Source organism: Trebonia kvetii (assembly GCF_007827045.1).
Lineage (GTDB): Bacteria > Actinomycetota > Actinomycetes > Streptosporangiales > Streptosporangiaceae > Trebonia > Trebonia kvetii.
The window spans coordinates 571131-685555 of sequence record NZ_RPFW01000004.1 but is presented as its reverse complement, the minus strand read 5'-3'; the positions used below and the strand labels follow the sequence as shown (position 1 = coordinate 685555).

Below are 114425 nucleotides of genomic sequence, written 5' to 3'. Positions count from 1 at the left end.
GTCGGCCTGCCCCGTCGGGTAAGTCCGGCAGGCGACCACGATCTTCGTCGGCGACGCGTCGCGCGAGCCGGTGCGAACCTCGCGTGCCACCAGGCCGGCCGTGGCCAGCGGATCGATCGTCATGGCAGCTCCTTCCATAAGTGGAGACTTATAGATGCAGGCTATACGGGCAACAATGCGTCTCGCAAGCTCGGCGCGCGGGGCGAGCAGGGCGGTTCCCGGCGTCAGGGCCGCGGGGCCGGCGGAATCGACGGAATCGCGGAAACACGCGATTCGGACTCCAGGACAGTTTCTTTCCGTGATGCCGGACTTGATCACGGAACATTTGATCCTGGCGGAAGAAAACTCCCCGATCCGGGGAGAAAAGTTCCGTTGAAATCCAAAGTTCCGTGATCATCACTGACGGGCTGTACCGCATGTGACCTGCGGAGATGCCGAGAGTATTGGGACGCATGCGGTCGGGAAGGCGGCGGGTGAGGATGGCCGACTCCGCCGCTGCCGCCGACCGGTGATTTCACTTCGATAGCCCGCGGTCCCGGTAGTTCAGGAAAACCCCAGAGGCCCATTTTAGTTCGCGTGCTGTGGCGGGTTCGGTGCCGCGCAATGAGGGCGAGAAGGCTCGACGGGGCCTCCCGCCCCGGCCACTGTCGCCGGCTTGCCGTCGCGGGCCCCCGTCGCGGGCCGCCGTCGCCGGGTGCGAACCTTCCACCGACAAGTTTTTTTGTCTTGACAAGATTTCTTGTCGGTCGGATAGTGGGAGTGTGCTTGATGTCGCTGTGATCGAAGACCCCGCCGCGGCGGAGGCGTCACTGGACCCGATCCGGGCCCGGATTCTCGCCGCGCTCGCCGAGCCCGGCTCGGCCAGCATGCTGGCCGCTCGCCTCGGGCTGCCGAGGCAGAAGGTCAACTACCACCTCAAGGAGCTGGAGCGGCACGGGCTTGTCGAGCTCGGCGAGGAGCGGCGCAAGGGCAGCGTCACCGAGCGGGTGTACCGCGCCGCGGCCACCTCGTACGTGATCTCCCCCAGCGTCCTCGCCGCGGTGAGCCCTGACCCGTCCCAGTCCCCCGACCAGTTGTCGGCCCGCTGGCTGCTCGCGCTTGGCTCGCGGCTGGTGCAGGAGGTCGGGAGCCTGCTGGCCGGCGCGGCCAGGGCCAGGCAGCGCATCGCCACCTTCGCCATCGAAGCCGAGGTGCGGTTCGCCTCGGCGGCGGACCGGGCAGCATTCGCTGAGGAGTTGTCCCAGGCGGTCGCGGCCCTCGTCGGCCGCTACCACGACGAGTCCAAAACGGACGGCCGGAGCCACCGGCTGATCGTGGGGCTCCACCAGATCCCGGCGGCCCAGATTCACCCGGACCAGGTCCACCAGGTACGGGAAGCGCAGCAGACCGAATCAGAAGCAGGACAGGAGGACTGAACATGACGCACCCGTTCGAGATCGAGCTCGAGGCGATCCTGCCGGCCAGCCCGGAAGAGGTCTGGAACGCGATCGCCACCGGGCCGGGGATCGACTCCTGGTTCATGGGGCGCAATGAGGTGGAGCCGCGCGAGGGCGGCACCGCCGCGATGGACACCGGCGGCCAGCGGGCGGAGGCGGTGGTCACGGCCTACGAGCCTGCCAAGCGCTTCGCCACCCGCACGGCCGCGGCGCCCGACGGCCGGTTCATGGCCTTCGAGTACCTGATCGAGGGTCGGGAGCACAGCAGCACCGTGCTGCGCGTCGTACACAGCGGCATGCTCGGCGACGACTGGCAGGACGAGTACGACGCGCTCCGCCGCGGCTGGCCGTTCCACCTGCACACCCTGCGCGAGTACCTGACGCACTTCCCTGGCCGCACCGGGGTTCCCGTCTTCGCCGTGGTGCAGTCGGGCGGCAAGCCAGCGCAGGAGGTGCGCGCGGCGCTCACCGGCGCGCTGTCGCTGCCGGCCCTGGTCACCGTCGGCGCGCGCGCACAGGCGGAGCCGGCCGGCCTGCCGCCGCTCGACGGCGAGGTGACCTGGTCGGACGACGAGCGCTTCGCGATCCGCACCGCCGACGGGCTCTACACCTTCCACGGCTCCAGCGGGATCGCGCTGATGTTCCATCACCTGTTCGCGCCGGACGCGGCCAAGGACACAGGCACCGAGACGGCCGAGGCCGCCTGGCAGCACTGGCTGACCGCCGTGCTCGCCGATTAACCGCGCAATTACCAAACACCAACAGACATAAACACCAAGGAGAGCATCATGCGCAGGCTGATCAGCACCGCCTTCATCTCGCTGGACGGCGTCGTCGAGGCACCAGGCGGCGAGGCCGGCTACCGGAACGCGGGATGGACCTTCAAGGAGGTCGAGTTCGTCCCTGACGCTTTCGAGATCAAGGGCCGGGAACAGCAGGAGTCGACCGCGATCCTGATGGGCCGCGTCAGCTACGAGGCGTTCAGCCCGGTGTGGCCGGACATGGCCGAGTTCGCCGAGTACAAGGTGATGCCCAAGTACGTCGTCTCCACCACCCTCACCCCGGACAAGCTGGTCTCCAACTGGGGCGAGACCACGATCCTGCGCTCGCTCGACGAGGTCGCGGCCCTGAAGGAGACCGAAGGCGGGCCGATCATCGTGCACGGCAGCGCTACGCTGAACCACGCACTCTCGGACGCGGGCCTGATCGACCGCTACCACCTGCTCGTCTACCCGCTGCTGCTCGGCGCGGGCAAGCGCCTGTTCAGCAGCACGGACAAGGACACCCAGAAGCTCAAGCTCGTCGAGTACGAGGCCTACGCCAACGGCCTGCAGAAGAACGTCTTCGACGTGATCCACTGAGATCTGGAGCATCGACGCCTCCCGTTCGTCCGGCAGGACGAACGGGAGGGGCATTCTTCGTCCATCTCGACGAATGGGGAGCCAACCGGGACATTTAAGGTCACGGCATGGCGAATCTGGATGAGGTCAGCGGCTGGCTTTCCGCGAACCTGAGCGAACTGCTCGCTAAGTACAAGGTGCCCGGCGCCGCGGTCGGCGTCTACTCGGGCGGACAGGTCGTCGACTTCGCGTCCGGGGTGCTCAGCCACGCGACCGGGGTCGAGGCCACCACGGACTCGGTCTTCCAGATCGGGTCGATCACCAAGACCTGGACCGGCACGCTGATCATGCAGCTGGCCGACGAGGGCCTGCTCGACATCGACAAGACCGTCGTCAGCTACCTGCCTGACTTCGAGCTCGCCGACAGCGAGGCCGCCGCCACGATGACCGTGCGGCAGCTGCTCTGCCACACCGCCGGCTTCGAGGGCGACATCTTCACCGACACCGGCAACAACGACGACTGCGTCGAGAAGTACGTCGCGACCCTGAGGACCGACCCCCAGCTTTTCCCGCCCGGCGAGATGTTCTCCTACAACAACGCGGGCTACTGCGTACTCGGCCGGATCGTCGAGGTGCTGCGCGGCAAGCCGTTCGACCAGGCGCTGCGCGAGCACCTGTTCGCGCCGCTCGGCCTGGCCCACGCGGCCACCGACGCGAACTCCGCCATCCTGTTCCGCGCCGCCATCGGGCACCTGCCGAACCCGGAGGACCCGGACGGCAACCCGGTGCCTGCCCCGATCTACAACTTCGCGAAGTCCAACGCGCCGGCCGGCTCCGCGCTCGCGATGCGTCCCCGTGACCTGCTCGCCTTCGCCGCCATGCACCTGAACAAGGGCGTCGCCGCGGACGGCACCCGGGTACTGTCCGCGGAGTCAGTCGCCGCCATGCAGGCGGTCGAGGTAACGCTGCCGCCGCTCGGCCTCATGGGCGACCACTGGGGCCTGAGCTGGGAGCTGTTCGACCTCGAGGGCGGCCGCGTGTTCGGCCACGACGGCGGCACCATCGGGCAGAGCGCGTTCCTGCGCATCGTGCCCGGCGCCGACGCCGCGATCGCGCTGCTCACCAACGGCGGCAACACGATCGGGCTGTACTTCGAGATCTACGCGCACCTGCTGCGCGAGCTCGCGGGCATCGAGATCCCCGCCCACCCGCTGCCGCCGGCTGAGCCGGCCAGCATCGACGCAGCACGCTTCCTGGGCACCTACGCGAACTCGGTCGGCAAGAGCGAGATCACCCAGGACGAAGACGGCCGGATATGGATGACCGACACCCCGCTCGGCGAGCTCGCCGCGCTGGTCGGCGAGGTAGAGCGCACCGAGCTCGTGCACCTCACCCACGACACCCTCATCCCGGTCGAACCCAAGTACGGCCTCCACCTCCCGCAGGTCTTCATCGGTGACGACGGCAGCGGGCGGGCCCTTTTCATCCACACCGGCCGGGCCATGCGCCGCTCAGCCGAATCCAACACTGGCGACTCATAAACCTGCCTTCCAACTCATTAAACGTGCCTTCCAGGAGGGCGAGATAGTGCGAAGAAAAGTTCTGACCACCGCGGCGCTGCCCATCGCGGCAACGCTCGCCGCGGTTTCGGTCGCCGCCTGCTCAAGCGGCTCAAGCTCGACCGCAGCCGCGCCCGCGAGCACCGGCGCGAGCGCTAGCGCGAGCACCAGCGCGAGCGGCAGTGCCAGCGCGAGCGCGCCCAGCTACGCGAGCGGCAAGACCGCAAGCATTGTGCTGCCAAGCGACCCGGGCAGCCTCGACCCCCAGCTCGCCTACATCTCCGACGCGCTCGAGGTCGACTACTTCCTGTACGACTCGCTGATCAACTTCACGCCGTCCGGGCAGGTCGAGTCGAACCTGGCCACCAACTGGTCAGGCAACAGCACCAGCGCGTCCTACACCCTCAAGCAGGGCGTCACCTGCTCCGACGGCAGCCCGCTGACCGCGAGCACGGTCGCCGCGAACATCAACTTCATCGCCAACCCGAAGAACGCCAGCAGCCGCCTCGGCACCTGGGCCCCGCCGGGCGCGACCGCCACCGGCAACGACAAGACCGGCGTGGTCACCGTCAAGTCGCCGGCCCCGGACCCGTTCCTGGTCAGCGACGTCGGCCAGGCGCTGATCGTCTGCGGCAACGGCATGAAGGACCGCGGCAGCCTCAAGAACGGCGCGGACGGCACCGGCATGTACACGCTGTCCTCGGCGGTGCCCGGCAGCTCCTACACGCTGACCCTGCGCAAGGGCTACACCTGGGGACCTGGCGACGCCACCTCCGCCACCGTGGGCCTGCCCGCCACGGTCAGCCTCAAGGTCGTCTCGAACATGACGACCGCGGCGAACGAGCTGCTGAGCGGCCAGGCCAACATCAGCCAGGTCGTCGGCTCCGACACCCAGCGGCTAACCAGCCTGTACTCGCAGTCGGTGTACGCGCCGCTGGGCGAGCTGTGGTTCAACGAGAAGCCGGGCAGCCCCACCGCCGACGTCGCGGTGCGCCGGGCGCTGACGCAGGCGGTCCAGCTCAGCCAGCTCGGCCAGGTGCTCAGCTCGGGGTCCGGCAAGCCGGCCACCGGCGCGATCGCCCCCGCGCTCAGCCCGTGCAAGGGCAACACGATCGGGTCGAACCTGCCGGCCTTTGACCTGAGCGCGGCCAAGTCCGCGCTGGCCGGCAAGAAGCTGACCGTCGCCCTGTACTACCCGACCAGCCTGGGCGCCGGCGCCACCGCGGCCGCGACCCTGCTGCAGCAGACCTGGTCCCAGCTCGGGGTCACCGTCACGCTGCACGGCATCACCGACGCCGAGATCAGCTCGGAGATCGTCGCGGGCACGGCCGACTGGAACGTCGGGATCATCCCCCTGGGCCTGACCTCGCCGACCCAGCTGGTGTCGTTCGTGTCCGGCGCGACGCCGCCCAAGGGCGCCGACTTCGCCTACATCAACAACCACGGCTACACGGCCGCGGTGACCAAGGCATCGGCGACGCCCGGCCAGGCCGGCTGCGCCAGCTGGAACGCGGCGGAGACGGATCTGTACAAGAACGTGGACCTGGTGCCGTTCGTCAACACGGCGATCACCAGCTACGCCAACGGGGCCACGTTCCAGCTCAGCCAGGGCAGCATCATGCCGTCCTCGATCCGGATGCTCGGCTAGGAGTTAACACAAGTGACGGAGACTCCCCAGGCGCCGGCCGCGGGCCTGACCGCGGCCGCCGGCCTGGCCGGCCAAGCCGGTCCCGCCGGCCAGGCAGGCACCGCCTTCCTCGGCGACAGCCCGTGGCTGCGGTTCGCGGCCCGGCGCCTGGGGCAGCTCCTCATCTCCGCCCTGGTGCTCGTCACGGCGAGCTTCCTGGTCATCCACCTTGTCCCCGGCGACCCGGTCCGCGCGTCGCTCGGCCTGAACGCGCCGCAGGAACTGGTCAACGCCCGCCGCGCGCAGCTCGGGCTCAATGACCCGCTGTGGCTGCAGTACGTGCACTACCTGCGGAGCCTGTTCTCCGGCCAGTTGGGCACCTCAATCGACTCCGGGCTCGGGGTGTCGCAGGTGATCGGCCAGCGGCTGCCCGCCACCCTGGAGCTCGCCGGGTACTCCTTCGTCATCGCGGTCCTGGTCTCCGTTCCCGTCGGGCTCATTCTCGGGGTGCTGACAAGGAACGGCAGGCGGCGCGGCCTTGAGCTCGCCGCCACCACCGGGTCCGTGGTGATCGCGGCGGTACCCGGTTTCCTGCTCGCGGTGGGGCTGATCTACGTGTTCGGCGTGACGCTGCACTGGGTGCCCGTGGCCGGCCAGTCCGGGTTCACCTCGTACCTGCTGCCGATCGCTGCCATGGCGGTCGGCCCCATCGCGGTCCTCGTCCGCATCCTGCGCCTCGAGGTCCTGTCCGCACTGCGCGCGGACTACGTGCGCACCGCCCGCGCCAAGCGGCTGCCGAACTGGCGGGTCTACCTGCTGCACGTGCTGCCGAACGCGCTGACCGCCACTCTCACGATCGGCGGCCTGCTGCTGTCCGCCATGGTCGCGGGCACGGTCCTGGTGGAGAACGTGTTCGCCTGGCCGGGCCTCGGCCAGACCATCGTGACCTCGATCATCGCCAAGGACTACCCGGTCGTGCAGGGCATCGTGCTCGTCTACGGCACGGGCGTGCTGCTGGTCAACCTCGTCGTCGACGTGGCGCTCGCGCTGCTCGACCCGCGTTCCACGATCAGGGAGGGCTGATGGCAGGCCGCCGGCCAGGAACCTTCCGCAAGGCCGCCCGCACGCCCCTCGGCATCGCCTCGGGGATCCTGCTCGCCCTCATCCTGCTGCTCGCGATCATCGCGCCGGCCCTGTGGACGTCACAGGCCAACGCGATCGACGTGCTCAACATGCAGCAGGGTCCCTCGGCGAAGCACTTGCTCGGCACCAACCTGCTCGGCCAGGACATCCTGTACCGCATCCTGGTTGCCGCCCGGCTGTCGATCGGGCTCGCGCTCGCGGCCACCGCGATCGGCGTGGCGTGCGGCCTGGTGCTCGGCACCGCCCCGGTGATCGTCGGCCATCGCGCCGGACGGGTCATCACCGCCGCGGTCAACGTCGCCGTCGCGTTCCCCGCGCTGCTGCTCGCGCTGTTCTTCGCGGTGATCTTCGGCGTCGGCGCGCGTGGCGCGCTGCTCGCCATCGGGTTCGCGCTCGCGCCCTCGTTCGCCCGGCTGGTCCGCACGCTGTCCGCTTCGGTGGCCGGCCTCGACTACATCGCGGCGGCGCGGATCGCCGGCGTCTCCAGGTTCCGCCTGCTCACCAGGCACGTGCTGCCGAACATCGGCGAGACCCTGATCGTCAACGCCACCATCGCCGCCGGCGACGCGCTGCTGTCCTTCGCCGGCCTGTCCTTCCTCGGACTCGGTGTCCAGGCGCCCTCCTACGACTGGGGCCAGCTGCTCTCCGACGGCCTGCAGGGCATCTACACCCGGCCCGCCGCCGCGCTCGCACCCGGCGTCGCCGTGGTGGTCGCCGGCCTCGCGTTCAACTTGTTCGGCGAGGCACTCGCGGTCGGCCTCGGCAGCGGCACTGGGCTCCCAAACACTGTGCGTCTCGGCAGGCTCCGCTCCGCCCTCGCGGAACGCTCCGCCAAGGCAGCGGCGGCAGCGGCAGAAGATCAACACCCGTCATCCGGAACGGGTTCGGCCGACTCCGTCCTGTCCGTTTCCGGTCTGCGCGTGGAATTCCCCGGCGGGGTGCGTCCCGTGCGTGGCGTCAGCTTCACGCTCGGGCGCGGCGAGGCGCTCGGCGTCGTCGGCGAGTCGGGCTCTGGGAAGTCGCTCACCGCCCTCGCGGTCGCCCGGCTGCTCGAGTCGCCCGCGCACGTGACGGCGACCCGGCTCGAACTCCTCGGCCGGGACCTGCTTGGGGCGGAGGCACCACTCGGCGAGCAGGCTGGACCAGCCGGCCGGGGGTTGCGCTGGCGCGCTTCTTGCTGTTATCCGCGACACTGGGGTCGGCGCGCGGCGGGAGTGCCCGGCGCGTCCCGGATGTCCGACCGTGAGCTGCGCCGGTTCCTCGGCGTGCATGCGGGCCTCGTCTTCCAGGACCCGATGACCTCGTTCAACCCGGTCAAGCGGGTCGGCATCCAGCTGGCCGAGGTCGCGGCCGAGCACCATGGGCTTACCAGGCCCCAGGCAGCGGCCCGCGCCGTGGAGCGGCTGCGGGCGGTGCGGATCGCGTACCCGGAGCGTCGCGCCAGGCAGTTCCCGCACGAACTGTCCGGCGGCATGCGGCAGCGGGCGATGATCGGCATGGCCGTGATGGGCGAGCCCGCGCTCGTCATCGCCGACGAGCCGACCACCGCGCTCGACGTCACCGTGCAGCGCCAGGTGCTGCGGCTGCTCAAGTCCATCCAGGCCGGCACCGACGGATCACGGGGTGACATGGGGCTGCTGTTCATCAGCCACGACATCACCGTCGTCGGTCAGGTGTGCGACCGGGTGCTCGTCATGTACGCGGGTCGGATCGTGGAGAGCCTGCCGACCGACGGCCTGGCCGCGCACGCGCGGCACCCGTACACGCGGGCGCTGCTCGCCGCGGTCCCCTCCATGGAGACCCCGCGTGAGCTACCGCTCGCAGTGATTCCTGGCCGCCCAGCCGATCCGGCGAACCTGCCGGCCGGCTGCGCGTTCGCGGCGCGCTGCCCGTTCGCCGACGCCACCTGCGAGCAGTCCGATCCCCCGCTCGTCGCGGACGAGGCCGGCCGCGAGGTGGCCTGCTGGCACACCGACCGGGTGCTGGCGGGCGTCCCTGCGACGGTGACGACCACCGTTGATCCGGCATCCGCCGCGCCGACGGCGGCGTTGTCAGCACCATTGGCCGACACGGCGGCGAACCGGGAGCAGGCATGAGCGAGCTTGCGAGGGAATCGGCAAGCACAGCGCGTCCGCGAATGCGGACTCCGAGCGCCAGCGAGGTGTCCTCATGAGCGAGCTTGCGAGCGAATCGGCAAGCACAGCGCGTCCGCGAATGCGGACTCCGAGCGCCAGCGAGGTGTCCTCATGAGCGAGCTTGCGAGCGAATCGGCAAGCACAGCGCGTCCGCGAATGCGGACTCCGAGCGCCAGCGAGGTGTCCTCATGAGCGAGCTGCGCTTCGACAACGTGACCGTGCGGTACGGGACCGGACGGCACGCCCACATGGCCGCCGCGGACGTCAACCTCATCGTGCCGGCTGGCCACGTGGTCGGGCTGGTCGGCGAGTCGGGATCAGGCAAGTCGACGCTGGCGCGCGCCGCCGTGGGACTCGTCGCGCCCGCCGCGGGGACGATCACCCTGGGCGGCAGGCCGGTGCCGCGGCACGGGCGGCGACCGCTGCAGATGGTCTTCCAGGACCCCTACGCATCGCTCGACCCCCGGATGACCACCGGCGAGTCGATCGCCGAGGCGATACCGCGCGGAGGTGCCGACCAGGCAGGCGGTGCTGGCGGTACCGGCAGGGCCGGCGGCTCGCCACGCGGCCGGAGGGCGCGCCACGCCGAGGCGGCACGGTTGACCGAGCTCGTTGGGCTGCCGCGCGGCACCGTGGACAAGTTTCCCGGCGAGCTGTCCGGCGGGCAGCGGCAGCGGGTCGCACTCGCCAGGGCGCTGGCCGGCCGCCCCGACGTGATCATCGCGGACGAGATCACCTCCGCACTCGACGTGTCCACCCAGGGCGCGGTGCTCAACCTGGTGCGGGAACTACAGCGGGAGCTGCGGCTTTCCATGCTGTTCATCTCGCACAACCTCGCAGTCGTGCGGTACGTCGCCGACATCGTCGCGGTCATGTACCAGGGACGGATCGTGGAGCACGGGCCCGCCGAGACAGTGCTCGGCAACCCGGCGCACGACTACACCCGCCGGCTGCTCGCCGCGGTGCCCACGCCGGGCAGCAAGATCGACGGTAGCGCTGTGTTCGCGGACGACGCGGACGCGGCGGACGTTGCTTACCTAGCCGAGGGCGCGGGCCTGGCAGAGGATGGATACGCCCCCGCAGCCGCAGCCGATTCGAGGAGCACGCAGTGACGCGACGCCAGCGTATCGAAGACCTCACCGGGTTCGCCCTGCCCGGCCAACCCGCCCTGTCCCCCGACGGGCGGGAGGTCGTCTACGTGCTGACCACCGTGGACGCGGCCGCGGACAAGAACCTGACGCCACTGTGGCTGGCGGACACCGCTGGCGGCAACGCGCGGCGGCTCACCACGGGTACCGCGGACGCGGCCCCCGCGTGGTCCCCGGATGGCACCAGGATCGCGTTCCTGCGCGCGGACGGCGGCGCGGCTCAGGTCTGGCTGCTGCCCGCGGGCGGCGGCGAGCCGACGCAGGTCACGTCGCTGCCCCTGGGCGCGGGCGCGCCCGCCTGGTCGCCAGACGGCACCAAGATCGCCTTCGGCGCGCCCGTCGACCTGCACGCGATGCCCGGCGAGGACGACGCCGCCCGGGCCAAGCGCGCGACCGCCCCGGTGGTGACCACGCGGCTTGACTACAAGGCAGACGGCGCGGGCCTGCTGCGCACCATCCGCAAGCACCTGCACGTCCTCGACCTGGCCAGCGGTAAGGTCCGCCAGGTCACCGAGGGCGACTGGCACGCCAGCGACCCGGTCTGGTCACCCGGCTCGGCAAGCCTCGCGTTCGGCGCGGCGACCGCGCCCGACGCCGACCTGCGGTTCCGCGCCCCCGTCTACACGGTCGACGTGTCCGGCGGCTTTACCAGGCCCGTCGAGGTCGCACTCGCCGACGGCTACGGCGCGCCGGCCGCCTGGACACCGGATGGGTCCGCGCTGATCGTTATCGGCAGGGACCGCGTAGGCGAGCCAGGCGCGGCGATCGGCCACGCCGCGCTGCTGCGGGTGCCGCTCGACCCCACTGGAACCATTACCGACCTCGCCGGGTCGCTCGACCGCAATGTGATGGGCGGCGCACCCGGCTACCCGGGCGGCGTTCCCGCGCTCACCGACGGCGGTAACACGGTGCTGTTCTGCGTCCGTGACCGTGGCTGCACTCACCTGTACGCGGTGCCCGCCGACGGGTCCGCGGCGCCGCGGAAGGTGGCGGCAGGACCTGGCATGGTCGTGTCGGGTCTGTCGGTCGCGAGGAACACCGCCGCGGTCGCCCTCGCCACGCCGACGAGTTACGGCGAGATCGTCCTCGTCGACCTGGCGTCCGGCACCAGGACCACGGTCACCGAGCACGGTGCCAGCCAGGACCGTGCCGGCCAGGACGATGCGCCTCAGGGCGGCACGAGCCGCGATGCCGATGACAGCCGGGTCGAGCTCTACCTGCGCGAGCCGCGGCAGTTCACCATCTCCGACGGCACGACCGTCGAGGGCTGGCTGATCCGCGACCCGGCAACGTCCGGGCCTGCGCCGCTGCTGCTCGACGTGCACGGCGGACCGCACAACGCGTGGAACGGCGCTGCCGACCCGGCGCACGTCTACCACCAAGTCCTCGCGGCGCGCGGCTGGACGGTGCTGCTGGTCAACCCGCGGGCGAGCGACGGCTACGGCGAGGCGTTCTACACCGCCGCCGTCGGCGCGTGGGGCGTCGCGGACGCCAAGGACTTCCTCGAGCCGATCGAGGAACTCGTCGCGGAAGGGATCGCCGATCCGGCGCGACTCGCCGTCACCGGCTACTCCTACGGCGGCTACATGACCTGCTACCTGACGAGCAGGGACTCCCGGTTCGCAGCCGCCGTGGCCGGCGGTGCGGTCTGCGACCTGACCAGCATGGCGGGCACCTCGGACGCCGCGCGCGAGCTGTCGGACTGGGAGTGGGGCGCGGACTCGCCCCGCGGCCGGGACTTCTCGGCAAGCGACCCGATTACCCGGGTCACCGACGTGACCACGCCGACGCTGCTGCTGCACGGGGACTCCGACATCCGGTGCCCCGTCGGGCAGGCGGAGGAGTGGCACGTGGCGCTGCGCGAACTGGGGGTGGAGACCCAACTCGTCCGCTACCCGGGCGCGTCGCACCTGTTCATTCTCGACGGCATGCCGTCACATCGAATCGATTACAACCAGCGGGTGGTGGACTGGGTGGAACAGCACGCAAGCACGGGCAGCCGGCCGAAGATCGACGCCGCGCACTGGCAGCGCCGTCTGGCGGTGCTCGCCGAGCGGCACAAGGTCCCAGGCGCCTCGCTCGGCATCCTGCGGCTCGGCAGTGACGGCAGGCCCGACGAGCTGGTCGAGGCCAGCCACGGGTTCGCGAACGTGCCCGCGAAGATCGAGGCGACCACCGACACGCTGTTCCAGATCGGGTCGATCTCCAAGGTGTGGACCGCGACCGTGGTCATGCAGCTGGTCGACGAGGGCAAGCTCGACCTGGACGCGCCCGTCGCCGAGGTGCTGCCCGAGCTTGAGCTCGCCGACGCCGACGTCGCCAAGACCGTCACCATGCGGCAGCTGCTCAGCCACACCAGCGGCATCGACGGCGACGTGTTCACCGACACCGGCCGCGGCGACGACTGCGTGGAAAAGTACGTCGCCCTGATGCGCGAGGTCAAGCAGAACCACCCGCTCGGCGCCACCTGGTCCTACTGCAACTCCGGCTTCACGCTCGCCGGCCGGGTCATCGAGAAGCTCACCGGGCTCACCTGGGACGCCGCGCTGCGCGAGAAGCTCTTCACGCCCCTCGGCCTCAAGCACACGGTGACGCTGCCCGAGGAGGCGCTGCTGTTCCGCACCGCCGCCGGGCACGTCGACGTGACCGCGGAGCCAGTCCTCGCCCCGGTCTGGCAGCTGCCCCGCTCGCTCGGCCCGGCCGGCCTGATCACCTCGATCCCCGCCGACGTTCTCGCCTTCGCCAGGATGCACCTGACCGGCGGCTTGGCCGCCGACGGCACCCGGGTGCTCTCCGCGGCGAGCGCCGCCGCGATGACCGAGTTCCAGGCCCAAGTGCCCGACAAGTACGTGCTCGGCGACTCCTGGGGCATCGGCTGGATCCGGTTCGGCTGGGACAGCCAGCGGCTCGTCGGCCACGACGGCAACACCATCGGTCAGGCCGCGTTCCTGCGCATTTTGCCCGGGGCCGGGATCGCGGTCACCCTGCTCACCAACGGCGGCCACACCCGCGACCTGTACGGCGACCTGTACAAGGAGATCTTCGCCGAGCTGGCGGGCGTGGCGATGCCGACGCCGATCGCGCCGCCCGCCCAGCCGGTGCAGAACGACATCACGCCGCACCTGGGCCGCTACGAGCGGGCCGGCGTGCTGATGGAGATCCTGCCAGGCACGGATGAGATCGACGGCCCGGCGCTGCGCACCACGATCACCGGCCCGCTCGCCGAGCTGCAGCCGGACGACACCGTGCATACCTACCCGATGGCCGCCATCGGCCAGGATCTGTACGTGGTCCGCGAGCCAGAGGCGGAGACCTGGGTGCCGATCACCTTCTACGCGCTTGCCACCGGCGAGCGGTACCTGCACTTCGGCGCCCGAGCCACCCCGAAGGTGGCTGACTAACGTGAATCACGCTTCCCTGCTTGCCCGGGGGGCCGACCCCCCCAAACCCCCCCGGCACCCCCGTCTGATGCCGGCGATGGAGGCCCGCCTGCCGGGCATCCTCGCCGACATCGAGGAACTGGTGCGGTGCGAGTCACCCTCAGCCGTGCTGGCTGCGGTCGCCGCAAGCGCCGAGCTTGTCGCGGCCGTCGGCGAACGGCACCTCGGGACCACCCCGGAGCTGATCGTCCTCGACGGGCGGTCGCACCTGCGGTGGCGGTTCGGTGCCGGTCCCGCTCGTGTCCTAGTGCTCGCGCACCACGACACGGTCTGGCCGCTCGGCTCGCTTGAAACGCACCCGTTCTCCGTCAAGGACGGGGTCCTGCGCGGGCCCGGCTGCTTCGACATGAAGGCCGGCCTGGTGCTCGCGCTGCACGCGCTGGCGGAGCTGGGAGTGCCTGGCGGGGTGACGCTGCTCGTCACCGGGGACGAGGAGCTCGGCTCGCCGTCGTCGCGCGAGCTGATCGAGTCCGAGGCGGCGGGCTGCTCCGCGGCGCTCGTGCTCGAGGCATCGGCGGACGGCGGCGCGCTCAAGACGGCGCGCAAGGGGGTGTCGCTTTACCAGGTGCGGGCCGTGGGCCGGGCCGCGCACGCCGGTCTCGAGCCGGAACGCGGGGTCAACGCGACCCTGGAACTCGCTCACCAGGTGCTGACGGTGAGCGCCCTCGCCGACGCCGGGCGCGGCACCACCGTGACACCGACGGCGCTGTCGTCGGGGACCGTGTCCAACACCGTCCCCGCGACCGGGGTGTTCGCGGTCGACGCGCGGATGTGGGACCCGGTGGAGCAGCTACGGGTGCACGCGGCGATGAGCTCGCTGCTGCCCGTGGTGCCCGACGCGGTGCTGCAGGTAACCGGCGGGCCGAACCGGCCGCCGCTGCCCGCGTCGTCGTCCGCCGGACTGTTCGACGTCGCCGTCAAGCTGGCCGACAGGCTCGGGCTGCCGCCGCTGGCGTCGGCGGAGGTGGGCGGCGCGTCCGACGGGAACTTCACCGCGGGCGTGGGAACGCCGACTCTCGACGGGCTTGGCGCGGTGGGCGGCGGGGCGCATGCTGATCATGAGCACGTGCTTGTGGACGCTCTGCCGGGACGTGCGGCGCTGCTCGCCGCGCTGATCGATGAGCTGCTGAGGGGAACCGATGACGCCTGACGTGCTCGCCGAGGCTGGGCTTGCTGAGTCTGGGCTTGCCGAGGCTGCGCTCGCGGAGGCGGGCGAGGCGGCAGCCAAGGCGGCCAAGGCCGCGGGGGTCGTCGTCCGCGAGCTTGGCACGATTGACGAACTCGGCGCGATGATCACGCTGTTCGACGAGATCTGGCTGCCGGAGAACGGCAACTCCTCGCTCCGGCTTGACATGCTGCGGGCGATGACCAAGGCGGGCAGCTACGCCTCGGGCGCCTTCGACCTGGTCAGCGGTGAGCTGCTCGGCGCGTGCATCGGGTTCTTCGGCCCGCCCGCGCGCGGGGAGCTGCACAGCCACATCGCGGGCGTGGGACCTGCCGGGCTCGGCCGGGCCGTCGGGTTCGCGCTCAAGGTGCACCAGCGGGCCTGGTGCCTGCGCCGCGGCGTCCGGACGATCGCCTGGACGTACGACCCGCTGATCCGCAGAAACGGCTACTTCAACCTGGTGAAGCTGGGCGCACGGCCCGTCGAGTACCTGCGGAACTTCTACGGCACGATGGACGACGCGATCAACGGCGGCACCGAGACCGACCGGGTGCTCGTGCACTGGGACCTGTGCTCGGAGCTGGTCGCGGACGCGTCCTGCGGCCGACCGCGGCAGGCCTCGTTCGCCGACGAGGGCGAGCGCGGCGCGGTGACCGCGCTGTCGGCGGGGCCCGACGGGCTGCCCGTACCGGGCCTGCCGCTCGCGGACGGGTCAGGCGCCCGCACGCTGCTTGTCGGCGTGCCCGCCGACATCGAGGCGATGCGCGTGTCCGACCCTGCCGCCGCGGCGGCGTGGCGGAGCACGCTGCGTGACGTGCTGTCGCCGCTGCTGAACGGCGGGGCGCGGGTGACCGGTTTCGACAGGGACGGCTGGTACGTGGTTTCTCTTAGAGGAGATGTTGGATGAATCTGACCGGGGTTGAGCTGCGGCGGATCTCGATGCCGCTGGTGGCGCCGTTCCGCACCTCGTTCGGTACCGAGTCGACGCGCGACATCCTGCTGCTGCGCGCCGTGCTCGACGGGCCGTCCGGCGAGTCCGAGGGCTGGGGCGAGTGCGTCGCCATGTCCGACCCGCTGTACTCCTCCGAGTACGTGGAGGCCACGGTCGACGTGCTGAAGCGGTTCTTCCTGCCGAAGCTGTTCGCCGCTGGCCACCTGGACGGCTCCCTTGTCGGGCACATCCTCGAGCCGTTCAAGGGGCACTGGATGTCCAAGGCGGCGATCGAGACCGCGGTGCTCGACGCGGAGCTGCGCGCCGCTGGGCGGTCGTTCGCCCGCGAACTCGGCGCGGTCAGGGAGCAGGTGCCCTGCGGCGTCTCCGTGGGCATCGCGGACTCCATCGACAGGCTCCTCGACGAGGTCGCGGGGTACGTCTCGGCCGGGTACGTGCGGATCAAGCTGAAGATCCAGCCGGGCTGGGACGTCGAGCCGGTGCGCGCGGTGCGCGAGCGGTTCGGCGACGACCTGCTGATCCAGGTGGACGCGAACACCGCCTACACCCTGCAGGACGCGCGTCACCTGGCCAAACTTGACCCGTTCAACCTGCTGCTGATGGAGCAGCCGCTGCCCGAGGAGGACGTGCTCGGCCACGCGGAACTCGCCAAGCTCGTCCGCACGCCGATCTGCCTCGACGAGTCCATCACCTCGGCGCGCACCGCCGCGGCGGCGATCTCGCTCGGCGCCTGCTCGATCATCAACATCAAGCCCGGCCGGGTCGGCGGCTACCTGGAGGCCCGGCGGATCCACGACGTGGCGGCCGCGCACGGCATCGCGGTGTGGTGCGGCGGGATGCTGGAGACCGGCATCGGCCGGGCCGCGAACGTTGCTCTCGCCGCGCTGCCCGGGTTCACCCTGCCCGGCGACACCTCGGCGTCTGACCGGTACTACAAGACCGACATCACCGAGCCGTTCGTGCTGTCCGACGGTCACCTTGACGTGCCTGCCGGGCCGGGCATCGGGGTCGCGCCGCTTCCCGACCAGCTCGCCGCGGTGACCACCCAGACGGAGTGGGTCACGCCTTAACGCTGTAAATCCGCTGGTAGCTTCGTTGCGTGACCATTCGACCGCAGCCAAGCCTGACCCGCGTCCTCGAGGACCTCGGCGCGACGCTGCTTGAGCTTGTCCGCGAGCCCGCCGGAGGGGGAATGGGCGGAGCGCCTGACGCGGGCGAGGTGGGCGGGGTGGCGATCCACGACCCGTTCGACGAGCCGGTGCTGCCGCGCCGGGCGCTCGTGCTCGGCGTCGGTGTGCACGAGCCGGCCGCGATCGCCGCGCTGCTGACCTCACTCGGCAGGCACGGCGCGGCGGGACTCGTCATCCGCTCCCCTGTCGCCTGCGACGCGGCTGTGGCCGCCGCGGTCGAGTCGTCGGGTGTGCCGCTGCTCGGGCTGACCCGCGGCGCGTCGTGGACCCAGCTCGCGGCGCTGCTGCGGTCGCTGCTGGCCGAGGGCGACGTCGGTGACGACGGCTCGGAGACGCTCGGCGGCCTGCCGTCAGGTGACTTGTTCTCTGTCGCCAACGCGGTCGCGGCGCTGATCGACGCGCCGGTCACCATCGAGGACCGCTCCTCGCGGGTGCTCGCGTTCTCCGGCCGGCAGGACGAGGCGGACCGGTCCCGGGTGGAGACGATCCTCGGCAGGCAGGTGCCCGAGCGGTACTCGCGGCTGCTCGCCGAGCGCGGCGTGTTCCGCGAGCTGTACCGCTCGGAGCAGCCGGTCTACATCGACCCGTCTGGCTCCGGGCTCCCGGACTTCGCGCTCCCCCGCGCCGCCGTGGCCGTCAGGGCGGGCGATGAGGTGCTCGGCTCGATCTGGGCGGCGGTGCGCGAGCCGCTGACGCCGGACCGAGCGCGCGCTATGTGCGATGCCGCCCACCTGGTGGCGCTGCACCTGCTGCGGATCAGGGCGGGCGCCGACGTGTCGCGCCGGCTGCGCGCCGACCTGGTGTCGACCGCGCTCGAGGGCGGCACGGGGGCGTTCGAGGCGGTGCGGCGGCTGGGGCTCGCCGACCAGCCGGTGGTGGTGCTCGCGCTCGCTGTCGCGGAGCCAGCGGAACGGTCGCGGCTAGCCGACGGACTCGCCATGCACCTATCCGCGATCCACCCGAGGTGTGCGTCAGCGCTGGTCGGCGACGTCGCGTACGGACTGATCCCGGTGGTGACCTCGGTCTCCTCCGGCTCGGTCTCCTCAGTTTCGGGCGTCGACGGCTCGGGCGCCGACGGTGCGTCGGCCGATGGCCTTGGCGGTACGGGCGGCGAACTGCGGGCGATGCGGATCGCCACCGACTTCCTCGACCGGGTGGGCAGCCGGTCGCGGCCGGTCGTCGGCATCGGCCAGGTGGCGTTCGACGCAGCGGGGCTGCCCGCCGCGCGGGCCTGCGCGGACCGGGCGCTGCGGGTGCTGCGGTCCGGCGCCGCTGGCGCCAGGAGGGTTGCCAGGCTCGCCGACGTGCACGCCGAGGCGTTGCTCATGGAGCTGCGCGACCTCGCCGCCGCGCATGGGGACCGGCCGACCGGCCCGGTCGCGCGGCTCTCCGCCTACGACACCGAGCACGGAACCAACCTTGTCGAGACGCTGCGCGCCTGGCTGGACGCCTTCGGCGACGTGGTGGCCGCGTCGGCGGCCATGTTCGTGCACGCGAACACGTTCAGGTACCGGCTGCGCCGGCTCACCGAGGTCAGCGGCATCGACCTCGGCGACCCGGAGCAGCGGTTCGCGGCGATGCTCCAGCTCCGCGCGGTCTATCCTGCGGACCCGAGGAAGAATCCGGTGGACTGAGGGCTACGTAGCCGTCAGTTGCCGTTCACGTCCGCGGAGCGTCGTCTCCGCTACCCGTCGGCGCCGCGGTGCGGCGTCTTGTCACGGCGGAACAAGGTGCGGCGGCGGGTCTTGCGGATATGACTCGCGAAGGCCTTCGCGTCGGCAGCGCTGCCTGCCGGGGGCGCGGACTTGGCGGCGTATTGCTCGAAAGCGGGCCAGAAGCCGTCGCCTAGGCTGGCGGCCAGGTCGGGCTGGTGCCTGGCTACGGATCTGGCGCGCTTGCGTAGCAATGCCTGTGCCTGGACGTGCACCCGCTCCTGGTCCATGCCCGCTGGGGGCTCGGCCCCCGCGACCAGCGCGCTGACCAGCGCCAGTTGGCGGGCGGCGAGCGACCCGGCGCTAGCGCCCGGGTCGGCAAGGCTGAGCGGGTCAGCCGGCGGGGGCATTCGTGAGTACCTTCCTGATCGATGACAGTTCGGCGGCCAGTTCGGCGTCGGAGGGATAGGCGTCGTCGCGTTCAAGCAGCACGCCTGGCGGGGATACACGGCGGGCGAGGGCGGCGAGGATGCCGAGGATTTCGTCCGTAACCGGGTGGGCGTGAGTGTCGTGCCAGACGCCGTCGCGCAGGACGCCGCCGGCCACGTGAACGTAGGCCACCTCGGAGAGGGGCAGACGGTTCAGGGTTGCCGCCGGGTCCAGGCCGAAGTTGACCTGGGCCGTGTAGAGGTTCGCCACGTCGAGCAGCAGGAGCACGCCCGTTCGCTCGACAAGCTCGGTGAGGAAGTCCGCCTCGGTGAACTCGTCCTCAGGCCAGCTGACCAGGGCGGCGATGTTCTCCACGGCGAGCGGCACCGGGAGTTCGGCCTGCGCGGCCAGGATGTTCGCGGTCAGCACCGCAAGCGCCTCGCGGGTACGCGGGACCGGCAGCAGGTGCCCGGCTTCTATCCCGCCCGCGCGGCAGAACGCGACGTGCTCGCTGACCAGCGGCGATCCGAACCGTTCCGCGAGCTGGGCGAGCCGCGCCACGCGCTGCGGCTCGAGCGGGTCGGTGCCGCCAAGAGACAGCGACACCCCGTGCGGCACGACCGGCATGCCGCCCGCATGCAACTGGGCCAGCGAGCCAGGCACCGCAGCGGGCTGCACGTTCTCGGCGACGACCTCGACGAAGTCAACGCCCGGCCCCGTCGCCGCCGCGAGGCGCGGCACGGTCAGGTCGATCTCCTGCCGCCAGCCGATGCCGACGCCGAGCGAAAATCCCGCGGTCATCCGCCGCATCCCCCGCCCCCGCAGCCACCGCCGCCGCAGCCTCCACCGCCGCCGCCACAGCCGCTGCCGCCGGAACTGGACGGCAGGCCGGCCAGCAGCGCCGACCGCGTCGGCTCGTCCGCGACGGCGGCGAAACCGGCGAGCGCGACACCGAACAGCGCCGCCGACCCGATTCCCGCGCCGAATCCGTAGCCGTTTCCGCCCAGTCCGTGAGAAAAGACCGCCGTGCCGCGCCGGCTCTGCCGTGCGGTCTCCTTCTCGGTGCGCCGCTCCGCTGATCGCAGCCGGCGCAGCAGCCCGGCGCCACGGAATGTGGTCAAGTTCGTCAGCCGGCTCCGGTTGGCGAGCAGGCTGAACAGGCAGGCGAACGCGCTCAGCACGACCAGGCCCTGCAGATTGCCGATGGGCCGGTGATTGTGCGCCCCCTCGGCGAGCCGCAGGCTGCCGGTCACGAACAGCGCCGCCCACAGCGTCAGCGACACGATCCAGACCGTGGCGGTACGCGCCCGGGAAACCAGGAGCCCCTCCGCCCGCAGCCGCGCCTTGATGACCGCGATGGCCGGGAGCTTTGCGATCTTGCTCTGCAACTGGTGCACGAAGACACCGGCGGGCAGCCAGAGCTCGGCGAACAGGGTTGCCGCGCCGGTGACTCCCTCGCTGAGGAGCGCGGACTGCCGGTCGAACGCCGCCCGGTCCGCCGCGGTCACCCGGCCGGAGGTGTCCACGCGCACCGCTCCCGAGGTGACGAAGTCCGTAATGATCACCTGTGCCGCCCGTGCTGGACCACCCGCCAGGTAGCCGACCTCGTGGGGGTCGAGCTGCCTCCCGGCGTCCGCGCTGGAATCGAAGCGGATGAGCAGGCGAAGCAAGAAGGGCACGACCACGGCCACGGCCGTGCCAACGCCGTAGATAACCAAGAACTGCGGACCAGACAGGCCCCATGGCTGGCTCATAGCCGCAGCGTGCCACCGATTCTTGCCGGTTAGCCCCGCACCGCTGCGGGGGCGAGCGCGGCGAACCAGGGACTTAGACGAGGGCCTGATAGACGAGCTGACGGAGCTGGGAGCGGATCGGGTGCGCGCTTGACGGGATGAGCTGGGTGAAGAAGGTCGCGGTGAGCTCCTCCGCCGGGTCGATCCAGAACGCGGTGGAGGCCGCGCCGCCCCAGGACAGCTCGCCGTCGGAGACGACGACCTTGCCGGCCGCCGGGTCGATGACCACCGCGAAGCCGAGGCCGAAGCCGACGCCGCGCTGCGGCGACTCCGCGTTGATCGGGCGGCCGAACTGCTCGATGTCGGAGTTGCCCGGCAGGTGGTTGCGGCTCATGTAGGCCACGGTGCGCGAGCTGAGCAGCCGCGCGCCGTCCAGCTCGCCCGCCGGGCTGTCCGCGTGGTGCAGCAGCATGTGCAGGAAGCGGTTGTAGTCGGCGGCCGTGGAGACCAGGCCGCCGCCGCCGCTGAGCATCGCCGGGGGCTTGCGCACCTCCTCGGCGATTGAGTTGAACCGGCCTGCCTTGCCCTCGATGTTGCGGGCGTAGAGTGCGGCAAGCCGGTCCAGGTCCTGCGGCGGGGCGTAGAAGCCGGTGTCGGTCATGCCGAGCGGTACGAAGATCCGCTGCGCGAAGAACTCATCCAGCGGCTGTCCCGATGCGACCTCGACCACCCGGCCGAGCACGTCCGTGGCGACTGAGTAGTTCCATTCGCTGCCCGGTTGGAACAGCAGCGGAAGGCTGGCCCACAGGTCGCAGGACTCGGCCAGCGTGCCGGGCCGCAGGCCGAGGTCGAAGCCCGCCGCCCGGTACATCGCGTCCACCGGGGTTGTGCGGTGGAAGCCGTAGGTGAGGCCGGCGGTGTGGGTGAGCAGGTGCCAGATCCGCACCGGCTCGGTGGCCGGGACCGTCACCGGGCGCTGGTCGCTGCCGCCGGTGAAGACGCGCATGTCCGTGAAGCTCGGGATGAACTTGCTCACCGGGTCGGTGAGCTCGAAGGCGCCCTGTTCGTACAGCATCATCGCGGCGACCGAGGTGACCGGCTTGCTCATCGAGTAGATCCGCCACAGCGTGTCCGGCTCGACGTGCAGGCCTGCCTCGGCGTCCCGCTGACCGTAGCTCGCCACGTGCGCCAGCTTGCCGTGCCTGCTGACGGTGAGCAGCCAGCCCTTGAGCCTGCCGTCGTCCACGTAGCGGGCGAAGTTCTCGTCAATGCGGCGCAGCCGGTCCTTCGCGAAGCCGGCCTCGGCCGGATCGATCTCGACCTTCAGTTCACTCATGAAAGATCACGGTGCCACACGTCGATGTGCGCCGCTAGAGGCGGCCCGGCAGTGCCAGCCTGGGGCCGCGGGGTCCGGTCAGACCCGCTTCTCCAGGATGGCCAGGTCCCGCTCGGCGTAGCGGCGGTGTTCCCATTCCTCGTTCAGGACGATGAGCAGGCATTCCTTCACCGGGAAGCTGACCGCTGGCGGCCAGCCCGGACTGTCCGCGGGCACCGGCGTGGTGTCCGCGGCCAGCGAGTCCGGCGTCAGCCCGCCGAGCACCTCGGTCACCGTTGCCATGCGGTCCCTGCGCAGCGCGAGCACCTCATCGAGCGCGGGCCGCGCCGTGCGGTCGCGCGGCGTGCCCGGGGTGTCGGGCATCTCATCCCAGGGCAGGTCGAGCGGGTCCCACGGGGCCGGGTCGCCGAGTATCGCCCGCCGCACCCAGGCATCGGTCGCGTAGACCAGGTGCCTGAGCGTCTCGGTGAACGACCATTCGCAGTCGACGGACTCGTGCAGCAGCGCGGGCGGCAGGCGTCGCGCGCGCTCGACGGTCTGCGCCCACAGCCGCTCCAGGATCTCCCACGCCTCCCGGAAGCCTGCCGGGTCGTCCGGGCGCATCTTGACCCGCTCGGGGTCGCGCCTGTTCAGCTCGGCTTCGACGAGCGGCGCGATGTCCACGCCGTTGATCGTCACCCGCAGCAGCTCGCCGGCGATGTCCACGTCGCACAGCTCGACGCCGCGCATCGTGACCCGGTGCAGTGAGCTGCCACGGAACGTGGCGTCATTGAGATCGCAGGCGCGGAACTCCGCGCCGTTCAGTTCTGCCCGGTCGAACCGGGCGCCGCGCAGGTCCGCGTCCTTGAAGTCGGCCATGGCACGACAGTAACGCGGGTCCCGGACGTTTTCCGGCGGCAATTGGGGTGTCCGTGTGGGAGGAGAGTAAGCCGAACCCGTTCGGGATGATGGGTTGCGTTTCCGCACGTCCTGAGCGGTTGAATAGCGCGGGTACTGTCTTGCCTCGTGGGGATCGACGAAGAGCGCGCGCGCATGTTCCGCGCCAGGACCCTGGCCGCCGAAGCGGCAGGTGCGGGCGACGAGACTGGCTGGTTCGAGCGGCTGTACTCCGAGGCCGAGGCGGGCAGCGCCGTCGTGCCGTGGGCGGACGGCGAGGTGAATCCGCACCTGGTCGAGTGGGCAGCCGGAAAAGACGGTATGGGGAAACGCGCTCTCGTCGTTGGGTGTGGGCTCGGCTATGACGCGCAGTACCTGGCGGGCCTCAGCTACGCGGTCACCGGGTTCGACGTCGCGCCGACCGCGATCGAGCGGACCATCAGGGAGAACCCGGGGACGACGGTCGAGTACCTGGCCGCGGACCTGCTCGACCTGCCGGCCGCGTGGGCGGGCGCGTTCGACCTGGTCGTGGAGATCTATACGGTCCAGCCGCTGTACGGGCCGGTCCGCGAGCGCGCACTGGCGGCGCTGCACGGCCCAGTCGCGCCCGGCGGGACGCTGCTCGTCATCGCCCGCGCCACCAACGACGAGAACCCGGAACGCGACCCGGCCCAGATGCCGTGGCCGCTGACCCGGCGTGAACTCGACCTGGCCGGCGGACCGCTGCGCACGGTCCGTGTCGAGCAGTTCATGGACAGCGGGACCCAGCCGAGGCTGCGCTGGCGGGCGGAGTTCCGCCGGGACTGACGGTTTGGCCAGCGGCTGCCTCCTGCTCTACCCGAATGTCACCGGTTCGCGCTAGCGTGCCCGCATCGATGACGGAAGGCTGGGTGCGATGGCTGGCGCGGAATTGCCCGAGGACGGGGAAGTGCAACTGGGCGCGGTGCGGCTGCCGCCCGGCCGCCGGATCATCCCCGATGGCCACGGTCCTGTCGCATGGCTGACGTCGAGCGACGTCCGCGACCCAGGACTGGCCTGGGCGGCGCTTACCGACCTGCAGCCGCAGACGGGCCTGGTCCCCGTGCTCCTGCAGGACGACGGCCGGGGCGCGGACGGTGAGGACTTCTTCTTCTACGAGCCGGCCGACCCGCGGTACATCGACGCGGCCGACCCGGCCGCGGAACTCGCCGCACGCTGGCTTGATCCTGAGCATGAGGAAGAGATGTTCGTGCCCTTCCCCACTCCACGCAGCAGCGCGTTCCTCGGGCTGCGCGGGCCTGGCGAGGGATCCAACAGTCTCCAGGACATCTTCTCCGCCATCGTCGGCATGGCAACGAATGAGGGGCGGCGAGAGGAGTTCGAGCGGCTGAACCGGGTGGACCAGGCGGCGGCGGAGGCGTCCGGGTGGTCGCCTTTCCCTCCCGCTCCCGGGGGCGAGGTCTCCGAGACCCGCGAAGACAGGCCGTTCCCCGGCCTCGCGCCCGCCGTGCGGGAGCGGCTGAGCACCGCCGAGCGCACCGCGGCGCTCGCCGGACTGCCGCCGGCCCGCGTCTGCCTGGTCTCTGCCGCGCGCCCGGCGGACGTAATCGGCGTGACCGGATGGTGCTGCAGCGATCAGTTCTCACCGCCGTCGGCCAGCGCCCAGATGTGCGCGGTGCTGCGGTCGTGGGAGGAACGGTTCGGCGCCCACCTGTTCAAGCTCGGCCCGAACGCCGACGCTTGGCTGCTCGTCGACCGCCCACCGCGCACCAGGGAGGCTGCGGAAGCAATCGCCGCCGAGCACTGGGCCTTCGCCGACGAGTTTCACGGCAAGGGGCGCTGCGAGTTCGGCGACCTGGTCGACACCATCATCGGGCGTCCCGTCTGGCATTTCTGGTGGGACTGACGCCACGGCGCTAATCACGGTCGGCCATCGCCGCCACCGTTGCGATGACCGCGCGGGCCTGAGGGTAGCCGGCCATCTCGCGGGCGAACGCCGCGGCGTCGTGCGCGCCGAGCAGAAGGCGGCGAGGTAGCGCTTGCCGGTGGTTGCCGCCCTCACCGTCGAGGCTAGCCTGGCGGCCGTATGCCGTGCGCAGGTTCGCGTTGAGCGTGCCGTGCAGGCCGGCGGCGAGGATCTGGCGGACCAGGCGCTCGGTCTCCGTGACCGGCCTGGCGGGCCGCGTCACCTGGCAGGTCAGGCAGACGGCGCGATCGGCCCAGTCCAGCCCCGCGGCGATGTGACTGACCGCGTGCCGCCCGATCAGGGTGGGCGGCATGAGGCGGGCGAAGTAGGCCACCTGCTCACCGAGCGGCGCCTCCCGCAGCGCCGGGTCGGCCGCGACCGTGGCCCGCGCCCAGCGGACGAGCGGCGCTGCCTTGTCATAGAAGCGCCTGGTGAAGACCAGCCCGGCGATCTCCGCGCGGTACGTGTCGTTGATCTCGGGTGTCGCGCCCCTGGCGGCGGCCAGTGCGTCCCGCTCGCGAGCGCGCCGCCGCTTGTGGACGGCCCGGCGCGTCGCCCTGGCGCCGACGCGCCAGCTTGAGGGGAGCACCGAGCGGCTCATGTCCTTGGTCTTCTCGTCGTGATTGCGCACGAGAATCCTGCTCCAGTCACGGTGCACCAGCGCCATGCCCTGGACGGCATGGCTGGCTCGCCTGGTGCCCTACCTATGGCTGGACATGGGGACCTCCGGAATGCTCCGCCGACGGTGCGGAATGAGTCAAGTACACAGCGCTCCCCGGGCGGAGCACAATCGGTTTTCCCGCCGCTGCCCTGGCGGTCCACGGGCCGCCCGGGCTGGGCCTGCGGCTGCGGCAATCACCCAGCGCCCAGCAGACGATCACAATCCGATTTTCCGCCGGTTTCCGAAGGTTTTTCCGGTCTCTTGACGCCCGGCCCCTCCCGTTTCTGGCCCGCGACGGCCAAGATTGGGTCAAGACGGACGAAGCAGTTCGGAAGGCGGTTCTCCTCAATGCCCGAACCTCTCAGCAGCGACATCAACCTGTCGGACAACGCGTTCTGGGCGTTGCCACCCGAGGAGCGCCACGCCGCGTTCCGTCGATTGCAGGCGCTGGATTCGCCGCCGTTCTTCGAGGCGGGAGAGTCGCCCTTCGGCGTGCCGGAGCGCGGCTACTACGCCCTGGTCAGGCACGCGGATGTGGCCGAGGCGAGCAGGAACCCCGCGCTGTTCTCCTCTGCCGCCGGGGCGACGAGCATCTTCGACCTGCCGGCGGAGTTCAACGAGTACTTCGGCTCGATGATCAACATGGACGACCCGCGGCACGCCCGGCTGCGCCGGATCGTCTCCCGCGCGTTCACGCCGAAGATGATCAAGAAGTTCGAGGAGGACGTGCAGCGGACCGCAGGCGTCATCGTCGACGAACTGCTCAAGACTGGCCCCTGCGACTTCGTGCAGCACGTGTCGGCGCGACTGCCGCTGAAGATCATCTGCGAGATGATGGGCATCGGCGACGAGCACTACGAGATGGTGCTGCGGAACACCAACATCATCTTGTCCGGCGCGGACCCCGAGTTCATCAGCGAAGACATCAACGAGGCGCTCACCCAGATCCTCACCTCGGGCGGCGATCTCGCCGCGCTGGTGACCGGCCTCGCCGAACAGCGCCAGGCGAACCCCATCGATGACGTGATCTCGTCCCTGGCGACCGCGAACATCGACGGCGAGCAGCTCACTCCCGCGGAGCTCGCCTCGTTCTTCGTCCTGCTCGTGGTGGCGGGCAACGAGACCACGAGAAACGCGATCTCGCACGCGCTGCTGCTGCTCACCGAGCACCCCGACCAGCGCGAACTGCTGCTCGCCGATTTGGACGGCCGGATCGGACCCGCGGTCGAGGAGATCGTCCGCTACGTCTCCCCCGTCATCTGGATGCGCCGCACGCTGACCGCGGACACCGTAAGCAACGGCCACGCCTACCAGGCGAACGACAAGGTGCTGCTGATGTACCAGGCGGCCAACAGGGACGAGAGCGTGTTCGGTCCCACCGCCGGCCAGTTCGACATCACCCGCTCGCCCAACCCGCACGTCGGCTTCGGCGCGGCCGGCCCGCACTTCTGCCTGGGGGCGCACCTGGCCAGGCGGGAGATCACCGCCATCCTGCGGGAACTGCTCACCCGGGTGCCGGACATTCGCCCGGCCGAGGAGCCGGACCGCCTGCTGTCGAGCTTCATCAACGGCATCAAGCACATGCCGTGCGAGTTCGGCTGACGACCTGCCGTGTTCGGCTGACCTCGAACCTCCTCGCTTCGCCTCGACCGCCGGCGCACGGTGAACCGCGCCGGCGGTCGATCCGTTGTCCCGGTTGAGTGCCCGACATTGGGTCGCGACATTGGGTGGTGACGGGTGCGCATCGACCGGCCGGACGACGCGGACGGGCGCGAAGAGCCTCACCTGCCTCGCCTGCCTGGCCTGTCTGGCCTGTCTGGCCTGTCTGGCCTGCGGGCAAGCCGCGAGACTCCCGTGGAGGCGCACGCGTACAAGGCGGACGCAGGGCAGGCGGACGCGGGGCAGGCGGGCCAGGGCGGGCCCGACATCGAACCGGACGCGGGGAACCGTATCGCGCGAGCACTCGACAACCGGGCCAAGGTCGACGCCGCAGTCCGGGCATACGCGATCGACCAGGGGTATGAGCGGGTCAGCGAGATCGAGAAGGAGACCGTCACCCCTGCGATGCGCCGCATCGAGGCCGAGGATCCCGACCGGCACCTTGCCGGGCTCGAGAACCGGCTCAAGGGCAAGGACCGGCTGGCCGAGAAGGTGGACTTCGACGTTATGAAGAAGGGGCGCACCGTCAGCCAAGCATTCGCCAACGTGAAAGATACGATCCGGTACACCTTCGTCTACGACGAGGCGAAATATACAGCTGGCGTCTACGCCGACTGCGAGCGGCTCGTAAGCGCCGGCTTCGGGCGGTTCGATCGAAGAAACTCGTGGGATCAGGACGAGTACAAAGGGATCAATAGTCGGTGGCGTATCCCAGGGAGCAGTCAGCTCTTCGAGGTCCAGTTTCACACCCAGGCCAGCCTCGCTGCGAAGGAAGAAACGCATTCTGCATATGAGCGGATTCGTTCACTGCCCGAGGACGATGAGGAGATGGCCGACCTCCGTGCGTATCAGCGTGAGGTCACGTCGAAGGTGCCGATTCCGCCCGGCGCGCTCGGCGTACCGGACTACCGGCTCTAGGAGGAGAGATGGTAACGAGGATCACCTATTTCGCCGTTGTTGATGACTTGAGCACCAGGGAAGAGCCGGTTGGAGTACTTCGCCGCATCGAGCACGACGGCGGAGAACATGACGAGCAGTTCGGGCACGACCTCGAATGGACACGCAGTCCGCTCCTGTACTCCTACGAACGGGGCGACGGGGACAACGACCTCTACGAGATCAGCGAGGACGAGGCGAATCGCATCGTGGAGCGGATCAGGCATAGCGTGACCGGCGAGTAGACCGTCGATCGAACCTCGCCGGCAGCCGATTCGTTGTCCCAGTTGAGTGCCCGATGACGGGGCAAGCCACTGGGGGGAACCGATGGCAGCGAGGATCACGTATTACGCCATTGCCGACGATTTGAGCAGTCCGGAAGAGCCGGTCGGGGTGCTTCGCCGGGTCGAGCGGGACGTCGGCCGCTTCTGGTCTGCAGCAGCGGACCCGGAGGTCGAGATCACGCGCCTCGTCGAGATGGGCGCCACTCGAGTCGCTGACCATGACGAATACGGGTACACCTGGACGCTCATGGCTGACCCAGAAGGTAACGAGTTCGACCTCGGGAAGGCGCTGTGAGCATCCCCGCGGCCCGCCTGCGTTCCTAGCGGTCCGTGTAGTCCATCAGCGAACTCGTCGGCCTGATGTGATCTCGTAGGGGACTAGGCAATGCGGATGATCTGCTGGCATTACGGTTGGTCTGGCAGGAGCGCGGAGAGAGCGGATCATGGCGGTGGCAGGGACGACTGTGCTTGGCGGCCGGTACAAGCTTCTGGCGGTGCTTGGGACTGGCGGGATGGCGACGGTGTGGCGGGCCAGAGACGAGATGCTGAGCCGCGACGTCGCGGTGAAGGTCCTCAACCCGCAGCACGCCGCCGACGCTGAGTTCCTTGACCGGTTCGAAGGCGAGGCACGCCACGCCGCCGCCGTCAGCCATCCCCGGCTCGTGACCGTGTTCGACTGCGGCGTCGAGAGCGGCACGCCGTTCATCGTGATGGAGCTCGTCGCGGGGCGTACGCTGCGCCAGGTACTTGATGAGGCCGGAATGCTGCCGCCCGGGCGGGCGGTCGCGATCGCCGCGGCGGTCTGCGAGGGGTTGGAAGCCGCGCACGCCGCAGGACTCGTGCACCGCGACATCACGCCCGCCAACATTGTCCTGAACGGCGGCGAGGTCAAGGTCCTTGACTTCGGCATCGCCCGGGCCGACGGTACCCGCGCCGCGACCGCGGCCGGAACGGTCTTGGGCACCGTCGCCTACCTGTCGCCCGAGCAGGCTTCCGGTCGCCCGGCGGACCCGCGCTCCGACCTCTACTCCCTCGGCTGCGTGCTGTTCGAGATGCTCACCGGCAGGCCGCCGTTCACCGCCGACTCGGCGGTCGGGCTCGCTTACCGGCAGGTCCACGACGATCCAGGGCTGCCGTCGGCTTGGCGCCCCGGTCTGCCCGCTAGCCTCGACCAGGTCATCGCCCGGTTGCTGGCTAAGGACCCGTCGTCCCGGCCGCCCACCGCCGCCGCGGCCCGGGCGGGCCTGCTCTCCGTCTTCTCTCCCGCCGATGGCGTACAGAACGGCGGCACCGCCGTGCTTCCCGTCACCCCGGGGACCGTGCCGGGTACCCCGCGCCGGGGCTGGCGGCCCCGGCCGTCCGAGGCGGCGCTCGGTGCCGCACTCGCCGCGTCGCTGATCGCGCTCATGGTCGTGCTCTTGACGGGCGGGCAGGGCGGCGGGCACCCGGTGACCGCCTCCGGATCCCCGCCCGCTTCGCTAGCCGCGCGCCCGGCAGCCACCGGCACCGGTTCGTCGCCCGCGCAGCCCGAGACCACCCTGTCGCCCGTTGCCGCCGCGGCCGCCACCCTGGTGGGCGACCTGAAGGAAGGCGTCACCGATGGGCAGGTGGCACCGCAGGCGGGCCAGAACCTGTTCAACCAGCTGCAGCAGCTGCTGTTCCAGTCGCCCGGCCAGAACCCTCAGCAGGTCCAACAGCAGTACTCGCAGCTCGTCCAGGTCTTCACCCAGGACAAGTCCAAAGGGCAGGTCACCGGCCAGGCTGCCACGTCCCTGTCCAGCGCGATCAGCGCGCTCGGCGCGGCACTAGGCACCCTCTAGCGGATGATGAGGACAGGGCGGCCTGTCAGGTGGATCACCTTGTGCGTGGTGCTGCCGAGGAGTAGCCCGGCCACGTCGCCCGGCCCGCGCTGCCGGAGCCTTGCGCGTTACGCGGCGGCTGGTGCGGCGCGGCTGCCCGTCGCCTCGACTTTGCGTCGTGGATTGTGAACCTGTCCGGCGCTGATTTGACGGACGCGATTGCGGTGAACGACAGCTTCGCCCACGGCATCGTCTACGTCGGCACCAAGTCCGGGGGCTGGAGGCGTTCGTGGCTCGGTAGTGAGGTTTTAACGGGGCCGTCGGGCCGGTGCGCAGTGGCGTGGGGCCGCCGGTGCCGATGTAGTCGAGCGCCGGGTTGCCGCTCGCGATCGCCTGGGCGGACAGTGCCCGCCAGGCCGCGCGCCGCGCCGGGTGGTGTCCGAACAGGAAGAGCAGTTCGAGCAGGAGCACCGGCAGCAGCCGGGGCGAGGCGACTATCTCATCGACGGTGCCGAAGATGGCCTGCGCGGCGAGTTGGGCCGCGCGGCGCGCCACGGTGCCCGCCGGATTGCGGTGGCCGGGCCGCCCGAGCAGGTACTGCGCGGGCGCTACCCAGTGCATCGAGCGGGTGACCCGCGGTGGCAGCGGCTCCAGGATGTGCGATCCGGCCTGCAGCGCGCCGCCGATCAGCACCAAGGCCCACGGCTGCGCTAGCGGCGAATGTTCGGCCGCGCCGAGTCGTCCGAGCGCCTGCGCGAGCGGGTAAAGCGCCGCGGCGAGAGCGATGCCGCAGCCGCCCCACACCGGGTCGCGCTCCTTGACCGCCCAGTACGCCCACCATGCGGCAAGCACGATGGCGGCGGGGAGGATGGCGTGGACCGGGAAGAGCAGGGCAAGCAGTGCAGTCACGATGACCGGCATGCAGACCGCGTGGCCCGCCCTGGCCAGCCGGGTGCGGTGAAAGACGTGGTTCAGGTACGACTGGTAGACCAGGTTCAGCCCGGTGACGTTGGTGCTCGGCGTGACGGTGGCGAGCGCCCACCAGCGGACCAGGCCGCGGCCGGTGCCCCCGGCGGGGGCGAAAAAGGCCGGCGCGAAACGCAGCCAGAACAGCTGTCCGCGGCTCGGCGGCACCCACATCGCCGCGTCGAGTCCGGCGATGGGATCCAGGTACCGCACAGTGGGCTCGTCCATCGTCGACAGGCTACGCGATGACGCCGCCGATCCCGGTGCGGCCCTCCGGCGTGGCGACCAGGTCGACACTGGTGCCGGCGCGCACCTGCTCGCCGAAGACACCGGCTGGCCGAGCGGCTCGAGGTGGCGCCCACCACGGTCAGCCTCATGGTCGGCGACCTGTCGCAGCACGGCGTGCTGACGCGGACGGAAGACGACGCCGACCGGCGGCGCCGGATCGTCGCGATCGCGCCGGACTTCGCGGCGCCGATCCGTGAATGGCTCTTCGGCAGCGCCGCGGCATGGACCGGAGTGCTTGGCGCGCTCACCCCCGGACAGCGCGCGACGGTGGTCGGCACGATGCGCGCCTACGAGGCGGCCCTGGAACGGCAGGCGTAGACGGCGCCCCGTCCACCCCGGGGAGTAGTGGACGGGGCGCCGGTCTGGGGGGTGGGGGCCTCAGCGGTCAGATGGCGACGAATCCGGGGCGGCCGCCGGCCGGGCGCCAGCCGATGACCGGGGCGTGGTCGGCCTCGAACGGGGCGGCGCTGCGGTCCTCGGCGTCGCCTGCGTAGTGCCGCCAGTCACTGCCGCGGGCGATGAAGACCCCGGCCTTGGCGCCGCACTGGGTGCAGTAGGGCTCGAGCGCGTCGTCGCCCGAGGGAAACAGGTCGTCGAGGCAGGGCTCGGTCGCGGTCAGCACCGCGTCGAAGACGCCTGGCGCGTAGCCGGCGAGAAAGGCCAGGCCGTCCGCCATGCGCGCGCCGTCAAGCGCGGCGATCCTGGCGACTCGGTCCGCCTGGCCAGCCCCGGCGGGCACGCAGGCCGCGTCGACGGGCCGCGGTATGTGCCACCGGTCGGCGGCGATCGTGGTCATGGTCACGCCTCCTTGTTGATTGACGTCCGCCCCCTGGCCGTCGCGGCCTTCGATCGTCGCGGCGATCACGCGGGTGATGGGGTTCATGCTATAGGACTTAGTTTCGAATTGCCAGCGGAGGGCCGGCGTGTCACGGTGGCGGTTCAGTGGGATTCCGAACGGGTTCCGGCTACGCGCGATCAGCGCACAGCTTCTTCTCGAAGAAGTGCGTGGCCCAGGGGTTGTCGTTGTACCGGTCGATCGGCAGGTAGCCAGCCCGCTGGTACATGCCGATCGCCTCGGTGAGCGCGCCGTTCGTGTCGAGCCGCAGGATGTCGTGGCCGAGCCCGCGCGACTCCGCCTCCAGGTGGCGCAGCAGGCGGGAGCCGAGGCCGGCGCCGCGCCAGTCGTCGTGCACCCACATCCGCTTCAGCTCGCCCACGCCGGGAGCGATGGTGTGCAGGCCGCCGCAGGCGACGGGCTCGCCGTCGGAAACCGCGACCACGAACAGTCCGGTCGGCGGGACAAGCAGCTTCGCGTCCTTGTCCGTCTCACCCGCGGAGTCGAAGCCGAAGCGGCGGCCGATCTCCGCGAAGTAGCGCCCGACCACGTCCCTGGCGACCTCCGATGACGGGTCGGCCGGTGCGAAGGTCACCGTCGCCGCACGCACCAGCAGGTCGGCCTCGGCCAGGGCGCGGGCGAGCCGGTCCCGCTGTCGCGGCGTCAGCGGGTCGACAAGCAGCCTGGCGCGTTCGTCTGAACGGTGTTCGAGTTCCGCCCAGCGCTCCCGCCCTGCCGGGGTCAGCGTGACTTGGCGTCGGCGCCGGTCTGCCGGGTCGGGCGCCACGGTGACCAGGCCGTCGTGCTCAAGACGGCGCAGCAGGCGGCTGAGGTATCCGGAGTCGAGGCCAAGCCGGTCGCGCAGCGCCTGCGCCGTCGCCGGTGCCGCGCCGATCTCGAACAGCAGCCGGACCGGCCCGAGCGGCATGCCGAGGCCGAGGAAGGAGTCGTCGAGCACCCCGATGCGCTGGGTGTAGGAACGGTTGAAGCGACGGACGACGTCGACGGGATCACGCACAATCTCTGACTTTAGTCAGAGAATTTCTGATCGGCAACCGAGCCAGCGCCGGCGGCCGCCGTGGAGTCAGCGGCGCCTGAGATGGCTCGCCGATATTGCTTGCAAAGAGTTCTTTGCAAAGATAGCTTTGCACACATGAGCGACGAACAGGCGGCACCCGCGCGGACCGTCACCCTGCTCGACAACGCCATGGCGCTGCGCGCCTACGCGCACCCGGTGCGGATGAAGCTGATACTCGCGCTGCGCACCCGCGGGCCGCTGACCGCGACCCAGGCCGGGCGGCTGCTCGGCGAGTCCTCGGGCACCTGCTCGTTCCACCTGCGCCAGCTCGCCAAGTACGGACTTGTCGAGGAGACCGGCGGCGGCACCGGACGCGAGAAGCCGTGGCGGGCCACCACCACCTCCACGGCCTGGGACGACACGCCGGATGACCCGGAGGCCGCCGCGGCGGCCGGGCTGCTCGCCGAGGCACTCGCCGAGTCCTACTTCGGGCAGCTGATGCGCTGGCTCGAGGCGCGACCCGGCCAGCCGGAACAGTGGCAGCGGGCCGCGTTCCTCGGTGACCGGGTCCTGTGGCTGACCCCCGAGGAGCTCACCAGAATGGGCGAAGAACTGCTCGCGGTCACCGGCCGGTACTTCGACCGGATGGTCAGGCCGGAGCTGCGGCCACCGGGCTCGCGGCTCGTCACTTACCTGCACCTCGGCTTCCCGAACGTGACCCTTCCCGAGGAAACCGTGACGCCGCATGAGGAAGGGTGAGCGCCGACATGGCCAACAGGGCCGGTGCGAGCGGCGAGCGGAACACGCCGGATACACCGGGCACAGCCGATGCGGAGGGCCTACCGCGCCGGCGGTTCCTGCCGCCGCTGCTGCGCGACGTTACCTTCCGCCGCTACTGGACCGGGGCCACCGTGTCGATGGTCGGGGACCAGGTCACGAGCATCGCGGTGCCGCTGACCGCGGTACTCGCGCTGCACTCGGGCGCCGCCGCGATGGGGTTCCTGACGGCGCTCCAATGGCTGCCGAGCCTGCTGTTCGGCATGCACGCCGGCGCCTGGGCGGACCGCAGGGGCCGGCGGCGGCAGCTCATGATCGCCTGCGACCTAGGGCGGTTCGTGCTGCTCGGCACCGTCCCCGTCTGCTGGGCACTCGGCGTGCTCACGCTCGGGCAACTGCTCGCCGTCGTGTTCGCGGCGGGCACGCTGTCCATCTTGTTCGACGTCGCGAACGCGACGCTGTTCGTGTCGATCGTCCGCCGCGAGCAGTACGTGGACGGGCAGTCGCTCCTTTACGGCAGCAGGGCCATGTCGTTCCTGCTCGGGCCGTCGCTCGGCGGGCTGCTCGCCCAGTTGCTCACCGCCCCCTTCGCCCTGGTCGCGGACGCGCTCTCGTTCCTCGGCTCCGCGTTCTTCCTGCGGCGGATCGATCCTTCGGAACCGCCCGCGGACACCGGCACCGGCGGCGTGACGCAGGGGCTGCGGTTCATCGTCCGCTCCCCCATCGTGCGCGCCTCGCTGATCGGCGTGGCGGTGGTCAACTTCTTCAACCTGATGTTCTTCGCGCTCGTGACCCTGTACGCGGTGCGGGTGCTGCACGTCAGCGCCGGACTGCTCGGCCTCATCCTCGGCTGCGGCGCGACGGGCGGGCTGCTCGGCGCCTGGCTGACCAAGGCGATCGCCGCACGGATCGGCGTCGGGATGGCGTACGTCGCGGGCTGCTTCGGCTTCACCGCACCGCTCGCGCTGGTGCCGCTCGCGCCCGTGCCCGCCGGGCACGGTACCGACTGGGCGGTCGTGGGCCTGCTGTTCGGCGCGGAATTCCTCTCCGGGTTCGGCGTCATGGTGCTGGACATCTCGATCGGCTCGATCTTCGCCGCGGTCATTCCCGACGCGGTGCGGTCGCGGGTCACCGGCGCGTTCACGGCCATCAACTACGGCACGCGGCCCGCGGGCGCGCTGCTGGGCGGGCTGCTCGGGGCGGCGCTCGGCCTGCACACCGCGCTGTGGATCGCGGTGATCGGCGGCGTGGCCGGCGCGGCGCTGCTCGTGCCGTCGCCGCTGCCGCGGTTCCGCATGCCGGAGGGGTTCGCCGCCGCCGCGCAGTGATGCCGCGGGCGGCCGGAGCCAGCCGAACCCGTTCCGTATTCTCACTGGAGGTCAGCCGCGCACGGGCCTGCCCGCCATGGGCTTGAGCGCCTCGGCCAGCTCCTCCAGGTCGGGCACCGCGGCGAGCAGCGCCGCGGTCGTCTGCGCGGGCAGGCCGTGCAGGCAGTCGGAGAGCACCCGAGTGCGCTGGGCGCGCACCCGGTCGTGCACTTGCTCACCCTCGGGGGTGACCGCGACCCGCGCCGCGCGCAGGTCCTCGGGGTCCTGCATGCGGCGGATGAGGCCGCGCTCGTCGAGGACCTTGACGATCCGCGACAGCATCGTCGGGTTGAGTCCCTCGAGCTCGGTCAGCTCGGCGAGGCCCAGCGGGCCGCGGATGCGGACCAGGGCGAGCACGGAGTACTGGGTCGGGGTGAGGTCCTCGCCGGTGGACGTGTCGTTGAGCACGCGGGCGAGCCTGGGAATGACCGCGCGCAGCCTCACCACGAGTTCGGTGTCCATCACGTTCTCCGGAAATCGACTTGAATGCTTGCCAGCAAGCAACTAATGTTAATGCATGTGAGCATCGCGGGAGAAGTCGCGACGGCCGGCACGCCCGGCCTGAGAGTCGTCAGACGTCCCCGGCGCGGCCTGATCTTCGCGATCGTCTCCATCGCGCTGTTCATGGCATCCATGGACCAGACCATTGTCGCCACCGCGCTGCCCGCGCTCGAGAAGGATCTGCATACCGGCGTCAACTGGACCGGCTGGACGATCTCCGTCTACGCGCTCGGCCAGGTCATCGCGATGCCGATGGCCGGCAAGATCAGCGACATGTACGGCCGCAAGAAGGTCTTCATGATCTCGGCGGCCATCTTCACCGTCGCCTCGCTGTGCTGCGGCTTCGCCTCCAACATGCCAATGCTGCTGGTCCCGCGGTTCATCCAGGCGCTCGGCGGCGGCGCGTTCATGCCGTCCGCTACCGGCATCGTGTCCGACCACTTCGGCGAGCAGCGCGACCGCGCGGTCGGCATGTTCACCTCCATCTTCCCGATCGGCGGCCTCGTCGGCCCCGTCGCCGGCGGCCTGTTCGTCAGCTACTGGTCCTGGCGCGGCATCTTCCTGGTCAACGTGCCGATCGGGATCGTACTCATCGCGGCCACCGCGAAGTTCATCCCCGCCTCGGCGCGCAGGCCGTCGAGTCGCATCGACGTGACGGGCGTCGCGCTGCTCGCCGCGATGCTGGTGCCTGCCATGTTCGGCATCACCTACCTCGGCAGCGGGCAGGTCCCGCTGTACAGTCCGGTATTCCTCGGCTGCGAGGCGGTCGCGATTTTCTTCGGCCTCTTGTTCGTGCGGCACTCGCGGACCGACGCGGCGCCGTTCGTGCCCTACCGGCTGCTGAGTGGGCGCGGCTTCGGCGTGATGAACCTGATCAACTTCCTGTTTGGCGCGGCAGCGCTCGGCTTCGGCGCGCTCGTGCCGCTGTACGCACAGCAGCGGTACGGCATCGCGCCGCTCGGCGCGGGCACGCTGCTCACCGCGCGGGCGGTCGGCATGATCGCGGTGGCCGGCCTGGCCACGATGGCGCTGCGCAGGACCGGATACCGGCTGCCGATGGTCGCCGGGTTCCTCATCCTCGTCGCCGGGCTCATCATGATGGCGGCACCGCCATGGTTCTCGATGGCACAGCTCCCGGTGCAGGCCTGGCTCGCGTTCGGCGCGGCCGTCACCGGCCTCGGCATGGGGCTGTCCGTGCCGTCGGCCAACAACGCGAGCCTGCAACTCGCCCCCGAGCAGGTGGCGGCCATCGCCGGGCTGCGCGGCATGTTCCGCCAGGCCGGATCCATCACCGCCGTCTCGGTGACCACCGCGGTGATCGCGCGCAGCGCGCACCCAGGCATGGCGCAGGCGCACGTGTTCCTGGTGTTCGCCGCGCTGCTGCTGCTCACCCTGCCGCTGATGCGACTGGTCCCTGAGCACCGTGGCGGCTGGTGAGCTAGCTGTAGCTAGCCCAGGCTGTCGAGGAAGGCGATCGACCGCTCGATCACCAGCGCCGTCGCGTCCTTGTCGTAGGCCGGCAGCGAGCTGTCGGTGAACAGGTGCTGATCGCCTGGGTAGGTGAACACCTCGACCACGTCGGGGCCGACCATGGCGGCGATTTCCCTCGCGGAGTTGAGGTCGCCCTCGAGCGCGAAGAACGGATCGGCGTCCATGCCGTGGACCTGCGCCCGCAGGCCCTGCGGCCAGGGGCCCGTCCCCCAGTCGCCGGTGAGCGGCAGGCACCCCTCGTAGAGCAGCGCGCCGCGCGCACCGGGCCGCTGCTGCGCCAAGCGCTGCGCCATGGCCGAGCCGTAGGAGAAGCCGGCGTACACCAGCGCCTCGGGCAATCCGGCGAGCGCGGCCCTGCCGCGGCTTCGCAGCTCCTCGTCGCCGATCCGGTCGACGAGGGCGAGCCCTTCGTCGATGGTCGCGGCCGTTTCGCCGCCGAACAGGTCAGGCGTGTGCACGGTGTGCCCGCCGGCGCGCAGCCGCTCGGCGAACGAGCGGACCCCGTCGGTGAGCCCCGCCACGTGATGGAACACGATGACCTCGGCCATGCGCCCTCTCCTTCCTGTCACGCCCGCCTGTCTGGCGAGCCCGAATCTGTCTGGCCAACCCCCTGCTTGGCTGACACTGCCAACGGACGACCAAAATACATCGGGGCACTGACACTGCCCGGGAACAAGCCCGGTGAACGGGAGGAACCGTGACCGAACAGATCATCGCGCGGACAGCGCAGGGGCGGCTGCGCGGTGCGCGGGACGGCGACGCGCTGCGCTTCCTCGGCGTGCCTTACGCCACCTCCCCGCTGCTCGCGGGCCGGTTCGCCGCGCCGGTACCGCATCCGCGCTGGGACGGCGTCCGCAACGCCCTGGTGTACGGCGCGACGTCGCCGCAGCCGGACCGCGGCGTGACGCTGATCCCCGAGCCGATCATCGCGGGCGACAACGAGCTGAACCTCAACGTGTTCACACCGGAACTCGGCCGTGCCGGGCTGCCGGTACTCGTCTGGATCCACGGCGGCGGGTTCTTCGGCGGCGGCAACGCCTCGCCCTGGTACCGGGGCGTGTCCTTCGCGCGGGACGGCGTGGTGCTCGTCAGCGTCAACTACCGGCTCGGCGCGCAGGGGTTCCTCGAGGTGCCGGGCGCGCCCGCCAACCGCGCGGTCCGCGACCTGGTGCGGGCGCTTGAGTGGGTGCGGGAGAACATCGCGGCCTTCGGCGGCGACCCGGACAGGGTGACCATCGGCGGGCAGTCGGCCGGCGGCGCCGCCTGCGGCGCGCTGCTCGGCGTGCCGTCCGCGCGCGGGCTGTTCCGTGGCGCGCTGTGCATGAGCGGCGCGGCGCTCGACCAGACGCCGGCGGGCGTGAGCGAAGTATCGGAACGGTTGTCGGTTCTTCTTGGCACCGCCACCCTCGACCGGTCCGTCCTGGAAGGCCGGCCGACGCGGGAGATACTCGCGGCATCCGACGTGATCCTCCAGGAGCTTGGGCCCGGCCAGCTGTCGCCGGACGCCGACGCGGTCGCGGATGTGCTCGGCGGCGGGCTGCGGCTGCCCTGGGGGCCGTGGACGGATGGTGACGTGGTGACCGAGGACCCGTTCACCGCGGCGCGCCGCGGCGACGTCCGGGTGCTCGCCGGGGCTACCGCGCACGAGTTCAACATGGCGTGGACCGGCGCGGACTGGATCACCTGGGACATGGTCAGCGGCGGGCTCGCCCGGGCCGGCGTGCCGGCAGAGGCGGCCGCCGCCTACCTGTCCCGGCTGGATGCCCGGCCGGCGGACATGGTGGGGCAGGCGACGACCGACCGGACCTTCCGGGTGCCCGCGCAGCGGCTCGCCGAGGCCGTCTCGGGCGGGGGCGGCGGCGCCTGGGTGTACGACTTCGGCTGGACGGCGCCCGGCGGGCCGCTGCGCGGCATGGCGTTTCACTGCCTCGACGTGCCGTTCGCGTTCGGCACCACCGGAGAGCCTGGCGTGGCGGAGGCCACAGGCGGGGCGACGCCTGAGGCGCTTGTCGCGGACGTGCATGGCGCCGTCGTGCGGTTCGTCGCCGACGGCGACCCCGGCTGGCCCGGGTACACCGGCGCCAGCCGCGCGGTCATGAGGTTCGGTGAGCCGTCGGTGCTTGCCTACGATCCGCTCCGGCTAGAGCGGCTCGCCTGGACATAGGCGTAGCGTGGCAGTGTGACTGGTCCTGCTGAGCCGTCGCCTGCCTCGTCGCCTGAGTCTGGGTCCGCGCGTGAGCCGGGCTCCTCGCCTGAGCCTGTGCCTGAACCCGGGCCTGCTGTCGAGCCCGAGTCCGAGCCGCTGGATCTCGACGAGCAAGTCGTCGCGTTCTGCGTGGCGAGTGTGCGGGGCTGGACCCATGAGGCGGCCACGATGCTCGCGGAGACGCCGGCGATCGCCGGGCACAGCTTCGCGACCGCGCTGCTGCTCGGGGACGCGGAACGGGTGCGGGCGGAGATCGAACGCGATCCCGGCGCCGCGACCCGGGCTGACCCGGCGACGGGCTGGACGCCGCTGCACCTGGTGTGCGCCTCCCGGTGGTACCGGCTCGACTCGGGGCGGACGGCGGGGCTCGCGGAGGCGGCGCGGCTGCTGCTCGACGCTGGTGCCGACCCGAACGCCCCCATCGGCGGGACCGGACGGTCGCCGTTCGCGTGTGCCGCGGCGGCAGCCAGTTCCGGCACGGGCAATGAGGCGGTCATCGCGCTGCTGCTCGACCGCGGCGCGACCGTGACCGTAGACGACCTGTACATGACCGCGTTCAGCGAGGATGGGTACCGCTGCCTTGGGCTGCTGCTCGGCCACGCCGCGGCCGTCGCCCCTGACATGCTGCACGCCGCCGGGCAGGTGCTTGCGGCGCCGGTCAGCGCGGGATCGGTCGACGGGGTGCGGCTGCTGCTCGACGCCGGCGTGGACCCGCGCCACTACGCGGACGACGACGGCGAACCGGCGTCCGCCGTCTACGCGGCCGTGCACGCCGGATGTCCCGCCGAACTCATCGCCCTGTTCACCGAGCACGGAGCCGACCCGCGGCAGCCGGGACCCGACGGGCATACGCCCGCCTGGCTGGCGACCGTCCGCGGGCGGACCGATCTCGCCGCGCTGCTCGGCACCGACGAGGCGGCAGGCGTCTCCGACACCGCCCGGTTCGCCGGGGCGTGCCTGTCCTGTGACCGGGACAGGGCGACCCACCTTGTCGCTTCCGACCCGAGCCTGATCGACCGGATGGACCCCGGTGAGCGGGCCGCCCTTGTGCAGGCCGCCGAGGCCGGCGACGAGAGCGCGGTCGCGCTCATGCTCGAACTCGGCTTCCCGCTGACCGCGCGCCGCGACGACGGCGCGACCGCACTGCACGCCGCCGCCTACGCGGGGGACGCCTGGATGGTCCGGCTGCTGCTCGACCGCGGCGCGGACATCGAGGCGCTCGACGGCGAGTGGCACAGCCCGCCACTCGACTGGGCGGTCGTCGGAAGCGGCCAGCGGCCGACGACGAGCCCGCGACCGGACTGGGGTGCCACGGTGCGGCTGCTGCTCGGCGCGGGAGCGTCGACGGCGGAGATAACGCTGACACCCGGCCACCCCAAGGCGCCATCCGCCGAGGTAGCGAGCCTGCTCAGGGCGCATGGGGTCGGACCGTCGGGCGAGGATGGCGCGGACGGAGACGGCGGCGCGGACAGGGACGGGGACGGGCACGGCGGCGCGGACGCGGACGGGGACGGCGGACGGTCCTAGCCGGACTGACCGGCGTTGGCGGGGTTGGCCGTTGGGGTTGCGGTGGCGGTTGGCGGTTACACGCGAGCGTCGGCCAGGTGAACTACGGCTTCCTGGAGGCGGGTGCGGTGATCGCCATGATCCCGTGCGTCCTGCTGTACATCGGACTGCAGCGCTTCTACATCCGCGGCCTGGTCTCCGGCGTCGTCAAGGGCTAACAAGATCCCGCTGTTCATCGGTGCGCGAAGTCGCGGTGATCAGCTCGCTGCGGCTCAGCGTCCAGACGCCGACGGCGAGGACGATCAGCCCGAGCACCTCCGCGACCAGCGCGGCGGGCGAGGTGCCGAGGCGCTCACCGAAGAGGAGGGCGCCAAGCAGGATCGCGGTCACCGGGTCGCCAATGGTGAAGCCGGGCTGCGACGCCGCGAGCGGGCCCGCCGCCATCGCGTGCGACGTGAGCAGCATCGCCGCCGCGCCGGTCACGGCGAGCACGTAGGGCGACCAGGTGGCGAAGATCGCGCCGGGACCGCCGGCGAGGTGCGAGCTCAGCTCCTTGATCACGGCGGCGACGAAGCCCCACGCGATGCCGGTCGCGATGCCGAGGCAGGCCGCCCGGCGGGTGGCCGACCCGCCTCCGGCCGCGCAGATGGCGGCCGCCACGGCGACTGCCGTGGCGAGTCCGGCGAGCCACCATGCCAGCGCCGCGGCATAATGCTCGTGTCCCCCCGTCGGCGCCGCGGCGCGCAGGAAGACGCCGATGCCCGCGGACATGGCGATCGCCGCGACCCACTCGCGCCAGCGCGCCCGGCGCCCGCCGGACGGGCACCGCAGCGCCAGGTAGCCGAAGACGAACAGCAGCTCAATCGCGAGGATCGGCTGGACCAGGGCGAGCGGGCCGAAGTGCAACGCGGTCAACTGGCAGGCGAACCCGGCCAGCATGCCGGCGAAGCCGAGCAGCCAGACGGGCCGGCGCGCCAGCCGGAAGACGAGCAGCGGGTCGAAACGGTCGGCGTCGAAGCGGGCGGCACCGAAACGGTCTGCGGCGCAACGGTCTGCGCCGGAACGACCGACACCCCCGCGCCGTGGCGGGGCGGCACTCTCGCGCCGCGGCAGGCTGGCGGCGCCGAGGCGCTGGCAGATCGATGCGGCCGCAGTGCAGCAGCTAGCGGCCACCGACAACAGGACCGCGAGCGGCATCGGCTGACCAGTCCCCCGATCAGCCTCGCTCGAGGCGGGACTGGAGGTCGTCGAGGCGCGCGTGCAGCAACGCGATCTCCGCGGTCAAGATCGCGATCGGCGACTCTTCCATGGCGGCCATGGCATCGGCCGCGCCGGCCGTGGTTCCGGTCCCGGTGCCCGTGATGGAGCCGGTCATGGTGCCGCTGAGCATGTCGGGGCTTAGCGGGCCCGCCGACAGCAGCGGAGCGACGCGCACGTTGCCGTCGAGTCGGGCGGTGAACTCGGTCAGGGTCAGGGCGGGCCGGCCTGCCGCGCACGTCGGGCAGACAGGTGCCAGGTGGCGCCACCCGATCAGGCCGCTGCCGCCGTCGGCCAGGGCAGTGCCTGGCCGTCCGCACGCGCACTGGGCGTCAAGGATGGCCCGCACCCGCTGCCTGCTGTAGCGCAGGCCGCGTTCGTAGCGGATGTACTGGCCGGACGCGGTCACCTCGATCAGCAGCGCGGCTCGGTTTTCCGTCGCGCAGCCGAGCGAGCGGGCGTCGGTCAGCTCGTGCAGGCAGTAGAACCCGCAGCCGCACCAGCGGCGCGGCGGCGCGTGCCGGTGATTCCAGATGCATGACGCCTCGGCGACGACCCCGTAGACATGGGTCGCGCCGAGCGTCAATCCCGCGAAGCCGGTCTGCGTGCCGTCCGCGGACAGCACCGCATGCGCCAGCTTGTACCCGGTGAACGGGCGGTCAGGCCGCTCGTCCCGGTCTGGCCCCGCAGGCCAGAACCGCAGGCGGGCCATTGCTGTGACGATTCCCCGGTTAGCGGACGATCAGGGACGAATCGGCGGCCGTGGTCAGCGGCATCCACTCTGGCTGATCGATGACGATCTCTTCGGTGACCGGCGATTCGATGTCGGTGTCCTCGACGTATCCGACCGCCTCTTCCTTGCCAAGACGCATGCTCAGCACCTCCTCCTCGATGAGGTGTACCCATCGGCGGGTCATCCCCACACCTTTCCGGCGCTATCGGGCCGGCGTCAGCTGCCGTCGGGATAGCCGCCGCGGTGCAGGGTCATCGGGGCGCGACGCCTTGGCGCGGCGGGGCCGAGGGTGACTGCGGGCGGGACGGAGTCGCCGGCACCCGTTCGGTATCGACGGCGGGACTGGCGTGGGCCTGTTCCTGGCCGACTGCGGGAGTGGCGCGGGCCTGTTCCTGACCAGCTACTGGGGGGACGCGGGCTCGTTCAGGGTCGGCGGCGCGGGCTAGCAGCAGGCCGGCGGACTCCTGCCGGCCGCCGGCCGGGCTTACCTGCCAGCCGGCGGCGGACAGCAGCACGGCCGCCTCGGCGGGGTTGAGCATCGAGCGGGCGGGCTCGCCTAGCTCGGCGACCCGCCGCTGGAATGCGGCCCTGGTTGCCGATGCCGCACCGGTGGAGACGCTGATGGCGAGCAAGGCGCCGGGGGCGGTGACCGCGCGGAACTCGGCGAGGACGCGCTCGATAACCGGGCGTTCCAGGTAGACGGCGACGCCCTCGAAGAGGAACAGGGCGGGACGCGCCTGGTCGAGTCCGGCCTCGCGCAGCCGTGCGGCGACCGGGTCGGCGGTGAAGTCGGCGGCGATGAAGGCGATGTGCGCCGCGTCGAGGCCGAGCCGCGCGATCCGCTCCCGCTTGTCGGACTGGGTGGCCGGGTGATCGACCTCGAACCAGCGGACACCCGGCTTCGCGTAGCGAAAGGCGCGGCCGTCGTAGCCGGCGCCGCCGATTACGACCTGGCTGACACCGCGGTCGAGCGCGGTGACCACCACACGGTCGAAGAAGGCGGTCCGCGCCCTGAGATACTCGTGCATCCGGTTGTGCTCTGGTGTCAGGCCGTCCGCGACGTCGCTCGTCAGCGCGTCGTCGGCCGCCGGATCACCGTAGGCTGCCTCGATCCTCGCGAATTCGAGTCGCCGCGCAGCGACGTTCCGCGCGGTGTGCGAGGCGGTTCCCTCTCTCATCGGATCCTCCGCAGCGGAGGCTATCGCGCGGCTACGACATTCGCCCGTCGTTAGATTCGCCCGTTGTTAGATGAGCTGGGCCGCCGGCGGTTAGATATGAGGATGAGCGACGACACGCGGTCCCTGCGGCTGCGACCGGTGACCCGCGATGAGTTCGACGCATGGCTGCCGCGGCAGGCTGCCGGGTACGCGAAACTCCTCGCCGCGTCCGGCGGCATGTCCGCCGAGGCCGCGCGCCAGAAGGCCGAGCAGGACACCCGGCGGTACTTCAGCGGCGGTTTCGCCACACCGGGGCAGCTCGTGTTCCGTGTCATGGCAGGGGACGTCGCGGTCGGCTGGCTGTGGCTCGGGGTGCCGGGACCGGATCCCGACCCGTTGATGGCGTGGGTGTTCGAGATCGAGATCGAGGCTGCGTTCCGCGGGCGCGGCTACGGGCGCGCCGCGATGGGGCTTGCCGAGGCGGAGGCGCGAGCGCGCGGCATGACGTCGCTCGGACTGAACGTGCACGGGCAGAACACCATCGCCAGGGACCTGTACGAGAGCCTCGGGTACGAGATCACGGCGCTGCAGATGAAGAAGCCGGTGTGAGCGACGCTTTCCTGCGCCCTGTTTCTCGCGTGGCGAGATGTGCTCGACCAGAGATTCGGATAGCGTTCCTGCATAGAACAGGCGTTTGACAAACGAACAGGCTTGCTATTAGCTTTGCCCCTAGAGGCGCTCTTCAGTAAGAACGTTCGGATAAGGGGTCGAGCCATGGGTCAGAAGACGGTCCGCTTCAGCGATCTGAGCGGTCAGCTCATCATGCGCGAGGACAGCCTCGCGCGCATCGTAATCCACGAGCACCCCGAGCTCGGCGACGGGCCGGTGGAAATCGAGGCCCTGGCGGACGAGGCGCTGGCGATGGAGAAGGACGCGCTCCGGGTGGCGGTGCTCGACCTGTACCTGCCCGGCGAGGACATTCCGCGGCGAGTGACGCTGGATGCGGAGGCCTTCGACGCTCGGGTCACCGAGAAGTCCGCGGGCGAGATGATCATCGGCGCGCGGCCGGTCAAGCGGGCCGGACGTCCCCGGCGCGCCGCGTCCTGAGCGGGACGCGCCGTAAGCAGGCCGGACGGCACGGCGGCTAATCGCCGTACTGCCCCCCCGGAATCGCCGCTGGTCAGGGGATGATTTTGCGATAGAGCGCCGGGAAGTCCGCAAGCGATGACAGCACGTCCGCCGCCCCGGCGGCGCGCAGCTCCGCTTCGCCGAACGACCCGGTGGCGACGCCCACGGGGTGGATGCCCGCGGTGACTGCCGCGGCCATGTCCGCCGGGGTGTCGCCCACGTAGGCCACGGCGCCGATGAGGGTGAGAACCGCCGCCTTCTCCGGTCCGTGGGCGTCTGCGACGATCTCGTCGGCGCGCAGCCCGACGCCGTCCAGGCTGAGCCGGGCGGGCAGCTCGGCCTTGGCCGTGATCACGACGGCCCTCGCGCCTGCCGCGCGGACCGCCGCGAGCGCTTCGGCCGCCCCGGGCAGGACAGTGGTGCAGGGGCCGAGGAGCAGCAGGTAGTGGGCTCGGTAGATCCGGACCGCGTCATCGATCCCGGCGGGCGGGAACCAGTGCGCGAGCTCGTCCTGAAGCTTGATGCCGAGGCGGCTGAGCACGCCTTCCGGCTCGATTCTCACTCCGGTTTCGGCGGCGACGGCGGCGAACGACGCGAGGATCGCGCGCTGGGAGTCGATCAGCGTCATGTCAAGGTCGAACCCGACGGGAGCCGGCGTCATGCCGCGCCTCCGGCCGTGGCGGGCCCTGCCGTGCCCGATTCGGCGGTTCCCGGTCCGGCCGGGCCAGGCCCCGCCGGGAGCACGCCGGGGCGGGCGGCGAGGATGCCGGCGACGAGCAGCACGCCGGTGAGTGCGAAGAGCACCGCGACGGAGGCGGTCCAGCTGCCCGTCGCCGCGTGCAGCAGGCCGACCTCAAGCGGGCCGGCGGCGGCGAGCAGGTAGCCGACCGACTGCGCGAGCGCGGACAGCGACGCCGCCGCGGCCGCGTGCGGCGTCCGTGCCGCGGTGAAGAAGATGGCCAGGGCAAGCGCGGCGTTCTGTCCGGCGCCGAGCAGCAGCGCCCAGCCGACCGCGCCGCCGAGCGGCGCGTACAGCAGGCCGGCCAGCCCGGCCGCGAGCGCGATCACCGTCGGCACCACAAGCAGGAGTTGCGACCGCATCCGCTGCGCGACGACCGGGATGACCATTGACACGGCCAGGTTGCCCACGCCCATCAGCGCGAGCAGGTTGCCCGCGTCGTCGGCGCTCACCCCGCGGTCGCGCAGCATCGTGGGCAGCCAGGACAGCGCCGCGTAGTACAGCAGCGACTGCATCCCCATGAAGATGGTGACGTACCAGGCGAGCGCGTACCGGTGCACCGGGACCCGTGGAACAGGCGTAGGCGCCGCGGCCGGTTCAAGCGATGGAGCCAGCAGCAGCTCTTCGGCGGCTACGCGCGGATCCGCTGCGCTGGCGCCTGCCATCGGGTCCGCACGGGGCCGACGTCGCGGGGTCGCTCCCCCGGCAGAAAGCTGCGGAAGCCAGATGAGGGCGCCAACGGCAGCCGGTCCGGCCAGCCAGCCAAGCGTCAGCGCGACCGAGCCGCCGCTTGCCTGCCATAGCGGGACGCTGACCAGCGACGCGACAATCGCTCCGGCGGACAGCGCGGTGATGTACAGGCCGATGAGGAAGCCGGCCCGTTCCGGCCAGCGGCGCTTGATCAGGCTGGACAGCAGCACGTTCATCACCGCGATGGCGCCGCTGGCCAGGATCGTGCCGGGGAACAGCAGCACCGACGGCGCCGCGCCGCGGGCGACGAGGCCGGCCACCAGGGCGATCATCGCGACGAACAGCACGCGCTCCTCCCCCGCCCGCCTGGCGAGGGCCGCGGCGAAGCCGGAGACGACGCCGAAGCAGATCACCGGGGTCGCGGCGAGCACGGACACGGTCGCCGCGGACAGGTGCAGGCTGTCTTGCAGTTCGGGGAACACCGGGGGGAGGCTGGTAATGGAGCCGCGCAGGTTGTAGCCGAGGGCGAGCACGCCGGTCACGAGCAGGACGCGCTCAAGGCGTGCGTGTCGCTGGCCGGGCACGACCGACGGCGCCTGTGTTCGACTCACGAGTACCTAACCGTACCCGACGCGGGCGATATGTCCCCAGAGCGTGGCTTATATCCTTGTCCGGTGAGAGCCGTGCCGACTGCCGAGGGGCGTGATCTCGACCGGCGGATCGCCAGGCTCGCCATTCCCGCGATCGGTTCCATCGCCGCCGAGCCGCTGTACAACCTGGCCGACACCGCGATCGTCGGGCATCTGGGCCGCAACCCGCTCGACGCCCTGGCGATCGCCACCGCCGCGCTGTCGCTGGTCGGCTGGCTGGCGATCTTCCTGGCCACCGCCACGACCACCCAGGTGGCGCGGCTCACCGCGCGCGGCGAGCAGGCAGCGGCGGGGCGCGCGGTCGGCGCCGCGTACGCGGTCGCGGCCGGGTGGGGCGCGGTGACCTGCGCGCTGATCGTCGTCATAGCCCCCTACCTGGTCACCCTGCTCGGCGGGCACGGGGGCATCGGGCCCGCCGCGACCTCCTATATCCGGATCTCTGCTCTCGGCCTGCCCTTCCTCTATGTGTCCTATGCGGGCAACGGCCACCTGACCGGCATGGAAAACACCAGGACGCCGCTGGCGATCGCGGTCGTGGCCAACGTCATCAACGTCGCGCTCGAGGTGGCCTTCGTCTTCGGCCTGCACGCGGGCCTGGCCGGCTCGGCCTGGGGCACGGTCGCCGCGCAGGTCATCGCAGGCGCCGCGTACGCGGTGGTGTCCCGGCGCTCCGCGTGCCCGCCGGCCCGGCCGGCCAGGCCGGACGTGGCCGAGGTTCTCCGCGACGGGCACCGGCTCTCGGTGCGGACGATCGCGCTCGGCGTCGTGCCCCTCGCGGCGACGGCGGTCGCCGCACGACTCGGCCCGGTGCCGCTGGCCGGACAGCAGATCGCCTACCGAGTGTGGGCCCTGCTCGCGCTGTCCACTGACGCGCTCGCGGTGCCCGCCCAGGTCTACGTCAGCGCTGCGCTCGGCACCGGTGACTGGCCCGCCGCCCGGCTCGCGGCGCGGCGCACGCTGGTGTTCGGGCTCGTCGCCGGCGTCGGGCTCGCCGTGGTCACGCTCGCGCTCGCGTTCGGGGTTCCGCAGGCCTTCACCGCCGACCCCGCGGTCCGGCACGCCGCCCTCATCGGGCTGGTCTGCGCGGCGGTCACCCAGCCGCTCGCCGCACTCGCCTACGTGTACGACGGCGTGATCCTCGGCCTCGGCGACTACACGGCCATGCGCCGCGTGATGCTGCTTGTCATCCTCGCGTTCGCGCCGCTCGCCTTGCTCACGCTCCGGTTCCACGGCCTGGGCCTGCCCGGGGTGTGGGCGGCACTCGGCTGCTGGCTCGCGGCCAGGTCGGTGCTGCTCGGGCGGCGCTGGACCGCGGCCTGGCAGGCGGACGACAAGCCCGGACCTGCGTAACCGCCGTGCTTCAGTAGCCACCTTCAGTTGCCGCGGAAGAACCTCACGCCGAGGCGGTCCCTCCGGCCGGTCCCGCCGCAGCGACGGCACCGGCGGTGCGCGTAGCCGTAGGTGGTACCGAAGTGCCTGCCGGTGCCATTACAAAATCTACATTTCGTAAATGGATGAGACCGGATCGACAGGAAATAGCCGATGACGAAAACGATTGCGATAATAAGGAAGATGCCCATGTGACAACGCTCCCGCCGATGCCGCGACGACGGACGCGTGGCGTTGCGGCCACGCGCTAAATGGACTGGGTGCGTGACCCCGTGTTCCTGCGGCGAGAGCGCGCCTTCGCGCCGCGGTGGACAGGAGCGCGCCTGCCTTGACTGAGTGCCGCCAGCGTCTTCTGAAGCCGGCCGCTAAAAAGACAATAACCCATTGGCAATTGCCTTGTGCACTTTTTTTCGCTCATCGCCGGTGACGGCCGCCCCGATATTGACCGCATGCCCGCCGCTTATCCCTCAGGGGACTGCATATTTCTCAGCGATATGCGCTGGCACCTAGTTTCACGGCCAGGACCAGGCCGGCCAGGGCGACCACGACCCGCAGCGCGGCGGCCGGCAGATGGCGGGCCAGGCGCGGCCCCGCGTAGCCGCCGAGGAGGAAACCGGCCGCCAGCGGCGGCACGAACGCCCAGTCCACCGGCGCGTACAGGGTGAACAGCAGCGCGGCCACCAGGTTGGCCGCGCCGGCGACCACGTTCTTGATCGCGTTGATTCTGATCAGCGACTCGCTGAGGGTGGCGGCGAGCGCGGCGAGCAGCAGCACGCCGCCCGCCGCGCCGAAGTAGCCGATATAGACCGCCACCGTGAACATCACGGTGAGCCGCGCGAGGGACTGCTCCGCGCCGGGGCGGGGCGACAGGGCGCGGAGCCTCGGCTGGAGCAGGACGACCACGGCGGCCACGCCGATCAGCACCGGCACCACGAGCGCGAACGCGCCGGGCGGCGCGAGCAGCAGCGCGCACGCGCCGAGCGCGCCGCCCGCCGCCATCACCGCGCCGAACCGCAGCACCCGCGCGCGCTGACCGGACAGTTCGGGCCGTGAGCCGAGCATCGCGCCCGGAACGCAGAACACCAGAGCCATGGTGTTGGTGACGTTCGCGGCGAGCGGCGGCAGCCCGAGGGCGAGCAAGGCGGGGTAGGAGACGACACTCGCCACGCTGGCCATCGTGCCGGCGATCCCGCCGCCGATGCCCGCGCCGAGCAGCGCCAGGGTCTGGTCAATGGTCACAGGCAGCAGCAATGATCGGGAGTCGCCGGCGGGGGGACGGGGTCAGCCGCAACCGTTCCTCCTAATGATCTTGACCTTTCTGGCGGTACGGCTGATCTGCTAGCGCTCGCGCGCGGGCGCCGGGACGATCTTGTCGATCGCCTCGAGTTGTTCCTCCGTTGGCTCCCAGCGGCCCGCCGCGGCGTTGGACCTGACCTGCTCGGCGGAGGTCGCGCCCGCGATGACCGAGGAACAGCCTGGCTGCGCGGCCAGGCCGCCGATCGCGATGTCCAGGATCGACACGCCCTGCTCCTGGCCCCAGGCGATGAGCGCCTCGACCTTCTCGAGCTTGGCGTCTGTCACATAGCCCGCCCGGCGCGGCTCGGCGAGCCGCGAGCCGGCGGGGATGTCACTGCCCCGGCGAACCTTGCCGGTGAGCAGGCCGTTCGCCAGCGGGAAGAACGGCAGCACGCCGACGCCGAAGTGCAGCGCGGCGGGGACGACCTCCCGTTCGGCGTCCCTCTCGAGCAGGGACCAGTGGTTCTGCGCGGAGATGAACGGGGTGCGGCCCGTCGACAGTGCGGTGTGCGCGGCGTCGGCGATCTGCCAGCCAGCCAGGTTCGAGTGCCCGATGTAGCGGACCTTGCCCTGGCTGACCAGTTCGTCGAGTGCCGCGAGTGTTTCGTCGATGGGGGTCACCGGGTCGGGGGTGTGCAGCTGATACAGGTCGATGTAGTCGGTGCGGAGGCGGGTGAGCGACTTCTCCACCGCGATCTTGATGTAGTTGCGGCCGCCCTTGGCGCCAGCCGCCGGGCCATACCCCATGTCCGCGGCCTGATGGCCGAACTTGGTGGCGAGCACCACCCTGTCGCGGCGGCCCTGCAGCACCTCGCCGAGCGCGAGTTCGGACGCTCCGTCACCGCCGTAGGTTTCGGCCGTGTCGAAGAGCGTGATGCCCTCGTCGATCGCGGCGTCGACCACCGCACGGGTCCGCGCGACATCGAGCCTGCCGCCGAAATTGTTGCAGCCGAGGCCCACCACAGAGACGAGCAGGCCGGAATCACCCAGGGTTCGATAGCGCATGACTGGATCATACGGAGGGCAGCTCCTGGCCCGTCTCGCAGACACCGCCTGGTGAGCAGTGCCTCGCGGGCACTGCCGCGCCGACGGCTTAATCGGGTAAACGTTATTCGAGCCGTAGCGACGCGCGGTAATTGGCCCGGGCTAATAGCGGCTTCGCCGCGGGCATTACTCCTTGCCGGGCTGTCGGCATTGTGTAATTCACCAATTACGCGCGGTTCCGTTTGGTGTCTTTTCCTATGCCGGGCGCGCGGGCCGGGCCGTCGGGCCACCGCGGCCTCGGTTCCCTGCGCAGTAGGGGGGTTTCTGTGCATGCACAAAGCTGCGCAGCTTTGTGCATGCACAGAGCTTTGGGGGCTCGCCAAGCGCGTCCCGGGTTTGGCGGGGGAACCGGTGTGCGATGGCCGGTCATAAACGGTAATGTGAAGGTTGGCTAGCCAACATGGAATCGCCGTTGACGATATCATTGGGTTGCGTGCGCGCGAGCGGACCCGGCCAAACGCAATAGCGCGCTACCGGTGGATATCGACGCGAAGAGCCCTGCGTGCACTCCTGCCGCGCGGCACCCGGACAACGAGGAGGTCGGCGGCGTGCCTGACTCTTCTGACGGGCCTACCGTCCTACGCATCCTGCTCGGGTCACAGCTGCGCCGGCTCCGGGAGGCACGCGGCATCACCGCGCGGCAGGCGGCCGCCAAGATCAGGGCTTCGGAATCCAAGATCAGCCGCATCGAGCTCGGCAGGAACGCGATCAGGGAGATCGACGTCCTGGACTTGCTGACGCTCTACGGCGTGGAGGCACAAGACCGCGAGCAACTGCTCACGCTTGCCGAGCAGTCCAACAAGCCCGGCTGGTGGCACCGCTACAACGACATCCTGCCCGACTGGTTCCAGGCCTACGTCGGCATGGAAGAGGCGGCGCGGTCGATCCGGGTGTACGAGTCGCAGTTCATCCCCGGCCTGCTGCAGACGGAGGAGTATGCCACGGCGGTCATCTCGCTCGGCGACCACCCGATCGAGCTGGCCGAGCGGCTCGTGGTGCTGCGCAAGGAGCGGCAGCGCCGGTTCCGCGAAGGCCGGCTCAAACTGTGGATCGTGCTCGACGAGGCAGTGCTGCGGCGGCCCGTCGCCGGGATCAGGGTCCAGCTTGAGCAGCTGCGGTACCTGCGCGAGTGCTCCGCGAACCCCACCCTCACCCTGCAGATCATCCCGTACGGCGCGGGCGGGCACGCGGCACCGACCGGGTTCGCCATCCTGCGGTTCGCCGAGCGCGACCTGCCCGACGTCGTCTACGTCGAGAACCTGACGAGCGCGCTCTACCTCGACAAGCAGAACGAGGTGGACCGGTACCTGCTGGCCATGGAGCGGCTTTCCATCGTGGCGTACGAGCCGCGCGAGACGCCGCGCCTCATCGACGAGATCATCGCCGGGCTCGAGCAGGCAGAGGCAGAACAGGCAGAACTCGAGCGGGCGGACGAGGAGTTACCGCTGTACGCCGGGAGAAAGGCCGGGACCCCGCTGCGGCTGGCAGGGCCCCGTCCCCCGTCGCGGTGTTAGGCGAGCGGCAGGTCGAATTCGCCCTTCTTGGCGCCGATCAGGAACGCCTCCCATTCGCCGCGAGTGTAGACGTGCGGCGTCTTGGCGCGGTCCTTTGAGTCACGAACCGCCACGCCACCGCCGGGCAGGTGCGCGATTTCGACACAATTGCCGGCTGCGCTTGCGCTGCTCTTGAACCAGTGCAGGTCGCCCAGGCTCAGTTCCATCTGCTTTCCTCTCTTTGTCGGTTATTTCCTTTCCGGGCACTCCGTGGCGACCACCCCAGCCGTCACGGCTTCAGATCAGCTCTTGTGCGACCTGTTCGATCAGGTCGGCGGACGCACCCGGTGCGAGCGCCGCGGCGCGAAGCCGGTCGAAGGCCTCGGCACGGGCCCGCACGTCGCGGTCCTTTTCCAGGTAGATGATTCCCGCCACAGACTCCACGTAGACGACCTCGGCGTCGGTTCTGCTCGGGAACTCGAGGATGGAGAACGCTCCGCCGTGCCCCGCGTGGGCGCCGCAGGAGAATGGCAGCACCTGCACGGTCAGCCCCGGGCGCTCCGCCATCTCAATGAGGTGCTTGAGCTGGCGGCGCATCACCGTCGGGCCGCCGACGGGCCGCCTGATGGCCGCCTCGTCGAGAATGGCCCACAGCTCGAGCGGCGGGTCCTCGTCGAACCGCCGCTGCCGTTCGAGCCGCAGGTCGACCATGCGCTCGATCTGGTCGAGCGGATGCCGCGGGAACATCTCGCGCAGCACGCCGCGCGCGTAGTCGGGCGTCTGCAACAGCCCGTGCACCACAGAGATCTCGTAGCCGCGGACGGCGGTCGTCTCCGCCTCCAGCCCCACGTAAATGTCGAACCCGCTCGGCAGGACGTCGTCGTAGGCGGCCCACCAGCCCTTGCGGTGCCCCTCCCGCGCCATGTCGACAAGGATCTGGCGCTGCGCGGGATCATCGACCCCGTACGCCTCGAGCATCTGGCTCAGGTACGCCGACTTGGTGGGCGCCTTGCCGGTCTCGATCCTGGACAGGGTGGAAGGCGCGACGCCGAGCTGCAACGCCACTTCCTCCAGCTTGTAACCCGAGGCTTCGCGGAGCTTGCGCAGCTCGGTACCGAGGCGCCGCCGGCGTACGGTCGGACCGGTGGTCATCGCGGAGCCACCTCCTCCAAAGTGGGCATCGCCATCCTCTGCTCGTCCTGAGCAAGGCGTCAGTACCGATGATGATCGGTTTGTGGGCGACAAGCAGCACCATACAGGGAAAATGCAGGGGACAGAAATCTCACTCGCGATTTCATATGCCTATTTTGCCCTGCGCACTTGCGTGGCGTGCGCTTGCACCTGCATGATCGTAGAGGTCCCGGCCGGCAACGGGTGGTGGCAATGACAGCCGGGATTGCACCTGTCAAGCACCGTAAACCGGACAATTGGTTCTTGTGGAAAATTGCTTCTGCAAAGAATTGGAAATGTCCGAATGCGCTAGATCGGGAGGCATGCGCAGATGGAAACCCCCGTGAGGAGCTGGCCGGTCCCTGGGCGGCGGAACGCGGTCCTTGATTCGCTGACGATACCCGGCAGGCCGGAACAGGTCCGCCGAACCCGAACCTTCGTCACGCGGGCGCTGGCCGCCGCGGGCAAGGGGGACAGCGTCGATTCCGACGCGGCCACCTTACTGACGTCTGAGCTGGTCACGAACGCGATCAGGCACACCGCGTCTGGCAGGCCCGCCGGCACGGTGACGATCGTCATCGTGGACGTGCCCGACGGAGTGCTCATCGAGGTGATCGACGAGGGTTCATCGGCCGGCACGCCAGTGGTCAGGAGCGACCTGCTCGCGCAGAACGGGCATGGCCTGTATCTAGTGCAGCAGATGGCCGCCCAGTGGGGGTTCCTGCGCGAACCGGGCGGCACCACGGTCTGGTTCCACCTCGCGGGCCGCGCCGAAGGCGGCTAGCCGCTGGTTCCGCACCGCATGCCGGCGGTCGGTGATGGCGGGCCGGCGGCGGGGCCCAAGCCCGCTATCAGGACCGCCGGGCCGCGTTCTTGCCGCGCTTCTCGCGCAGCCGCATCGTGAGCTTGACCGGCGTGCCTGCGAAGCCGAACTCCTCGCGGAGCTTCCGCTCGATGAACCGGCGGTAGGTCTCCTCGAGGAAGCCGGTGGTGAACAGCACGAAGTGCGGCGGCTTGGTGCCCGCCTGGGTGGCGAACAGCACCCGGGGCTGCTTGCCGCCCCGCAACGGCGGCGGTGTGGCGGCGATCAGGGCGTTCAGCCAGGCATTGAGCTGGCCGGTGGAGATCCGCTGCTCCCACCCGTCGAGAGCCTGCTCGATCGCCGGGACCAGCCGCTCCACGTGCCGCCCCGTCGAGGCGGAGATGTTGACGCGCGGCGCCCAGCGGACGTGGTACAGCTGGCGGTCGATCTCCGCCTCAAGGTAGTCCCTGCGCTCCTGGTCGGTCAGGTCCCACTTGTTGTACGCGATGACCAGGGCACGGCCCGCCTCGGTCACCATGGTGAGGATCCGCAGGTCCTGCTCGGTCAGCGGCTCGCTCGCGTCGATCAGCACCACCGCGACCTCGGCCCTGTCCAGCGCCGACTGGGTGCGCAGCGTGGCGTAGTAGTCCGCGCCTTGGCTCTCCCTGAACCGGCGCCTGATGCCCGCGGTGTCCACGAAGCGCCAGGTGGTCCCGCCGAGCTCGATCAGCTCGTCCACGGGGTCGCGAGTCGTGCCCGCCACGGAGTCGACGACCGCGCGCTGCTCACCTGCCAGCTTGTTGAGCAGGGAGGACTTGCCGACATTGGGTCGGCCGATGAGCGCCACGCGGCGCGGTCCGCCCTCGCCCATCCGCTCGGGCGGCGCCTCGGGCAGCGCCTCGAGCGCCAGGTCGAGCATGTCGCCACTGCCCCGGCCGTGCATGGCGGAGACCATGATGGGCTCACCGAGCCCCAGCGACCACAGCGACTGCGCGTCCGCCTCGCTGCGCGCGTCGTCCACCTTGTTGGCGACGAGCACCACCGGCTTGCCCGCCCGGCGCAGCACGCGGGCGACCGCCTCGTCCTCGTCGGTGGCGCCGACCCGCGCGTCGACCACGAACAGCACCGCGTCCGCGAGGCCGACCGCGATCTCTGCCTGCTCCGCGACCTGGGCGGCGAGGCCTTGCGCCTTGGCGAGCCAGCCGCCGGTGTCCACCAGGGTGAACTGCCTGCCGCGCCAGTTGGCGTCGTAGGCGACCCGGTCCCTGGTGACGCCTGGGACGTCCTGCACGACCGCCTGGCGGGAGCCGAGGATCCGGTTGACCAGGGTGGACTTGCCCACGTTGGGGCGGCCGACCACGGCGAGCACCGGCTGTCCTGGCGTCCCGAGGCCCGCGCCCGCGTCCTTGTCGCCGGCCTCGGGTGCGTCCGCGAAATCGTCGCCGATGTCTACCCAGCCGTCGTCGCCGGCGTCAGTGTCCGTCATGGTGCGTTCTCTCCCCCATCAACTGCTCTTATCCCCCGCGCAAGCCAGGCCGCTGCGCTCACGCGCCAGCCGGGCGATCTCATCGATGACCTGTTCGAGTGTCAGGTCGGTGGCGTCAAGGAGCAGTGCGTCTGCCGCCTTCTCGGACTGGGCGGCGTCCAGCCGGTCCCGCCTGGCCTGCGCCGCCTCGGTCTCTGCGGTGTCGGCGCTGATCTCCGCGGCCCTCCTGCGGGCCCGCGCGCTCGGGTCGGCGGTAAGGAACACCTTGAGCTGTGCCGCGGGCGCCACCACGGTGCCGATGTCGCGGCCCTCGGCCACGATCCCGTCTGCGGCATCCGCGATGATCGCCCGCTGCCGCGCGATCAGGTGCTCGCGGACCGCGGGCACCCTGGCTACGGCACTGACTTGTGAGGATACCTGCACCGTGCGGATGTCCAGGGACACGTCCGTGCCGTTGACGCGGGTCCACGGGTCGTCAGGATCGGCGGAAACCTCGATGACCGGCTCCGCCGCGCGGGCGGCGATCACCGCCTCGTCGCTCGTGTCGGCCTTCTGGGCAATGAACCACCAGGTCAGCGCCCGGTACATCGCTCCGGTGTCCAGGTAGCGCAGACCGAGCGCACGGGCGACGCCCTTGGATGCGCTTGACTTGCCGGAACCGGACGGGCCGTCGATGGCGATGACGAGGCCGCGCGGCGAGGAGACTCCCACCCAGAAATGGTACCGAAGGCGGGGACATCGTTTCCCCGGCGCTCCTCGCGGGGGCTTGACGGCCGGGGCGTGCCCCGGCCGTCAAGGCCTCAGCCGCTCTTGCGGCGGAAGTTGCGGCGGCTGGCCGCCGGACCGTGGGCGCCGCTGATCTTGCCGCCGTCCTTGCCGCCCTTGCCCTGGCCTTCGTTGTGCGCCTGGTGCTTGCGCTCGAGTGCCTCACGGAACTTGCGCTTGGTCTCGTCGAGGTCGGGAGCATCGGTCTCCGCGTCCTGCCCTGCCTTGTCTTCCTGGGCCGCCTGCACTGTGTCGCCTCCGTGCACTGTTTCACCGGCGGGCTCTGCACCCTGCCCGTCCGTCGCGGCCTTGGTCGCGGCGGACTCCGTCTCGGCGGATTCCGCCGGTGCCTTCCCGGTGCCCTGCTTCGCGCTCTTCGTCATGGGATCTAGCTTCGCACACCCCTGGCGGGTTCGCGCGAACCATTAACCGCGACGCGCACCCCCGGCCAGCGGCGGGCTAGCGGCGGACCGGCCAGCCGCCGTCCTCCATCGCGTCGAGCAGCGTGGCCGCCTGATCGGGCCGGACCGACAGTTCCGCGACGCCGACGGGAAGGCCGGGCGAGTGCTCAAGGCGGATGTCCTCGATGTTCACTCCTGCCGCGCCCGCCGCGTTGAACAGGCGGGCCAGCTCGCCTGGACGGTCGGCGATGACGACCTGCACCACGGTGAACTTCCGGGGCTGGCCGCCGTGCTTGCCGGGGATGCGGCCGACCCCGGCCCTGCCACGATCGAGCAGCGCGGTCACGCCGGCCGCCTCGTTCGTCGGTTCACCGGCAACCGGGGCGCCGGACGGCGGGACGTCGCCCGGGGTGTGCCCGGACGGCGCGAGCAGCCGTGCCACCTCGGCCAGGTCCTGTGCGACGGCGGCGACCACCTCGGCGACCGGCCCGGCGTTCGCGGACAGGATCTGGGCCCAGAGCGCGCTGTCGCCCGCCGCGACCCTGGTGACGTCCCGCAGCCCCTGGCCTGCCAGCCGGAGGGCGTCGCCTGGGATGTCGGCGGGCGCGAGCCTCGCGGCCATGGCGGTCGCCACCAGATGCGGCGCATGCGAGACGAGCGCGACCCAGCGGTCATGGGTCGCGGCCTCGGTGACCACGGGATCGGCTCCGGCCGCCACCACGAGTGCGGTCACCACGTCCATGGCGTGCGGCGAGGTCTCCGGCAGCGGGCACAGCGCCCAGGTGCGGCCGAGGAACAGGTCCGCCTGCGCCGCCGCTGGCCCGTGCCGCTCCCGTCCCGCCAGCGGATGCCCGGGCACGAAGGACTCCAGGTCGCAGCCGAGCGCGCGGGCGCGGGCGACCGGCAGCACCTTGACGCTCGCGACATCGGTGTAGAGATCGGCGACCGCGCATTCCTGTGCGAATGACAGCTCCTCGCCGACCAGGGCGGGCGGCATCGCCAGCACCGCTACGTCCGCGATCCCCTTGCCGTCGCGCAGGTCGGGCAGCACCGTGCCGGCCCCGAGGTCGGCGGCGAGCCTGGCCGCCGCCGGGTCGGCGTCGCTCAAGAAGACCTCGGTCCCCTTGTCGCGCAGGGCGAGCGCGAGCGAGGTGCCGATCAGCCCAGTCCCGCGGACGAGCACTCTGGCCGGCGCCGCCATAACTGGGCGATGTCCAGGCGAAGGCCGGCCGCGCCGCGCAGATACACGTGCTGGATCTGCGCGCGCGTGCGGTCGGTGTCCACGTGGGCCATGAGGCGGACCACGCGCGGCATCGCGCCCCTGACCGGGATCTCCGTCGCGCACATCAGCGGCACCGCGTGGAAGCCGAGCTTGCGGGCGGCGAGCGCGGGGAACTCGGACGTCAGGTCGGGGGTCACGGTGAACAGGACGCTGATCACGTCGTCGGGTGTCAGGTCGTTGCGTGTCATCACCGCGGTGACCAGTTCGGCAGTGGCTTCGAGTATGGCGTCCCTGTCGTCCGCGTCGACCTGGATCGCGCCTCGAATAGCCCGGACTGTCACGTTTCCAACTCCTAACAATGAGACTGCTTCGCCCGCCGCACTGCCTTGCGGCCTCGCACCGCCTAGAGGCCTACGGCGGCGTACAGCTCGCCGATCTCCTTGGTGGTGAGGTCCCTGGTCGCGCCGGGGCGGAGGGTGCCAAGCTTAATCGGCCCGACCGTGGTGCGCAGCAGCCGGCTGACCGGGTGGCCGACCTCGGCGAGCATGCGGCGCACGATGTGCTTGCGGCCCTCATGCAGCGTGATCTCCACCATGGCGCGGTTACCCGACTGCTCAAGGACGCGGAACTTGTCGGCGACCGCGACGCCGTCTTCCAGCTCGACGCCGGCCTGCAGGCGGCGGCCGAGGTCACGCGGGACCGGACCGGGAACCTCCGCCCAGTAGGTCTTGGCGACCTCGTAGCTGGGGTGGGCGAGCCGGTGCGCGAGCTCGCCGTCATTGGTGAGCAGCATCAGGCCCTCGGTGTCGTAGTCGAGCCGCCCGACGTGGAAGAGGCGCTCGGCGCGGTCACCGAGGAAATCGACGATCGTCTTGCGTCCACGGTCGTCCGACATGGCGGTCAGCACGCCGCGTGGCTTGTTGAACGCCAGGTACACGATGTCCTGGCGGGCCGGAATCCGCTTGCCGTCTACCCGGATGATCTGGTGCTCGGGGTCGACGCGCGCGCCGAACCGGCGGACGACCTGGCCGTCCACCTCGACCCGGCCCGCGCCGATCAGTTCCTCGCAGTGCCTTCTGCTGCCGACACCAGCCCCGGCGAGCACCTTCTGCAGCCGGACGCCGCCGGGGACGTCGGCGAGGTCGTCCCGCTCGCCCGCGTCGGCGGCGAAGTCGTCACGATCGTCGTCCAGACCCATGCTGCGCAGCGCCCGCAGGCGGGCCCGCGCCTCCGGCGACAGCTCGATAGGAGTGTCGGGGCCGCTCCCGCTACGCCCGCGTGCGTTCATTGTCCTCGATGTCCTCGATGTTCTCCGGCAGGAACGGCGCCAGGTCCGGCAGCTCGTCAAGCGACGCCATGCCAAGGCGCTCGAGGAAGTAGCCGGTGGTACGGTACAGGATCGCGCCGGTCTCCGGGTCGGTACCCGAGTCCTCGACGAGCCCGCGCAGCACGAGCGTCCTGATCACGCCGTCACAGTTGACGCCGCGCACCGCGGAGACCCGGGCCCTGCCGACCGGCTGCCGGTAGGCGATGACGGCCAGGGTCTCGAGCGCCGCCTGGGTAAGCCGTACCTCCTGGCCGTCCCTGACGAACCGCTCGACGAGCGGGGCGCAGTCCTCCCGAGTATAGAAGCGCCAGCCGCCCGCGATCTCCCGCAGGTCGAATCCGCGGCCATCGGCCGTGTACTCCGCCGCGAGGGTGCGCAGGCCCTGGGCGACCTCGTGCCTTGGCCGCTCGAGCACCTGGGCGATGAGCACCTCGGGCACCGGCTCGTCGGCGACCAGCAGGATCGCCTCCAGGCTGGCGCGCAGCCCAGGGCCGTCGTCGACGTCCGCGGTCAGCTCGTCCGGGTCGGGCTCCAGCGTCGCGTCCGGCGCCTGGATCTCGCCGTCGCCGGCAGAGCCGTCAACGGCGGGGCCGCCATCGGCTGGGCCCTCATCGGCCTGGCGGTCGTCGGCCTGGTGGTCGTCGGCGGTGAAATCGCTCGTCATAGATAGTCTTCTTCTTCGGTTTCCGTTGCGGAGGTCGGGACCGCGTCGCCGTCCCTGGCGCCCGGCGGGTCGAGCCGGACCTCGCGGTCCCCGCCCGTCCAGGTCACGTACAGGTCGCCGAGAGGTGTGAGCTGCTCGAACCCCACCACGTCCTCGCGGTACAGCTCGAGCAGCGCGAGGAACGAGGCGACGATCTCGTAGTTACCCGTCGCACCCGCTGACAGCTGGCGGAAGCTCGCCTTGCCCAGGTCGCGCAGCCGTCCGGCGATGAGCACGGCCTGCTCCCTGATCGAGATGAAGGGGGCGTGGATGTGCTCCACGGACACCGTCGGCGGGGCCTTGGGGGTGAGCGCTCGGGCGGCGAGCGCCGCGAATTCCTGTGGCCCGATGGCGAACAGGACTTCAGGAAGCAGTTCCGCGAACCGCGGCTCGAGCGGCACCCGGCGCGGGAACCGCCTGGCCGCCTCCGCCATCCGCCCGGCGAAGATGGCGGCGACCTCCTTGTAGGCGCGGTACTGAAGCAGCCGCGCGAACAGCAGGTCGCGGGCCTCAAGCAGCGCCAGGTCCTCCTCGTCCTCGACCTCGCCAGAGGGCAGCAGCCTGGCCGCCTTCAGGTCGAGCAGGGTGGCGGCGACGACGAGGAAGTAGCTGACCTGGTCCAGGTCCCACCCGCCTGAGCGATGCCTGATGTAGGCGATGAACTCGTCGGTGACCTTGGAGAGCGAGACCTCGGTGATGTCGAGCTTGTGTTTTGAGATCAGGCCGAGCAGCAGGTCGAACGGGCCCTCGAAGACGTCGAGGTGCACCTCGAATCCCGCGGTGCGGTCGTCTCCCGGGGGAGCGACCCCCCGTACCACCCGCGAGGCATCTCCCGCCTCGCCAGAGGAGGTCAGGTCCCCGGTCACGGCGCCACCAGCAGTCGTGCTCACGCTAACGACGGTACCGTGCTCTCCGGAATTTCCGTGTCCTCATCATGGTCCCGCTCGTCCGCGCCGGCTTCCTTGGTCTCGTCTGGCTCACTCCGGATGCGGCGCGCCGCCAGGCTGTCCTTGCCCCGCGCGTCGAGGTCGGCGAGCAGGATGGCGATCGCCTCGCGCACCAGGCGCCCTCTGTCCACCACGAATCCGAAGCGGCGCAGCTTCAGCCGGGCATGCTCCAAGTCAAGTAGTTCGCCGGCCGACAGGTAGACGGTGATCTTCTGGTCGTGCCTTTCCCTGCCCGTCGCCTGGCGTTCATCGGAGGTTTCTGGCAGCGGCACCGCGGGGCGCAACAGCTCCGCTACGCCGGGCATTACGCCCCGGCGCGACCGTCCCCGTCCTGCTGCCACCGGTCGAGTACCTCCTTGGCGAGTTCACGATAGGAACTAGCCCCCATCGATGACGTGTCGAACGTCGTGATGGGCTCACCAGCAACGGTAGCGTCCGGGAAGCGCACGGTGCGGTTAATTACCGTATGGAAAACTTTGTCACCAAAGCCGTTCACTATCGAGCCGAGCACTTCCCTGGTGTGCAAAGTGCGCGAATCGTACATGGTGCCGAGCAGGCCGTCGATCTTGAGGTCGGGGTTGAGCCGCTGCTGCACCTTGGCGATGGTCTCCATCAGCAGCGCCACGCCGCGCATCGCGAAGTACTCGCACTCCAGGGGGATGAGCACGCTATCAGCACAGGCGAGGGCGTTGATCGTCAGCAGGCCGAGCGACGGCTGACAGTCGATCATGATGTAGTCGTAGTCGGGCACGACCTCCTTGAGCGCGCCGCCCAGGATGAACTCCCTGCCGACCTCGTGAACGAGCTGGACCTCCGCGCCCGACAGGTCGATGTTCGACGGCAGCAGGTCCAGGTTGGCCACGCCGGTCTCGAAGATGACATCGCTGGCCTTGACGCCCCGCTCCATCAGCACGTTGTAGACCGTGGAGTCGATGTCGTGCGGCTGGATGCCGAGCCCGACGGAAAGCGCGCCCTGTGGGTCGAAGTCCACGAGCAGCATCTTGCGGCCCTGCTCGGCGAGCGCGGCGCCCAGGTTGATGGTCGTGGTGGTCTTGCCGACGCCGCCCTTCTGGTTGCAGACCGCCACAATTCGCGCTGGTCCGTGCTGGGTAAGCGGCTTTGGCTCGGGGAAGGCAGGGAAGGGACGGCCGGTGGGACCGATGTCTCCCGGCAGAAGCTCTATTACGCGCGATGCGGCCACCAGTGAAATCCTCCCGGGGCTAGAGGTCGCGAACTGTTCGGGACACTAGGCCCCAGACTCGGCGCTTTCAAGCAGGCGCGCCGCAGGGGGTGCCGCTATCTAGCCAAATGCACGCGGATGCGCGGCGGCGTAGACCTCTCTCAGCTTGTCCACTGTCACCAGAGTGTAGACCTGAGTGGTCGTCACCGAGGCGTGTCCGAGCAACTCCTGGACGACTCGGATATCGGCGCCGCCGTCGAGCAGGTGGGTGGCGAACGAGTGCCTGAGGGTATGCGGTGATACGTCGGATTCGCCGGAACGGGTTGCCGCTTCGCGCAGTATCCCCCACGCGCCCTGGCGGGTGAGCCGGCCTCCCCTGGCGTTCAGGAACACCGCGGGACTCGCCTTCCGCGCGGTGCGCGCGGCGAGAGCGGGGCGGCCGCGGACCAGGTAGGCGTCGAGCGCCGCGACCGCGTAACTGCCGACGGGCACGTACCGCTGCTTGCTCCCCTTGCCCGTCAGCAGCACCGCCGGGTCACGCGCGAGGTGATGGAGGTCGTCCACGTCGAGGCCCGTCGCCTCGGAGATGCGCGCGCCCGTGCCGTAAAGAAACTCGAGCAGGGCGCGGTCCCGCAGCACCCGCGGGTCGGCGTCCGCCGTCGACCCCGCTGCGTCGAGCAGGCGCTCCACCGCGTCGACGCTGATCGCCTTCGGCAGCCGCCTGGCGGGTGCGGGCGGCGTCACCTCGCGCGCCGGGTCGGCCGCGGCGAGGCGGTCGGCGAGCGCGAACGCGTGCAGGCCGCGGACCGCGACGACCGCCCTGCCGATCGAGCTCACCGACAGCGGCGGGTGCTCCTCGTCGCCCGCCGCGAGCGCGGCGCGGAATTCCGCGACGTCGAGCGCGGTGACCTCCGCGATGTCGGTCCTGCCGCGCGCGGCGAGCACAGCGGTGTACCGGCGCAGGTCCCGCCCGTAGGACTCGACCGTGTTGGCCGCGAGGCCGCGCTCAACGACCAGGTGCTCGAGGTACCTGCGCACCCCCTCCGCCACGCTCACCACACCGGGGATCGTAGCCGGTCGCCTCCGCGCTCCGCGCGACATGTCGCGCCGCACGGGACATGCCGCGCTCCGCAGGACATGTCGCGCTTCGCGAATGTTGCTGTTATCCGAGCAGCGCGCTGACGGGTGTGTAGGTCATGCCGTGCGCCTCGGCGACCGGCGCGCAGGTGACTGCGCCGTCGTGGGTGTTCAGGCCAAGGGCGAGCGCCTCGTCGTTGCGCAGCGCATCGCGCCAGCCCCGGTTGGCGATCTCCACCGTGTAGGGCAGGGTCACGTTGGTCAGCGCGTAGGTCGAGGTGTGCGGGACCGCGCCCGGCATGTTCGCCACGCAGTAGAAGATCGAGTCGTGCACCCGGTAGGTCGGATTGTCGTGGGTGGTCGGGCGGGAATCCTCGAAGCAGCCGCCCTGGTCGATGGAGATGTCGACGAGCACCGAGCCCGCCTTCATCCGGGAAACCAGGTCGTTGCTGACCAGTTTGGGCGCCTTCGCGCCGGGGACGAGGACCGCGCCGATCACCAGGTCGGCGTCGATCACGGCCCGCTCGACCTCGTAGGCGCTCGACGCGACCGTCTGGCAGTAGCCCTGGTAGATGGCATCCGCGCCGCGCAGCCGCGCGACGTTCTTGTCCAGCAGCAGCACCTCGGCCTGCATGCCGAGCGCGATCGTCGCCGAGCTCATCCCCGCGATGCCCGCGCCGAGCACGACCACCTTCGCCGCGTACACCCCGGTCACGCCGCCCATCAGCACGCCGCGGCCGCCGCCGTCGCGCTGCAGGTGGTGCGCGCCCACCTGCGGCGCCATCCGGCCCGCCACCTCCGACATGGGCGCCAGCAGCGGCAGCGAGCCGTCGCCGAGCTGCACGGTCTCGTAGGCGATCGCGGTGACGCGGCTGGTCAGCAGCGCGTCGGTGCACTCCTTGGAGGCGGCCAGGTGCAGGTAGGTGAACAGCACCTGGCCCGCCCGCATCCGCTCGTACTCCTCGGGCACCGGCTCCTTGACCTTGAGCACCAGGTTGGCCGCGCCCCACACATCGTCGGCGGTGGGCAAGATCGCCGCACCAGCCGCGGTGAACTCCTCATCGGGCAGCGAGGACCCCTCGCCCGCGCCCGCCTCGATGACCACCTCGTGACCCGAGCGCACAAGCTCGTGCACCCCCGCAGGCGTGATCGCCACCCGGAACTCGTTGTTCTTGACCTCGCGAGGCACCCCGACCTTCATGAGTCACCGTTCCCGTCAAGCCCCTGGGGTCGGTGGCGGCAGCCGCAAGCGCGGCTACTCCTCCGTCGCGTCCGCGGGGCGAAGCCCTGAAAATCCTTCTGTCGCTGCGATATACCCAGCAAGAACACCTTGGATAGTCGAGCCGTTGTGCAATTTTCCCGCGAGTGCGGCCCGCATCGCCTCCGTCAGCGGGACCCAGGCGGTGCGCAGGAACTTCTCCTCGCCCACCCGCTGATACCCCGATTCCGCGGCGGCCAGCCCGCGGGCCAGGAAGATCCTGATCCGCTCGTTTGTGATCCCCGGCGAGGCGTAGGAGTCGATGAGCACCTGCCACTCGCGTGCGGCGTACCCGGTCTCCTCGAGCAGCTCACGGCGCGCGGTGTCGACGAGCGCCTCGCCCGAGACGTCGCGCAGCCCGGCCGGGATCTCCCACAGCTCCCTGGCCACCGGGTGCCGGTACTGGCGGATCATCAGCACCCGGTCCTGCTCGTCGAGCGCGAGGACCGCGACGGCGCCGATGTGCGTGACCACGGTCCGGTCGGCGTGCTCGCCGTCGGGCAGCCGGACCTTGTCGTTCCTGACCGCGATCAGCCAGTTGCTGAACTGTTCCTCGCTGGCGGCTACCGGCCAGCTGTCCGGGGGGAGATCAGAGACCATGGCCGAAGCCTAGGGCTACGAGGCGGACGCCACAGCGCGGGCCCCGCTCTCGCCGGCCCTGGACCGGGCGAGAGCGGCGGCGATCAGCCCGGAGAACAGCGGGTGCGGGCGGGTCGGCCGTGACAGGAACTCCGGGTGCGCCTGAGTGGCCACGAAGAACGGGTGGACGTCGCGCGGCAGCTCGATGAACTCCACCAGGCGACTGTCCGGCGACAGGCCGGAAAAGACCAGGCCGGCCTCCTCGAGGCGCTCCCGGTAGGCGTTGTTGACCTCGTAGCGGTGCCGGTGCCGCTCGTCCACGGTCGCGGCGCCGCCGTACAGCTCGCTGACGATGGAGCCCGGCGTGAGCTTGGCCGGGTACAGGCCCAGGCGCATGGTGCCGCCCATGTCCCTGTCCCCCGCGACCACGTCCTGCTGGTCGGCCATGGTCGCGATCACCGGGTCGGGTGTCTGCGGGTCGAACTCGGCACTGTTCGCCGCCGCGATGCCCGCCAGGTCCCTGGCGACCTCGATGACCATGCACTGCAGGCCGAGGCAGAGCCCGAGGATCGGGATCTTGTGCTCCCTGGCGTACCTGATGGCGCCGATTTTGCCCTCGATGCCGCGCACGCCGAAGCCGCCGGGGATGAGAATCCCGTCCACGCCGTCGAGCTGGCCCGCGGCGTCGTCGGGGTTCTCGCAGTCGTCGCTCGTCACCCAGCGGATCGTCACCTTGGCATCGTTGCCGAAGCCGCCGGCCTTGAGCGCCTCGGCCGGCGACAGGTACGCGTCGGGCAGGTCCACGTACTTGCCGACCAGGGCGATGGTGATCGAGCGGGCCGGACGGTGCACCCGGCGCAGCAGATCGTCCCAGGCGGACCAGTCGACGTCGTGGAACGGAAGCTGGAGCTTGCGGACGAGATAGGCGTCAAGGCCCTCGCCGTGCAGCACCTTCGGGATGTCGTAGATCGACGGCGCGTCGGGGGTGGAGACCACCGCCTCCTCGTCCACGTCGCACATCAGGCTGATCTTGCGCTTGAGCCCGTCGCTGATCGGCCGGTCCGAGCGCGCCACGATCACATCGGGCTGGATGCCGATGGACCGCAGCGCGGCCACCGAGTGCTGGGTCGGCTTGGTCTTCAGCTCACCGCTCGGCCCGATGTAGGGCAGCAGCGAAACGTGGATGAAGAAGCACCGGTCCCTGCCGATCTCGTGCCTGATCTGGCGGATCGCCTCGAGGAACGGCTGCGACTCGATGTCGCCCACCGTGCCGCCGACCTCGGTGATGACCACGTCCACGTCGGGGCCGGCCATAGCGAGGATGCGGGCCTTGATCTCGTTGGTGATGTGCGGGATGACCTGCACCGTGTCGCCGAGGTACTCGCCCCGCCGTTCCTTCGCGATCACGGTGGAGTAGATCTGGCCGGTGGTGACGTTCGCCTCGCCGGACAGCCTGATGTCCAGGAACCGCTCGTAATGGCCGACGTCGAGGTCGGTCTCCGTGCCGTCGTCCGTCACGAACACCTCGCCGTGCTGGAACGGGTTCATCGTCCCAGGGTCGACGTTGAGGTAGGGGTCGAGCTTTTGCATCTTGACCCGCAGGCCGCGCATCTTCAGCAGGCGGCCGAGGCTGGAGGCGGTGAGGCCCTTGCCAAGGCTCGAGGCGACGCCACCGGTAACAAAGAGGTGCTTGGTCTTGATGGGCCTTTGTGAGGCTAGGCTTGACTGAGTCACTGCAGCGGCCAAGATGAGCTCCCGTGGTCGACGATAAAGCGGAGTAAACCCGCAGGTCCACGGGCCATCAGGATAACACGCGACTGATGGAAACCGCGGGGCGCCCTGGGCGGAGGCCAGCGGTCACGAGCGTTCACCTGCTTGGCGCCGGGCGGGCCTGGCGCAGCTCCTGCTGGCCCTCGCCATGGCCGGGCGCGTGGTCCGCCTCGCCGAACCTGGCCAGCATGACCGCGCTGGCGACCGCGACCGCGAAGCCGATCGCGGCCACCGGCGTGAGCCCCGGACGCGTGGTGTCGCCGAGGAAGATCACGCCGACCGCCGCGGGCGGCAGGGTTTCCGCGAGCACGACGGCCGAGGTGGCGACGGTGACGCTGCCGCCCTCGAGCGCCGTCGCGTAGAAGACGAACGACACGATGCCCGCCGCGGCGACCGCGTACGCGGCGGGGTCGCGCGCCAGGGTGAGCGGCGCGAATCCGTTGAGCACCCGCGCCGCGACGCCGACCGCGCCGAAACCGAAGCCGGCCACCGTGCCGAGGACTAGGGTGCGCGCCGGGTCGCGAAGCACCCGGGCCGCGACGAGTCCGCAAAGGCAGACCACCCCGGTCGCGGCGATCAGCGCGATCTTGAACGCGACACCAGGGTGGCTGGCGCCCTCCGCGCCCGCGGAGGAGCCGAGCAGTCCCACGCCGGCCACCACGCCGGTGACGGCGAGCCATTCGCGCAGCGACAGGGTGACGCCGATGACGACCGTGGCAACGACCGCGATCACCGCCAGGTTGGCCGCCACTATCGCCTGAACCGCGAACAGCGGTAGCCGGCGCAGCGCGACGAGCTGGGCGATGAAGCCGAGCAGGTCGATCAGCACGCTCACCACGAATCGCCACTGGCCGAGCATGCGCGGCACCAGGCCGGGGTCGATCCCGCCGGCGCTCGCCTGGGCGAGCGACCGGTTGCTCGCCTCGCGCACGGCGACGGCCTGCATGACCGACGCGATCCCGTAGCAAAGCGCCGAGACCACCGCGGCGATCAGGCTAATGACCACACACCAAGCCTACCCCGCCCGCCATAAGCCTTCAGCGAGCTATCAGCCCGCCTTCAGCCAGCTCGTCCCTCCGCAAGCTAACGCAGCGCGCTCGCCGGGCGGGCCTCCCAGCTCGTCCATAGCGGGCGGTAGCCCATCCGGTACCAGAACGGGGCGGACAGCGGGTTGACCTGGCTGTGGTGCAGCAGCGTGACCGCGACGCCCATGCCGTCCAGCCTCGCGTGCAGGTTCCTGACCAGGGCGGCGCCGATGCCCGTGCCGCGTTCCTGCCCCTCAACGAACATGGTCTGCAGGTAGGCGGCGGGTGACCTGCTCGTCATGCCGGCGATCCAGCCCGCGTCCTGCGGGGGCTGTGCGACGAGCAGGCCGACGGCGCGCCCGTTGCGCTCGGCGAGCCACGTCCAGCTGACCCCGTGGTCGAGAGCACCACGCTCCAGTGAGCCGTGGATCTCCTCGCGGACCAGCCTGGCGGTGGCCTGGCGCCACACCGGGCCGCCGAAGTGCATGTCGTAGCGGATCAGCCGCAGTTCCAGGTCGAGGATCTGCTCCTCGTCCGCCGGGCCCGCCTCCCTGATCGTGACGCCGTAGGCGCGACGTGGCGCTGGCGGCGGCCCGTTCGGCCTGGTCCTGGCGGCGATCACGGTGAGCGGCTGCAGCCCGTGCCGCAGCAGGGCGCCCACGCCGCCGATGTCCAGGCTCGGCCAGACCACGCTCGCCGACGTGTCGGGGCCGCGGGCGGCGCCGATGCCCGCCAGGTGGTCGCGCCACTGGACGAGCAATTGCCCGGCGGCAACCGCGATGTCCTGTCCCGGCAGCCGCGGCACCAGCGTGAACCGGTCGGCCGCGCCCCAGGTCTGGTTGAGTGACTGGGGCGGAACGTGCTGGTGGACGCAGACGCCGAGCCCGGCGATGCGGCCGTTCTCGCCGTTGACGACCAGCGGTTCGCCGCAGCCGGCCGGCAGCGCCGAGGGGTCGGGCAGCAGCGGGTCGATGGCGTGCCAACGCCGGCCGACGGCGCGGTTGATGTCGCGCACCGCCTCCCGAACCACCCAGGGCATGAACTACCTCCCACGAACGCGCCCGGAGTGCGGCGCCTTCGCGGTGCACTCTACCGCCCGCTAAATCCCTCTTTATGGGGCATCACCGTCATGGTGACATCGCCGTGATGCGGGACGGGTAAACCCGAACCCGTTCGGGATGATCCGGTTAGACGCCAGCGGCTTCCATGCCGCGCAGTTCGCGCTTGAGGTCCTTGATCTCGTCGCGGAGCCGGGCGGCGGCCTCGAACTGCAGCTCCGCCGCGGCGGCGTGCATCTGGTCGGTGAGCTGGCCAATGAGGGCCACCAGGTCGCCGCGTGCCTCGCCTGTGGGTGCGAACGGCTGCTCGCCCGCGCCCTGCGCGGCCGCCCTGGCGCGCGAGGACAGGCCGGGGACCGGGGACTTGCCCCGCGACTGCTGGCGGCCGCCACCGCCGATCAGCTCCTGGGTGTCCGCGTCCTCGCGGATGATCGCGTCGAGGATGTCGGCGATCTTCTTGCGCAGCGGCTGCGGGTCGATGCCGTTGGCCGTGTTGTAGGCGACCTGCTTCTCGCGGCGGCGGTTGGTCTCGTCGATCGCGTGCTGCATCGCGTTGGTGATCTTGTCCGCGTACATGTGGACCTCGCCGTTGATGTTACGGGCGGCGCGGCCGATGGTCTGGATGAGGCTGGTGGGCGAGCGAAGGAAGCCCTCCTTGTCCGCGTCGAGGATCGCCACCAGGGAGACCTCGGGCAGGTCGAGTCCCTCGCGGAGCAGGTTGATGCCGACGAGCACGTCGTACTCGCCAAGCCGCAGCTCGCGCAGCAGCTCGATGCGGCGCAACGTGTCGACCTCGCTGTGCAGGTACCTGGCCCGCACGCCGTTCTCGAGCAGGTAGTCGGTGAGGTCCTCGGACATCTTCTTGGTCAGCGTGGTGACAAGGACGCGCTCGTTGCGCTCGGTGCGCTGCCTGATCTCCTCGAGCAGGTCGTCGATCTGGCCGCGGGTCGGCTTGATGATGACCTGCGGGTCGATGAGGCCGGTGGGCCTGATGACCTGCTCGACCACCTCGCCGGCGACGCGTGTCATCTCGTACGGTCCCGGCGTGGCCGACAGGTAGATCGTCTGGCCGATCCGCTCGCAGAACTCGTCCCAGGTGAGCGGGCGGTTATCGGCGGCGCTCGGCAGCCGGAAGCCGTGCTCGATGAGCATCCGCTTGCGGGACATGTCGCCCTCGTACATCGCGCCGATCTGCGGCACCGTCTGGTGCGACTCGTCGATGACCAGGACGAAGTCCTCGGGGAAGTAGTCGAGCAGCGTGTTCGGCGGAGTGCCAGGGCCGCGGCCGTCGATGTGCCGCGAGTAGTTCTCGATGCCGGAGCAGCTGCCGACCTGGCGCATCATCTCGATGTCGTAGGTGGTGCGCATCCGCAGCCGCTGCGCCTCGAGCAGCTTGCCCTGCCGCTCGAGCTCGCCGAGCCGCTCGGCCAGCTCGGCCTCGATGCCGTTGACGGCCCGTTCCATCCGCTCGTCGCCCGCCACGTAGTGGCTGGCGGGGAAGACGTACAGCTCCTCGTCCTCGCTGACCACCTCGCCGGTCAGCGGGTGCAGCGTGGACAGCCGCTCGACCTCGTCGCCGAACATCTCGATCCGCACCGCGAGCTCCTCGTACTGCGGGATGATCTCGATGGTGTCGCCGCGGACCCGGAACGTGCCGCGGGTGAACGCGATGTCGTTGCGGGTGTACTGCATGCCAACCAGCTTGCGCAGCAGCTGGTCGCGCTCGATCGTGTCGCCGATCTTGACCTTGAGCATCCGGTCGACGTACTCCTGCGGCGTGCCGAGGCCGTAGATGCACGAGACGGAGGCCACGACGATGGTGTCGCGCCTGGTCAGCAGGCTGTTGGTGGCCGAGTGGCGCAGCCGCTCGACCTCGTCGTTGATCGAGGAGTCCTTCTCGATGTAGGTGTCGGTCTGCGGGATGTACGCCTCGGGCTGGTAGTAGTCGTAGTAGGAGACGAAGTACTCGACCGCGTTGTGCGGCAGCATCTCGCGCAGCTCGTTGGCGAACTGGGCGGCGAGCGTCTTGTTCGGCAGCATGACGAGCACCGGGCGCTGTAGCTGCTCGGCCACCCACGCCACCGTCGCCGTCTTGCCGGTGCCCGTCGCGCCCAGCAGGACCGTGTCCTTCTCGCCGTCGCCGATCCGCTCGGCGATCTGCGCGATCGCGGTCGGCTGGTCGCCGGCCGGGGTCATCTCGGTGACGACCTCGAACGGCGCCACCTTCCGCTGCAGGTCGGTTACCGGGCGCATGACGTCATCTCCTCGACTCTGCTAGCCAACTCTGCTCGCCAAACTCTGCCACCGCTTGTTATCGGTGGTTCTCATGCTCGGGACGGCTCGCCTGCCGCGTGTCCCCGGCGGCGGCCCACCATTTCAACTCTACGGTGCGGGTCCGACATTCCGTGGCGGGCGGTGCGGGTGCTTAGATGGCGGATGAGTTCCGAGCCAGCAGGAGGTGCTGACGATCGCCGAGCCATGGCGGCCGGACCGTAGCCTGGCGACCGCCTATCTGTTCCAGACCGCCTTCGACGTGCGGCCAGATACTCAGCCGACGTGAAGCCAGATACTCAGCCGGGGTGTACCTAGCCTCCGGGTTAATTCGGGGTTTAACCCTATCGTCGCGCTTAATCGGCGCCTGACATGCTCGACACATGGGATACGGGGTTATATCGATGTTGCTTGGCGGGGGGCGCCGCCGTGCAGTGCTTTACGGAGGATTCGCGTTGTACGCCGCCGGGGTCGCGCTGTTCAGCGGGCCCGGGCTCGATCACTGGTGGGGGACGTGGGCCGCGGGCGGTTACGCCATCGCCGCGGCGATCACGGCGTGGGGGCGCCCGTGGAGCGGCAGGGCCGCGGTCGCCGTCAGCGTGGCGGGGGCGCTGATCGGTCCGGCCATCTGGCTGATGACGCAAGAGCCGACGCCGCCCGATGTCGCCGTGGTGGCCAGGTCCGGCGTGCTGCTGCTGCACCATGGCAGCCCGTACCTGCCGCTGTCCGGGCTCACCGGCTGGCTCGACTACAACCCGTACTTGCCGGTCATGGCGCTGTTCGGGCTGCCGGGGGCGCTCGGCCTGCCGGGCAAGACCTGGCCGTGGCTGATCGCGGCGACGTTCCTGCTGCTCTACGCCACCTTCCGGGTCACGCTCCGGCCCGGTATGCCGCGGCGGGGGCGCGCGGCGTTCGGCTATGCCGCGTTCTGGCTGGCGTGCCCGGTCATGGCGTTCCCGCTGACGATGGGGATCACCGATCCGCCGGTGATCGCGCTGACCTGCCTGGGGCTCGCGCTGCTCGCCCGGGGCACCGGCGCGCGGGAGGGCCGCGGGTGGGAAGCGGGCGGGTTCACGGGTCGGGAGCTCGCGGGTCGCGGGCTCACGGGTCGCGGGCTCGCGGGTCGCGGGTGGAATCGTGACTTCGCGGCGGCCGCGCTGGTTCTCGGCGTGGCGTGCGCGATGAAGTACACCGCCTGGCCGGCGCTCGTCATCGTCGCGGTCATGGTCGCCGCCCGCGACGGATGGCGCGCCGCGGTCAGGTTCACCGCCGTGGTGCTCGCGGCCGCCGCCGCGCTCGTCGCGGCGCTCGCGCCCGCCGCGCTCGGCAATCCGGCCTCGCTGCTGCGGAACACGGTGGACTACCCGCTCGGCTTGACCGGGGCCACGTCACCCGCGGCGAGCCCGCTGCCCGGCCACCTGCTCGCCACGCTCGGTTCCGGCGGGCACCTGGCCGCGCTGCTGCTGCTCGCCGCGGCCGGGATCGCCATCGCCGCCTCGCTGGTGGTCGCGCCGCCGGCCACGCCCGCGGCCGCCGCCCGGCGGGTCGCCATCGGGCTGACAGCGCTGTTCCTGCTGGCGCCCGCGACGCGCTTCGGTTACTTCATCTACCCGATCTCGCTGTACGCGTGGGCGATGCTCGCCGACCGGCAGCGCGGGACGGGCCCGCGGGATTCCGGCGACCAGTGGAGCCTCGGCCGGGTCACCGGGCGGCTGCCCGCCAGGTACGAGCGCCGGCTGCATCGCGTCATCGGCCACAGCGACGGGTGGGACGCCCGCCAGATGCCGGACCCCGTCACCTAGCCGAGGCAGGTCGGTCAGCCGCGGCCGGGCAACTGGCCGATCCCGGCGACGCCGACGGCGACGGCCGGCGCGGGCGGAAACGCTCCGCACCGGCCGCTGCGCGCGCTTGAACCTGACACGGTGTCACCCCCTACAGTTCAAACCGATGAGCAACGACGAGACCAATTCGGTCACCGCCTCCTGGAGCGTCGGGCAACTGGCCCGCGCCACCGGCCTTTCCGTGCGCGTGCTGCGGCACTGGGAGGAGATGGGCGTCGTCGCACCGGACCGAACCGCCGGCGGGCAGCGGAGGTACGGCCCGGCCCAGGTCACCCGGCTCTACCGGGCAGTGGCGCTGCGCCGCGCCGGCTTCGGGCTCGGGCAGATCGCCGCGCTGCTGGCCGAGCGGGACCCGGATCCGGCCGCGACGCTGCGGACGCACCTGGCCCAGCTCGAGGAGGACCTGCGCCGCCGAGGTGAACTGCGGGACCGGCTCGCGGCGGCGCTGCGCGCCTACGACGGTAACCACGACAGCACCGACGGCGGCACTGCCGCCGCGCTCATGAAGGTGATCGAGACGATGACGATGTTCGAGCAGTACGTGCACGGCTACCAGGCCCAGGAGAACCTGCGGCTGCATGACCAGGCGAGCACCCTCGTCGACCTGCTGCACGACGGCACCTGCTATCCAGATGGCAGCCGGGTGCTCGAGGCGGGCTGCGGCGTGGGCGCGCAGACCGTGACGCTCGGCAGCCGCAGCCCGGGCGCCCAGCTGACCTCAATCGATAAGTCAGCGGCGTCGCTCGACGAGGCCCGCGCGCGAGTGCGCGCGGCGGGCATCACGAACGTCACCTTCCGTGAGGTCGACGTGTTCTCGCTACCGCGCTCCGACGGCGAGCTCGGGGCGGGCACGTTCGACCACGTCTTCGTCTGCTTCCTGCTCGAGCACCTGGACCGGCCGGCGGAGGCGCTCGTCAGGCTGCGCGCCATGCTCAGGCCCGGCGGCACGATCACGGTCATCGAGGGCGACCATGGCTCGGCCTACTTCCATCCGGACAGCGAGGCGGCCCGCGACGCGATCGGCTGTCAGGTCACGCTGCAGCGACACGCGGGCGGCGACGCGATGATCGGGCGGCGGCTGTACCCGCTGCTCGCCGCGGCCGGTTACCGCGATGTCGCCGTGTCGCCGCGCGTCGTCTACGCCGACGGCGGCAATCCGGCGCTCGCCGACGGTTTCATCCGCAAGACCTTCACCGCGATGATTGAGGGTGTCCGGGAGCCCGCGGTGGCCGGCGGCCTCATCGAGCCCGCGCGCTTCGACGAGGGGATCAGGGACCTGTACCGTACCGCCGAGGACGACGGCGTGTTCTGCTACACGTTCTTCAAGGGTGTCGCCGTCGCCCCGGCGCACGCCGAGCGCTGAGCCTGACCGTGCGCGCGGGCGTCCGCCGATGAGACGTCGCGCGGAGGGCCGGGAGCGTACGGTGTCCGCACCGGCCGTCCCGATCCGGCCCCGATTGTCGTGGTTCGGCGTCGGCCGGCCAGTGAGGAAGTGGTCCATGCTCGACGGACTGACCTACGACGACAGCGAGCCCCCGTCGATCACCATGGTCCCGGCGGGTGTCTCGTGGGACGAGGTGTGCGATCACATCAAGATCGCGCACGATTTCATGCTCGTGCCGGGCGACGGCAGCTACGCGGGCGCCTACTGGACAGGGACCGCGATGGTCGTGCTCGACGGCCTTGGCGCCGACCAGGACGAGGCGCTCGCCGAGTTCCGCGACCAGCTCGGCGAGCGCGGCGAGCGCTGATCCGGCCGGCTAGCCGACCCGGGCGACGCCGACGAGAGACTGGCCGGTGCGGGGCGGCAGCGGGCCGTCAGGCGCGGCGTCTGGGTGCCACAGCCGGGCGTCGACGATGCCCGGCTCGACGAGGGCCAGCGGGCCGAAGAAGCCGGTGAAGTCAGCGACCGAGTGGTTGTATGCCGCCGTACCGCCCGAAGAGTACGCGCCGAAGCCGCGGTCGGCCGTGTCCCCGTCGCCGCGGCCGACGGACAGCACGACGTAGCTGCCTGGCGCGAGCGCGGCGACGTAGGCCGCCACCAGGTCGCGGGCCGCGTCCGGCGGGAAGAAGTGCAGCAGCGCCCCCATCACCAGGCAGGCGGGCCGTGTCAGGTCGATGGCGGCGCCGACCGCGCCGAGGATGGCGGGAACCTCGCGGATGTCACCCTCGATCGCGGTCACACCGGGATCGCCGTGCGCGGCGAGCGCCCGCAGGTGCGCGAGCACCACCGCGTTGTTGTCGATGAGCACGACGCGTGCGTCTTGTGAGGCCTGCCGCACGCTGTCGTGCGTGTTCGGCGCTGTCGGCATGCCGCAGCCGAGATCGACGAACTGCGTGATCCCCTGGCGGGCCGCCCACTGGACGGCGCGGGCGAGGAACTGGCGGTTCTCCCGCATGACGTCGGCGGAGATCGGCGCCACGGCGAGCAGCCTGCCCGCCACCTCGCGGTCGACTGCGAAGTGGTCCTTGCCGCCGAGCAGGAAGTCGTAGACGCGTGCGATCGACGGGGTCGTCGGGTCAAAGTCGGCCACGAGACACATCGTAGCGAGCCCGGAATATCCCCCGGGAATTTCCCGGGAACGCAACGGAAGCCAGGCCACGTCGAAGAGGCAAGGGATGCTTCACGGGAGGAGCCTGGAATGGAGCGAAGAACGAGTGGGTCGGGCGCGCAGATCAGGACGCTGCTCGCGACGGTGACGGTGACGGTAGCGGCGGCCGCGCTCGCCGGCTGCGCGGCGGGCGCCGCGACGGCAGGGCCGGGTGGTCAGCCCACGCCAACGACACGGCACACGCCGGCGAAGACGCCCACGCCGACAGGCACACCGACGGCGCTGCCCAAGGCGAGTTGCGGGCGGGCCTCGACCCACGGCCTGAACACGGCCACCCAGGTCCTGTCGGCGGACAAGGGCTCGCTGACCTGTTTCCAGGCCGCTGCGCGCGCCTGCAAGACCGCGAGCCTCGCGGTCACCGAGATGGGCGTGGACACGGGGACCAACCACGTCTTCGCCATCGAGCCTGGCGGCAAGGGCTGTGCGGTCACCGACTTGAGCCAGGGCTACTCGGCGAACTTCGGCGGCTCGCACAGCAAGATCGGCACCACTCAGTGCACCGTGGCCACCGTCACCGGCGGCGGTGTCACGCTCGCCTGTGGCGGCGAGAAGGTGCTCATCCCCGCGACGGTGACGCGCCTGTAGCCGGGCCTGGCAGGCTGTCCCTGCGGGCTGTCCCGGCGGGAGACAGCGCGCCCGCGGCGGCGTAGGGTGACCCAGGAACTGTCGCTGGATGGCGAGGAGGGTCATGCTTCGGGTCGGGCTGACGGGCGGTATCGGGTCGGGAAAGAGCGCGGTGGCGCAGCGGCTCGCCGCGCTCGGGGCGGTGGTGCTCGACGGCGACACGGCGGCCAGGGCCGTCGTGGAGCCGGGGACGCCGGGGCTGGCGCGGATCGCGGAAACCTTCGGGCCGGACGTGCTGCGGCCCGACGGGACGCTTGACCGGGCGAAGCTGGCCGGGATCGTATTCACCGACGAGGCAGCGAGGCAGCAGCTCAACGCCATCACGCACCCGCTGATCCTGGCGCACATCGTGGCGCAGGAGGAGGCCGCGCTGCGCGACGGCGGGCCGGATACCATCGTGGTGCACGACGTCCCGCTGCTCGCCGAGGGGCAGCGCGCGGCCGACTTCGACGTCGTCGTGGTGGTGGACGTGCCCACCGAGCTCCAGGTCACCAGGCTCACCGGGCGCGGGCTTCCGGAGGACCAGGCGCGCGCGCGGATGGCCGCCCAGGCGACGCGCGAGCAGCGGCTGGCGATCGCCGACATCGTGATCGACAACTCGGGCACGCAGGCCGACCTTGAGCGGCGCGTCGCCGAGGTCTGGGCCGACCTGACCGCCCGCGCCAAGCAGCGCACCGCCTGAGACAGCACCGCCTGAGACGGCACCGCCTGAGACGGCACCGCCAGCGGCCGCGTTAGGTTCGCGGCCGCCGGCGGCTAACCGGGCGGCGTAACGCCGCGGGCTGGTTACCAGCCCACGGCGACGACCATGTACTGCGGGTTGGTGATCGAGATGTCCGACGACTGGCCGGCGTCGTCGTCGTACGGGAAGCCGTACTGCAGGCCGTTGATCGCGTTCTGGTGCCAGAACTGCGCGTAGTAGTTCGCCGGCGCGGCCAGGTAGAAGTTGGCGGGGTTGGACTGCTGCGCGGCTGGCAGCTGCGCGACGTGCCGGTTGAGCCCGGCGCACAGCGTCGGGTTCGCGGAGAGCGTGCCGCCGCAGCCGAAGATCTGCGCGGTGCTGTCCGCGCTGTCGCCGTTGGCCGCCGCGTAGCTGCTGAAGTAGCTCGCGTACGCGCCGCCCGGCTGGAACGCGGGGTCGTTGCCAGGTGACGGGATGCCGTACGGCGCCTGGTCGGTGGCGAGCTCCTTGAACTCGGTTGGCACGGCGTTCTGGAACCGCGTGAAGGTCGCGGTCCTGCTTTCCTGGAAGGTGGTGTAGTTCTCGCCGACCTCCTGGTTGGAGCCGTCCTTGCCGTGCAGCAGCAGGGCGAGCTTGAGCCCGAAGCGGTCGACACGGGTGGTGTCCACGTTGATCGACGACGCGCCGACGGTGAACTCGATGAAGTCGTAGTACGGCGCGTTAGGCGAGCCGAGGTAGAAGTACATCCGCCCGGCCGAGTTCGCCGGCATGTCGATGTACGGCTGCTGCGCGATGGACTCCTCCTGGCCGTTGAAGCTCCAGTAGACCTGGCTGTCGGGGTACTGGCCGTTGGTCTGGTTCACGATCGAGACCTCGAGCACGTGCGTGGCCGCGGGGATCGCGCTGGTGTTGCCCCAGAACGAGGCGGGTGGCGCGCCCGTGCCGCCACCGCCGCCACCGCCGCTCGTGCCGCCGGTCGTGGTGTAGACGCCGAACTCCCACAGCGAGTAGCCGTACGGGGTGGCTCGCGCGGTCCCGTACATCCGGACGTACCGGCCGGTGCCGTTGACCGACAGGGTCTGGTTGCCGCCCGTGCCTGTGGTGGTGGAGTAGATCGTGGTCCACGTGGTGCCGTCGGGCGAGGCCTGGATCTGGAATGCGGTCGCGTAGGCGGCCTCCCAGTTCAGGGTGACTTCGCAGATCGTCTGGCTCGCGCCGAGGTCGACCTGGAGCCACTGCGGGTCGGAGAACGCGCTCGACCACCGGGTTCCCGTGTTACCGTCGACGGCCGCCGAGGCCGGGAAGCTCGCATTCTCCAGCGAGGACGCGGTTGCCGGGTGGTTGAGCGCCGCGTCGGTCGTGTTACACGAACTTCCGCCGAGCGTGCCGTAGACCTGGAACTCCCACAACGAATAGCCCCACTGGGTGGCCCGCTTCGTCCCGTACATCCGCACGTAGCGGCCCGTGCCGGTGATGTTCAGGGTCTGGGTGCCGCCGGTGCCCGTGGTCGTGGAGTAGATCGTGGTCCAGTTCACGGCGTCGGGCGAGGTCTGGATCTGGAACGCGGTCGCGTAGGCGGTCTCCCACTGCAGCACGACCTGGCTGATCGTCGCGGAGCTGCCGAGGTCGACCTGGAGCCACTGCGGGTCGGAGAACGCGCTCGACCACCGGGTTCCCGTGTTGCCGTCCACGGCCGCAGAGGCCGGGAAGGTGGCGTTCTCCAGCGAGGACGCGGTGGCCGGCTGGCCCTGGGACAGCAGGGTGGCGGCCTGGGCCTTGCCCGCGCTGCTCGCGGTGAACATGATGGCCAGCGCGAGGGCCGCCATGAGCGCACCCACGATGCGCCTGCGATAGCGTCGGCCCCTTCTTACTCGCGCGATTAGCGGTTTGAACGGCATCTGCGCCTCCCTTGGCGGGCCCGGGACGATTCCGGCGCTGCACCGGAACCAAATCAAGTCTTTTTAAAAGACTTAATTTTAATCGTGAAATTAACACCGAGATGGGCGCCGTCAAGAGGTTTAGACCATTTACATCGCTTACATTTCCCGGAAACGCCGCTGGCCCCGCAGTCCGAAGACTGCGGGGCCAGCGGTACTGGCTATGACGCTAGGTCCTGACCGAAGGCGTCAGCTCTGGCCGGACAGCTTGTCGCGCAGCGCGGCCAGGGCCTCGTCCGAGGCCAGGGTGCCCGACGGGGCGTTGCTGTCCTGCGGGGCACCCGGACGGGCGGCGCCACGCGGGCGGCTGCCGCTGGTGGTGGTGGTGGACGAGGCGGCAGCGGTGGCTTCGCCGTCCTCCTCGCCCTCCTCCTCGGCCTTGGCGCGAGACTCTTCGATCTGGCGGCGGTGCGCCTCGAAGCGGGAACGGGCCTCGGCGTACTGCCGCTCCCACTCCTCGCGCTGCGCCTCGAAACCGGGGAGCCAGTCGCCGCTCTCCGAGTCGAAGCCGTCCGGGTACTGGTAGTTGCCCGCCTCGTCGTAGGTCGCTGGCATGCCGTAGAGCGTCGGGTCGAATTCCTCGCCCGCCGCCTCGCCGGCAGCACCCTCGTTGGCCTGCTTGAGTGACAGCGAGATCCGGCGCCGGTCCAGGTCGATGTCGATGATCTTGACGAAGATCTCCTCGCCGACCTGGACGACCTGCTCCGGGATCTCCACGTGCCTGTCGGCAAGCTCGGAGATGTGGACCAGGCCCTCGATGCCCTCCTCGACGCGGACGAACGCGCCGAACGGCACCAGCTTGGTGACCCGGCCGGGGACGACCTGGCCGATCTGGTGGGTGCGGGCGAACTGCTGCCACGGGTCTTCCTGGGTGGACTTCAGCGACAGCGAGACGCGCTCGCGGTCCATGTCCACGTCCAGGACTTCGACCGTGACCTCCTGGCCGACCTCGACGACCTCGCCCGGGTGGTCGATGTGCTTCCAGGACAGCTCGGACACGTGCACCAGGCCGTCCACGCCGCCAAGGTCGACGAACGCGCCGAAGTTGACGATGGACGACACGACGCCCTTGCGGATCTGGCCCTTGCGCAGGGTGTTGAGGAACGTGTGGCGCACCTCGGACTGGGTCTGCTCGAGCCAGGCACGACGGGACAGGACCACGTTGTTGCGGTTCTTGTCCAGCTCGATGATCTTGGCCTCGATCTCCTTGCCGACATACGGCTGGAGGTCACGGACCCGGCGCATCTCCACCAGCGACGCGGGCAGGAAGCCGCGCAGGCCGATGTCGAGGATGAGGCCGCCCTTGACGACCTCGATGACGGTGCCGGTGACGACGCCGTCCTCCTCCTTGATCCGCTCGATGGTGCCCCACGCGCGCTCGTACTGCGCCCGCTTCTTGGACAGGATGAGGCGGCCTTCCTTGTCCTCCTTCTGGAGAACCAGGGCCTCGATCTGCTCGCCGGTCTTAACGACCTCGTGCGGGTCGACATCGTGCTTGATCGACAGTTCGCGTGACGGGATGACGCCCTCTGTCTTGTAGCCGATATCGAGCAAAACCTCGTCTCGATCGACCTTGACGACTGTGCCTTCGACAATGTCGCCGTCGTTGAAGTACTTGATGGTCTCGTCGATCGCGGCGAGGAATGCCTCCTCGGACCCGATGTCGTTGACCGCTACCTTGGGGGTCGTCGAGGTGGCTTGCGTGCTGCTCGTCATGAGTTGGTGGGCTCCGGATGCGGACAGGGATGAATGTTGCGGTGTGCGCGGCGGGCTTATGCAGTGAACGCGCGGGACTTGCCTGACCGGTCACGGCCTCGGCACGCCCCGGCGGCCTCACAGCCAGGCGGCCCGTTGGAGCGGACCGGGTGACGGCGACGAGACCGCACGAGGACACAGCGCAGAGTTCAGGTTATGTAGTTCTCGCTGGCTGGTCAATTGAATGCGGCTACAACTCAGCAACAGCCAACGGAACCCTGAACTCCTTACCCCTAACAACAGCCATTCTCCCACTGTTCCGCGCGAGAAGTGCTAGTGGGCGGCCTCAGCCCAGCTGCGGCCGGTGCCGATCGACACCTCGAGCGGCACGCGCAGGCTCGTCGCGCCGCCCATCTCGGTCTTGACCAGCGAAGTTAGCGCGTCGAGCTCGCCCGGCGCCGCCTCGAAGATCAGTTCGTCGTGGACCTGGAGCAGCATCCGCGATTTCAGGCCAGATGACTTCAGCGCTGCGGAGACACGAAGCATCGCCACCTTGATCACGTCGGCGGCCGAGCCCTGGATCGGCGCGTTGAGCGCCATCCGCTCGGCCATCTCGCGGCGCTGCCTGTTGTCCGAGGTGAGGTCGGGCAGGTAGCGGCGGCGGCCCATGATCGTGGAGGTGTAACCGTCGAGCCTGGCCTGGGCGACGATCGACTGCAGGTAGTCGCGGACGCCGCCGAACTCCTTGAAGTAGTCGTCCATCAGGCCGCGCGCCTCCTCGACGGAAATGCGCAGCTGGTTCGACAGGCCGAACGCGGACAGGCCGTAGGCGAGCCCGTAGTTCATCGCCTTGATCTTGGCGCGCTGCTCGGGGCTAACCTCGTGCGGGTCTACGCCGAACACCCGGGAGGCGGTCGCCGCGTGGAAGTCGTGACCTGACTCGAACGCCGCCATCAGCGCCTCGTCGCCGGACAGGTCGGCCATGATGCGCAGCTCGATCTGCGAGTAGTCCGCGGTCAGCAGCGTCTCGTAGCCGGGCCCGACGATGAAGCCCTCGCGGATGCGGCGGCCGGTCTCGGTGCGGATCGGGATGTTCTGCAGATTGGGGTCGGTCGACGACAGCCGGCCGGTCGCGGCGATCATCTGGTTGAACGTGGTGTGGATGCGCCCGTCGTCCCCGGTCGCCAGGGTCAGGATGTCCACGAAGGACTTGAGCTTGCTGACGTCGCGGTGGTGCATGAGGTGCTCGAGCACCGGATTGCCGGTGGACGCGAGCAGGTTCGCGAGAGCCTCGGAGTCCGTGGTGTAGCCGGTCTTGATCTTCTTGGTCTTCGGCAGGCCGAGCTCGGTGAACAGGACCTCCTGCAGCTGCTTGGGCGAGCCGAGGTTGAACTCGTGGCCCACGATCGAGTAGGCCGCCTGCTCGGCCGCCTTGACCTCGCCGTAGAGCGTCGCGGACATCTCCGCGAAGTGGTCGGTGTCGGCCGCGATCCCGGTCCGCTCCATCTCCGCGAGCACGGTGACGAGCGGCAGCTCGATCTCGTTCAGCAGCCGGGTCGCGCCGCGCCGCTCCAGGTCGGCGTCGAGCGCGGCGGCGAGGTCGAGGGTCGCCCGCGCGCGCAGCACGAGCGCGAACGCCGCCTCCTCCTCCCCCGACCCGTCGAGGGTGAGCTGCACGTTGTCCCCCGCGGGGTCGGCCAGCTCCTTGCCGAGGTAACGCAGCGCAAGGTCGGCAAGATCGAAGGTCCGCTGGCCGGGCAGTGCGAGATATGCGGCGAGTGCGGTGTCTGAGGTCAGTCCATGCAGAACGTATCCATGCGATGCCAGCGCATGGATGGGTCCCTTGGCGTCGTGCAGCGCCTTGGGGTGAGCCTCCGACGCCAGCCACTCCCCCAGGGCGCGCTCGTCGTCGGGGGTGAGCGCGGCCGGGTCGAGGTAGGCGCCCGTGCCATCGGGGGCGGCGATCGCGATGCCGGTCACCCGGCCCATGCCGCCCAGCCATTGGCCGTCGAGAGCAAGCCCCATCCGTTCGGATGATGCGTGTTCTGCTAGCCAGCCGGGGACCTCCTCGGGGCCGAGGACGGATGCGTCGACCTCGAATGCCGTCGGCTTCGCCGCGGCGGGGGAAGCAGTGCCCGCGGCGGCCGTGCGCACCGCTCCCGGCAGGCCGTCCGGGAAGGTCTGGTAGAGACGGTCGCGCAGCACGCGGAACTGGAGGGTGTCGAAGAGCTGATGGATCTTCTCCCGGTCCCAGGGCTCCGGGGTGAGGTCCTGCGGCGCCGCGCCGACCACGTCGGCGGGCAGGTCGCGGAGCAGGGTGGTGAGCTGGCGGTTGCGCAGCACGTTGCCCAGGTGCTCGCGGAGCGCGTCGCCGGCCTTGCCCTTGACCTCATCGACCCGGTTGACCAGGTCCTCGAGCGAGCCGAACTCGACGATCCACTTGGTCGCGGTCTTCTCGCCGACGCCGGGGATGGACGGCAGGTTGTCGCTCGGGTCGCCGCGCAGCGCGGCGAAGTCCGGGTACTGGGCCGGGGTGAGGCCGTACTTCTCCAGCAGGCCAGCCGGGTCGTAGCGCTTCATGTCGGAGACGCCGCGGCTGTTGTAGAGAACGGTGGTCTTGTCGGACACCAGCTGGAAGGTGTCGCGATCCCCCGTGACGATCAGCACGTTCTCGCCGTCGGCTTCCGCCTGGGTGGCGAGGGTGGCGATGATGTCGTCGGCCTCGTAGCCGGGCGCGGACAGGTGCCTGATGCCGAGCGCGTCGAGTACCTCGAAGATCAGGCTGACCTGGCTGCGGAACTCGTCGGGCGCCTTGGTGCGGCCGGCCTTGTACTCGACGTACTGCTCATGCCGGAACGTCGGCTCGCTGCGGTCGAAGGCGACGGCGATCCTGGTCGGTTTCTCGTCCCGCAGGACGTTAATCAGCATCGCGGTGAAGCCGTAGACCGCGTTCGTCGGCTGGCCTGTCGTGGTGGCGAAGTTCTCCACCGGCAGCGCGAAGAACGCCCGGTAGGCCAGGGAGTGGCCGTCGAGCAGCAGCAGGGTGTCCGTCACGGTTCGATCCTATGGCTGGACAACGACGTTCGCCGCCGCACGCGGTGCTTTGGCTCGTCGGCAATACGGTGGCAGGCGGCCGCCTGCGGAACCGCCTGGCACCCTGCACACGCCTATCAAGTGATTGTGAATGCAAACAAGGTAGAATTCACGGGATAGAGGCCAGAAGCCCGCCAATTCTCTTCGATCGGGATAGGCAGGGGTTGACTTGTACGCCGGTCGCGCGCCGGCCGCCTGCGCGACACGCCGTCGCTGCGAGATTGTTATCAAGGTTCGGCCGACCACGCTCCGCTGCCGCAGGATCAGAAGCCATCCAGAGCAGTCACAGAACTGCCAGAGGATTGCCCAGTTCGCAGCCGCTATGCCGGACCCAAGTCGGGACGATGAGTTCCAAAGTCCGACGAACGGCGACTCATCTGGGTAAACGGGGCGGGATCGGCCGGGAACTCGGAGGGGTCGGGCGCGCAAACTTCGCTTTGCCGTTGGGACTCGATGTCGCTAACGTAACGACAGCGGACCCGGGGGTCCAAGTAGAAAACGTGTCAGCCCGGGGAAGGCGGACACGGTACCAACGGGTCCCCGGGTCCCCTGAGGCTGGCGCCCGACGGCAGAAAGCGCCATCGTATCGGGCGCCCACCTGAGGACTATCTCCCGGGGGGGACGACCCCCCGTACCCCCCGATAGATGGACGCCCGACGGCAGAAAGCGCCATCGTATCGGGCGCCCACCTCAGGACTATCTCCCGGGGGGACGACCCCCCTACCCCCCGATGTCCGCCTTGCGGCGGACAGAGCCGGGGGGATCTGCTTTGGGGGCTGCCGCTCTCCTTCTTGCTTCCTACTCGGGCTTTTCTGGCTCTTCCTTGTTCGCGGTGGCGTTCAGGGTGCCCTCGATTACGGCCTCGGCGACCTTGCGCATGGTCAGGCGGCGGTCCATCGAGGTCTTCTGGATCCAGCGGAAGGCCTGCGGCTCGGACATGCCGTGCTCGGACTGGAGCAGGCCCTTGGCGCGGTCGAGGAGCTTGCGCACCTCGAGGCGGTCCTTGAGGGTGCTGACCTCATCGTCGAGCGCCTTGATCTCGGTGTACCGGCTGACGGCCATCTCGATCGCGGGCACCAGGTCCGCCTTTGTGAAAGGCTTCACAAGGTAGGCCATCGCGCCGGCGTCCCTGGCACGCTCAACCAGCTCCCGCTGAGAGAACGCGGTAAGGATGACCACCGGGGCGATCCGGTGCTCGGCGATGCGCTCGGCGGCGGTAATCCCGTCAAGGACCGGCATCTTCACGTCAAAAATGGCGAGGTCGGGCTTGAGCGCGGTCACCTTCTCCACCGCGGCCTCGCCATCGGCGGCCTCGGCGACGACCGAGTAGCCCTCCTCTTCGAGCATTTCCTTGAGGTCCAGGCGGATCAGCGCCTCATCCTCCGCAATAACGACACGCAACGCATTCTGGCTCACGCACAGAGCCTACCGGGAACCGGTAGATTGTCATCGCACCCCGTCCTCGGTCAGGACGGTGAGCAGTCGCCCCGGTAGACCAATCGGTAGAGTCCATGGCCTCAAAATCCATCCAGTGTGGGTTCGAATCCCACCCGGGGCACCCGGGGCACTTTGTGTGACGCTCAGTGACGGTTTGTCAGTGGTCGTTGTGATACTTCCCCCATGTACACCGTCGAGGTCAGGCAACGTGCACTCGCGTTGCTGAGCGCGGATCCAAGGGCTGCACCGAAGTCTCGGTCGTCAGGCGGGACACGGTCGCGCGACTCGATGAATTCGTCGGGCCGAAGTACTGACGGGTCAGGTCAGCCGTGCGTGCTACGATTGCTACGGCGGAGGTGAGGTCATGCGGACGATCAGCCACCGGGAGCTGCGGAACAACAGCTCAGAGATCCTGCGAGCGGTGAGCGCCGGGGAGACCATCGAGGTGACCAATCACGGCGAGGTAGCGGCGGTCTTGATGCCGCCTGGCCTTACCGTGTACGAGCGCCTGGTCATCGCTGGAAAGGTCCGGGTGCCGCAGGCGGACCGACCGATTGATCTGCGAACTGTCCCCCGAGCGGTGGCGCCGATCTCAACCAGCGATATCATCGCCGACCTCCGAGGCGACAGGTGATCGTCTACGTCGATACATCAGCGGCGATGAAACTGGTCATCGAGGAGAAGGAGTCGTCGGAACTGGCCGATCGACTCGAACGGCTCAGGGATAACAACGACACGCTGGTGGCCTCGCTGCTGCTGCACACGCAAATGCACTGCGCGGCGAACCGGCGACCCGAGCACATCGCGCGTGAGTCTGTCTCCGCAGTGCTGTCGGCGATCTCCCTCGTGGATTTCGAGAGCAGTGACCTCATCATGGCGCCGCTCCTGCCCGGCAACCTGAGATCCGCCGACGCCATTCATCTAGCCACAGCACTGCGGCTGAACGCTCGCGCCATGATCGTCTACGACATCGAACTGATAGCGGCGGCGCGGATCGCCGGAATTGAGACGATCAGCCCTGCCTGACGGGCCCGGTTAAGCCTGGGTGAGGGTGATCTTGGTCCAGGAGCCGAGGTGGATGTGGTCGCCCGGGGCGAGGCGGACAGGATCGCCCGGTGTGACGTCACGACCGTTGACCTGGATGCCGTTCACCGAGTCCAGGTCAACGACCGTCCAGGCGCCGTCGGGGGTGGGGACGAGCTTGGCGTGCAGGCGGGACACACCGAGGTCCCGTGGCGGGCCCTTCAGGTCGATCTCCGGCTCGATGCCCTTGGACGCGCTGCGGCAGCCGATGCGGATCTCGGTGCCAGTCAGCGGGATGCGTCGTTCGGCGTAATCCTCGGGGAAGTCGATGTCGCCCGCGTCGGAGTCGCCAGCCACCTGGACGCTGTCGTAGTAGGCGCGGTCCGCGGTGATCACCGCGGTCCAGGGGCGTGTCGGATCGGGGGTGGCGGATTCCGGTTTGGGTTCGACGAGGGTCGGCGTCGGTAGCCTCACGGGCGCGGTGCCCTGCGGGGGCAACGGCACGGCGGCGGTGCCCGGCTGGGACGGGAAGCGGGCCGGGTCGTAGTGATCGAGGCCCAGGGCCAGGCGCAGCGCGTCGGCGAAGTCGCCGCAGGTGGGATACCGGTAGTCCGGTGACTTCGCGAGGGCGATGGCCAGCACGTCGTGGAGGGCGCGCGGCAGTTCCGGGCGGATCCTGGTGACGAGCGGCGGCGGCTCGTTGAGGTGGGCGTAGAGCACCGACCAGGCCGAGTCCCTGGGGAACGGGACGGTGCCTGTCAGCATCTCGTAGGCCACGCAGGCGAGGGCGTACTGGTCGGCGCGGCCGTCCACCGGCTGGCCGTTGATCTGCTCGGGCGCCGCGTAGTCCGGGGTACCGAGGAACTGCCCGGCGACGGTCAGGGTGCCCATCGACAGCATCGCCCTGGCGATGCCGAAGTCGGTCAGGTAGGCGTGCTCGGGGCCGCCGCGCCTGGAGTCCACCAGGATGTTGCCCGGCTTGACGTCGCGGTGGACAAGCCCCGCCGCGTGCGCGGCGTCCAGGGCGGACGCCACTGGGGAGATGAACGACGCGGCGCGGCGCGGCGTCAGCGTTCCCGCGGTGCGGAGCACCCCCTGCAGGGTGTCGCCCGCCACGAAGCGCATCGCGATGTACTGCACGCCGTCTGCCTCGCCCGCCGCGTACACGGGGATGATGTGCGGGTGGTCAACCGCCGCGACCGCTCGCGCCTCACGGACGAACCTGCTCCTGACCGACTCGTCGCCAGCCAGCAGCTTCAGTGCCACCACCCGGCCGAGCCGCTCGTCCCGCGCGCGGTACACCGCCGCCATCCCGCCCACGCCGACGAGTTGCTCAAGCAGGTACCCGGCCACGCGAATGCCCGGGGCGAGTCCGGTCAGCGGGCCGCTCAGCTGCGCTGGGGATTCCCCGGCCACCGTCCCTCCTCTGGCAGCTACGTCGTTGACTGTGGTGCCTTCAATTGTGCGGCGTGTCATGCCGTTCATGTGCTGGCAAAAGGAGCTTAACGGTATTCGGCAAGTCTCCGGGAGAGAGCCCACGCTGAACCCAGCGCCATCAGCACCGAGGTGACGATCACGACCCAGACGAGCGGGCCGAGGGTGCCGCTGCCCGAGGAGGCCGCCGACTCGAATACGGCCTGGTCGGCCTTGATCGCGCTGGTGATGGCGGTCTCGAGCGCACTGTAGCCGTCGGTGGCGCCGATGACGCTTTTCCGCTCGCCCGCGTAGTCGGCCGCGTTGCCGAGTGGGTAGATTTTTGCGTTCGCGGCATACCAGGAGGTCGCGTCCCGCTGCGCCTCGGCGATGAGCGACGTCGCCGTCCCCGTGCCTGCCTGGGCCGCGGCGGCGGCGCCGAGCCAGCTGCCAGGTCCGGGGCCGACCTGCTTGCTCGTGCTCGCGAAGTTGTCGGAGAACGAGGCGCTGCCGCTGCGGGAGATCACGTTGAGCACGGCGTCGCCCCTGATCTGCTGCACGCCGATGGACGCCCGTGCCAGGTCCTGCGCGGGGACAGAACCGTGGCCGATGCCGCGGTCAAGGTCGGAGCGGGCGGAAAGGAACCCGGCGGTGAGCCACGCCGCGCCGATAACGAGCAGCAGCGAGGCGACGACCAGGCCGGGGCTGAACATCCTGTTGGTGCGCCGTGCCAGCCAGCGCTGCGCCCGGAACAGCACAAAGCCGGTCACCACGGCGAGCACCAGCGCCGCGATCATCGTCGGCCACTCGGTCGCCTGCCCGCTCGCCGTGTCGAGCGCGGCGTTTTCCCGGTCGAAGACCGTGCTCGCGGCGGGCAGGAGCACCAGGTGCGCCTGTTCCGAGGCGACCTGAAGGAAGGAGCCGCCGGTCAGCGGGTAGCCCATCGCGTACTCCGTCTGCGCCTTGCCGACGTAGCCGGCGTAGACGGGCATCCCCGCGCTGAGCGCGGTCAGCGCTGCGCTTGCCTGGCCGCCGCCCTGCAGCGCGGCCAGGTGGGTCGACGCATCCCTGATGTCGCTCTGGTAGCGCCGCAGGTCAGCCGCGGACGCCTGTCCGGTGAGGTAAGTCGCGGTGATCGTCGCGTCGGCGTCGGCGATGTCCCGGTACATCTGCTGCGCGCCGAGGCTGAGCGGCTCGTCGACGGTGACCAGGGCCGAGGCGGCGGAGGCGTGCTGGGTGGCTACCCAGCCGCCGAGCGCTCCCCAGGCGAGCGAAAGCAGGACAAGGCCCACGAGCAGTGCCCGCAGCGCGGACGGCGTGGTGAGCGCGGGCCGGCTGTCGCGCGGCGCGGCGCCCCGCCTGCCACCCCGGCGGGCGGGTGGCGGTGCGGCGCCTGGCGAGCGGGAGGCTGGCAGGGTGGTGGTCATGAGCCGATCTCCGCGATCTGCTGCATGCCGAGCGCGACTAGCGTGTCAGGCAGCCGCTGGAAGCCGTACTTGCTCAAGTAGCCGGACCCGTTGCCGGTGGTAAGGGCCCAGCGCAGGAGGCTCTTGATCGCGCTGGCCTTGGCGGCGGTTGGCTGGGTGACGCTGACCACTGCGTACTCGTAGTTGACGATCGGGTACCCGGTGGCGGCCGGCCCGTCGATCATCGCGATGGTCTCGTTGGGCGGCGTCAGGTTGACGAAGGGGGCGGCGGCCGCCTGGATCGCCGCGGTGGTAGGCAGTGTGGGCGTGCCGACCGTGTTCGCAAGGCTCGCGTAACCGAGATTGTCGTTCAGCGCCTGAGGCAGGAAGCTGATGCCGTTGTACGCCACGCACCCGGGGGTCGCCGCGCACGTCTTTTCCACCTCGGTGCTGCTGCCCGCGCTCAGGTTACCGGCGACCTGCGGCCAGGCCGCTCGCGTGCCGTAGCCGATTCTGCTGTCCCAGTCGGGGTCCTGGGTCGACAGGTAGCTGGTGAACAGGAACGTGTCGCCCGAGTTGTCCGAGCGGTGCACCGGGCGGATGGGCAGCGACGGCAGCGGTACCTTCTGGTTGAGCTGCTTGATCAGCTTGTCATCCCAGTTCGTGATGGTGCCACTGTAGATGTCCGCGAGCACGGTGCCGTTCAGGTTGATGTGCGTGCCATTGCTGAGGCTCGGCAGGTTGTAGATGATCGTCTGCGCCGAGATGACCAGGGGGATGTTGAGCAGTTTGTGATTCTTGACGAGGTCGCCGCTTGACAGGTAGGCGTCGGACGCGCCGATGTCGACGGAGCCCGAGGAGGCGGCGTTGATCCCCTTGCCCGAGCTCGTGGACTTGGCGCTCACGGTCACACCGGAGGTACTCCGCTGATAGGCGGACGCCCAGTCCTGCGCGAGCGGATACAGCAGGCTGCTGCCTGCCTCCGAGATCGTCTGCGTCGATGCCGACAGCGCGGTAGCGCCGGCCCCGTGCCCGGCGGTCCCGCAGGCCGCGACGAGCACGGCAATCGCCGTCCCGAGCGCCGCGCGCGCCGTCGGGGTCCCCCAGCGTCGTCCCCTGCCCCCCACCCTGCGGCTCCTCACTCGCGCTGGTGGCCGTCGCCTGCCCGCCGAATTCACCGGATTCCGCCGCAATTCTCGCGCTTCCGCGGCATGGCCTAGGCAGTGACCAGGGACGCGAAGACGAATGTTCACCGGACAGCAAGCGAATGTTCACGCAACGCCCGGTCGCGTGTCCGGTGACGGTCCGGGACCGGGCGGGTCAGGGCTCGCTGACGATGCTGATCGCGGTCCAGGCGCCCACGTGGATGAGGTCGCCGGGGCGGACAGGCACCGCCTGGCCCTCGGGGATCTCGGTGCCGTTGACGAGCGTCCCGTTCGCGGAGCCGGGATCCACGACGGCCCAGGTGCCGTCTGGTGACCTGAGCAGGACCGCGTGCAGCCGGGACACGCCGGGGTCGGACGGCGGTACGGACAGGTCGATCTCCGGGGTGATGCCGCTCGACACGCTGCGCCGCCCGATCCGCATCTCGGTGCCGGAGAGGGGGAACTGGCGCTGCGGGTAGTAGGCGGGGAACGAGATGGTGTCCACGTCGGGGCCGTCGGCCGCCAGAACGCTGTCGAAGTAGGCACGATCCGCGGTCACCACTGCGGCCCAGTGCACCGGGGCGCCCGGCACGCCCGCACCTGACGCCGACGCCGGCGCGACAGTCTCGGGTGCGGGCGCGAAGCTGGCCGGCGCGGGCGGGACAGACACGGGTGGGACGGACACGGATGAGGCCGGCGCGGGCGCGACAGTCCAGGCTGCGCTGTGCGGCGCGGCCAGGGCCGTGGTGAAGTCATAGCCGCAGGACTCGCAGAACTGGCCCGCCCTGGTGACGCCGCACTGCCGGCAGGCCTCACCCGGCGGTGCGCCGCCAACGACGGTCAGGCCGGCCGCCTGGGCACCATCGGGCGCGGCCGCGCCGCCGCTGCCTAGGCCGCCGTCGAATCCAAGCTCGGGCGCGGCGCCGATCAGGACGCCGCAGACGTCGCAGAAGTCGTCGCTGGCGGACGCGTGACCGGACGGGCAGGTCGCCATCGCTAGCCCTTCTTCACCCGGACCGTCTTGGTCGAGCGGGTATCGAGCTGCATCTCGGCGGCCGCGTCGACCTTCTTCTTCAGCCGCACGGTGCCCGTCGCCTCGTCCACCACGTCGACCACGTTCGCCAGCAGCCGCGCCATCTCCTGGTTGCCCGCCTGGTGGGCGAGCGCGACCGCCCGGCCGAGCCGCGCGGTCGCGACGTCCACATCACCGCGCTTGTTCGCCTCGAGGCCGTCGGCGACCGCGGCGGCCAGTTCCGCCTGCCCGGTGTACCCGGCCACCCGGGGGTTGATCCTGGTGGACAGCGCCTCATCCTCCGTCCACGTCACCCGGACCAGGCCCTGGCCCAGCACCTGCTGGCCCTGCGGCGAGCTGGCGACCAGGCTGACCCGCGCGGCGAGCATCTCCTGCCCCAGCCCGGCCGGGGTCACCGAGACGGCCACGTGGTAGTCGCGGCTCTCCCCTGGCGCCCACGCCCCCGTCGGGTAGTCCCCCGCCTGCACCCCGGCCTGCAGCCGGCGCTCCGTCAGGTCGTCGATCGCGGGCGCGACCTGCTTGACGAACCGCAGCGACGCCTGCTGCGGCGTCCACACCCGCAGCACCACATCGGGCAGCTGCTTGCTCATCGCCTCCCTGGCCAGCGCCTCGAAATCGGCGGCGAGCCCGGCCGGGTCCACGATGATGTCGACAGTGCCGAGCAGGGCCGTGGAGATCTTGCGCAGCTCCCCGACCTCCCAGTCGGTGCCGACACCCCGGCAGTCGCAGCGGAACCTGCCCTCGCACAAGCCGATCGCGGCGGCCAGCTCCTCCGGCGTCTCATGCTGGTTCTTGCCGTCGGTGAGCAAGATGGCGTGCCGCAGCGCGGCAGGCGAGGTCTGGAAGATCCGGTCGGCCAGCCGCAGCCACTGGCCGATCGCGGTGCCCCCGTTCGCCCGCAGCTGGCGCAGCGCGCTCTTCGCCTCCCCCCTGCTCCGCTCGCCGGCGATCGCCATCGAGCCGTCGGGAGGATAGACCGGCCAGGCCGTGCTCGTGCCCGCGACGATCGCGAACCACGTCCCGTCACCGATCACGTCCACGGCGGCAGCCGTGGCCGCCCGCGCCTCAGCGAGCTTGGCCGGCGGATAGTCCATCGACCCGGAGCAGTCGATGATGATGATCTCCGCGCTGCCGGCCTCCGGCCCACTGACCGGCCCAGCGAACGGCGCGTCGCCCGACTGGTCGGCGGTCACCGTGACGATCGCGCTGACATCACGCCCGCCCGCCGGCAGATACGGGTTCTGATCGATGTCCACGGTGAAACCGGGCAAACCTGTCATCGCAGTCTCCAGGAGATCTATAGCCAAGTCCGGGGCCGGACGCTGTTCGCCATGTCGACCAGCTCGACCCGCCGTTCGGGTATCAGGTTGGCGAGCGCACGGTAGCCGCGCTCGAGCCCGAAGCGCAGCGCCCGCTCGTTCGGCTCGCAGCCGAGGATGCGCTCGCCGGCCGGCTGCCCGCCGCCGCGCCGCGCGCCGTCGGGAACGGCTGCCACCCAGTCGAGCGCGGCCCGCAGGATCTCCACGCCGAGCTGGTGCCTGCGCGGGTCGTTGTCGTCGAGCGACAGCCGCCCGAGGCGCAGGTCCGCCTGGCGCAGTTCGGTGTCCGACTGGCCGGCGCCGCCGGTGACCAGCAGCCGGACGGCCGAGATCTGCGCGGCGGCATAGTGGCTTGACGTCTCGGGGACCGCGGCCACCGCACCCACGGCGCCGGCCCGGTCGCCGGCCGCCAGACAGGCCCTGGCCAGGCCGAAGCCGGCGCTGACGTGGGAGCGGTCGATAGTCCACACGAGCTGGAAGTACCGCCGCGCGATCGCCGGGTCGCCGGCCGCCTCAGCCGCGAACCCGAGCGCGACCTTCGGCGCGAGCTCACCTGGCAGCTCGTCGTAGACCGCGCTGAACGCGGCTAGCGTCCTGTCGGGCCTGCCGCCCGCCAGCTCGTGCAGTCCCCAGTACCAGGTGATCCGCCAGTCCCCCGGGTCCGCAGCGGACAACTCGGTCAGGTGGGACCCGGCAGCGTCCATGTCGCCCGCCGCGATCAGCGCGCGGACCAGGGCGAGCTTCGTCTCCGGCGATCCGGCCACGGCCGGATCCACGCCCGCGTCGCCCGTGATCGCGGCGAGCAGCTTCTCGGCCTGCTGGGCGGGCTCGAGGCCGCCGAGCAGGGCCAGGTAGCCGGCCGCCGGGTCGCCGCCGTCCGCGAGCGGAGCGGGCAGGCCCGCGATGACCTCGGCAGGCGAAGGCGGCGCGGCCGCGGTGACCGCTGCACCGTTCTGGCGTATCGGGATCAAGTCGGTGCCTACCGCGCGCAGCTCCGGGCTGAACAGGCCGGAGAACGCGGGCCGCGGCCGGCCGTCGTCGACCGAGAGCACCTCGCGCAGTACCCCGGTGAGCTGCTCGGCCATCTCCCCCGCCGACTGGAACCTGCGTCCGGGGTCGGCGTGGGTGGCGCGGCGCAGCAGCCGGGCGTAGGACTCGTGCCGCGCGAGCAGCGGCTCGGACTCGGGCAGCTTGAACTGGTACTCGCCCTGGAAGCCGCGGAACTCGAAGGTGAGCACGGCCAGGGTCCGGCCGACCGTGTACAGGTCGGAACTCGGCGACGGGCCCTCGGTCTCGATCTCCGGCGCCTGGTAGCCGACCGTGCCGTAGATGGCGCCGTCGTCATCGATGTAGCGGACGCCGCCCATGTCGATGAGCTTCAGCTGCTCCTCGGTCTGGATGATGTTGTCCGGCTTGAAGTCGCAGTAGACGAGGCCCCTGTCGTGCAGGTAACCGAAGGCGGGCAGGATCTCCAGCGCGTAGGCGAGCGCGTGCTCTAGCTTCACCACACCGCCGCGCTGTCGTGCCTCGACGCGGATCTCCTTGAGCGACTTGCCGCCCACGTACTCCATGACGATGTAGCCGGCGGTCTCGCCGTCTGCCTGGCTGGTGTGCTGTACGAAGTTGTAGATCCGGACGATGTTCGGGTGCTCGACCTGGGCCAGGAACCGCCGCTCGGCGACGGCGGCCTCCATGGCGTCCGCGTCCCCGGTGTTGAGCAGGCCCTTGAGCACCACCCAGCGGTCGCTGACGTTGCGGTCCCTGGCCAGGTAGATCCAGCCGAGTCCGCCGTGCGCGAGGCAGCCGAGCACCTCGTACTGCCCGGCGACGAGTTCGCCTGGCACCAGCTTGGGGCTGAAGGAGTACCTGGTGCGGCAGTTCGGGCAGAACCCCTCGGTCAGGCCGGGCCGACCGTCGCGTGACTGGCCGACGGCTTGACCGCAGTTGCCGCAGAACCGCCGGCTCTCCGGGACTCGCGGGTCGGCCAGGACCGCGGACGAGGGATCGACATACGCGACCGGCGGCACCTCGACAAGCCCGGCCCCTAGCATGCCGCGCGACGACCGCCCGCTGCCTCCCCGCGAGCCCCGGCTGCCGCGGCGGCTGCCGGTGCCCGCGGAACTCGAGCCAGAACCTGAGCCGGGACCTGAGCTGTAGGCGAAGCTGCCGGTGGGGCCGCTGCCCGTTGCGCCGGTGCCCAGCCCACCTGAGCTGGCACCTCCTGAGCTGGCACCGCCCGCGGCCGCGCCGGCGTAGCGGATGCTGCCGCCACCCGACGCCAGTGCCCAGCCGGCGGGCGCCGACGCGGGCGCGAGCCCGCAAACGTCGCAGTATCCGTCCTGGATCGTCCCGCCGCATCCCGGCTGGGCGCACGCCTGAGTCATCGCCGTCCGTCTCCTTCGAGGATCGCGCGCTGGTAGGCGACCACGGCAGGCTCGGCCGACGCCAGGTCGCAGGGCGCCGTCCACAGCAGGGCGTACGCCTCGTCATAACGGGCCGCCACCCGAGATTCCTCGACTGCGCCGAGGCGGCCGGCCTTGGCCTTGTACGCGCGCAGCAGCGCGCGCAGTTCGTCGCGCTTGTCGATGGCCGCGGCCGCGGCCTGGCGCACCCGGTCGGTCTGCTCACCGGACCTGGCCAGGTCGGCCTCGCAGCGGTCGAGTTCCGCCGCCAGCCTGCTCCACTGCCCGCCTGCCGCGAGCGCGCCGAGTGCGGCCACCGGCGGCTCGCGGACGTCGGGGGGCAGCGGCGGCAGCACGCTGATCCGTGTCGCTGCCTCGCGCCACGCCGTCACCGCGTCGCTGCGCGCGCCGCGGGCGGCGGCGGTGGCCGCCGAGAGGCTGGCGATCCGCCGCTGCGCCTGCTCCCGCAGCCGGGCGAGCTCGGCGATCCGCGGCGTGAGCGCGGAGACCTGCCCGCGCGCCAGGTCGGCCGCCGAGGTGTCGGTGCGCCCGTCATGCCACAGGGCGAGCGGATCGGTGTTGGACGCGGAGCGCGCCGCGTCGACGGCGGATTCGGCTTCGGCGAACGCCGACTCCAGGTCGGCGCCGAGCCCGGCGACCAGCGGCCGGACGCGTGCCAGTTCCTCGGTCGCCGCGTCCAGGGGAGCGCCGACCGCGGCCCAGACCGTCTCGACGGCCGAGGTCACCTCGGTTACCTCGGCGAAGGCCCGTCGCATAGTGCCGACCGCGGTCACCAGGGTCACCGGAGGGCGGCCGTTGGCTGTCAGATCCCGCTGCGCGAGCGGGACGTTCGGCCCGGACAGCTGCACGCAGCCATCGGAGAGCAGCCCGGCGAGCTCGGCCAGGTCGTTCCTTGATGGCTTACGGACTGCGCCCAGGACGGCGATCCTGTCAACGACGGCCGAATAGGCAAGGAAGGTCTCCCACAGGGACGCCAGGGCGATCGATGCCTTCTCCCAGCGCTGCCTGGTCAGCCCGGTCAGCGTCGCACCCTCGAGGGCCTGCCTGGCGTAGTTACTGTCGAGCTCGAGCAGGTTCGCCTGGATGGCGTCGCGGTCGGCGAGCACCGCGGCCACCCGCTCGGGGCCGGACAGCGTCCCGGCAGGCCCGGGCGTCACCGTGACCCCGCAGTCCGCCGGCGCGCGGCGCGCCGCCGCGCGCTAGGCTGCCCGCCGCTCGACGGCGCCAGCGCTGAACCCGACATCTCGTCCCTGCTCCCCGGCCGCAGCGATGCCCAACGATGAGCCATCTCGGTCGCGAGACCAGCACCCGGACCGTGATGGGAGTTCCTTTTTACCTTAGTGCGTCCGCATTTCAAGCAGTCCGGTGACGACAAGGCGAAATGCGCCGCTGCGTCACCAGATGTTCACGGGCGGGACAGGCGGGCCTGGCCGGTGTCTGGCTGCACCGCGGCTGGCCTGGCCCGCCACCTGGCTAGCCGTGGTGGTTGTTTGCCGCAGACGCGTCGGCGCGCGGCGGGAACGGGATGATGACGACCGTGATGTTGTCGAGGCCACCGGAGTCAATCGCGAACTTGGCGAGGTCGGCGGAGGCGTCGAGCGGGCGGGTGAGCGCCGCGGGCATCGCCATGGCGGCCAGTTCCGCGGCCTCCGGGCGGTAATTCCATAGTCCGTCTGAGCACAGCAGCAGGACGCCGGGTCCTGACGGGCTGAACTGCTCCACGTGCGCCTCGGGATCGGGCAGGTCCGCACCCAGCCACCGGGTGATCACGTGCGCCTGGGGCGAGGCCATCGCCTCGTCCATGGTGGCGAGGCCGGCCGCGACGATCTCCTCGGCGAGCGAGTCGTCCCTGGTCACGCGCTTTGACCCGCCGGTGATGTCGATGGTGGCGTCCGGGCCCGCCTGGACCGGCGAGTTCGCCGCGAGCCAGTAGGCGCGGCTATCGCCGAGCCAGCACACGGTGATCTGCCGCTGGCTGACAATCGCGGACAGGTAGGTCGCCGCCGGCGCACCCCCGGCGTCCGCCAGCTCGGTGACTGCCCGCCCGGCGGCCTTGACCGCCATCTTGGACACCTCCGCCGGATCCTCGCCGCGCTCCGCGCCCTCGGCCAGCACGGTGATGCCGGTGTTGACCGCTGTCCATGACGCCTCGTCGGGCCGGGGCGCCGAGGACACGCCGTCGGAGACAATCGCGACCGCCACCGGGCCGGAAGTCGTTTCCGCGACTGCGAAATGCATCGCGTCTTCGTTCCGTGAGTGGCGAAGGCCGCGGTCGCTGACCCCGGCCACCTGGCCGAGGTCCTCCTTCATATGGTCCCTGTCGACGGCAACCCGCTGCCCGCAGGACGGGCAGTAGCCATCTTGATCTGTCATGACCGGTTCTGCGGAGTCCGCTGAACACGCCACGCACTTTCTCGCGCCTGGCGAATCATCTCGCGCCGTGCTCATAGCCGAATCCCCGCTCCTGTCCGCCTGGCGACATTCCGCTCGCCAGGACATTAGCCTATGTCCGGCACGGTCAGGACGCCATTTTTTCCTTTTTCAAGCGGCTTTTTCTGTGCGCGAACGGGCACGCACCGAATCAGGGATAAGGAAGGGCGATCGCGTCACCGATGCGGTGCACGCGCAGGGCGTTGGTCTGGCCCGGGCTGCCGGGCGGGCTGCCCGCCACGATGACGATCTTGTCGCCGATCGCGCAGCGGTTGAGGCCGACGAGTGCCTGGTCAACCTCGCGCACCATGTCGTCGGTGTGCCGGACGGTCGGGACGATGAACGTCTCGACCCCCCAGGTGAGCGCGAGCTGGCTCCTGATCGCCGGGTCGGTGGTGAACGCGAGCAGCGGGATCGGGGACCGGTACCTGGCCAGGCGGCGCGCGGTCTCACCCGTCATGGTGAACGCGACCAGGGCCTTGGCGCCGACGATCGCGCCGACCTCCGCGGCGGCACGGGCGATGGCACCGCCGGTGGTGGTGGGCATCCGCACCAGGTGGTGCTCCGCCCGCAGCGATGACTCCTCCGCCGCGGCGATGATCCTGCTCATCGTGGCGACGGTCTCGATCGGGTAGGCGCCGACGCTCGTCTCCGCGGACAGCATCACCGCGTCGGCGCCGGCCGCCACGGCGCCGGCCACGTCGGACACCTCGGCGCGGGTCGGGCGCGGCGCGTTGATCATCGACTCGAGCATCTGGGTCGCCACGATGACCGGGCGGGCACGTTCTCTGGCGAGCTTGATCGCCTTCGTCTGCACGGCTGGCACCTGCTCAAGCGGCAGTTCCACGCCCAGGTCGCCGCGGGCCACCATGATCCCGTCGAAGGCGTCCACGATCTCCGGCAGAACCCGCACGGCCTCCGGCTTCTCGATCTTCGCGATGAGCGGCACCCCGGCGCGGCCCATGTCGGTCATGATCTTGCGGGCCAGCTGGGCGTCGTCCGGCGAGCGGACGAAGGACAGGGCCACCATGTCCACGCCCATGTCCAGCGAAAAGCGCAGATCGGCCTCGTCCTTGTCGGTGAGGGCGGGGGCGCTGACGTTGACACCAGGAAGGTTGATGCCCTTGTGGTTGGAGATCTTCCCGCCGACGACCACCCGCAGGTGGACACGGTTCCCGGTGACGCGCGTGACATCGAGCTGAACGTTGCCGTCGTCGATCAGAATCCTGTCGCCAGCGCGGACGTCCTCGGGCAGCCCCTCATAGGTGGTGGACGCCTCGCGCTGGTTGCCGGGGATGTCCTCCGTCGTGATCGTGAACTCGTCCCCGGCAGCCAAGCGCACCGGACCATCGGGAAACTCACCGAGGCGGATCTTCGGCCCCTGGAGGTCAGCGAGGATGCCAACACCATGGCCGGTCGCGTCGGAGCCTGCCCGCACCCGGCGGTAAACCTCAAGATGGTCTGCCTGATGCCCATGGCTCATGTTGAGCCTCGCGACGTCGAGGCCGGCACCGATCAGCGCGGTGATCTGCTCCTGGCTTGAGGTCGCTGGCCCTAGGGTGCAGACAATCTTCGCACGTCGGCTCATCCTGGATCCCCTTCTGGTGGTCTATACCACCTTAGCCCATCCGGGGCAGTGGGTGACTGGGGTCACAAAACGTTCACCTGGCTTCGCTACTGGTAAACGGAGGGTTGCCACCCGCCGACGAAGCGCCTCCCGCGTGCCTTCGCGGGCACCCGTTTGAGCTAGTTTGCCACCCCACCGCCAAGGCGGATATATCCGGAATAACGGATGCTCTAAGCATGTTCGCGGAAACTTTAATCCTGGCGGAAATTAGGCACCGAATACCGGTGGCGGCTAATTTCCGTGGTAATCGGAATTTCCGTGATCGTGGCCAGTGAGGGGCCGATCGGGGCGCCGGCGCCGTGACGGACGGGTCTCCCGGTGACATCGGGGCGGTAGTGAATGCGCAGGCTGGTGAGCTGGCGCCGTACCACGAAGCGATGGTGCCGCCGCCGCGCGGCCGGCCCGGCCCGTGGGCCGGGCCGGCCCACGGACCGGGTAAGGAATAACCGGCCATTGGTCCAGCCGACGGGACGCAATGGCCGGTCAGCCGGGGCGGAATGGCTGGTCAGCCGGCTATTTGGCGAAGCGGAATGCGCGGTCAGTTCGCGTATTTGGGCTGTGGGGGCGTTACGTATGAAGGGCTGACCCAGTGGTTGTAGCTCTTTTCCCACGAGCCGTCCTTATACATGCGGGCGAGCACCGCGTTGACGAAGCGGACGAATTCCGGGTGCTGCTTGGCGATCGCTAGGCCGTAGGGCTCGTCGGTCAGGTTGGAGCCGACGAGCTTGGTGAACGGGTCCTGGGCCTGCAGGCCCTCCAGGATCGTGTCGTCGGTGGAGACGGCCGCCACCTGGCGCTGCTGCAGCAGGACCAGGCAGTCCGTCCAGAAGGTCACCGGAACCACCACGGGGTGCTCGGCGACCGGTGATGTCGCGTTGTAGTGGGCGATGAACCCGGCCGAGTCAGATCCCTTCGTCGCGCACACCTTCTGGCCGCCGAGCTGGTCGAGGCCGGTCACCGTGGAGTCCTTGAGCACGAGCACCCGCTGATGCGCTGTGAAGTAGACGCTGGAGAAGTCCTCATCCTTCAGCCGGCTGCAGAGGATCGTCATCGTGTGGGCCACGATGTCAACGCTGCCGTTCTGTATGTCAGTCTTCCGCTGGTCGTCGGAGATCGCCCGATACGTGATATGGCCCGGGCTGCCGAAGATGGCCTGGGCCACCGCCTTGACCATGTCGATGTCGAACCCCTCGAACTGGCCGTCGAGTGGGTTCAGGTAGCCGAAGTGGTAGGTGTTCTGGTCGACGCCGGCGATGAGGTGGCCGCGCTTGCGGATGTGAGCCATCCAGGAGCCCGTGGTCACCTGCGGCGTGCCAGCCAACGGCGCCAGGCTCGACGCGTAGGGATTGCACTCGGGGACGGAGCCGACGGCCTGCGTCTTGGCACGCGCCGTGTGACCGGCCGCCGGCGCCGCCGGGTGACTACGCGGAGCCTGCGCCGCGTGCGGCCCCGGCGCGGCGGAGCAGCCTGCCAGCGCGGCCGCGGCGAGCACGCCGGCCGCGAAAGTGGCGGTGGCGAGCGCGGGAGCCCGGCGAAGGACGGCGCCGCCCGGCGCGCCGCGCGTCACCGGTACTCCGCGAGCCGACGGCTGACGCCCCAGGCGCAGCCGGCGGCCATGATCAGCGCGCCGGCCGCGAGGCCGTATGCCAGGCCGGCGTAGGTGCCGGATGCGGATCGCGCGGTGGAGTCGAAGACTGCCTGGTCCAGCTTGCTCGCGGCGGAGATGTCTGACGACAGCCGGACGAACGCCGCACCAGCGGTGCCGGGCGCCGTGCTGAGTACGGAGTCGACCGAGGCGCCGTGCATATCGTTGTCGTCGAGAGTGCGGACGATGTGGTGTGCGGCGAACCAGGACCCGGCGTCGCGGACCGTCGCCGCGACGGCCGGCGCGGCCGGGGTACCGCGGGCCGCCGTCACCGCGGCGGTCAGCAGCGTGCCGGGCCCCGGGCCGAGTGCGTCCTGCTTCTTCGTATAGTCCGCCTGGTACGTTTCGTCGCCGACGCGGACAACCTTGTCGCCGGCATTGTCGATCAAGGTGAGACTCTCATCGGCATGCGCCTCCTGGGCGGCGATCCCCACCTGGGCGAGCGCCTCGACGGTCGCGGAGCCGCGGGCCTGCGCGTCGAGCAGATCGCCGCGGGCGACCGCGTAGGCCGCGCCAAGCCAGCCGAGCGAAACGACGACCGCGGCGCCCGCGGCGAGCAGGCCGACGTTGAATACCCGGTTGGTCCGCCTGCCGAGCCAGCGCAACGCCAGGCAGAACGCGGTGCCGACGGCGAGGCCCGCGGCGGCCGTGCCGCCGATCAGCGGCAGCCCCGTCGCATGGGCGCTGGTGCCGTGCAGACTCGCGTTCTCCGCCGCGTACAGGTCCTTGGCCTTCGGTAGCAGCTTGTCGCGCATCAGGCCCGAGGCCTCACGCAGGTAGGCGGCGCCGAGCGGCAGGCCGATCCGGTTGTCGGCGACGGCGGTCTGCACCTCGCCGTCGTACAGCCTGATGTCCGTGGCCAGGGTGCGCAGATCGTGGGCGATCGCGCCGGACCCGGCGCCGCCGCGGGCGACCGCGTCCTCCAGCCCGGTCTCCGCCGCGGTGAGGTCGGCCAGGTACCGCTGCTGCACGGCGGCCGGTTCGAGTCCGCTGATGAGGAAGGCGGTCGTCGCGGCGTCATTCGCATCCGATAGCCGCTGGTAAATCTGCAGGGCGTCCAGGCTCAGCGGCTCGCGGACGCTGACGACACCAGCCGTCGCGGCCGAGTACTGGCTCGCGGTGAACGCGGCGAGCGCGCCCCAGGCCAGGCTGAGCAGGACCAGCACCGCGAGCAGCAGCCGCAGCCGTCCCGGCGTGGTCGACAAATCCATGAGCCGCCGCCTCATTCGGGCAGGCGGCTGCGCCTCGCGTGCCCCGCGGGCAGGTGCCGTCGCACTCACCATCGCGCCCCGTTCCCCCAGGCTGAAACCAAACGCCATTTGTGCTTATTGTGCTTATTGTGCGCGTTACCCGGCGTTCATGCGGATAACGTCACCCCGTTGTTATGCGGGGTTGTCATGCGGCGGCCCCGGTGCTATGCGCCGGGGCCGCCTAACGAACCAACAGGTCAGACCAGCGGCCTGGCGGTCGGCAGTATCGCGACCGGCAGTGCCGGGCGGTCCAGGCGGCGCAGGTGCTTGTCGACCGCGGCAGCGGCGCTGCGCCCCTCGGCGATCGCCCAGACGATCAGCGACTGGCCACGGCCCATGTCACCGGCGACGAACACGCCGGGGACCGAGGTCGCGTACGACGCGTCGCGTGCCACGTTGCCGCGCGCGTCGTACGCGACGCCCAGGTCGTCGAGCAGGCCCTGCTTCTCCGCGCCGGTGAAGCCCATCGCGAGCAGCGCCAGGTCGCACGGGATCTCCCGGCGCGAGCCAGGCACCGGCGCGAACCTGCCGCCCTCGAAGGCCACCTCGGTGAGCCGCAGCGCCCGCACCTCGCCATTCTCATCGCCGACGAACTCCTCGGTGGACACGGCGTACACGCGGTCGCCGCCCTCCTCATGCGCCGACGACACCCGGAACAGCGCCGGGTAGGTGGGCCACGGGTTGTTGTCCGCCCGGGTCTTCGGCGGCTTCGGCAGGATCTCGAGCTGCGTCACCGAGGCCGCGCCGTGCCGGTGCGAGGTGCCGAGGCAGTCCGCGCCGGTGTCGCCGCCGCCGATGATCACCACGTGCTTGCCCGCCGCGCTGACCGGCGAGTCCGCCCCGTGCCTGTTGGACAGCGGCAGGAACTCCATCGCCTGATAGATGCCGGACAGCTCCCTGCCGGGCACCGGAAGGTCGCGGGCCACCCGCGCGCCGCCCGCGAGGACGACCGCGGAGAACCCGGCGAGCTGCGCCGCGGAGTCGACGGACACGCCGGTGACGAACCTGGTGCCCTCCGCCGCCATCTGCGCGAGCCGCCGGTCCAGGTGCCGCTTTTCCATCTTGAACTCGGGGATGCCGTAGCGGAGCAGGCCGCCGATCGCGTCGTCGCGCTCGAAGACGGTCACCTCGTGCCCCGCCCGCGTCAGCTGCTGCGCCGCGGCGAGGCCGGCCGGACCGGAACCGACCACGGCGACGCTGAACCCGGTCATGGTCTGCGGCGGCAGCGGAACCACGCCGCCGTCGGCCCAGGCGCGGTCCACGATCTCGACCTCGACCTGCTTGATCGTGACCGGGTCCGCGTTGATGCCGAGCACGCACGCCGACTCGCATGGCGCCGGGCAGAGCCGGCCGGTGAACTCGGGGAAGTTGTTCGTCGCGTGCAGCCGCTCGGCGGCGTCCGCCCAGTCGCCCCGGTAGACCAGGTCGTTCCACTCGGGGATCAGGTTGCCGAGCGGGCAGCCGTTGTGGCAGAACGGGATGCCGCAGTCCATGCAGCGCGCCGCCTGCCGCTGGGTCCGCTCGCCCGCGAACGGCTCGTAGACCTCGCGCCAGTCGCCGATCCTGACGTCGACGGGACGCCGCCGCGGTGTCTCGCGGGCAGTCTTCATGAAGCCCTTGGGGTCACCCATGATTTTCTCCTCCCCGCCCTTAACCGTGCGCTGCGGCCATGACGGCCTCGTTGACGTCGCGACCCTCGCGCTCGGCGGCCGAGGCCGCGGACAGCACGCGCTTGTAGTCCTTCGGCATGACCTTGCTGAACCGCGCCGACGCGGCCTCCCACGAGGCGAGCAGCCGTGCCGCCACCGCCGAGCCGGTCTCGGCGCGGTGCCTGGCCACCACCTCCCGCAGGAACTCCAGGTCGGCCTCGTCCAGCGGATCGAGGTCGACCATCTCCCGGTTGAGCCTGGCCGGGTTGAGGTCGAGCACGTAGGCGATGCCGCCGGACATGCCCGCCGCGAAGTTCCGCCCGGTCGGGCCGAGCACCACCACGCGGCCGCCGGTCATGTACTCGCAGCCGTGGTCGCCGACGCCCTCAGCGACGGCCAGCGCACCGGAGTTGCGGACGCAGAACCGCTCGCCGACGAGCCCGCGCAGGAAGATCTCGCCGCCGGTCGCGCCGTAGCCGATCACGTTGCCCGCGACGACCTGGGTCTCCGCCTCGAACGGCGAGTCGAGTGACGGCGCGATGACCAGCCGGCCACCGGACAGCCCCTTGCCGAGGTAGTCGTTGGCGTCGCCGGTCAGCCGCAGCGTGATGCCGCCGGGCACGAAGGCGCCGAACGACTGGCCGGCCGAGCCGGTGAACGCCACGCTGATCGTGTCGGCGGGCAGGCCTTCACCGCCCCAGCGTCTGGTCACCTCGTAGCCGAGCATGGTGCCGACGGTCCTGTTGACGTTGCGGATCGGCAGTTCGAGCCGGACCGGGCGGCCCTCCTCGAGCGCACCCTCGGCGAGCTGGATGAGCGTGTTGTCGAGCGCCCGGTCCAGGCCGTGGTCCTGCGCGGTGACCTGGTGCAGCGGACTGTCGCCCGAGCCGGCCGGCGCGTGCAGCACCGGCGACAGGTCGAGGCCCTCCGCCTTCCAGTGCGATACCGCGAGCGCGGTGTCGAGCAGGTCGACGCGGCCGACGGCCTCCTCGATCGAGCGCAGCCCGAGCGCGGCCAGGTACTCGCGGACCTCTTCCGCGATGAACTCGAAGAAGTTGACCACGAACTCGGGCTTGCCGGTGAACCGCTTGCGCAGCTCCGGGTTCTGGGTGGCGACGCCGACCGGACAGGTGTCCAGGTGACAGACGCGCATCATGATGCAGCCGGAGACTACGAGCGGCGCGGACGCGAAGCCGAACTCCTCGGCGCCGAGCAGCGCGGCGATGATCACGTCCCTGCCGGTCTTGAGCTGGCCGTCGACCTGCACCACGATCCGGTCGCGCAGCTTGTTGCGCAGCAGCGTCTGCTGGGTCTCGGCCAGGCCGAGCTCCCAGGGCGCGCCCGCGTGCTTGAGCGAGGTCAGCGGCGCGGCGCCGGTGCCGCCGTCATGACCGGAGATCAGCACCACGTCGGCGTGCGCCTTGGAGACACCCGCCGCGACCGTGCCGACGCCCACCTCGGCGACCAGCTTCACGTGCACCCGGGCGGCCGGGTTGGCGTTCTTCAGGTCGTGGATGAGCTGCGCCAGGTCCTCGATCGAGTAGATGTCGTGGTGCGGCGGCGGCGAGATCAGGCCGACGCCCGGGGTGGAGTACCTGGTCTTCGCGATCCACGGGTACACCTTGTGCCCGGGCAGCTGGCCGCCCTCGCCTGGCTTGGCGCCCTGCGCCATCTTGATCTGCAGGTCGTCGGCGTTGACCAGGTACTCGCTGGTCACGCCGAACCGGCCGGATGCCACCTGCTTGACGGCGGAGCGCCGCAGGTCGCCGTTGGCGTCGGGGCTGAACCGCTCGGGGTCCTCGCCGCCCTCGCCGGTGTTGGACCGGCCGCCGAGCCTGTTCATCGCGATCGCCAGCGTCTCGTGCGCCTCGGCGGAGATCGACCCGTAGGACATCGCCCCGGTGGCGAACCGCTTCACGATCGAGTCGACCGGCTCCACTTCATCGATCGGAACATGATGAACGGGTTCGTGCGTCGCGGCATCCGAGTCGATTCCCTTGATGCGCAGCAGGCCGCGCAGCGTCTTCAGCTTCTCGGCCTGGTCGTCGACCAGCGCGGTGTATTCCTTGAAGATCTCGTACCTGCGGCCGCGGGTGGCGTGCTGCAGCTTGAATACGGTCTCCGGGTTGAACAGGTGCGGCTCGCCCTCGCGCCGCCACTGGTACTCGCCGCCGATCTCTAGCTGCCGGTGGGCAAGCCCGGCGCCGCCCGCCGCGACCGCGGCTCTGCGGGCCGCCTCCTGTGCGAGCACGTCGAACCCGACGCCGGACAGCCGGGACGCGGTCCCGGCGAAGCAGGTGCCGACGACCTCCTCGCCAAGGCCGATCGCCTCGAAGATCTGGGCGCCGGTGTAGGAGGCGACGGTGGACACGCCCATCTTCGACATGACCTTGAGCAGGCCCTTGCCGAGCGCCTTGATCAGGTTCCGCTCCGCCTTGTCCGGGTGGATGTTGCCGAGCTCGCCGCCGGCGGCCAGGTCGCGGACCGTCTCGATCGCCAGGTAGGGGCAGATGGCGGCGGCGCCGTAGCCGACGAGCAGCGCGATGTGGTGCGTTTCACGCGCGTCGCCCGACTCGACGATGAGCCCCACCCTCGTCCGGGTCTTCTCCTTGATCAGGTGGTGGTGCACCGCCCCGGTGAGCAGCAGCGACGGGATCGGCACCAGCGTGTCGTGCTCGGGACCGCGGTCCGACAGCACGATCAGCCGCGCGCCGTTGAAAATCGCCGTGGTCACCTCGGCGCAGATCTCGGCCAGCCGCGCCCGCAGCGCGTCGCCGCCGCCCGCCGGGTCGAACCGGCCGTCGACCGTGTGCGAGGCGAAGCCGGGCATGTTGCCGCCGTCGTTGATGTGCACCAGCTTGGCCAGGTCCTGCTCGCCGATCACCGGGAACGGCAGCACGATCTGGCGACAGGACGCCGGGCCCGGTTCGAGCAGGTTCTGCTCGGGGCCCGTCGAGGTGCTCAGCGAGGTGACGAGCTCCTCGCGGATGGCGTCCAGCGGCGGGTTGGTGACCTGGGCGAACAGCTGGGTGAAGTAGTCGAACACCAGCCGCGGCTTCTCCGAGAGGACCGCGACGGGGGTGTCGGTGCCCATCGAGCCGATCGGCTCCGCGCCGGCCCGGGCCATCGGAGACAGGATGACGCGCAGCTCCTCCTCGGTGTAGCCGAAGGTGCGCTGGCGGGTCAGCAGGTCGGTCGCGGTGAGCACCATCCGCTCGCGGTCGGGCAAGTCGTCCAAGTGCACCTGGCCGGCGTGCAGCCAGTCCTGGTACGGCAGCTTGGCGGCGAGCTCCGACTTGACCTCTTCGTCCTCCACGATCCGGCCGGAGACGGTGTCGGCGAGGAAGATGCGGCCCGGCTGCAGGCGGCCGCGGCGGACCACGCGGGCCGGCTCGATGTCAAGCACGCCGACCTCGGAGGCGAGGATGACCAGGCCGTCGGCGGTCACCCAGTACCGGCCCGGGCGCAGGCCGTTGCGGTCGAGCACGGCGCCGACGACATCGCCGTCGGTGAACGCGATCAGCGCGGGTCCGTCCCACGGCTCCATGAGCGCCGCGTGGAACTGGTAGAAGGCGCGCCGCTTGGCGTCCATCTCGCCGTGGTTCTCCCACGGCTCGGGGATCATCATCAGCAGCGCGTGCGGCAGCGACCTGCCGCCGAGGTGCAGCAGTTCCAGGCACTCGTCGAACGAGCCCGAGTCGGAGCCGTCCGGGTCGATGATCGGGAACAGCCGCTCGATGCCCTTGCCCGACTTGGACACCGGGATCAGCGGCGAGGACAGCATCGCCTCGCGGGCGCGCATCCAGTTCCTGTTGCCCTGCACGGTGTTGATCTCGCCGTTGTGCGCGACGTAGCGGTACGGGTGGCTGCGCGGCCAGGACGGGAACGTGTTGGTGGAGAACCGGGAGTGCACCAGGGCGAGCTTCGACTCGTACCGCTCGTCGGACAGGTCGGGGAAGAACGGCTCGACCTGGGGCGCGGACAGCATGCCCTTGTAGACGATGGTGCGGCTCGACAGGCTCGCGAAGTAGGTACCCGCCTCGTGCTCGGCGCGCTTGCGCAGGCAGAAGACCATCCGGTCGAGGACAAGGCCGCTCTCGCCCGCCTCGCCGGCGACGAACAGCTGCGCGAGATGCGGCAGCACCGCGATCGCGGCCGCGCCGCAGGAGGACTCGTTGACGGGGACGTCGCGCCAGCCGAGGACCGTCAGCCCCTCATCGGCGGCGAGGTCGGCGATGCGGGCGATGACACGAACCCGTTCGGACCGATCGGAGGGAAGGAAGGCGATGCCGGCCGCGTAGCTTCCCGGCTCGGGCAGCGCGAACCCGGCGACCGCGCGGAAGAACGCGTCGGGAACCTGTGTGAGGATGCCGGCTCCGTCGCCGGTGTCCGGGTCGGCGCCCGCCGCGCCGCGGTGCTCGAGATTGCATAGAACGCGAAGGGCACTGGCCACGACGTCGTGGCCGCCCCGGGCTCGCAGATCGGCGACAAAACCAACGCCACAGGCGTCGTGCTCGAACCGGCTGTCGTAAAGCGAACGCTCGTTCGATCCCTCGGTTGCGGCAGGCACCATTAGAACTCCTGTCGTCATATCTCAGCTGAAATGCGCTGCTGCGAAGGGGACGACGCTGGCCCTGCTGCTACACGTAAGTTACATCGAGATTACATGACAGTGGAATCTCTTTCCAGAGCCGGCTTGTGAGGACCCTGAAAGGTTCCGGTGCGCGTGCGGCGGGTGTGCATCAGGTAAACGACAGCACCGACATGCACCATTGCGTCGTCATGCTCCCCCACTCGGAGCCCCAGGGTGACTGGTAGGTGAGCGATACCCAGCCAAAACAGGCCGAAACCGCAGTTTGCATGGACGGTTTCGCCTGGGGCGGCAGGGCCGGAGCCCGCTGGCCGCCGCGGGCCGCGGCGGCGGCCCGGCCGGACGCAGGGTTGGGCCTGCTGCCTTCCGGTGCGTGAACGCCCCGGAGAATGTGGGCAAATTCTCATCCCGTTACAGCCAGGCTCGACCCATAGCAGGCAGGCGCTCTGCGCTTCTTGCTGTTATCAGACAGCGGACGGCGGCGGGTTTCGATCACTGTGGGTCAGAGGCGGGCGATGCTCGCCGCAACCGGTCCACGGTATCTGTCAGGCGCGGCGGACGCCCTGGGCGAGGTCGGCGGTGAGGTCGCGGACGGCGGCTACCGCGTCGTCCGGCGTGGCGGCCTCGGCGATGCGGCGGACGAAGGCGGAGCCGACGATCACACCGTCGGCGAACCCGGCCACCTGCTTCGCCTGGGCGCCGGTGGAGACGCCGAGGCCGACCGCGGCGGGCAGGCTCGTGTGCTCGCGGATCCTGGCGACGACGCCGGCCGCGCTCGAGCTGACCGCGTCCCGTGCGCCGGTGATGCCCATCAGGCTGACCGCGTAGACGAAGCCGCGGCACAGCCGGGTGATGGCCGCGACGCGCTGCGGCGGCGAGGAGGGGGCCACCAGGAAGACCCGGTCCAGGTTGTGTGCGTCGGAGGCCTCGACCCACGGCCGCGCCTCTTCCGGCGTCAGGTCCGGGGTGATCAGGCCCGCGCCGCCCGCGCTCGCCAGGTCGCGCGCGAACGCGTCGGCGCCGTAGTGGTCCACCGGGTTCCAGTAGGTCATCACCAGCGCGGCGGTGCCCGCGTCGGCGATCGCCTGCACCGTGTCGAGCACGTCCTTGATCTTCGTGCCGCCCTTGAGCGCCTGGTAGACCGCGTCGGCGATCACCGGGCCGTCCATCAGCGGGTCGGAGTAGGGCAGGCCAACCTCGATCACGTCGGCGCCCGCCTCGGCCATCGCGAGGGCGGCCCTGATCGCGGTCCGCTTGTCGGGGAAGCCGGCCGGCAGGTAGCCGACGAGGGCGGCCCTGTTGTCGGCGGCGGCCTTCTCGAACGCGGTGCTGACGGTGCTCATGCTCTCGTTATCCCTCACACACCGAAGTAGGCGGACGCGGTTGCCACGTCCTTGTCGCCACGACCGGACAGGTTGACCAGGATCAGGGCGCTGGGACCGAGCTCGCGGCCGAGCCGCATGGCGCCGGCGATCGCATGCGAGGACTCGAGAGCCGGGATGATGCCCTCGGTCTTGCACAGCGCGGCGAAGCCCTCCATCGCCTCGGCGTCGCTCACGCTCCGGTACTCCGCGCGGCCGGTGTCCTTGAGCCAGGAGTGCTCGGGACCCACGCCGGGGTAGTCGAGGCCCGCCGAGATCGAGTGGGTGTCGAGGGTCTGCCCCTCTTCGTCCTGCAGCACGTAGGTGCGCATGCCGTGCAGCACGCCGGGGCTGCCCATGGTCAGCGTCGCGGCGGACCGCTCCGGGCGGCCGTCGCCGTCGCCGCCGGCCTCACAGCCGATGAGCCGGACGCCGTCATCGGGGATGAACGCGTGGAAGACGCCGATCGCGTTGCTGCCGCCGCCGACGCAGGCGACGACCGCGTCCGGCAGCCGGCCCGTCTGGCCGAGCACCTGGGCGCGCGCCTCCACCCCGATGATCCGCTGGAAGTCGCGGACCATCATCGGGAACGGATGCGGGCCGCCGACGCTGCCGATGCAGTAGTGGGTGTTGTCCACGGTGGTGACCCAGTCACGGAACGCCTCGTTCATGGCGTCCTTCAGCGTCCTGGTGCCCGCGGTCACCGGGACCACGGTGGCGCCGAGCATCCGCATGCGGGAGACGTTCAGCGCCTGCCTGCGGGTGTCCTCCTCGCCCATGTAGACCGCGCACTCCAGGCCGAGCAGCGCGCAGGCGGTCGCGGTGGCGACACCGTGCTGTCCCGCGCCGGTCTCCGCGATCACCCGGGTCTTGCCCATCCGCTTGGTGAGCAGCACCTGACCGAGCACGTTGTTGATCTTGTGCGATCCGGTGTGCGCCAGGTCCTCGCGCTTGAACAGCACCCGCGCGCCGCCTGCGAACTCCGCGCCGAACCGCTTCGCCTCGGTGACCAGCGTCGGCCGCCCGGCGTAGTTGGCAAGCAGGTCGCTCAGCTCGGCCACGAACGCCGGGTCGGTGCGCGCCGCCTCGTACTCCTTAGCGAGCTGCTCGATGGCCGCCATCAATGACTCGGGGGCGAACAGGCCCCCGTAGTCGCCGAAGTGCCCGGTAAGGTCCGGGACTGGGAAGATGTCGGGTTCAGCTGGCGTACTCACGTGCGAAAGGGTACCGCGCTCGGGACGCCCGCCGCGAAGCGCCTCGCGGCGTCGCGAACGTTTGCGCGCTGTTAGGGACGCTCGCCGCGCAGTGCCGGATGCGAGCCCGCGGTCACCAGGTCGGCGACCGCGGCGCGCGGGTCCTTCTCGGTGACGAGGGATTCGCCGACGAGCACCGCGTCCGCGCCCGCGGCCGCGTATGCGAGCAGGTCGTGCGGTCCGCGCACGCCCGACTCGGCGATCCGCACGATGCCCTCGGGTATGCGCGGCGCGAGCCTGGTGAAGATGCTCCGGTCGACCTCGAGCGTGCCGAGGTTGCGCGCGTTGACGCCGATCACCCTGGCGCCCGCGTCCACCGCGCGGTCGAGTTCGTCGTCGGCGTGGATCTCCACCAGCGGCAGCAGGCCGATCGACTGCGCCCGCTCCACCAGGGAGACGAGGGCGGACTGCTCGAGAGCGGCGACGATCAGCAGCACCAGGTCGGCGCCGTAGGCACGCGCCTCCCAGAGCTGATAGGAGCTGACCACGAAGTCCTTGCGCAGCACCGGGATCTGCACGGCCCTGCGTACGGCGGTCAGGTCGTCGAGCGAGCCGCCGAACCGCCGCTCCTCGGTCAGCACGCTGATCACCCGCGCGCCGCCCGCCTCGTAGTCGGCGGCGAGCGCGGCCGGGTCGTCGATCGCGGCCATCGCGCCGCGCGACGGGCTGGCGCGCTTGACCTCCGCGATGACGCTAACGCCCTCCGCCTTGAGCGCGGCCAGGGCGTCTACTGGGGACGGTGCCTTTCTGGCCTGGTCCTTCAGCTGCTCAAGCGAGACGCGCGACTGCCTGTCCGCCAGGTCGGCGCGCACTCCTTCGAGGATCTCGTCGAGGACACTCACCGCGGATTCGCCGTCTCCTCAAATCGGAAATGTTGCGCCACCGATGCTAGCCGCCGTCCTGGCGGCCTCCCGGAGCCCCCCCGGAAGTTTGCCTTAGCTATGCATTGGGCTTACGTTCACGTTGCCCCTCCGGGGCGGGGATGGCGGCTCAGCGAGCCGGCTTCGCGTCTGGCGCCTTGGCGGTCCCCGCCTGGTCGTCCTCCGTCGGGTCCTCGCCGCCGCTGAGCGACTCCCACATCGACGCCGAGTCGGCGGACCGCGCGCCACCGTGCGGCCGCGCGGCGCCGGACGCCTCATCCGCCGCCGACCCGCCTGCCTGGTGGCCGCCTGGCGCGTCATACCTGGCGGACATCACCGGCCAGTCCGTGCCGCGCAGCGCCGTGGCAAGGCCGGCGAGGAAGATCAGCAGCGCGCCGATGAGCACCGCCACGTGCCAGGGCGTGCCGGTCATGATCGCGTGTCCGGTCGAGCCGGTGACGACGAGCGCGCCGCTGCCCGACGTGCCGCTCGTCGTCGAGCCCGCCGCGCCGGATACGGCGGCGGACTCGGGCGAGGCCACCTTGGATGCCGCCACCGAGACGACGGTTGCGGCGGTCACCGAGGTCATGATGGCGGCCCCGGCTCCCGCGCCGAACAGCGCGAGCAGCACGCCTGCGACGCGGCGGGCCACGCCACGGGTCGCGATCACGGCGGCCAGGCCCGCGAGGGCCGCCAGCGCGAGCGCGCCGGCCAGCGGGACGAGGTCGGCTCCCGACACGTTCACCGTCTCCGGGCTCAGCGGCTTGGGCATGGTGAAGACCGCCTGCGCCCAGCGCTGCCTGACGGCGAGCAGCACGACCACCGCGCCGACCGCACCGACAAGCAAGACGATGCCGTACTCCCGTTTGAGGGAGGCTGAGGCGCTTGTCGCGGTCATACCCCTGCCGCCTCCGGGCGCTCGCCTGTCACGCTGTCGAGGACGTCCGCATCGAAGCAGGTCCGGTCACCGGTGTGGCAGGCCGCGCCGACCTGGTCCACCTTGACGAGCACGGTGTCGCCGTCGCAGTCGAGCGCCACCGACTTGACCCACTGCTGGTGCCCGGAGGTGTCGCCCTTCACCCAGTACTCCTGGCGGCTGCGCGACCAGTAGGTGCAGCGGCCGGTGGTCAGGGTGCGGTGCAGCGCTTCGTCGTCCATCCAGCCGACCATCAGCACCTCGCCGGTGTCGTACTGCTGGGTGACGGCGGGCACCAGGCCATCGGCGTCCCGCTTGAGCCGGGAAGCGATCTTCTGGTCCAGGTTCGACGGGCGCCCTGTCTCCGGGCGCACAGCCTCTGTCATCGTGACGGCTCCTCACCGGGGTTGGTGCCTCCAGACACGCGGCGGCACCGTTACAGCCTACGATCTCCTGGTGAGCTACGCGCGTGAGGAGCGGGCGGCGCTTGCCGCGCTGCTCGATGAGACGGGACCCGACGGGCCGACGCTGTGCGAGGGCTGGCGGACAAGGGACCTCGCGGCGCACCTGGTGCTGCGGGAGCGCAGACCCGACGCCGCCGCCGGGGTGCTTGGCGGGCCGCTGGCCGGCCACACCGCCCGGGTGCAGCAGGGGTTCCTCGACCGCTATTCCTACTCCGACCTGGTAGGGCTCTTCCGGTCAGGGCCGCCGCGCCTTTCCGTGTTCGCGATCCCGGCCGCCGACGAGGCGGCCAACGCCGTGGAGTACTTCGTGCACCACGAGGACGTGCGGCGCGCCGCCGACGGCTGGACGGAGCGGCCGCTCGACGACGGGCTCGCCGAGCTGCTGTGGAAACGGCTGAAGGCGGCCCGGATGTTGCTGCGCGCGGCGCCGACCGGGGTGGTGCTCGCCAGGGACGACGGCGGCAAGCTCGACCTGATCGTGGCGAAGAACGCGGCGCCGTCGGTCACCGTCACCGGTGCGCCGGCTGAGCTGACCATGTGGATCATGGGCCGGGGACGCGCCGCGCACGTGACCCTTGACGGCACGGACGAGGCGGTCACTAAGCTCGCCGCCTGGCGCGCCTGAGCGGCGGGCCGGGCGGAAAGCCTGGCGTGCGGCTAGCGCAGTTCGCGCCGCCGT

At 70.6% G+C, this 114425-nt stretch carries 101 protein-coding genes, 1 tRNA gene and 1 pseudogene (2 of these 103 cut by a window edge); 40 read left to right on the top strand and 63 right to left on the bottom strand.

Annotated elements, in window-relative coordinates:
• Nucleotides 1-123, bottom strand: the beginning of a protein-coding gene (locus tag EAS64_RS23075; protein WP_145855932.1) for an SRPBCC family protein. Its footprint begins 516 nt before the window's first position; the window shows 123 of its 639 coding nt (coding positions 1-123); the start codon lies at nt 121-123; its stop codon lies beyond the left edge, outside the window.
• A 638-nt stretch (nt 124-761) separates the two neighbouring features.
• On the opposite strand from EAS64_RS23075, the gene EAS64_RS23070 reads away from it, so the two are divergent.
• From EAS64_RS23070 to EAS64_RS23010, 13 genes are all read left to right on the top strand, one after another.
• Nucleotides 762-1415 (top strand): ArsR/SmtB family transcription factor, encoded by a 654-nt coding sequence (locus tag EAS64_RS23070; RefSeq protein WP_145855930.1) that lies wholly within the window; start codon nt 762-764, stop codon nt 1413-1415.
• A 2-nt stretch (nt 1416-1417) separates the two neighbouring features.
• The gene (locus tag EAS64_RS23065; protein WP_145855928.1) at nt 1418-2176 is read left to right on the top strand and encodes an SRPBCC family protein; all 759 of its coding nucleotides are present in this window, start codon (nt 1418-1420) and stop codon (nt 2174-2176) included.
• A 48-nt stretch (nt 2177-2224) separates the two neighbouring features.
• Entirely contained in the window at nt 2225-2797 is a 573-nt protein-coding gene (locus EAS64_RS23060; protein ID WP_145855926.1) for a dihydrofolate reductase family protein, read from the top strand.
• 107 nt (nt 2798-2904) lie between these two features.
• Entirely contained in the window at nt 2905-4317 is a 1413-nt protein-coding gene (locus EAS64_RS23055) for a serine hydrolase domain-containing protein (protein ID WP_145855924.1), read from the top strand.
• A gap of 46 nt (nt 4318-4363) precedes the next feature.
• Nucleotides 4364-5983, top strand: coding sequence for an ABC transporter substrate-binding protein (locus EAS64_RS23050; RefSeq protein WP_222849515.1), 1620 nt, complete (start codon nt 4364-4366; stop codon nt 5981-5983).
• Between the two features lie 12 nt (nt 5984-5995).
• Nucleotides 5996-7045, top strand: a complete 1050-nt coding sequence (locus tag EAS64_RS23045; RefSeq protein WP_222849514.1) for an ABC transporter permease — start codon at nt 5996-5998, stop codon at nt 7043-7045.
• The gene (locus tag EAS64_RS46830; protein WP_145855922.1) at nt 7045-9201 is read left to right on the top strand and encodes a dipeptide/oligopeptide/nickel ABC transporter permease/ATP-binding protein; all 2157 of its coding nucleotides are present in this window, start codon (nt 7045-7047) and stop codon (nt 9199-9201) included. Before EAS64_RS23045 ends, EAS64_RS46830 begins: the two co-directional genes overlap by 1 nt.
• A gap of 227 nt (nt 9202-9428) precedes the next feature.
• The gene (locus tag EAS64_RS23035) at nt 9429-10352 is read left to right on the top strand and encodes an ABC transporter ATP-binding protein (RefSeq protein WP_145855920.1); all 924 of its coding nucleotides are present in this window, start codon (nt 9429-9431) and stop codon (nt 10350-10352) included.
• Nucleotides 10349-13789 (top strand): serine hydrolase, encoded by a 3441-nt coding sequence (locus EAS64_RS46030; RefSeq protein WP_145855918.1) that lies wholly within the window; start codon nt 10349-10351, stop codon nt 13787-13789. Before EAS64_RS23035 ends, EAS64_RS46030 begins: the two co-directional genes overlap by 4 nt.
• Before the next feature lie 67 nt (nt 13790-13856).
• A complete protein-coding gene (locus EAS64_RS23025) occupies nt 13857-14978 on the top strand; it encodes a M20 family metallopeptidase (protein WP_145855916.1) in 1122 nt (373 codons plus the stop codon).
• Nucleotides 14968-15900 (top strand): GNAT family N-acetyltransferase, encoded by a 933-nt coding sequence (locus EAS64_RS23020; protein WP_246115818.1) that lies wholly within the window; start codon nt 14968-14970, stop codon nt 15898-15900. Before EAS64_RS23025 ends, EAS64_RS23020 begins: the two co-directional genes overlap by 11 nt.
• Complete coding sequence (menC, locus tag EAS64_RS23015; RefSeq protein WP_145855914.1) at nt 15897-17015, top strand: o-succinylbenzoate synthase; 1119 nt, start codon at nt 15897-15899, stop codon at nt 17013-17015. The genes EAS64_RS23020 and menC overlap by 4 nt, the downstream gene beginning before the upstream one ends.
• Nucleotides 17016-17044: 29 nt before the next feature.
• Nucleotides 17045-18769: a PucR family transcriptional regulator gene (locus tag EAS64_RS23010; RefSeq protein ID WP_145855913.1), complete on the top strand. Its 1725-nt coding sequence runs from the start codon at nt 17045-17047 to the stop codon at nt 18767-18769.
• Between the two features lie 50 nt (nt 18770-18819).
• On the opposite strand, the gene EAS64_RS43750 is transcribed toward EAS64_RS23010, so the two are convergent.
• From EAS64_RS43750 to EAS64_RS22990, 5 genes are all read right to left on the bottom strand, one after another.
• Nucleotides 18820-19197 carry an SCO6045 C-terminal-like domain-containing protein gene (locus tag EAS64_RS43750; RefSeq protein WP_187366117.1) on the bottom strand — a complete coding sequence of 126 codons (378 nt, stop codon included), beginning with the start codon at nt 19195-19197 and terminating at the stop codon, nt 18820-18822.
• Nucleotides 19181-20017 (bottom strand): MbnB/TglH/ChrH family RiPP precursor modification enzyme, encoded by an 837-nt coding sequence (locus tag EAS64_RS23005; protein ID WP_187366116.1) that lies wholly within the window; start codon nt 20015-20017, stop codon nt 19181-19183. The genes EAS64_RS43750 and EAS64_RS23005 overlap by 17 nt, the downstream gene beginning before the upstream one ends.
• Nucleotides 20014-20970 (bottom strand): TIGR04222 domain-containing membrane protein, encoded by a 957-nt coding sequence (locus EAS64_RS23000; RefSeq protein ID WP_145855911.1) that lies wholly within the window; start codon nt 20968-20970, stop codon nt 20014-20016. Before EAS64_RS23000 ends, EAS64_RS23005 begins: the two co-directional genes overlap by 4 nt.
• 73 nt (nt 20971-21043) lie before the next feature.
• Nucleotides 21044-22285 carry a serine hydrolase domain-containing protein gene (locus EAS64_RS22995; protein WP_145855909.1) on the bottom strand — a complete coding sequence of 414 codons (1242 nt, stop codon included), beginning with the start codon at nt 22283-22285 and terminating at the stop codon, nt 21044-21046.
• Between the two features lie 78 nt (nt 22286-22363).
• Nucleotides 22364-23143 (bottom strand): DinB family protein, encoded by a 780-nt coding sequence (locus tag EAS64_RS22990; RefSeq protein WP_145855907.1) that lies wholly within the window; start codon nt 23141-23143, stop codon nt 22364-22366.
• A gap of 147 nt (nt 23144-23290) precedes the next feature.
• Here EAS64_RS22990 and EAS64_RS22985 point away from each other — a divergent pair, with 147 nt between their 5' ends.
• Nucleotides 23291-23968, top strand: a complete 678-nt coding sequence (locus EAS64_RS22985) for a class I SAM-dependent methyltransferase (RefSeq protein ID WP_222849513.1) — start codon at nt 23291-23293, stop codon at nt 23966-23968.
• Nucleotides 23969-24056: 88 nt separating this feature from the next.
• Entirely contained in the window at nt 24057-25046 is a 990-nt protein-coding gene (locus EAS64_RS22980) for a DUF4253 domain-containing protein (RefSeq protein WP_145855905.1), read from the top strand.
• A 10-nt stretch (nt 25047-25056) separates the two neighbouring features.
• On the opposite strand, the gene EAS64_RS22975 is transcribed toward EAS64_RS22980, so the two are convergent.
• Nucleotides 25057-25773, bottom strand: a complete 717-nt coding sequence (locus tag EAS64_RS22975; protein ID WP_145855903.1) for a hypothetical protein — start codon at nt 25771-25773, stop codon at nt 25057-25059.
• A gap of 342 nt (nt 25774-26115) precedes the next feature.
• Here EAS64_RS22975 and EAS64_RS22970 point away from each other — a divergent pair, with 342 nt between their 5' ends.
• The 5 genes from EAS64_RS22970 to EAS64_RS22950 all read left to right on the top strand — a co-directional run bounded on the left by EAS64_RS22970 (nt 26116) and on the right by EAS64_RS22950 (nt 30466).
• Nucleotides 26116-27369 carry a cytochrome P450 gene (locus EAS64_RS22970; RefSeq protein ID WP_145855901.1) on the top strand — a complete coding sequence of 418 codons (1254 nt, stop codon included), beginning with the start codon at nt 26116-26118 and terminating at the stop codon, nt 27367-27369.
• A 135-nt stretch (nt 27370-27504) separates the two neighbouring features.
• Nucleotides 27505-28344, top strand: a complete 840-nt coding sequence (locus EAS64_RS22965) for a hypothetical protein (RefSeq protein WP_145855899.1) — start codon at nt 27505-27507, stop codon at nt 28342-28344.
• An 8-nt stretch (nt 28345-28352) separates the two neighbouring features.
• Complete coding sequence (locus tag EAS64_RS22960) at nt 28353-28607, top strand: hypothetical protein (protein WP_145855897.1); 255 nt, start codon at nt 28353-28355, stop codon at nt 28605-28607.
• Between the two features lie 82 nt (nt 28608-28689).
• Nucleotides 28690-28941 (top strand): VOC family protein, encoded by a 252-nt coding sequence (locus EAS64_RS22955; protein ID WP_145855895.1) that lies wholly within the window; start codon nt 28690-28692, stop codon nt 28939-28941.
• A gap of 154 nt (nt 28942-29095) precedes the next feature.
• Nucleotides 29096-30466, top strand: a complete 1371-nt coding sequence (locus tag EAS64_RS22950; protein ID WP_187366115.1) for a protein kinase domain-containing protein — start codon at nt 29096-29098, stop codon at nt 30464-30466.
• Here EAS64_RS22950 and EAS64_RS47970 read toward each other — a convergent pair.
• Complete coding sequence (locus EAS64_RS47970; protein ID WP_187366114.1) at nt 30452-31639, bottom strand: hypothetical protein; 1188 nt, start codon at nt 31637-31639, stop codon at nt 30452-30454. The genes EAS64_RS22950 and EAS64_RS47970 overlap by 15 nt on opposite strands.
• An 87-nt stretch (nt 31640-31726) precedes the next feature.
• Here EAS64_RS47970 and EAS64_RS22940 point away from each other — a divergent pair.
• Nucleotides 31727-32017, top strand: a pseudogene (locus EAS64_RS22940) (winged helix DNA-binding protein); the annotation flags it as partial.
• Between the two features lie 67 nt (nt 32018-32084).
• On the opposite strand, the gene EAS64_RS22935 reads toward EAS64_RS22940, so the two are convergent.
• The gene (locus tag EAS64_RS22935) at nt 32085-32582 is read right to left on the bottom strand and encodes a hypothetical protein (protein WP_145855889.1); all 498 of its coding nucleotides are present in this window, start codon (nt 32580-32582) and stop codon (nt 32085-32087) included.
• Between the two features lie 82 nt (nt 32583-32664).
• Nucleotides 32665-33552, bottom strand: coding sequence for a bifunctional helix-turn-helix transcriptional regulator/GNAT family N-acetyltransferase (locus EAS64_RS46825; protein WP_222849512.1), 888 nt, complete (start codon nt 33550-33552; stop codon nt 32665-32667).
• Between the two features lie 135 nt (nt 33553-33687).
• Between EAS64_RS46825 and EAS64_RS22925 the strand changes: the two genes are divergently transcribed.
• Together EAS64_RS22925 and EAS64_RS22920 are read left to right on the top strand one after the other, a co-directional pair.
• Nucleotides 33688-34311 (top strand): winged helix-turn-helix domain-containing protein, encoded by a 624-nt coding sequence (locus EAS64_RS22925; RefSeq protein WP_187366113.1) that lies wholly within the window; start codon nt 33688-33690, stop codon nt 34309-34311.
• The gene (locus EAS64_RS22920) at nt 34308-35657 is read left to right on the top strand and encodes an MFS transporter (protein WP_222849511.1); all 1350 of its coding nucleotides are present in this window, start codon (nt 34308-34310) and stop codon (nt 35655-35657) included. The genes EAS64_RS22925 and EAS64_RS22920 overlap by 4 nt, the downstream gene beginning before the upstream one ends.
• 51 nt (nt 35658-35708) lie before the next feature.
• On the opposite strand, the gene EAS64_RS22915 is transcribed toward EAS64_RS22920, so the two are convergent.
• Nucleotides 35709-36158 (bottom strand): MarR family winged helix-turn-helix transcriptional regulator, encoded by a 450-nt coding sequence (locus tag EAS64_RS22915; protein WP_145855886.1) that lies wholly within the window; start codon nt 36156-36158, stop codon nt 35709-35711.
• Nucleotides 36159-36215: 57 nt separating this feature from the next.
• Between EAS64_RS22915 and EAS64_RS22910 the strand changes: the two genes are divergently transcribed.
• Nucleotides 36216-37634, top strand: coding sequence for an MFS transporter (locus tag EAS64_RS22910; RefSeq protein ID WP_222849510.1), 1419 nt, complete (start codon nt 36216-36218; stop codon nt 37632-37634).
• 11 nt (nt 37635-37645) lie between these two features.
• Here EAS64_RS22910 and EAS64_RS22905 read toward each other — a convergent pair whose 3' ends face one another.
• Nucleotides 37646-38236 (bottom strand): dienelactone hydrolase family protein, encoded by a 591-nt coding sequence (locus EAS64_RS22905; RefSeq protein WP_145855883.1) that lies wholly within the window; start codon nt 38234-38236, stop codon nt 37646-37648.
• Nucleotides 38237-38385: 149 nt separating this feature from the next.
• Here EAS64_RS22905 and EAS64_RS22900 point away from each other — a divergent pair, with 149 nt between their 5' ends.
• Both EAS64_RS22900 and EAS64_RS22895 read left to right on the top strand, forming a co-directional pair.
• On the top strand, nt 38386-39852 hold the full coding sequence (locus EAS64_RS22900; protein ID WP_145855881.1) for a carboxylesterase/lipase family protein: 1467 nt from the start codon (nt 38386-38388) through the stop codon (nt 39850-39852).
• 96 nt (nt 39853-39948) lie between these two features.
• Nucleotides 39949-41421 (top strand): ankyrin repeat domain-containing protein, encoded by a 1473-nt coding sequence (locus tag EAS64_RS22895; RefSeq protein ID WP_145855879.1) that lies wholly within the window; start codon nt 39949-39951, stop codon nt 41419-41421.
• A gap of 186 nt (nt 41422-41607) precedes the next feature.
• On the opposite strand, the gene EAS64_RS22890 is transcribed toward EAS64_RS22895, so the two are convergent.
• The 4 genes from EAS64_RS22890 to EAS64_RS22875 all read right to left on the bottom strand — a co-directional run bounded on the left by EAS64_RS22890 (nt 41608) and on the right by EAS64_RS22875 (nt 44568).
• Nucleotides 41608-42597 carry a DMT family transporter gene (locus EAS64_RS22890; RefSeq protein WP_145855877.1) on the bottom strand — a complete coding sequence of 330 codons (990 nt, stop codon included), beginning with the start codon at nt 42595-42597 and terminating at the stop codon, nt 41608-41610.
• A gap of 19 nt (nt 42598-42616) precedes the next feature.
• The gene (locus EAS64_RS22885) at nt 42617-43369 is read right to left on the bottom strand and encodes a hypothetical protein (RefSeq protein ID WP_145855875.1); all 753 of its coding nucleotides are present in this window, start codon (nt 43367-43369) and stop codon (nt 42617-42619) included.
• A gap of 19 nt (nt 43370-43388) precedes the next feature.
• Nucleotides 43389-43574, bottom strand: a complete 186-nt coding sequence (locus EAS64_RS22880) for a hypothetical protein (RefSeq protein WP_145855873.1) — start codon at nt 43572-43574, stop codon at nt 43389-43391.
• A gap of 67 nt (nt 43575-43641) precedes the next feature.
• The gene (locus EAS64_RS22875; RefSeq protein ID WP_145855872.1) at nt 43642-44568 is read right to left on the bottom strand and encodes a class I SAM-dependent methyltransferase; all 927 of its coding nucleotides are present in this window, start codon (nt 44566-44568) and stop codon (nt 43642-43644) included.
• A 102-nt stretch (nt 44569-44670) separates the two neighbouring features.
• Here EAS64_RS22875 and EAS64_RS22870 point away from each other — a divergent pair, with 102 nt between their 5' ends.
• Together EAS64_RS22870 and EAS64_RS22865 are read left to right on the top strand one after the other, a co-directional pair.
• Nucleotides 44671-45156 carry a GNAT family N-acetyltransferase gene (locus EAS64_RS22870; RefSeq protein WP_187366112.1) on the top strand — a complete coding sequence of 162 codons (486 nt, stop codon included), beginning with the start codon at nt 44671-44673 and terminating at the stop codon, nt 45154-45156.
• Between the two features lie 165 nt (nt 45157-45321).
• Nucleotides 45322-45654: a hypothetical protein gene (locus EAS64_RS22865; protein ID WP_145855868.1), complete on the top strand. Its 333-nt coding sequence runs from the start codon at nt 45322-45324 to the stop codon at nt 45652-45654.
• 73 nt (nt 45655-45727) lie between these two features.
• Here the strand turns inward: EAS64_RS22865 and EAS64_RS22860 are convergent, their stop codons facing one another.
• On the bottom strand, nt 45728-46336 hold the full coding sequence (locus EAS64_RS22860) for an HAD family hydrolase (RefSeq protein ID WP_222849509.1): 609 nt from the start codon (nt 46334-46336) through the stop codon (nt 45728-45730).
• A complete protein-coding gene (locus EAS64_RS44925; RefSeq protein WP_145855863.1) occupies nt 46333-47715 on the bottom strand; it encodes an MFS transporter in 1383 nt (460 codons plus the stop codon). Before EAS64_RS44925 ends, EAS64_RS22860 begins: the two co-directional genes overlap by 4 nt.
• Before the next feature lie 63 nt (nt 47716-47778).
• Here EAS64_RS44925 and EAS64_RS22850 point away from each other — a divergent pair, with 63 nt between their 5' ends.
• Nucleotides 47779-49104: an MATE family efflux transporter gene (locus EAS64_RS22850; RefSeq protein WP_187366111.1), complete on the top strand. Its 1326-nt coding sequence runs from the start codon at nt 47779-47781 to the stop codon at nt 49102-49104.
• A 525-nt stretch (nt 49105-49629) separates the two neighbouring features.
• Here EAS64_RS22850 and EAS64_RS22845 read toward each other — a convergent pair.
• Nucleotides 49630-50382, bottom strand: coding sequence for a sulfite exporter TauE/SafE family protein (locus EAS64_RS22845; protein WP_246115817.1), 753 nt, complete (start codon nt 50380-50382; stop codon nt 49630-49632).
• Nucleotides 50383-50481: 99 nt separating this feature from the next.
• Nucleotides 50482-51444: an aldo/keto reductase gene (locus tag EAS64_RS22840; protein WP_145855859.1), complete on the bottom strand. Its 963-nt coding sequence runs from the start codon at nt 51442-51444 to the stop codon at nt 50482-50484.
• A 515-nt stretch (nt 51445-51959) separates the two neighbouring features.
• On the opposite strand from EAS64_RS22840, the gene EAS64_RS22835 reads away from it, so the two are divergent.
• Nucleotides 51960-52997 carry a helix-turn-helix domain-containing protein gene (locus tag EAS64_RS22835; protein WP_342782065.1) on the top strand — a complete coding sequence of 346 codons (1038 nt, stop codon included), beginning with the start codon at nt 51960-51962 and terminating at the stop codon, nt 52995-52997.
• Here EAS64_RS22835 and EAS64_RS22830 read toward each other — a convergent pair.
• Together EAS64_RS22830 and EAS64_RS22825 are read right to left on the bottom strand one after the other, a co-directional pair.
• Nucleotides 52994-53203, bottom strand: coding sequence for a DUF397 domain-containing protein (locus EAS64_RS22830; protein ID WP_145855857.1), 210 nt, complete (start codon nt 53201-53203; stop codon nt 52994-52996). The two genes, EAS64_RS22835 and EAS64_RS22830, sit on opposite strands and share 4 nt — an antisense overlap.
• 70 nt (nt 53204-53273) lie before the next feature.
• A complete protein-coding gene (locus EAS64_RS22825; protein ID WP_145855855.1) occupies nt 53274-54128 on the bottom strand; it encodes a helix-turn-helix domain-containing protein in 855 nt (284 codons plus the stop codon).
• Nucleotides 54129-54477: 349 nt separating this feature from the next.
• Here EAS64_RS22825 and EAS64_RS22820 point away from each other — a divergent pair, with 349 nt between their 5' ends.
• Complete coding sequence (locus EAS64_RS22820) at nt 54478-54930, top strand: ATP-binding protein (protein ID WP_145855853.1); 453 nt, start codon at nt 54478-54480, stop codon at nt 54928-54930.
• A gap of 67 nt (nt 54931-54997) precedes the next feature.
• Here the strand turns inward: EAS64_RS22820 and der are convergent, their stop codons facing one another.
• The 17 genes from der to uvrB all read right to left on the bottom strand — a co-directional run bounded on the left by der (nt 54998) and on the right by uvrB (nt 71999).
• Nucleotides 54998-56434, bottom strand: coding sequence for a ribosome biogenesis GTPase Der (gene der / locus EAS64_RS22815; RefSeq protein WP_145855852.1), 1437 nt, complete (start codon nt 56432-56434; stop codon nt 54998-55000).
• Between the two features lie 18 nt (nt 56435-56452).
• On the bottom strand, nt 56453-57145 hold the full coding sequence (gene cmk, locus EAS64_RS22810; RefSeq protein WP_145855850.1) for a (d)CMP kinase: 693 nt from the start codon (nt 57143-57145) through the stop codon (nt 56453-56455).
• Between the two features lie 89 nt (nt 57146-57234).
• Nucleotides 57235-57582, bottom strand: a complete 348-nt coding sequence (locus EAS64_RS43740; protein ID WP_187366109.1) for a DUF5302 domain-containing protein — start codon at nt 57580-57582, stop codon at nt 57235-57237.
• 76 nt (nt 57583-57658) lie between these two features.
• Nucleotides 57659-58801 carry a prephenate dehydrogenase gene (locus EAS64_RS22800; RefSeq protein ID WP_145855848.1) on the bottom strand — a complete coding sequence of 381 codons (1143 nt, stop codon included), beginning with the start codon at nt 58799-58801 and terminating at the stop codon, nt 57659-57661.
• The gene (gene aroH / locus EAS64_RS22795; protein WP_145855846.1) at nt 58759-59163 is read right to left on the bottom strand and encodes a chorismate mutase; all 405 of its coding nucleotides are present in this window, start codon (nt 59161-59163) and stop codon (nt 58759-58761) included. The genes EAS64_RS22800 and aroH overlap by 43 nt, the downstream gene beginning before the upstream one ends.
• Before the next feature lie 62 nt (nt 59164-59225).
• A complete protein-coding gene (locus tag EAS64_RS22790; protein WP_145855845.1) occupies nt 59226-60110 on the bottom strand; it encodes a pseudouridine synthase in 885 nt (294 codons plus the stop codon).
• Nucleotides 60091-60813 carry an SMC-Scp complex subunit ScpB gene (gene scpB, locus EAS64_RS22785; RefSeq protein ID WP_145855843.1) on the bottom strand — a complete coding sequence of 241 codons (723 nt, stop codon included), beginning with the start codon at nt 60811-60813 and terminating at the stop codon, nt 60091-60093. Before scpB ends, EAS64_RS22790 begins: the two co-directional genes overlap by 20 nt.
• On the bottom strand, nt 60810-61670 hold the full coding sequence (locus tag EAS64_RS22780) for a segregation and condensation protein A (RefSeq protein ID WP_145856683.1): 861 nt from the start codon (nt 61668-61670) through the stop codon (nt 60810-60812). The genes scpB and EAS64_RS22780 overlap by 4 nt, the downstream gene beginning before the upstream one ends.
• Before the next feature lie 68 nt (nt 61671-61738).
• Nucleotides 61739-62104 carry a hypothetical protein gene (locus tag EAS64_RS22775; protein ID WP_187366108.1) on the bottom strand — a complete coding sequence of 122 codons (366 nt, stop codon included), beginning with the start codon at nt 62102-62104 and terminating at the stop codon, nt 61739-61741.
• Nucleotides 62104-62982: a ParA family protein gene (locus EAS64_RS22770; protein ID WP_281283313.1), complete on the bottom strand. Its 879-nt coding sequence runs from the start codon at nt 62980-62982 to the stop codon at nt 62104-62106. Before EAS64_RS22770 ends, EAS64_RS22775 begins: the two co-directional genes overlap by 1 nt.
• Before the next feature lie 117 nt (nt 62983-63099).
• Nucleotides 63100-64080 (bottom strand): site-specific tyrosine recombinase XerD, encoded by a 981-nt coding sequence (locus tag EAS64_RS22765; protein ID WP_145856682.1) that lies wholly within the window; start codon nt 64078-64080, stop codon nt 63100-63102.
• A gap of 61 nt (nt 64081-64141) precedes the next feature.
• Nucleotides 64142-65257, bottom strand: a complete 1116-nt coding sequence (gene ald / locus EAS64_RS22760) for an alanine dehydrogenase (RefSeq protein ID WP_145855839.1) — start codon at nt 65255-65257, stop codon at nt 64142-64144.
• Between the two features lie 54 nt (nt 65258-65311).
• Nucleotides 65312-65914, bottom strand: coding sequence for an NUDIX domain-containing protein (locus EAS64_RS22755; protein WP_145855838.1), 603 nt, complete (start codon nt 65912-65914; stop codon nt 65312-65314).
• Nucleotides 65915-65929: 15 nt separating this feature from the next.
• Nucleotides 65930-67639 carry a CTP synthase gene (gene pyrG / locus EAS64_RS22750; protein ID WP_281283301.1) on the bottom strand — a complete coding sequence of 570 codons (1710 nt, stop codon included), beginning with the start codon at nt 67637-67639 and terminating at the stop codon, nt 65930-65932.
• Between the two features lie 121 nt (nt 67640-67760).
• Nucleotides 67761-68669 carry a DMT family protein gene (locus EAS64_RS22745; protein ID WP_145855836.1) on the bottom strand — a complete coding sequence of 303 codons (909 nt, stop codon included), beginning with the start codon at nt 68667-68669 and terminating at the stop codon, nt 67761-67763.
• A 77-nt stretch (nt 68670-68746) separates the two neighbouring features.
• Entirely contained in the window at nt 68747-69727 is a 981-nt protein-coding gene (locus EAS64_RS22740; protein ID WP_145855834.1) for a GNAT family N-acetyltransferase, read from the bottom strand.
• A gap of 148 nt (nt 69728-69875) precedes the next feature.
• Nucleotides 69876-71999 (bottom strand): excinuclease ABC subunit UvrB, encoded by a 2124-nt coding sequence (gene uvrB, locus EAS64_RS22735; protein WP_145855832.1) that lies wholly within the window; start codon nt 71997-71999, stop codon nt 69876-69878.
• 401 nt (nt 72000-72400) lie between these two features.
• Here uvrB and EAS64_RS22730 point away from each other — a divergent pair, with 401 nt between their 5' ends.
• The 3 genes from EAS64_RS22730 to EAS64_RS22720 all read left to right on the top strand — a co-directional run bounded on the left by EAS64_RS22730 (nt 72401) and on the right by EAS64_RS22720 (nt 75609).
• Complete coding sequence (locus EAS64_RS22730; protein ID WP_145855830.1) at nt 72401-73819, top strand: glycosyltransferase 87 family protein; 1419 nt, start codon at nt 72401-72403, stop codon at nt 73817-73819.
• Between the two features lie 145 nt (nt 73820-73964).
• A complete protein-coding gene (locus EAS64_RS22725; RefSeq protein WP_145855828.1) occupies nt 73965-75221 on the top strand; it encodes a methyltransferase in 1257 nt (418 codons plus the stop codon).
• A 136-nt stretch (nt 75222-75357) separates the two neighbouring features.
• Nucleotides 75358-75609, top strand: coding sequence for a hypothetical protein (locus EAS64_RS22720; protein WP_145855826.1), 252 nt, complete (start codon nt 75358-75360; stop codon nt 75607-75609).
• Nucleotides 75610-75618: 9 nt separating this feature from the next.
• Here EAS64_RS22720 and EAS64_RS22715 read toward each other — a convergent pair whose 3' ends face one another.
• Nucleotides 75619-76392, bottom strand: a complete 774-nt coding sequence (locus EAS64_RS22715; protein WP_187366106.1) for an SAM-dependent methyltransferase — start codon at nt 76390-76392, stop codon at nt 75619-75621.
• A 108-nt stretch (nt 76393-76500) separates the two neighbouring features.
• Between EAS64_RS22715 and EAS64_RS22710 the strand changes: the two genes are divergently transcribed.
• On the top strand, nt 76501-77055 hold the full coding sequence (locus EAS64_RS22710; RefSeq protein ID WP_145855822.1) for a hypothetical protein: 555 nt from the start codon (nt 76501-76503) through the stop codon (nt 77053-77055).
• A gap of 103 nt (nt 77056-77158) precedes the next feature.
• Nucleotides 77159-77776, top strand: a complete 618-nt coding sequence (gene coaE / locus EAS64_RS22705) for a dephospho-CoA kinase (protein WP_145855820.1) — start codon at nt 77159-77161, stop codon at nt 77774-77776.
• 104 nt (nt 77777-77880) lie between these two features.
• Here coaE and EAS64_RS22700 read toward each other — a convergent pair whose 3' ends face one another.
• The 4 genes from EAS64_RS22700 to EAS64_RS22685 all read right to left on the bottom strand — a co-directional run bounded on the left by EAS64_RS22700 (nt 77881) and on the right by EAS64_RS22685 (nt 85917).
• Entirely contained in the window at nt 77881-79614 is a 1734-nt protein-coding gene (locus tag EAS64_RS22700) for a discoidin domain-containing protein (RefSeq protein ID WP_222849508.1), read from the bottom strand.
• Between the two features lie 288 nt (nt 79615-79902).
• Entirely contained in the window at nt 79903-81429 is a 1527-nt protein-coding gene (gene rpsA, locus EAS64_RS22695; RefSeq protein ID WP_145855816.1) for a 30S ribosomal protein S1, read from the bottom strand.
• Between the two features lie 312 nt (nt 81430-81741).
• The gene (polA, locus tag EAS64_RS22690; RefSeq protein ID WP_222849507.1) at nt 81742-84462 is read right to left on the bottom strand and encodes a DNA polymerase I; all 2721 of its coding nucleotides are present in this window, start codon (nt 84460-84462) and stop codon (nt 81742-81744) included.
• Nucleotides 84463-85299: 837 nt separating this feature from the next.
• Nucleotides 85300-85917 carry an ANTAR domain-containing response regulator gene (locus EAS64_RS22685; protein WP_439333616.1) on the bottom strand — a complete coding sequence of 206 codons (618 nt, stop codon included), beginning with the start codon at nt 85915-85917 and terminating at the stop codon, nt 85300-85302.
• A gap of 68 nt (nt 85918-85985) precedes the next feature.
• Here EAS64_RS22685 and EAS64_RS22680 point away from each other — a divergent pair.
• From EAS64_RS22680 to EAS64_RS22670, 3 genes are all read left to right on the top strand, one after another.
• A tRNA-Leu gene (locus tag EAS64_RS22680) sits at nt 85986-86059 on the top strand.
• A gap of 243 nt (nt 86060-86302) precedes the next feature.
• The gene (locus EAS64_RS22675) at nt 86303-86572 is read left to right on the top strand and encodes a type II toxin-antitoxin system Phd/YefM family antitoxin (protein WP_145855812.1); all 270 of its coding nucleotides are present in this window, start codon (nt 86303-86305) and stop codon (nt 86570-86572) included.
• Entirely contained in the window at nt 86569-86964 is a 396-nt protein-coding gene (locus tag EAS64_RS22670) for a type II toxin-antitoxin system VapC family toxin (protein ID WP_145855809.1), read from the top strand. Before EAS64_RS22675 ends, EAS64_RS22670 begins: the two co-directional genes overlap by 4 nt.
• Nucleotides 86965-86973: 9 nt before the next feature.
• Here EAS64_RS22670 and EAS64_RS22665 read toward each other — a convergent pair whose 3' ends face one another.
• From EAS64_RS22665 to hisI, 18 genes are all read right to left on the bottom strand, one after another.
• A complete protein-coding gene (locus tag EAS64_RS22665) occupies nt 86974-88377 on the bottom strand; it encodes an FHA domain-containing serine/threonine-protein kinase (RefSeq protein WP_222849506.1) in 1404 nt (467 codons plus the stop codon).
• An 86-nt stretch (nt 88378-88463) separates the two neighbouring features.
• Nucleotides 88464-89801 (bottom strand): GlnX family signal transduction membrane protein, encoded by a 1338-nt coding sequence (locus tag EAS64_RS22660; protein WP_145855807.1) that lies wholly within the window; start codon nt 89799-89801, stop codon nt 88464-88466.
• Complete coding sequence (gene pstS / locus EAS64_RS22655; RefSeq protein ID WP_187366103.1) at nt 89798-90907, bottom strand: phosphate ABC transporter substrate-binding protein PstS; 1110 nt, start codon at nt 90905-90907, stop codon at nt 89798-89800. The genes EAS64_RS22660 and pstS overlap by 4 nt, the downstream gene beginning before the upstream one ends.
• A 193-nt stretch (nt 90908-91100) precedes the next feature.
• Nucleotides 91101-91919 (bottom strand): FHA domain-containing protein, encoded by an 819-nt coding sequence (locus tag EAS64_RS22650; protein WP_145855805.1) that lies wholly within the window; start codon nt 91917-91919, stop codon nt 91101-91103.
• 2 nt (nt 91920-91921) lie between these two features.
• Entirely contained in the window at nt 91922-93238 is a 1317-nt protein-coding gene (locus tag EAS64_RS22645) for a vWA domain-containing protein (RefSeq protein WP_145855803.1), read from the bottom strand.
• A 17-nt stretch (nt 93239-93255) separates the two neighbouring features.
• Nucleotides 93256-95661 carry a serine/threonine-protein kinase gene (locus EAS64_RS22640; RefSeq protein ID WP_145855801.1) on the bottom strand — a complete coding sequence of 802 codons (2406 nt, stop codon included), beginning with the start codon at nt 95659-95661 and terminating at the stop codon, nt 93256-93258.
• Nucleotides 95658-96857, bottom strand: coding sequence for a hypothetical protein (locus EAS64_RS22635; protein ID WP_145855799.1), 1200 nt, complete (start codon nt 96855-96857; stop codon nt 95658-95660). Before EAS64_RS22635 ends, EAS64_RS22640 begins: the two co-directional genes overlap by 4 nt.
• 316 nt (nt 96858-97173) lie before the next feature.
• Complete coding sequence (locus tag EAS64_RS22630) at nt 97174-98073, bottom strand: PP2C family protein-serine/threonine phosphatase (RefSeq protein WP_187366102.1); 900 nt, start codon at nt 98071-98073, stop codon at nt 97174-97176.
• 208 nt (nt 98074-98281) lie between these two features.
• The gene (gene pyk, locus EAS64_RS22625) at nt 98282-99718 is read right to left on the bottom strand and encodes a pyruvate kinase (RefSeq protein ID WP_145855794.1); all 1437 of its coding nucleotides are present in this window, start codon (nt 99716-99718) and stop codon (nt 98282-98284) included.
• A 577-nt stretch (nt 99719-100295) separates the two neighbouring features.
• A complete protein-coding gene (locus tag EAS64_RS22620) occupies nt 100296-101324 on the bottom strand; it encodes a glutamate ABC transporter substrate-binding protein (protein ID WP_222849505.1) in 1029 nt (342 codons plus the stop codon).
• A complete protein-coding gene (locus EAS64_RS22615) occupies nt 101321-102613 on the bottom strand; it encodes a GlnX family signal transduction membrane protein (protein WP_145855792.1) in 1293 nt (430 codons plus the stop codon). The genes EAS64_RS22620 and EAS64_RS22615 overlap by 4 nt, the downstream gene beginning before the upstream one ends.
• A 236-nt stretch (nt 102614-102849) precedes the next feature.
• Nucleotides 102850-104283 carry a glutamate synthase subunit beta gene (locus EAS64_RS22610; protein WP_145855790.1) on the bottom strand — a complete coding sequence of 478 codons (1434 nt, stop codon included), beginning with the start codon at nt 104281-104283 and terminating at the stop codon, nt 102850-102852.
• Nucleotides 104284-104302: 19 nt separating this feature from the next.
• Nucleotides 104303-108874, bottom strand: a complete 4572-nt coding sequence (gene gltB / locus EAS64_RS22605; RefSeq protein ID WP_145855788.1) for a glutamate synthase large subunit — start codon at nt 108872-108874, stop codon at nt 104303-104305.
• 563 nt (nt 108875-109437) lie between these two features.
• Nucleotides 109438-110235 (bottom strand): tryptophan synthase subunit alpha, encoded by a 798-nt coding sequence (trpA, locus tag EAS64_RS22600; protein WP_145855786.1) that lies wholly within the window; start codon nt 110233-110235, stop codon nt 109438-109440.
• Nucleotides 110236-110249: 14 nt separating this feature from the next.
• Nucleotides 110250-111467, bottom strand: a complete 1218-nt coding sequence (trpB, locus tag EAS64_RS22595; RefSeq protein ID WP_145855784.1) for a tryptophan synthase subunit beta — start codon at nt 111465-111467, stop codon at nt 110250-110252.
• A gap of 71 nt (nt 111468-111538) precedes the next feature.
• Complete coding sequence (trpC, locus tag EAS64_RS22590) at nt 111539-112348, bottom strand: indole-3-glycerol phosphate synthase TrpC (RefSeq protein WP_145855782.1); 810 nt, start codon at nt 112346-112348, stop codon at nt 111539-111541.
• Nucleotides 112349-112496: 148 nt separating this feature from the next.
• On the bottom strand, nt 112497-113264 hold the full coding sequence (locus EAS64_RS22585; RefSeq protein WP_145855780.1) for a Trp biosynthesis-associated membrane protein: 768 nt from the start codon (nt 113262-113264) through the stop codon (nt 112497-112499).
• Nucleotides 113261-113668 carry a phosphoribosyl-AMP cyclohydrolase gene (gene hisI / locus EAS64_RS22580; protein ID WP_145855778.1) on the bottom strand — a complete coding sequence of 136 codons (408 nt, stop codon included), beginning with the start codon at nt 113666-113668 and terminating at the stop codon, nt 113261-113263. Before hisI ends, EAS64_RS22585 begins: the two co-directional genes overlap by 4 nt.
• Nucleotides 113669-113738: 70 nt before the next feature.
• On the opposite strand from hisI, the gene EAS64_RS22575 reads away from it, so the two are divergent.
• Entirely contained in the window at nt 113739-114371 is a 633-nt protein-coding gene (locus EAS64_RS22575) for a TIGR03085 family metal-binding protein (RefSeq protein WP_222849504.1), read from the top strand.
• A 32-nt stretch (nt 114372-114403) separates the two neighbouring features.
• On the opposite strand, the gene EAS64_RS22570 is transcribed toward EAS64_RS22575, so the two are convergent.
• A protein-coding gene (locus tag EAS64_RS22570; RefSeq protein ID WP_145855776.1) for a hypothetical protein crosses the window boundary here: on the bottom strand, nt 114404-114425 show its final stretch. It continues 161 nt past the right edge of the window; 22 of the gene's 183 nt are visible here — the last part of the coding sequence; the start codon falls outside the window, past its right edge; the stop codon is at nt 114404-114406.

What these genes read in the sequence shown, in the direction of transcription:
- rpsA (WP_145855816.1), bottom strand. Translation starts at nt 81,429, where the DNA reads ATGACGAGCAGCACGCAAGCCACCTCGACGACCCCCAAGGTAGCGGTC.
- EAS64_RS46830 (WP_145855922.1), top strand. Translation starts at nt 7,045, where the DNA reads ATGGCAGGCCGCCGGCCAGGAACCTTCCGCAAGGCCGCCCGCACGCCC.
- EAS64_RS22915 (WP_145855886.1), bottom strand. Translation starts at nt 36,158, where the DNA reads ATGGACACCGAACTCGTGGTGAGGCTGCGCGCGGTCATTCCCAGGCTC.
- EAS64_RS23065 (WP_145855928.1), top strand. Translation starts at nt 1,418, where the DNA reads ATGACGCACCCGTTCGAGATCGAGCTCGAGGCGATCCTGCCGGCCAGC.
- EAS64_RS22765 (WP_145856682.1), bottom strand. Translation starts at nt 64,080, where the DNA reads ATGTCGCGCGGAGCGCGGAGGCGACCGGCTACGATCCCCGGTGTGGTG.
- EAS64_RS22725 (WP_145855828.1), top strand. Translation starts at nt 73,965, where the DNA reads ATGAGCAACGACGAGACCAATTCGGTCACCGCCTCCTGGAGCGTCGGG.
- EAS64_RS22645 (WP_145855803.1), bottom strand. Translation starts at nt 93,238, where the DNA reads ATGACAGGTTTGCCCGGTTTCACCGTGGACATCGATCAGAACCCGTAT.
- EAS64_RS22830 (WP_145855857.1), bottom strand. Translation starts at nt 53,203, where the DNA reads ATGGAACTGAGCCTGGGCGACCTGCACTGGTTCAAGAGCAGCGCAAGC.
- EAS64_RS22975 (WP_145855903.1), bottom strand. Translation starts at nt 25,773, where the DNA reads ATGGCGCTGGTGCACCGTGACTGGAGCAGGATTCTCGTGCGCAATCAC.
- EAS64_RS22960 (WP_145855897.1), top strand. Translation starts at nt 28,353, where the DNA reads ATGGTAACGAGGATCACCTATTTCGCCGTTGTTGATGACTTGAGCACC.
- EAS64_RS22710 (WP_145855822.1), top strand. Translation starts at nt 76,501, where the DNA reads ATGGAGCGAAGAACGAGTGGGTCGGGCGCGCAGATCAGGACGCTGCTC.
- EAS64_RS22585 (WP_145855780.1), bottom strand. Translation starts at nt 113,264, where the DNA reads ATGACCGCGACAAGCGCCTCAGCCTCCCTCAAACGGGAGTACGGCATC.
- pyk (WP_145855794.1), bottom strand. Translation starts at nt 99,718, where the DNA reads ATGAGCCGACGTGCGAAGATTGTCTGCACCCTAGGGCCAGCGACCTCA.
- EAS64_RS22870 (WP_187366112.1), top strand. Translation starts at nt 44,671, where the DNA reads ATGAGCGACGACACGCGGTCCCTGCGGCTGCGACCGGTGACCCGCGAT.
- hisI (WP_145855778.1), bottom strand. Translation starts at nt 113,668, where the DNA reads ATGACAGAGGCTGTGCGCCCGGAGACAGGGCGCCCGTCGAACCTGGAC.
- EAS64_RS22935 (WP_145855889.1), bottom strand. Translation starts at nt 32,582, where the DNA reads ATGAACCCCATCACCCGCGTGATCGCCGCGACGATCGAAGGCCGCGAC.
- EAS64_RS22615 (WP_145855792.1), bottom strand. Translation starts at nt 102,613, where the DNA reads ATGGATTTGTCGACCACGCCGGGACGGCTGCGGCTGCTGCTCGCGGTG.
- EAS64_RS23000 (WP_145855911.1), bottom strand. Translation starts at nt 20,970, where the DNA reads ATGAGCCAGCCATGGGGCCTGTCTGGTCCGCAGTTCTTGGTTATCTAC.
- trpA (WP_145855786.1), bottom strand. Translation starts at nt 110,235, where the DNA reads ATGAGCACCGTCAGCACCGCGTTCGAGAAGGCCGCCGCCGACAACAGG.
- EAS64_RS22675 (WP_145855812.1), top strand. Translation starts at nt 86,303, where the DNA reads ATGCGGACGATCAGCCACCGGGAGCTGCGGAACAACAGCTCAGAGATC.
- EAS64_RS23025 (WP_145855916.1), top strand. Translation starts at nt 13,857, where the DNA reads ATGCCGGCGATGGAGGCCCGCCTGCCGGGCATCCTCGCCGACATCGAG.
- EAS64_RS22720 (WP_145855826.1), top strand. Translation starts at nt 75,358, where the DNA reads ATGCTCGACGGACTGACCTACGACGACAGCGAGCCCCCGTCGATCACC.
- EAS64_RS22995 (WP_145855909.1), bottom strand. Translation starts at nt 22,285, where the DNA reads ATGAGTGAACTGAAGGTCGAGATCGATCCGGCCGAGGCCGGCTTCGCG.
- EAS64_RS22860 (WP_222849509.1), bottom strand. Translation starts at nt 46,336, where the DNA reads ATGACGCCGGCTCCCGTCGGGTTCGACCTTGACATGACGCTGATCGAC.
- ald (WP_145855839.1), bottom strand. Translation starts at nt 65,257, where the DNA reads ATGAAGGTCGGGGTGCCTCGCGAGGTCAAGAACAACGAGTTCCGGGTG.
- EAS64_RS22820 (WP_145855853.1), top strand. Translation starts at nt 54,478, where the DNA reads ATGGAAACCCCCGTGAGGAGCTGGCCGGTCCCTGGGCGGCGGAACGCG.
- EAS64_RS22740 (WP_145855834.1), bottom strand. Translation starts at nt 69,727, where the DNA reads ATGCCCTGGGTGGTTCGGGAGGCGGTGCGCGACATCAACCGCGCCGTC.
- scpB (WP_145855843.1), bottom strand. Translation starts at nt 60,813, where the DNA reads ATGACGAGCGATTTCACCGCCGACGACCACCAGGCCGACGACCGCCAG.
- EAS64_RS22885 (WP_145855875.1), bottom strand. Translation starts at nt 43,369, where the DNA reads ATGGCCCGCCTGCGGTTCTGGCCTGCGGGGCCAGACCGGGACGAGCGG.
- EAS64_RS22800 (WP_145855848.1), bottom strand. Translation starts at nt 58,801, where the DNA reads ATGGCGGCGCCGGCCAGAGTGCTCGTCCGCGGGACTGGGCTGATCGGC.
- EAS64_RS22905 (WP_145855883.1), bottom strand. Translation starts at nt 38,236, where the DNA reads ATGGCCGAGGTCATCGTGTTCCATCACGTGGCGGGGCTCACCGACGGG.
- EAS64_RS23060 (WP_145855926.1), top strand. Translation starts at nt 2,225, where the DNA reads ATGCGCAGGCTGATCAGCACCGCCTTCATCTCGCTGGACGGCGTCGTC.
- gltB (WP_145855788.1), bottom strand. Translation starts at nt 108,874, where the DNA reads ATGGTGCCTGCCGCAACCGAGGGATCGAACGAGCGTTCGCTTTACGAC.
- EAS64_RS22610 (WP_145855790.1), bottom strand. Translation starts at nt 104,283, where the DNA reads ATGGGTGACCCCAAGGGCTTCATGAAGACTGCCCGCGAGACACCGCGG.
- EAS64_RS22790 (WP_145855845.1), bottom strand. Translation starts at nt 60,110, where the DNA reads ATGAACGCACGCGGGCGTAGCGGGAGCGGCCCCGACACTCCTATCGAG.
- EAS64_RS22890 (WP_145855877.1), bottom strand. Translation starts at nt 42,597, where the DNA reads ATGCCGCTCGCGGTCCTGTTGTCGGTGGCCGCTAGCTGCTGCACTGCG.
- EAS64_RS22865 (WP_145855868.1), top strand. Translation starts at nt 45,322, where the DNA reads ATGGGTCAGAAGACGGTCCGCTTCAGCGATCTGAGCGGTCAGCTCATC.
- EAS64_RS43750 (WP_187366117.1), bottom strand. Translation starts at nt 19,197, where the DNA reads ATGCCCCCGCCGGCTGACCCGCTCAGCCTTGCCGACCCGGGCGCTAGC.
- EAS64_RS23005 (WP_187366116.1), bottom strand. Translation starts at nt 20,017, where the DNA reads ATGACCGCGGGATTTTCGCTCGGCGTCGGCATCGGCTGGCGGCAGGAG.
- EAS64_RS22875 (WP_145855872.1), bottom strand. Translation starts at nt 44,568, where the DNA reads ATGAGAGAGGGAACCGCCTCGCACACCGCGCGGAACGTCGCTGCGCGG.
- EAS64_RS22825 (WP_145855855.1), bottom strand. Translation starts at nt 54,128, where the DNA reads ATGACCACCGGTCCGACCGTACGCCGGCGGCGCCTCGGTACCGAGCTG.
- EAS64_RS22775 (WP_187366108.1), bottom strand. Translation starts at nt 62,104, where the DNA reads ATGCCCGGCGTAGCGGAGCTGTTGCGCCCCGCGGTGCCGCTGCCAGAA.
- EAS64_RS22880 (WP_145855873.1), bottom strand. Translation starts at nt 43,574, where the DNA reads ATGACCCGCCGATGGGTACACCTCATCGAGGAGGAGGTGCTGAGCATG.
- EAS64_RS22650 (WP_145855805.1), bottom strand. Translation starts at nt 91,919, where the DNA reads ATGGCGACCTGCCCGTCCGGTCACGCGTCCGCCAGCGACGACTTCTGC.
- EAS64_RS23035 (WP_145855920.1), top strand. Translation starts at nt 9,429, where the DNA reads ATGAGCGAGCTGCGCTTCGACAACGTGACCGTGCGGTACGGGACCGGA.
- uvrB (WP_145855832.1), bottom strand. Translation starts at nt 71,999, where the DNA reads ATGCGCCCGGTAACCGACCTGCAGCGGAAGGTGGCGCCGTTCGAGGTC.
- EAS64_RS22925 (WP_187366113.1), top strand. Translation starts at nt 33,688, where the DNA reads ATGAGCGACGAACAGGCGGCACCCGCGCGGACCGTCACCCTGCTCGAC.
- EAS64_RS23055 (WP_145855924.1), top strand. Translation starts at nt 2,905, where the DNA reads ATGGCGAATCTGGATGAGGTCAGCGGCTGGCTTTCCGCGAACCTGAGC.
- EAS64_RS22840 (WP_145855859.1), bottom strand. Translation starts at nt 51,444, where the DNA reads ATGCGCTATCGAACCCTGGGTGATTCCGGCCTGCTCGTCTCTGTGGTG.
- EAS64_RS22630 (WP_187366102.1), bottom strand. Translation starts at nt 98,073, where the DNA reads ATGACAGATCAAGATGGCTACTGCCCGTCCTGCGGGCAGCGGGTTGCC.
- EAS64_RS23020 (WP_246115818.1), top strand. Translation starts at nt 14,968, where the DNA reads ATGACGCCTGACGTGCTCGCCGAGGCTGGGCTTGCTGAGTCTGGGCTT.
- EAS64_RS22730 (WP_145855830.1), top strand. Translation starts at nt 72,401, where the DNA reads ATGGGATACGGGGTTATATCGATGTTGCTTGGCGGGGGGCGCCGCCGT.
- EAS64_RS22640 (WP_145855801.1), bottom strand. Translation starts at nt 95,661, where the DNA reads ATGACTCAGGCGTGCGCCCAGCCGGGATGCGGCGGGACGATCCAGGAC.
- EAS64_RS47970 (WP_187366114.1), bottom strand. Translation starts at nt 31,639, where the DNA reads ATGGACGAGCCCACTGTGCGGTACCTGGATCCCATCGCCGGACTCGAC.
- EAS64_RS22990 (WP_145855907.1), bottom strand. Translation starts at nt 23,143, where the DNA reads ATGGCCGACTTCAAGGACGCGGACCTGCGCGGCGCCCGGTTCGACCGG.
- der (WP_145855852.1), bottom strand. Translation starts at nt 56,434, where the DNA reads ATGACGGACACTGACGCCGGCGACGACGGCTGGGTAGACATCGGCGAC.
- menC (WP_145855914.1), top strand. Translation starts at nt 15,897, where the DNA reads ATGAATCTGACCGGGGTTGAGCTGCGGCGGATCTCGATGCCGCTGGTG.
- EAS64_RS22970 (WP_145855901.1), top strand. Translation starts at nt 26,116, where the DNA reads ATGCCCGAACCTCTCAGCAGCGACATCAACCTGTCGGACAACGCGTTC.
- EAS64_RS22980 (WP_145855905.1), top strand. Translation starts at nt 24,057, where the DNA reads ATGGCTGGCGCGGAATTGCCCGAGGACGGGGAAGTGCAACTGGGCGCG.
- EAS64_RS22660 (WP_145855807.1), bottom strand. Translation starts at nt 89,801, where the DNA reads ATGACCACCACCCTGCCAGCCTCCCGCTCGCCAGGCGCCGCACCGCCA.
- coaE (WP_145855820.1), top strand. Translation starts at nt 77,159, where the DNA reads ATGCTTCGGGTCGGGCTGACGGGCGGTATCGGGTCGGGAAAGAGCGCG.
- EAS64_RS22955 (WP_145855895.1), top strand. Translation starts at nt 28,690, where the DNA reads ATGGCAGCGAGGATCACGTATTACGCCATTGCCGACGATTTGAGCAGT.
- EAS64_RS43740 (WP_187366109.1), bottom strand. Translation starts at nt 57,582, where the DNA reads ATGACGAAGAGCGCGAAGCAGGGCACCGGGAAGGCACCGGCGGAATCC.
- EAS64_RS22755 (WP_145855838.1), bottom strand. Translation starts at nt 65,914, where the DNA reads ATGGTCTCTGATCTCCCCCCGGACAGCTGGCCGGTAGCCGCCAGCGAG.